A 111253-nucleotide genomic window follows, 5' to 3' on the forward strand; every position below is an offset into this window, starting at 1 on the left:
ACGATCACACTGAGGTAGACGGGCAGGGTGGGTCGATCCGTGAAGGAGAAGTCGACGCCGACGTACCCGAGGATCAGGTCGTCCGCGAGCCGCCGCGTCTCGAGGATCTCGTACGACGCTCGCAGTCCAAGCGGCTGTGAGTCGTAGTACTCGGCCACGGCGTCCGGTCCCACGCCGTACAGATGCAGGCCTTGGAAGATCGCGTCGTCGGTGAAGAGTGACCCAACCCGCTTGGGTTCGTGCTCGTCGATGCCGGCCTTCCACTGGTCGAGCGCGGCGCGAAGGATGTCGAGTTCAGTGGTCATGGCTCAGTGACCCGCCTGCTGGCCGCCGTCGACGTGGAGGATCTCGCCGGTGACGAACGCGGCGCCCTCCAGGTACACGACCGCGTCGACGATCTCGTCGATCTCACCGAGCCGGCCGACCGGGTGCAGCGCGGCCAGGAACTCGTGCGTTTCCTCCGGGTGCATCGGCGTACGGATGACACCGGGGGCGACGGCGTTGACCCGGATTCCGCGGGCGGCGTACTCGGTGGCGAGGGACAAGGTGGCGGAGTTCAGTCCGGCCTTGGTCAGCGACGCCAGCACTGACGGCACGTTGGTGTTGGCGTGATCGGCCAGGCTGGTGGTGATGCTGACGATGTGTCCGGTGCCCTGGGCAACCATCGCCGCGACGGCCCGCTGGGTGATCTCGAAGAACCCGCGGACGTTGACGCCGGTGACGACGTCGAAGTCCTCGACGGTGTAGTCGGTGAACGGCTTGGCGACGAACACGCCGGCATTGTTGACCAGTGTGTCGATCCGGCCGAACGCCTCCAGTGCGCTCTCGACGATCTTGGTGCCGACGCCCGGCGCCGCGATGTCGCCGGCGACGGTCAACACCAGCGGGTCGTCCGATGGCTCGATGGTGCGGGAGTTGGCGACGACGGCGTACCCGAGTTTCCGGTACGCCGGGACGAGCGCCGCCCCGATGCCCTGGGACGCACCGGTGATGACGGCGACTTTCTGCGAACTCATGGTTCTCCTCTTTCTCGAAGTAGCACTCTCGAAGGAAGCTGTACTTCGATCGTTGTCGAACCATCTGCCGTTTTCCACGACCGGTTTGCTCCCAGCTGAGAGGCCCGGCCTACTACGATCGGGCGGGTGGAACTGCGGCAGTTGCGGTACTTCGTCGCCGTGGCCGAGGAGCTGAACTTCGGTCGCGCCGCGGCCCGCTTGCACATCGCGGGACCTTCGCTGTCCCAGCAGATCAAATCGCTGGAGCGGGATCTCGGCGTCCGGTTGTTCGACCGCGACCGCCGTACCGTCACGCTGACCGCGCACGGTGAGTCGCTGCTGCCGCAGACCCGGACGTTGCTCGAGCAGGCGGACGAGTTGCGTCGTACGGCGGCCGGCTTCTCCGCGACCGAACCGGTCCGGCTCGGTTACGTGAGCTGGCGACCGGCCGATCTCGTCGAGCGGACGTCCGGGGTCGCGCAGTTGCTTGTCGATGCGTGGGTGATGCCATCGCACACGCAGGCGGGCCGGGTCGCGGACGGCAGTGTCGATCTGGCGATCTGCTGGGGTGCGCGCGACCGACCTGGCCGAGCAGGAGTTGACCGGCCGGCTGATCGGTGCGGACCGGTTGTCCGCAATCTCGTGGGGTCGCGACGAGTCCGCCGTACGTGCGAAGGACACCGCGGTGCTGGTGGACGCCGACACCGCGACCTGGGCGTCGTGGAACATCTATGCGGTCGAGTTCGCCCGCGAGACCGGTGCGGAGATCGTCCGGATCGACGACCACGGGATCACCGGCGCGGCCTTCTTCGAGCACGTTCGACAGCTACGTCGGCCCGTGGTCAGCTCGCCCAAACGCGATGACACCCCGCTGCCGCCCGACCTGGTTCGTCGCCCGGTGGTCGAGCCGGTCCCGATCTGGACCTGGGCTCTGGTGTCCCGCCGCGACGAACCGAGTCGCGCCGTACAGGCCGCCATCGAGGCCCTCACGAGCGACATCACCGTCGACCTCTCGGAGGGCTGGCTTCCGGCTGACGACCCGTTCCGTCACTCTTGAGTGACGGCCGCAGTCGTCAGGCGGTAGCCGGTGTTTGCGGAGAACTCGGCGGACAGCGCGAAACGGTCGCCGCGGACCAAGGTGTGACGCCACTCGACCGGTCGGTTCTGTGAAGTGCCTTGGCGGTTGATGGAGAAGGCGGCGGCTTCCGGCGGGCAGCGCAGGAGGGTGCGTTCAGCCGGTGTTGGTACGACGGCCCGGATGTCTTCACGACCGTGGTCGAGGCGGAGGCCGGTGCGGGCGGCGAGTTCGTTGTAGAGGCTGGTGTGGGTGAAGTCGGCGTCCAGGAGGGGCTCCGCGAGTGAGGCGGGCAGCCAGACGCGGTCGAGCGCGAGGGGTTCGTCGCCGGCGAAGCGGAGTCGCTCGAGGTAGAGGAGTGGGATGGAGGCCTCGAGGTCCAGGCGGGCCGCGATGACTCCGTCGGCCCGGACGTCCAGCGCCCGTACGACGCTGTGCTGGGTCAGACCGGACGCCTCGACCGAGGAGAACAGGCTGTAGAGCGCGCCCATCGGCTGCCGGATCTCCGGCGTGGTCGCGACGCGTGGCTGACGGCCGCGTTCGGCGACGATCAGGCCGTCGGAGCGCAGTTTGGCGAGCGCCTGCCGGACCGTGTGCCGGCTGACCTGGTAGTCCTCGACCAGAGCGAGCTCACCGGGGAAGACGTCGTCGAACTCCCCAGCCCGCAGTCGGCGGACCAGGTCCTGCTGCAGCTGCTTCCAGAGCGGCTGGCCGCCGGAGCGGTCGAGCCTGCGCTCGGTCATCTGGTCCTGTCCTCCGCTGGCGTTGCCGGGCTTGCCAAATGTCCGGTCATCTCCTAGCTTAAATGTGCGTACATTTCTAGCGGAGGGGAGAACCGGTCCGATGGTGCAGGTCGAGGTTAGGCCAATCGCCCCGACCGCCGTTCCCCGCTTCCACAGCCTGACCACCCGGGTTCCGGGCCTGGTCGTAGTACTGGCCCTGGCTGCTGTCGCGGTCCCACTCGGCCGGCTCGTGCCTGTGGTCGGCGGACCAGTGTTCGGGATCGTCCTGGGGGTGTTGGCGGGAGTCGCCGTACCGGTACTGCGGTCCGAGCGGTGCCGGCCCGGGTACGCCTTCGCCTCGAAGACCTTGCTCCAGCTCTCGATCGTCGTACTGGGAACCGGTCTGTCGCTGCAGCAGGTCGTCCACGTCGGCGGCTCGTCGCTGCCGGTGATGCTCGGCACGCTGGCGATTGCACTGGGCGGTGCCTGGCTGTTCGGTCGTCTGCTCGGTGTCCGCGGCGACACCCAGACGTTGATCGGCGTCGGTACGGCGATCTGCGGCGCCTCGGCGATCGCGGCGACGGCGGCGGCGATCAACCCCAAGCGCTCATCGGTCGCCTACGCGCTGGCGACGATCTTCACCTTCAACGTCGTCGCTGTGCTCGCGTTCCCGCCGCTCGGACACTTGCTGGGCCTCAGCCCGGAAGCCTTCGGGTTGTGGGCAGGTACGGCGATCAACGACACGTCCTCGGTGGTCGCCGCCGGGTACGCGTACAGCCAGGAGGCCGGCGACCAGGCGCTCGTCGTCAAGCTGACCCGCTCGCTGATGTTGGTGCCGATCGTCCTGGCGCTCGTCGTCCTGAAGTCGCGCACGGAAGCCGCGGCGAACAAGCTGCCCTGGCGGAAGCTGGTCCCGCTGTTCCTGATCGGCTTCCTCGCCGCAGCCGGCCTGCGTACCGCCGGTCTGGTGCCGGTCGGATGGTTGCCTGGTTTGAGCCTGATCGGGACGTTCTTGATCACGTCCGCGCTGGTTGCGATCGGGCTGTCGTTGAGGCCGAGAGAACTGCGCGACACAGGACCCAGGCCGCTCCTCCTCGGAGCGATCCTGTGGGTCCTGGTCGCGGCAGGCAGTCTTGCGATTCAGTCCTTCTCGTAGGCGGCCGGCCTGGTCTGGACGGCCTGGATCCGCGGTACGTCGAGCTTCGAGCTGCGGTCGAACCGGTAGATACCGTTCTCTTCCTGGAAGACGTCGGTGAGCTGCGTGTAGCAGTAGCCGAACATCAGCGGGTCGTCGAGCAGTGCGTCGACCAGCCCCGCGAAGCGGTCGTAGAACGCTTCCTCGTCCGCGACCCGCTGGCCGTAACCCCACGATTCGTTGGTGTTGTTGCCCTTTGCCTGGGCAGCCGCTTCGGGGTTCCACCAGATTCCGCCGAACTCACTGCAGAAATAGGGCTGACCGGCGTACGGCTGGGAGATCGGCCGCCGCTCGTGTCCACCGGTGTTCCCGTACGGCGCTCCGTCCGCAAGGCCGGCCATCTGGCGCGCGAACTCCGCCGGGTCCTGCTCGTAGTTGTGCGAGTCCCACACGTCCGTCTCCGGCACGCGGTGCGAGTACCCGGAGGCGTCCAGCACCGGTCGCGTCGTGTCGGCCGCCTTCGTCGCCAGGAACATCGCCCGGGTGACGTCGTCCAGCTGGGTGATCCGGTCGTGCAGGAACTGGTGCGTCTCGTTCAGCGGGCACCAGCCGATGATGCTCGGGTGGCTGTAGTCGCGCTCGACCGCCTCCAGCCACTGTGTCACGAAGGACGCCGTGGGCTGCTGGTTGTTGTCTTGGGTGCCGTCAGCAACATTCTCGCCCCAGTCGCCGAACTCGCCCCAGACCAGGTACCCGAGCCGGTCCGCGTGGTACAGGAACCGCTCCTCGAACACCTTCTGGTGCAGCCGAGCCCCGTTGAAGCCGGCCGCCAGGCTCAGCTCGATGTCCGCGACCAGCGCCTCCTCCGACGGTGCCGTCATCAGGCTCTCCGGCCAGTAGCCCTGGTCCAGCACCAGTCGCTGGAACACGTGCTTGCCGTTGATCAGGATCGCCTGACCGTTGATCGACACCGACCGCAGTCCGGCATAGCTGTCGGCGCCGTCCACGACGTTGCCGTCGGCATCGATCAGCTCGACGCGAACGTCGTACAGGTGTGGATCGGTGGTGTCCCACAGGCGGACGCGGTCGGCCGGGACCTGGAGGGTGAGGCGCGGAGCCAGGTCGAGATCAGCGCGGACCTCGGCCTTCGTCACCTCGCCGTCGGCGTCGGAGAGGATCGCGCGGACCGTCCAGCCCGGCTTGTTAGCCGACACCGGTACTTCCAGGTGGAAACTGGAGCCGGCCACGTCCGGGGTGATCCGCGGCCTGTTGACGTGCACGCTTGGCACGGCCTCGAGCCAGACGGTCTGCCAGATGCCGGTGGTCCGGGTGTAGTGGCACCCGCTGTTGAAGTAGTTCGTCGTCTGCTTGCCGCGCGCCTGAACGCCGTGCCGGGTGTCCCGGGCACGGACCACGATCAGGGCTTCATCGCCGGGCGAGGCGACGGCTTTGAGGTTCGCGCTGAACGGCGTGAAGCCGCCGCGGTGCCGGACCACCTCGACGCCGTTGACCCAGACGGTCGCGTCCTGGTCGACGGCCTGGAAGTGCAGCACGGCGTCCTTGCCCGACCAGTCAGCCGGGATCGTGACGGTCGTCCGGTACCAGACCGCTTCGAGAAAGTCGACGTTCTCGATCCCGGACAGCTCGGTCTCGGGCGCGAACGGTACGACGATCCGCTGCAGCAACTCGCGGTCCCGGACCCCCCGCTCGAGACCGGAGTCGGACCGATCGATCTCGAACTGCCACTCGCCGTTCAGGTTCAGCCAGTCCGGCCGAACGAACTGCGGGCGCGGGTGCTCAGGGCGGGGTTGGGTCATCGAGGACTCCAGTGAAGGTGGAGAGGAGTGGGCGATACACGACAGTACAACGTTGGAATAGCCTCAGCAATAGGTGGATCCGCGAACTGAGAACCCCGCACTGGCTGAGCTGGGTGATCGTGTAAACCAGGTGCATGGCTCTTCCTGCTGAAGTCATTGCGCCGGTGATGATCGAAGTCCGCCAGGGGCATCGCCTGGCGGTGCGGCGTCGTGGGGACGGTGGTGTGCCACTGCTGCTCATCCACGGATTCCCCTGCACAAGCCGCATCTGGTCGCACAACCTCATCCCGCTGGCCGAGGCGGGGTTCGACGTCGTCGCGCCGGACCTGCGCGGCTACGGCGACTCCGATTTCGCACCGGATGACTTCTACGACCTCAACGCGTTCAACACCGACCTGACCGGCCTGTTCGACAAGCTCGGCTGGGAGCGCCCAGTCGTCGCCGGGCACGATCTGGGCGCGATGATCGCCGTCGACCTGGCCAACCGCCACCCCGACCGGGTGGACCGCCTGGTGATCCTGGACGACTCCATGCCCGACCTGGTCGAGACGTTCGCAGCGGCGGGTATCCCGCCGAGCCGGCCCAAGCCCGCCGTCTACGACTACCACCGCCTCCAAGGGCATCACGCCGACGCCTTGGTCGCCGAACTGGCTACGCCTGAGCAGCGGCGGCGTTATGTGGCTGAGTTCTACGGGCATCGCATGTGGTGTCCGCCCGATGCCTTCGACGAGGAGGACTTGGCCTTCCTGACCGAGCCCTACGCGGACTCGGCCCGGCTGCGGGCCGCCTTCGCCGACTACGAGGTCGTCATGGGCACCCGGCCACTGTCGGCGCCGGAAATGCTCGACCGGCCGGTTCGGCAGCGAGCGCTCGTGCTGATCGGCGCCGACCAGGTGACCCTAGGCGACCACGTCGAGCAGCGGTGCGCGCTCGCCTTCCCCGAAGCGGTCGGTCCGTTCTGGGTCAAGGGCGCCGGCCACTTCATGCCCTGGGAGCGGCCCGAGACAGTCAACCGCGCCATCCGCTCCTTCTGCGGCGACCTGCTAGTGGCCTGAACCTCTTCGACGCGGTGCGTGATCGTGACAGTGCGCGGCTCGGGGGTTCGCGATCGGCTGGATGTGTCAGGCTGGCGTTTTCGAGGGAGGGGCGGGGTGGCGTCGGAGCGGGTTGCGGAGGTTCGGCGGGTCAGGCTGCGGGTGGATCCGGGGGAGTTGTATGGGCGGATCCGGAGATGCAAGACGCAGGGGCCGCTTGGCGCTGGGGTTGTGCCGGACGAGTTCGTTGATGAACTGACGGACTACTGGGTCGATCGGTACGACTGGCGGGCTTACGAGGACCGGCTGAATGCCTACGAGCACTTTGCTACTGAGGTTGGCGGGCAGTTTGTCCACTTCATGCATTCGCGGTCGGGGCAGGCCGACGCGTCGGCTGTTCTGTTGACGCATGGGTGGCCGAGTGGGGTTGTGGATGTGGTGGATGCTGCCGGGCCGCTCCAGGGCAGACACCATCTGGTGATGCCGTCGATTGCCTGGAGCGCGTTGGCAGAGCCGGCGGGGTGGGATGAGTTGATGCGGCGGCTTGGGTACGACGACTACCTGGTCCGCGATGACAAAGGTGAGGCGCCGCCGGTGACGGCCGAAGTGAGCCCGGAGCGGCGCGGGCTGGCGCCGGAGGAGCTCGCTGAGGTTCGGTGGTTCAACGAGAACCTCAATGCCGTCAACGAAGAGCAGCAGATGCGGGCGCTTGTGTTGAGTGCCGCCATGCTCGCTTGGAATGCGCAGCACGCCGATCGCGACGCGACTCTGACTGGTGTGACGCTGGCTTGGTTTGCGCCGCGGTTACAGGCCGAGTAGGCGAGCGCCGTTCTCCCAGCACACCGCGCGGAGCCAGTCGTCGCCCAGTTCCAACGACTCCAGCGCCTCGAGTTGTACGGCGTACTCGTAGGGGATGTTCGGGAAGTCGGACCCGAGCACGATCCGGTCCTGCAGTTCGCCGAGGCGTGAGGTCAGCGACCGCGGGAAGGGCATCAGTGACTCGGTGAAAGGCGTCAACGCCATCGTCGTGTCCAAGTGGACATTCGGGTAGGACGTCAGCGCCAGGTGCTCGGCGTACTCCGGCATCCCCAGGTGCGCGATGACCGCAGTCAGCCGAGGGTGCTTCCGTAGTACTTCACCGAACGGCCCCGGACCCGTGTGCCGGCCGGGGATCGGTCCGGAGCCGCAGTGGACCACCACTGGTACGGCGGCCTCGGCCAGCTGACCCCACACGTCGTCTAGCTCGGTGTCACGCGGGTCGTAGTCACCGACCTGCACGTGGACCTTGAAGATCCGCGCGCCCTTCTCCAGCGCGTCGCGCACGTACGCCGACGCACCCGGCTCGGGGTAGAACGTCCCGCTCGGCACGCACCCGGGCGTCGCCTCGGCGAAGTCGCGTGCCCACTCGTTGAGCCAGGCTGCCATCCCGGGCTTGTGCGGATAGATCAGCGCCGGAAACGCCCGGACCCCCAACCCCTCGAGGGTCTTCAGCCGTTCCTCCACCGACGTCCGGTAGTTGATCGGCCAGGCCGTCCCGTAGTGCTCCGACGCCTGGTCGAAGTACGCCCACACCGCATTCATCACCTGGTCGGGCAAGAAATGCACATGCACATCGACCAGCCCGTCCAGCCCGAGCCGCTGCCACCACGCCGGCACATCCACATCGCGCACCCCGCTACTTTACGTGCGCCAAGCTTTTCAACAGCTACGTAACTACGTACTATCCACAGTGTGGATGACCCTGTGGATAACCGGCTCGCAGAGCTGGAGAGGCGCATCGCCGCGCTGGAATCCGCAGCAGTCACCAAGCGGGGAACGAGGCGGCGGTCGTCCGATGCTCGCCAGGCCGACACGGCCCGGGCGCTCCGGGAGCTCCGGGCCAGGCGCGACTGGTCAGATGTGGCGCCGGCACTCGCGGCACTGGGCAGTCCGATCCGGCTGACCCTGCTCCGCGAGATCGTCCGCGGTCACGCGACCGTCAACTCGCTGAGCCGGGTGGAGGGCGTCGGTACGAGCGGGCAGATCTACCACCACCTCCGCCAGCTCACCGCCGAAGGCTGGCTGCACACCCCCACCCGCGGCACCTTCGCCGTCCCGGCTTCGCGCGCCACCGCCCTCAACGCAATCCTGGCCGCCCTGGACGACTGACTCGGGGGTCAGGCGGTAGGTGGGTTGGACGGGGTTGGGTTGGGCGCGAGGGATTCCGTTGGCTACGTGCGGCCTGGAGTGCGGCTCTCGGTGAGCGAGCGAGGGGTGACCCGGCGTGATTGGATGATGGGGCATGAGCTGGATGGAGTTCGTCTCCGCGATGACCGGTCACATCGCCTGGCCTGCCGCGGTGGTGGCTCTGGCCCTGATCTTCCGCCGCCAACTGGCGGGGCTGGTCGGCGCGCTGGACTCCTGGGAGGGGTTCGGCCAGAAGTTCACCTTCTCGAGACGGCTGGCCCGGATGGAGAAGAAGGTCGGGCTGGTGACCGGAAGCGTCTACGCCTCTTCCTCCTCAACGCACGAGCGCCCAGCCCACCCGTCACGCGAGCAACCGGCCCAGCCCCCACGCGAGCAACCATCCCGGCCGTCACGTGAGCAACCCGTCGGACGGCCTGGACACAACGGATCCCGGGGTAGGCCGAAGTCGCCGGCGGACGCGTACAACCCTGCGGACGCACACGAGCCACCCGCGCACGACCCGGCGGATGCACGCGAGCCGGCGCCCGCGCACGACCCGGCGGATGCACACGAGCCGGCACCCGCACAGGACCCGGCGGACGCGCACGAGCCTCAGCCGGATCCGTACCAGCCGGATCCGTACCAGCCGTATCCACAACAGTCCTATCCACCACAGGCGAATCAGTCCCAGCCGTATCCATCGCAGACGGGTCAACAACAGCCGCCGTACCGCCCACCTACCTACGAGCCGTGGCCGTCGGCCTGGCGGCCCTCGCCCTACGACCAGCAGTCCCCGCCCTACGGCCAGCAGTCGTCGCCCTACGGCCAGCCCTCGTGGCCCTACGGGCACCGACCCTGGATGCCCGGTGAGCCGCCGCTTCTCCCCTACCCACCGCCCTCGGCGGACGGATCGCGGTCGTCGAGCCCGGCGGCAGACATAATGGCGAGCTGGGAACTCGTCCTGCTTTCCCTGCGCTACCTACGGCAAGAAGCCATCGGCGACGGCGCCAAGATGAGCACCGACCCACAGCGGATCCTCGAGGACTTGCGCACCGCCGGTGTCGTGGACGACGACCTGGTGACCGTCGTCGAGGAGCTCAAGGATTTGCGGGACCAGGTGGCGCACGGCTACCACAAACCGACCGCCGGCGAAGCGCTCACGTACGCAACCTCCGCCACCTCGCTGCGCCAGTCGATCGACTTCCTCGCCTATTCGCTGCGGAACCCGAGCGGGCTTGCTCCGAAAGCCACAGCCAGGCCCTGAAGCGGGCGGAGAACTGCTGGTGGCGCGCTACCGATTGCTTTCCCTCTCCTAACGACCCATTATGCATTTTGGGTGTTAGAACGAGAGGCGGCAGCATGGACTATCAGCCGGAGCTGGTCGGCGGCCACCTGGTGCTCGATCTGGTCAACACCGTGGCTTGGCGGTTGCACGATCGCCGGCGGATCGACCGGCTCGCGGATCTGGTCAACCTGCGGAAATGGTTGACGGCCAGCGGACTGGACCCGTCAGATCGAGTCATGGAGGTCCGGTCCGCGGTCGCGCTGCAGGATGCGCTGGTCCAATGCCGTGAGATTGCGTATGCCGTGTTGCATCCGCTCGCGGTCGGTGCGGAACCTGGCGCCGAGGATCTCGCCGTACTGCGTGAACTGGTGGAGGACGCCGTACGCAAGGCCTCGCTGGTCAGCTCGCGACCGTTGACCTGGCGCGCCGACACGATCGCCGACCGGGTGCGGTTGTCCGTCTGGCGATTCTTCGAAGACGAGGACCTGAACCGGCTCCGGCAGTGCGACGACGGCGATTGCGGCTGGCTGTTCCTGGATCGCAGCAAGAACGGCTCGCGCCGATGGTGCAGTTCGGCGGATTGCGGCAATCGGGCCCGGGCCCGCAGGCATTACCAGCGTCACTCCGGAGCATCGGCATGATGGCGATCGACCGGACCGCCTTCGCCGTGGGCGTCCGGCTCGGCCTCGGACCGGCCGCGGCGGCCTTCGTCCTGGCCCTGAGTTTCGGCGCCGGGGCGGAGGCCCGGGGGTGGGGAATCACCCTGCCGATCCTGTTCTCGGCCCTGGCTTTCTCGGGATCAGCGCAGTTCACCTTGCTGACCGCGCTGTCCGGGGGCAGTGTGGGGGCCGCGGTCGCCTCGGCAGCGCTGATCAACGCGCGCTATCTCGTGATGAGTGTCGCCCTGAACGACAGCCTGCAGGGCAGTCGGCTGAGCCGGGCGCTGCAGGCGCAGGCGCTCGTCGACGCTTCGTTTGTCTTTGCTCATCGCAACGATGGCCGGTACGACGTCTCCCGCCTGATCGGCGCCAGCCTGCCGCAGTGGGTCCTCTGGGTGCTCGGGACCGCGGTCGGCGCGCTGACGGCTCCATCGGCTGATCTGATGCACCGACTCGGGCTGGACGTCGTGTTCCCGGCGTTCTTCCTGGCACTCGCCGTGGACGAAGTGAGGCGCTCCCGCCGGGCGCTCGCCGCGTCCCTGCTCGGCGCCGGCATCGCCGGCGTCTTGTTGCTGGTGACGGATCCGGGCTACGCGCTGCTCGGATCCACGGCGGCCGCACTGATCGGTCTGCTTCCACACCGCGGATCGGATCCCGATCCCGAGACTGCCGAGACCGGAGAGGAGACGTTATGAAGCTGTGGTTGGCCGCCTTGGCCGTCACTGTCGTCAACTGGCTCATGAAAGCCGGTGGCCCGCTGATGATGGGCGAACGCAGGTTGCCGCCGGCAGCGGTTCGCGTCGTGGGTCTGGTCGCTCCGGTACTGCTGGCGGGCCTCATCGTCACCGAACTCGGCGGCAAGCCGGTGGACTGGACTCAGCTGGCGGGGGTCGGTGTCGCCGGGATCCTTTCCGTCGTGAGAGTTCCACTGCTACTGGCAGTCGCCGCGGGGATCGCCCTCACGGCCGGGCTCCGGCTCCTGATCGGCTAGTGCTAACGGGCCTGATCGGCGAGCCAGTGGTCGATGAGGCCCTTGAAGTGGGCGAAGAACTGGTCGTGTTCGTTGGCGGGGTAGGTCGTCGTCACCGTCTGCCGGAGGAGGCGGTCGAAGTCGGGGCCGGCGAACCAGTCCCGGATCCGGGCGTCGAAGTCACCCAGATGGTCCCCGCACCACTGGTGGTACTTCTCGGTCTCGAAGTGCTCGTCGGCGAGCGCCAGGTAGCCGTCGATCTTGGCGTTGTAGTCGAGGGACTCGTCGTCGGCGATCTCGAAGTACCGCTCGGTGCGCAGGTCGATGGAGCTGCGGCGGCCGGTCGCGAGGGAGAAGACCGACCACTTGACCAGGGCGCTGATCGCCCACGGGAAGTAGTAGTGCAACGACGTCACGGCGACGTCCGGGCAGGCGTTGGCGTAGTCGATCGGGTGGACCGAGTCGCCCGCGACCAGCATCTCGCAGGAGTTGAACTCCCAGCCGAAGAACGCGTTCACGATCCGGCTGATCGCCACCGTCTGGTGCCCGGCCGACGGGCTGAGGAAGTTGTGCGAGACGGCGTACCGGTTGTGCATCGGCTCGTCCGGGCGGAAGTCCATCACCATCGTCTCGGCGCCGATCGACAGCGCCCGGGCGAACTTGTCGTAGTCGATCGTCGCCTGCAGGTGCATCAGCATCTCGCCGGACTGGTCGTACGCCCGGTGCAGGTCGAGCTTGTCGTTGATCCGCGACACCCCACGCCAGCCGCCGCCGTCGAACGGCTTCATGTAGAGCGGGTAGCCGAGGTCCTCGGCGATCGCGTCCAGGTCGAAACCCTTGTTGTACTTCGCCGAGGTGTACGCCCAGCGCACGTTGTCGACCGGGTTCTTGTACGGCACCAGCACGGTCCGCGGGATCTTCAGGCCGAGCCGGAGCATCGCGCAGTACGCGCTGTGCTTCTCCATCGCCTGGAAGGTGAACGGCGAGTTCAGCAGGTAGGTGCCGTTCATCAGCGCGGCCTTCTTCAGCCACTCGCGCGGGTGGTAGTACCAATACGCCAGCCGGTCGATCACCAGCCCGACGCGGACCGGATCAGTCAGGTCGAACGGCTCGATGGTCAGCCGCCGGGACCCGAACTCGTGCTCGGTCCCGTCCAGCGTCACCGGCCCGACCCGCTGCAGCAGCGCCTCGAACGCCTGCGGCCAGTCCTCCTCGGCCCCGAGCAACAACCCGATCAAATGCCGCGAGCGGTCAGCCACAGTCATCTCCTCTTGTCCGGCGTCAGCAGAATCGGGGTAGGTGGTGGGCGATCTGCCGGCGCCACCAGGGCCAGTCGTGCGCTACGTCGTACCCCCACAGATCGAACTCATGCGGGATGCCTTTGGCCGCGAGGAGGGCGGCAGTCGCGTGAGCCGACGGCAGCGACCCGGTGGGATTGGTCTCCCAGTCGCCCTGGCCGACCGTGAGCACGATGAAGATCCGCTCGCGCAGCCAGTCCAGGTGGTCGCCGTCCAGGTTGGGCAGGTAGTCGGCCGGGTTGTTGAAGTACGTCGCGTCGCCGCGCTCACCCCAGGCGTACCAGCTGGCCGCGTCGTAGTTGCCGGACTGGCAGATCGCGATCGGGAACAGGTCGGCGCGTTTGAAGGCGAAGTTGAAGGCGTGGAAGGCGCCCAGGCTGCAGCCGGTGGTGATGATGTCGGTCACGCCGGGCGAGTCCGCGCCGATCACCGGAACCACCTGGTTGACGATCCACGACTCGTACAGCCCGTGCCGCCGGGCCCGGTCCTCGAGCTGGATGCTCCGGTCGGACCAGCTGACGTGGTCGTAGGAGTCGACGCAGTACAACTTCACCCGGCCGGCCTCGATCAGGTCCGCGACGGCGTCGACCATGCCGTTGTTCTCGTAGTCCCAGGCGCGCCCCTGCTCACTCGGGAACACCAGCACCGGGCGGCCGAAGTGGCCGTAGCGGATCAGCGTGCCGGGCCGGTCAAGCCCCGGCGCCTCAAGTTCGACCTTTTCCCGCTCCATCAGCCTCACCCCAGGCGCGTCGCAGTAGATCCGTCAGCTCAGGATCCAGCACATCACGCCAGGCTGTGAAGTTGTGCATGTCGGGAGTTTCTGCGAACTCGACCCGGAGGCCCAGTTCGGTGAGGCGCGCGGCCATCACCCGGTTGTTGTGGACGTTCTCCTCGGGTGAACCGGCCGTCATCCCGATCAGGGGTGTGCTGGGCGCTGCGGTTGCCGTCAGCACCTGTTGCACGAAGCCGGTGACCTGGGCGTAGTACTCGAACTTGGACTCCTGCGGGTCCGTCTCCGGCGTGAAGAACGACCCGGACTGCAGGAACAGCCCGTCGAACGTGCCGGGAGAGTGCCACTCGGCGTGCAGTGCGGCGAGGGCTCCCAGGCTGGCGCCCATCATGACGGGCTTCCGGCTCCGGTACTGCGCCTTGATCGCGGGCAGCAGGTACTGCGTCAGGGCGTCGGCGTACTGCGGGTTGGCTGCGTACCAGAGGTTCCGGGCGGTCGGGTGGATCAGGGCGAGCCGGAACGGTGGCAGTGCGGACCCGTCGACCATCGCGCCGGCATAGTGGGTCAGACCGGCGTACCCGGCGAACTCGGGACCGTCATGGGCGAGCAGCAGTGGCAGCTCGAAGGTCGGCGCGATGCCTTCCGGCGCCCACACCTGAAGGTCGACGGTGCCCACCGGGGATTCCACCACCAGCGGGGTCAGCCTCGAGGGGATCTGCGGGCTTGTGACCCAGGCGGGCTCGACGTATCCGGGGAGCGGCAGCCAGGAGTGTTCGCCGAAGGCACCGCCGACCAGCCGCGGATTGGTCGGATCGGTCCGCATGCCCAGATCCGCGATGTCGAACAGGTACTCCATCCGGTGCACGGACGGCCGCGGCAACCGCAGCTCCCAGCCGTAGTCGACCGGCTTGAACTCCAGCATCTCGGCCGCGAGGCCCAACTCCTGCCACAGCTTGACGCCCGCGAACGCATGCGAAGGGTCGCCGAGACGGAACACCACCTCAGCGCCTTCGACAGCACTCACCACATCGGGCATCCAAACAAGGTACAACCGCAAACACTGACATTCCCTGTCAGTGATGGCTGTCTATCGTTGGACCGTGGTCGATCTCACGGATATCCGGGCAGTGACGGCGGACCTGCCGCGTAGCTACGAGGTGCTGGTCCGGGACCAGATCAAGTTCCGGGTCGGGCAGATCGTGTACCTGGCGGTGGCGCCGGACGAGCAGACGATCGGGATCGGGTTCCCGCGCGAGGAGCGGGAGGTCGCGCTGGCGGCAGAGCCGGAGAAGTTCTTCCGCCCGAGGCCGTCCGACGAGCGGTTCCGGTGGATCCAGGTCCGGCTGGACGCCCTCGAGTACGACGAACTGCGCGAACTGATCCTGGACGCCTGGTCGATGTGCGTCCCGAAGAAGGTCCGGCGAGAGTACTTCGGGGAGTAGATAGTCGGGGCCGACGGCAACCATCTCATCCTCAGGTAGTACCCCCGAACCGTCCTGAGGACCGATGAACAACGCCGTTTCACGAAGCACCCTGGAACCATGACCGGAGACTTCCTACCCCGCCGCCGCCAGGCGTCGGCCATTAGCCAAGCCCTGACCGTCGTACTCATCCTCGCCGCCGCAGCGCTCGGAGTCTGGTTGTTCAGGTAGGTCTCCCCACACATCCCTTACGCGCACACCCCCGGACGCTCCTGTCCGCCCGATCTCGGTTCTCGCATCATGTCGGCGATGGCGATGCGCGCGGCCGACGGGCATCCCTTGGTGAAGCCGTAGAAGGGGCCGAAGTCGCGGGTCGACGCGAACCCTGTCACGTACAGCCCGGCCAGAGACGTCTCGAAGCCCTCGGTCAGGACGGGGAACCCGTCGGTGACCGAGATCCGATCCCCCACACCGCCCAGGTAGGGCACGCGAGCAAGGTCAGCCCGGTAGCCGGAAGCGAAGACCACATGATCGGCTGTCAGCACCGCGCCATCGGAGAGAGTCAGCGTCACGTCGTGGTCGCCGACTGCCGTGCCGACCACCGCGCACCCAGGATGACTGGTCACGACGGTGTCAGGGATCCGCGGAACGAGCCACGGCTCGAGAGTGAGACGGCCGACCTGCCAGAACTCGGCAGCAATCGCTCGCTGCCGCTCGACCGGGAGTCCTCGCCACCATCCCCGGTGTGTCAGCGTCTGGTCGACGTACTGATCGACGAAGCCCCAGCTCACCTTGGCGAAGGTCGGCGTGCCGTGGCGATGCACCACGTCCACGTGCTCGGCGTCGTGGTCGCTCAGCAAAGCCGCCCATTCGTAGGCGCTCTGCCGACCGCCGATGATCACGACCCGGGCACCGGCCAGCGAATCGAAGGAGACCAGGTCACACGTGTGCGAGCGGCGAGCCGGGGGAATATCGGCGTACCACTGCGGCAGGTTGAGGAAGTGGCCGACGCCGGGTGCGGCGAGTACCTGGTCCGCGGTGATCGTCGTACCGTCGTCCATCGTTGCCACGAAGCATGCGTTCGGCTTGGCCAGGCCGGTCACGAGGCGCTCGTCGAGATCGAGCCGCTTGCACTCGCGGAACCACTCCGTGTAGTCGAGGAAGACCGAGATCGGGATCGGGTCGAAGTCTCCGGGTGACAGTCCCCGATCCTCGAAGAATGCCTCGAACGTGTGCTCGCCGCTTCCGTCCAGATGCCAGTCGGGGCCTGAACGCAGGAACATGTCAGCCGGCATGTGTCGGCGCCAGAAGGCCATCGGGTGGCCCACGATCCGGGTCTCGATGCCGTTCTCGCGGGCAAAGGCGGCCGCAGAGTAGGCATAAGGCCCCGCGCCGACGACCAGCAGATCCGTCCGGTCCGGCATCGTGTCTCCTGAAGGTGCGGCCAGAACGCGAGGGGCGGCGATGCCAACAATCCTCCACCCGACGCCTTCGCGCCAGAAGGCAGTCAACCAAGCCGAGCCAGAGCGCGCGCAGCGGGTGCGTGGGTAGTCAGTCAGTCCCAGCGGACGTCGGCTTCGCCGGGGCGGACTACGCCGGCTTCGTAGGCGACTACTACTGCTTGGACTCGGCTGGTGAGGCCTAGTTTGGACAGGACGCTGCTGACGTGGGTTTTGACGGTGGTTTCGCTGACGAACAGTTTGGTGGCCAGGTCTCGGTTGGACAGGCCTCGGGCCATCCAGACCAGGATCTCCCGCTCGCGTTCGCTCAGCTGGGACAGGAGGCCGGTCCAGCGCCCATCAGGTTGCGCCGGGGCGGGTTCCGTCGTACCGGTGCCGACCTGGCGCTCGAGCTCCATGCACCGCTCCAGCAGCACCCGCGTCGAGGCCGGGTCGACCAGCGAGTCGCCCCGGTAGACCGCGCGTACCGCCGACACCAGCAGGTCCGGATCCGTGTCCTTCAGCAGGAACCCGGATGCCCCAGCCCGGACAGCGCTCAGGACATAGGCCTCGTCGTCAAAGGTCGTCAGCACCAGTACGGCGGGACGCGAACGGCCGGCCGCCTTGTTGGCCGACGTGATCCGCTCGGTCGCGACCAGCCCGTCCATGACGGGCATCCGGATGTCCATCAGGACGACGTCCGGGTCGTACTCGTCGATCAGCCGGAGCGCCTCCTCGCCGTCACCGGCCTGGGCGATCGTGGTCAGGTCCGGCTCGTGGTCGAGGATCATCGCCAGGCCCATCCGGATCACGCCCTGGTCGTCCGCGACCAGGACCCGGATCTGGTCGTCTACCTCTGCGGCGGCAGCCATGCCTGCACTCTCCATCCACCCAGTGGGCCGGCCGCGACAGCCAGCGTGCCGCCGACCGCCGTCGCCCGTTCCCGCATCCCGATCAGCCCGTTGCCGCGGCCGCTCTCGCTCCGCCGGGCGGTCTCCAGCACGTTCACCGGCGGCGGTCCGCCGCTACCGTTGTCGTCGATGGTCAGGAGTTCACCCTGCGGTCCACTCTGCCAGGTGACCTGAGCCGCGGTCGCCTTCGCGTGCACCATCACGTTGGTGAGCGCCTCCTGGATGATCCGTACGGCGGTCAGATCGGTGGCCGAGGTCAGTTGCCGCTGCCGGGTGGGCAGGTGCATCGTCACGTCGACCCCGACCGCCTTCAGCCGCTCGCCCATCCGCGCGACGTCGGACAGATCGGGCACCGGCGCCGTCCCACCACCCGATCCCGGCGCGGTCGCGCCGTCCGCACCCGGCTCGGCGGTGTTCAGCACCCGGACCGTCTCCCGCATCGCGGTCAACGCCTCCTTGCCGCTGGCAATGATCCAGCGGATCGCCTCCCGCAGTGCCTCGGGTTTCTGGTCGGCGACCCGGTCGGCGGCCTGGGCCCGGATGACCACCGCGCTGACGTGGTGCGAGATGACATCGTGCAGGTCGCGGGCGATCCGGGTCCGCTCGGCGACCTTGGCCCGCTCGGCCTCGACCGCGCGCAGCCGGACCAGTTCCGCGTTCCGCTGCTCCAGCAGGGCGACGTTCTTGCGCCGCCGGAGAGCGTCCGCGCCGAGCAGCACCATGCCGCAGATCAGCGCCTCGGCGAACACGAACAGGGAGACGTCGATGTAGTTGTAGAGACTCGGCACGTCGCTGGGCAGGTTCTTGTACCGGTCGCCGTACAGGATCGCCCGGTTCGCGTTCCCCAGCACGACCGCGACCACGGTCGGCAGGCCGATCATCAGTCCGGCCAGGCTGCCCATGGTGAAGAAGAGACAGGTGAACCGTCGTACGCCGCTCGATGCGGCCAGGTACCCGACCACGAGCAGCGGGACCAGGTGGATCTCGGACTGCAGCGCGGCATCGCTGATCTCGGGCTGGCCGAAGATGGTCAGGCCGACCTGGGCGGCCAGGCCGGTGCCGACCGCGGCGTACAGGAACGGGTAGAGCACCGAGACGACCACGAGCATCGTGCGCGGAAACCGCCGGACGAAGGCGACCGTGATGACCAGGAAGACACCGGTCACCACCGAGACGGTCGGGTTCTGCGGGCGCAGGCCGCTGTCGTTGATCAGGCTCAGCGCCGTGAACCAGCCCACGCCGATGAGCGCCGCGAGCAGCAGATCCTGCTGCGCCTGCGGCAACCGACGCCAGTAGGTCCACATGTCGCCCAGCGTAGTCAGGTTGTGTTCGCCGAAGCTTCATCTGCCCGGACGGGCAGGCTCTCCAACTTTTGGAGGAGGCTTGGCGTCCGATTTGATACTCAGGGCCTGCGCCGGGTCCCGATGACAGTCCCTGGGACCGATGTGCCCGCCGCCGTGATCCGAGAGGCTGTACCCCATGACAAACCACCAGCCGCCCCGCCGGACCGGCCCGGTGCGGATGCAGTTGCTGTCCGTGACGGGCGTGGGTTTGGCGGTGCTGGCGGTCGGGTCATTGGTGCTGTGGCACGGACAGGTGGGGGAGTTGCTCGGCCTGACCGCCGACAAGGAGCCGGTCGTCTCGAGCCAGAACGCGCCCGCGGTCTCCGGCCCGCCGAGCACCACTCTCGCCACCACGCCGCCGACCCCGAAGCCGACCCGCTCGCCCAAGCAGACGCCGAAGCCCACCAAGACTCCGACCAAGACCCCGGCGAAGTCGTCGTACGGCGAGGAGAGCATCAACGGACTGTCGCCGACGCTGAAGTCGCGGCTGAAGAAGGCGATGGCCGCCGCGAAGGCCGACGGCATCACGCTCCAGATCACCTCCGGGCGCCGCAGCGCCGCCAAGCAGCAGCGACTGCTGAACGACGCGATCAAGCGCTACGGCTCGTACAAGGCGGCGACGCGGTGGGTGCTGCCGCCCAAGTACTCCGCTCACGTGCAGGGCAAGGCCGTGGACATCGGTCCGGCGGCCGCCATGCAGTGGCTGAACCGGAACGGCTATCGCTACGGCATCTGCCGCCGGTACGACAACGAACCCTGGCACTTCGAGGCGCTGGTCACCCCCGGCACCAAGTGCCCGCCGCGTGAACCGTACTCGCGGCCCGTGTCCGACTAGTCCGACTGACCCGACGAGACGAATCAGGAGCCGATCATGACTATGACCTACGCTCAGCCGATGCCGCGCTACACCCGGGCGCGCCTCGCCGTACCTGCCCTGTGGCGGCAGGTGATCCGTGCTTCCGGCAAGGGAGACGAAGCAGTCGCGACCGAACCGGACCGGTCCGCGCACACGCAGCTGGAGATCTACGACGGAGTGCTGGCCGCATTCGAGCGCCGCACCGAGGTGCAGAACGTGCTGTCGACCTCGCTTGACCGCGAGACCGCCGTACGGCGTCTGCGTGAGCTGCTCGGAGCGAGTCACCTGCAGGCGACTGCCCTCCTCGACCTCCCGCTGACCAGCGAGTCCCGCGACCGGATCGCGCGCCGTGCGGCCGAGCTACGGGCTGCTCTGGACCGCTGAATCACCCTCCTGGCCGGCCCCGCGGCTCGCGGTTGAGGTGCGGGGCTTGAGTGGCGTGGGGAGGATGGTGGAGTGATTACGATCGAGCAGGCCGGGCGACTACGCAAGGCCGGGGTGCTGTGGGTGCCCGCGGCGGGGGATCGTTTCGTCGTACCGGACCGGGACATGGACGGCGACGTGTTCGTGGTGAGCGACATGACCGTCGAGGTGCACGACTACCAGGGCACCAAGGTGATCGGCTTCAACGGCACCACCGAGTGGGCCCTGGACAGCATCGAGCAGCGTGAGGTGATCTGGCTCCCGCGCGAGGAACAGCTCCGTGCTCTCCTCGGCGAGCACTTCCGCACCCTCGAGGCAGTCGCCGGCACCTACCGGGTCGAGCTGACGAACAGCACCCACATCGCCCCCGATGCCGAACAGGCGTACGCTCAGGCCGTTATCCACCTCCTCGGCGCCTGAAACCGGCCGCCGAGGCACTCATCGGGACGTCGTGGGCCTGCCAGCCCAACGTCCAGTGCCTTCAGCGCGGTGTCGTGGGCCGCCAGTACTGCTTCTTCTCCTTGTCCTTCACGGTGTAGCCGAGCTTCGTCACCTCGTCGCGAAGCTCCCGCAGATCTGCCTTTCCCTTGTCACCCTGGTCGAAGGCCTTCGACCGCGCCTTCAGCAGCGCGTTGACGGTCGGCGGCAGCTCCGGCTCGTCCGGCACCCAGCGGCGGAACCGATCGGCGTGCGGATCACCGCCCTCCGACCACGGATACCCGTGGGCCCGGAACGCCGCCGGGATCTGCTTGGCCTCGGACTTCAGCTGATCGTGCTTCTCCCGGGCCAGTTCCCGCGAGCTCGAGTCCTGCAGCACGATCTCCTTGCCGTCCAGGAACGCGACCGCCACCTTCTCCCGCGGCACCGTGACCGTCTTCTGGTTCTTCAGGAACTCCACCGACTGCCGGGTGACCGTCACCTTGAGCGTGTCCTCGAGCGCCATCGCCGCGAGCAGTACGCCGGCGAGCAGCCCGATCACGATGCAGATCACGCTGACCCACCACTCGTCCCAGCCCGCGATCAGCTTCAGCGGTCCCTGGAACGGCACCCACCCCAGCGTGCTCGCCCAGTCCGCGATCCGCGGCAGGAAGTAGCCGAGCACCAGCCCGAGCAGCGGGAGCCCGCCGAACAGGACGACCTTGTCCGTGGTCGAGTGCCCGATCACGCTGCGATTCTGGGTGTCCGTCGTCGAGCCCATGGCCTGAAGGTAGCGCGGCGGCGGGAAACTTTAGTATCGAATCACGACGACTGAGGGAGACGGGTGACGGACGGGATCTGGTTGCGGTTCGTGAGTGGTCCGGACATCGACTCGCTCGACGTGATGGACAAGGTGGTCGTCGACGACTGGCGCGAGGCGCAGTCCGGCCGGTTCGGGTCGCTGCGCCGGCACGTCGACAGCGGCCGGTTGTCGCCCGAGACCTTGTACGCCGAGCTCGGCGAGATCGTGGCCGGCCGGAAGCCGGGGCGGGAGAACGATGCCGAGCGCAACCTCTTCTGGCATCGGGGGTTGTCGTTGCTGGATGTCGCGATCGCCCATCTGATCCTGCGCAAGGCCGAGGCCGCCGACGTCGGCACGATGCTCCGGTTCCACTGACATGCTGATCACCCAGCCGTCGGACCTCGACCCGGCCAGTCCCGAGCCTGTCGAGCTCGCGTCCTCGCTGCTCGACCGCCTCGCCGGCATTCGGGCCGACCTGCTCCGCTCCCTCGCCACAGGTGACCCGGTCTACGGGGTGAACACCGGGATGGGTGCCCTGAGCAAGCGTCGCCTCACCGACGACGAACAGCGCGTGCACCAACGCAACCTGCTGCTGGGCCGAGCCGTCGGTGGACCCCCTTGGCTGCCGGCTGACGAAGCCCGGGCGGTGCTCATCGGCCGGCTCCGCACGTTCCTGACCGGTGATGCGGGCGTCTCCATCGAGCTGATCCAGCAGCTGGCCGACGTCATCAACAGCGGTCAGGTGCCCGCGATCCCCGCAGGTGGCGCCGGCTCGGCCGGCGAGATCATTCCGCTCGCCCACGCCTTCGGTCCACTGGCGGAGGTGTTCGAGCTCGGTCCCAAAGAGGGCATCGCTCTGCTCGCGGGCATTCCGGGCGCGACCGGGCGGGCGGCGCTACACGCCACGCGGACCCGACGGCTGGCAGACCACCTGACCGCGGTCGCCGCCGGGTCGATCGCCGTGATCGCGGCCAATCGCGATCCCTATCACCCGCTCACCGCTCGAGGCGACGATGTACTGGCGGCGGAGCTCACCCGCATCCGCGAGACTGCCGGCCCTGAGGACGAGCCGCGCTCGCTCCAAGCCCCTGTCTCGTTTCGCGTGGCAGGTCACGTCATCGCGCATGTCCGGCGATCACTCAGTCAGCTCGAAGGGGCGGTCGAGCGGGCGTTCACGGGTGTGACCGATTCGCCGGCGTACCTGGACGGCGAGTTCATCGGTACAGCGGGATTCCACGGGATCGACCTCGCCGCGCACTGCGATCACCTGACCGCGGCCCTCGCGCACGCGGCCGAGGTCTCCACGGCCCGCCTCCACCGCCTGCTCGACCCGGCTGTCACCGGCCTGCCCGCTCAGCTCGCGCACGAACCAGGCCCACAAGCAGGTCTGGTCGCCGTCCACAAGCGAGCCGTCGCCACCAGCCACGCCCTCCGTCGCCTGACGTTGCCATCAGCAACCAGTACGGCGGAGACCTCCAACGGTCAGGAGGACGTGCAGAGCTTCTCCTGGGAGGCAGTCGGCGGCCTTGCCGAAGCGATCCGCCTGACCCGCGAAGTCACGGCCTGCGAACTCCTCGCCGTTCACCAGGCCTTCGCCCTGTCCAAGCGCCCGATCCCGCCCGGACTGCAGGAACTGCTGCACGCCGTGGCGAGCGTCGTACCGCCGATCGAGGCTGACCGGCCGTTCGGCGAGGACCTGACCAGGTTGCTGGATTCGGTCCTCTAGCCCCCTGATCTGTCAGTGACCCCGGTCATGGGTTGATCGAAAAATCCAGCGCGACACGCGGGTGGTCGGAAGTCGCAAGTAGCTTGCGGTGGGTCTGTGTCGTTGGCCTGGGTGCGGGCGTGTGAATCTGAACGAAGACCTGACCCTGGCGGGGGTGTCTGGGGCTCAGTTGGATCCACTAGCCTGAGTCGGGTTTGGTCGGCGGAGATGGAGGAGTTCGTTGAAGCGGTTCGTGGTCCCGCCGACCTGGCCGTCGCCGCCCCGTCGTAGTTGGGTCCCGCCGAAGACATGGCGTCCTGATCCGTCCTGGCCACCGCCACCGGAGGGTTGGCGGTTCTGGGTCGACGGCAAGGGCAACGCCGTCCGCGGTCCGATCGGCCGGTACGCTGGCGCGTCCCGCAAGGCGATGTACGCCGGCATCGGCGGGATGGTGCTCCTTCTCGGAGTCAACTTCTGGGCCCTGTCCGCGATCGGTCTGTTCGGCGGCGACTCCGGCGGCTCGCAGGCCGTCCACGTTGTCGACGACAGTTCGCCGACCCCCTCGGCGACTCCGACGGTCGTACCGCCGAAGGCCACCCAGCCGACCTCGGCGCCGCCGCCGGTGCAGAAGACCACGGTGACGCCGACCCGGAAGCCGACGCCCAAGCCGACGAAGACGCGCACCACCGAGAGGGAGACGGCGGAGCGGTCCGAGTCGACGCCGACCAGGACGCCGAAGCCGACGAGGACGACCAGTCCGCCGCGACCCAGCACGACGCCGCCGACTCGTGAAGAACTTCTCCGGCAGTACTGCATCCAGCAGGGCTGGGACCCTGAGTGGTGCGACCCGGACAACTGGCCGGAGGACCCGGCCGACGACCCCCGCAACGAAGAGCCCTGATCCCAACGACCCGGTTGGGTTGACAGGGCGGAGCTCTGCGCGCATCGTTAACCATATGGTTTCAAAACCAGATGGTTACAGAAGATGCCCGATCAGCTGAGCGGCGTGTTCGCGGCGCTGGCCGATCCGACCCGGCGCGCGATCCTGCGGCAGTTGCGCGACGGTGACGCGACCGTCGCCGAGCTCGCGGCGCCGTACGCGATGTCGCAGCCCGCTGTCTCCAAGCATCTGAAGGTGCTGGAGCAGGCCGGTCTGATCAGCCGGAGCCGGCGCGCGACCGCACGGCTGAGTCACCTCGAGGCGGAACCGCTGCGCGAGGCCGTCGGCTGGCTCATGGACTACCGCGCGTACTGGGCCGAGAGCTTCGACCGCCTGGACGACTTGCTCGACGAACTGAGGGACGCGACATGACGGAACTGATGCCACGCCTCCGGCGCGGCGGGTCATGGGGCTTTGACTCCCGGCCTTCCCTCGTCTCTCCAGTCGCTACGCTCCCTCCGTTCCTCAGTCCAGGCCGGGAGGCCCCATGACCGGCATGCAGGTCATCGCGGAGCCCGGCGTACCGCAGGTCATCATCACTCGGCGTTTCAACGCACCACGCGAGCTGCTGTTCCGCGCGTACACCGATCCGGCGTTGCTTCCGCGGTGGCTCGGACCGGCCGGGCTCACGCTGACCGTGAACCAGCTGGACCCGCGGCACGGCGGTCGCTGGCGCTGGACGCATTACGACGCCGACGGGAAGGGCTATGTCTTCCACGGCCTGTACCACGGAACGCCGTCGCCAGAGCGGATCGTGCAGACGTACGAGTTCGACCAGCAGCCGGGCGTCGTCTACCTGAACATCATCACCTTCGACGAGGCCGACGGGGTGACCACGCTCCGGCAGAACACCGTCTTCCACGCGGTCGAGGACCGCGACCTGTACGTCGAGACCGGTATGGAGCACGGCATCCGCGCCTCGATGCAGCAACTCGACGACCTCGTCATCGAACTGTCAAAGGAGGCACCAGCATGATGCTGACCGGAAAGCACGCGATCGTGTACGGCGCGGCCGGCCCGATCGGAAGTGCCGTCGCCAAATCCTTCGCGGTCGAAGGAGCAATCGTCCACCTGGCCGGCCGGACGCAGAAGACCCTGGACCAGGTGGCGGACGAGATCCGTGCCGCGGGCGGGCAGGCCGAGACGGGCGTGGTGGACGCGCTCGACGAGAAGTCCGTGGACGAACACGCCGAGAAGGTCGGCCGGATCGACATCTCGTTCAACCTGATCGGGCACACGCAGTTCTTCGGCACACCCCTGGTCGAGATGTCGCTCGAGGACTTCGAGTTGCCGGTGGCAACGGCTTTGCGGACCTTCTACCTCACCTCACGCGCGGCCGCCCGGCAGATGATCAAGCAGGGCTCCGGCGTCATCCTGACCTTCGGCGGGTACGGCGACCCGATGGCGAACCTCGGTGGATTCCAGGTCGGCTTCGGCGCGGTCGAGGCGCTCCGGCGCAGCCTGGCCTGCGAACTCGGCCCCCACGGGATCCGCGTCCTCACCTTGCAGACCGCCGGCATCCCCGAGTCGAACCCGGACACCTACCCGGAAGACCTCCGCCGCGCACTCGAAAAGGACACCGCCGCCCGCACCATGCTCAAACGAGCCGCCACCCTGTCCGACGTCGGAGCCGTCGCCGTCTTTGCCGCCTCCGACCAGGCCCGCGCGCTCACCGGCACCGCCCTCAACCTCACCGTCGGCGCGGTCGTCAACTGAGGAAGTCGATCGTGCGGTCGTGCTTGGCCGCGACGGCGGCCTGGTAGACGGGCCAGGCGATCGCCAGGTCCTGCCAGGGCAGACCGACAGGTGCGTAGACGGTGACCTGATCATCCGACTCGCGGCCGGCCTTGGCGCCAGTCAGCACCTGGGTCAACGTGGCGTGGGCGTCGTCGGCGCCGAGCCGGGCGTTCCCGAGAGCACCCATCTGCACCGCGAGCTCGATGTCGTCGACCACAACCCGAGCCTTGCGCAGCAGATCCTCGGCCAACTCCACCTTTCCCGGCTCATCGGCGCCCAATGTGGTGAGCTGCTGTCCGGGCCTCGCATCCGCCGCCGAGAGCAGCGCCTGCCGGGACCAGGTAGCCAGTACGACGATGTCCGCACGGGCAGCCACCTCCGCCGGACTGCTCACAGTAGCACCGGGAATCCCTTGCGCAGCGAGGAAATCGGACGCTCGGACCGGATCGAGGTCATGGATCACGAGGCTGGTCAGGCCACGTAGTTCGGCCAGCCCGCGAATCACCATAGCCGCCTGCACTCCCGCGCCGATGACTCCGACGGTGGACGAGGCCGGTGTGGACAGGGCGTCGGTGGCGAGGGCTGCGGCGAGGCCTGTACGCCACGAGGTGATCGTGGCTGAGTCCATCACCGCGAGCAACGAACCGTCGGTGAGGTCGTGCAGGCAGACGACACCACGCAAGGCAGGCGAGGCCGCTGGGAACTTGGCGTTCACCTTCACTGTGTAGGCGGGCACGCCCGGGATGACTCCGGGCAGCAGGGCGGTCGCCGTACCCGGGCCTGGGAGGTCGGTGCGAATGCGGAGTGGCTCGGTCTCGGCGGGATGCTGGAAGCCGGTGCGCAATGCCGCTAAGACTGCGGGTGGGTCGAGCAGGTCGAGGATGTCGGAGCGGGTGAGGAGCAGGGTCATCAGACGACGTTCCACTCGGCGCGTGCGGTGTTCAGGTGGAAGCGACGGGCGTGGAGTGGACTGATGTCGACGAAGGGTTCGCGACCTAGATACAGGTCGCGAATGATCTCGCCGACGGCCGGGCCCTGGAGGAATCCATGGCCCGAGAACCCGGTGGCGTAAAGGAATCTGGACACGCCGTCGGCCTCGCCGATCAAGGCGTTGTGGTCCGGGGTCACCTCGTAGAGGCCGGCCCAGCCGCCGGTCAGGCCGACATCGAGCAAGGAAGGTGCGCGGTGTTCCATCGCCTCGGTGAGGCGGGGGAGCCAGGTGTCGGTGCGGTTCAGATGGAAGCCTGGCTGTTCGTTGGGGTCCGACATTCCGATGAGCAGGCCAGGGCCTTCGCGGTGGAAGTAGAAGGTACTGGTGAAGTCGATCGTCATTGGCAGGCCGGACGGGAGATCGGCGATCGCATCGGTCACGACGATCTGCCGCCGCAGCGGTGTGACCGGGAGGTCGACTCCGACCAGGTCGCCCAGATGAGCGGACCAGGCGCCGGCCGCACAGATCACTGTGCCGGCCCGGACATCACCGCGACTGGTCCGGACTGTGCGGATCTGGTTGCCCTCGGCCTCGATACCGACGACCTCGCACCCGGTGACCAGGGTGGCGCCGAGTCGGCGCGCGGCCGTGGCGTACCCGAGTACGACGGACTCCGGCGTACAGTGACCGTCCGCCGGGGAGAAGCAGGCGCCGGCCAGGCCTTCCGCCGAGACGATCGGTGCGAGCGCGATGGCCTCGTCGACATCGAGCATGCGGGTCGGCTGCCCGGCCGCGTTCTGCAAGCGGGTGCTCTCGCGGAACAGCTCGACCTGGTCCGGTGTCTCGAGCAGGAACAGGTAGCCGACCCGGTGCAGGTCGATCTCCTGGCCGGGGCGTTCGCCGAAGCGGGCGAAGGCTTCCAGGCTGCGGGCGCCGAGCGCGATGTTCAGCTCGTCGGAGAAGTTCGCGCGGACGCCGCCGGCCGCCTTCGAGGTCGAGCCCGAGCCGAGCTCGTCGCGTTCCAGCAGCAGGACGCGTTCCACGCCCGCCTCGGCGAGGTGGAACGCGATGCTTGTGCCCATCACCCCGCCGCCGACGATCACCACGTCGGCGGCGTCCGGCAGCCTCGCCGCCATCAGGGCAGCTGGAACGAGAGGTCGGCCGCGACCGTCCCGGTGTCCATCTGTGCTTTCTGCAGCTTGCCCGAGTAGTCCCAGTTCATCGACTGCCAGCGGGTGAACTGGTCCAGCACCCAGACGCCGCTCTGCCGGGAACCGTTGCCGGACTTGCCGTTCCCGCCGAACGGCAGGTGTGCCTCGGCGCCGGACGTCGAGTTGTTCACACTCACCATGCCGGCCGAGATCCCCTGCGCGAACCGGAACGCCTTGTTCGGGTCGGTGGTGTAGATCGAGCTGGACAGGCCGTACCCAGACTTGTTGCCAAGGGCAATCGCTTCGTCCAGGTCGTGGTACGTCGCGACGCTCACGATCGGCCCGAAGGTCTCGTTCAGGAACAACTCGTCGTCCGGCCGGACCCCGGCGACGATCACCGGGTGGTAGAACAGTCCGGCCGCGGGGTCGCCGACGAAACCCTTCCGCGGGTTCTCGGCGCTGACCCGGCCGGTCGCGCCGATGACCCGGTGGTGCGGGCCGATCCAGTGCAGCGACTTCTCGAATCCGGCCGCGAACTTCTCGTCCAGCAGCGGCCCGAACAGCACGTCCTGGGTCGGATCACCCATCGCCGCGTCCGCGACCGCCCGGCCGAACCGATCCAGGAACTCGTCGTGCACCGACCGATGGACGATCGCCGTACCGAGGGACGTGCACCGCTGACCCGCCGTACCGAAGCCGGAGAACAGGGCACCCTCGACGGCGAGGTCGAGATCGGCGTCCTCGGTGATGATCATCGGGTTCTTACCGCCGAGCTCCAGACACGGGGTCTGCAGGTGACGACCGCACAGCTCGCCGATCCGGGTGCCGACCTCACTCGATCCGGTGAAGCCGACCTTGTTGACCAGGCCGGCCTGGAGCGCCTGCTCGAGACCGGTGAAGGTGTCCGGCCCGTCGGCGTACACGACGTTGAAGACCCCGGCCGGTACGCCGGAGTGCGCGAAGATCTCGTAGAACGCGTCGGACACCACGGCCGAGTACTCCGCCGGCTTCCAGACGACTGTGTTGCCGCACAGCAGCGCCGGCACGATGTACCAGGACGGTACGGCGACCGGGAAGTTGCCGGCCGTGATCACCGCGACGGTGCCGACCGGGCGGCGGAACGTGAACAGCTGCTTGTCCGGCATCTCGGACGGGACCGTCTGACCGTAGAGCCGGCGGCCCTCGCCGATGAAGAAGTCGCAGGTGTCGATGATCTCCTGCACCTCGCCGCGCGCCTCCGCGATCGGCTTGCCGATCTCGCGGGTGACCAGGGCGGCGAGCCGTTCCTTGTTGGCGGTCATCAGCCGGCCGACGTTTGCGATGACCTGACCGCGCTGCGGTGCCGGCGTCGCGGCCCAGGCCGGCTGGGCAGTGCGGGCCGCCTCGGCGGCCCGGACGAACACCTCTGGTCCCGCGCTGCCGACCGTCCCCACGACATCGCTCAGCTGAGCCGGGTTGGTCGACGACGTACGCCGTACCCCCTCCGCGACTCGCTCACCGGCCACGACCGACAGAACCTCAACCGCCATGCGCATCCCCTTCCTGGTCTGAACCCCACCCTAAGCGCGGGGCGGCAGCTTGCGGTCGGGGTAGAGATCGGGGATCGGGATGGGCATCCGCCACAGGTGCATGTGCGGGTGGATGAGGCCGTGACGGACGGCGACGTACCGCAGCATGCGGAGCGGGCCGGCGATCAGGATGAAGGCCAGCGGCAACTCGACCAGGAAGGCGCTGAGCAGGGCCTGGGTGAGGTCACCGCCGCGCCGGCCGCAGGATCAGATCCCGCCGCTCGGCCGGCGTCAGCGCCGCGATCTCATCGTCGGTCAGAGTCACCGTCCCAGTATCCCTCGTCCCTTGTGACTGCATTCACAAGCCGGTAGAGTGTGTGCCGGAGCAACTGTCGATGAGGACAGATGAGGTGTGGGCATGACCCAGCGAAAGCCACCGGGCATGAAGACTCAGGACTGGGTCGAAGCCCAGATCCAGCAGGCTCAGAAGGCGGGCGAGTTCGACGACCTCGCCGGTGCCGGGAAGCCACTGCAGCTGGCGGAGTCACACGATCCGGACTGGTGGGTGAAGGACTTCATCCGCCGGGAGAAGATCGACACCGGGGCACTGCTGCCGCCCGCGGTCCAGCTGCGCAAGGAGAAGCAGAAGGTCCAGGAGACGGTCGCCCGGATGCGCCGTGAGTCCGAGGTGCGCGACTACCTCGCCGACCTGAACCAGCGGATCCTGGTCAGCATCCGCGACACCACCGGACCGGTCGTCCCGGTCGGCACGGTCGACGAGGAGGAGATCCTCGAGCACTGGCGCGCGAACCGCCCCGAGCCGACCCGTGCGAACGAGGCAAGCTCGCCGGAGACGCCGCCCAAGAAATCCTTCTGGCAGAAGCTGTTCAGCTGAGCAGTTCGCGGGCAGCCGTCGCGATCTCCCGCTCGCTGACCAGGACGGAGTGAGCGGCCGCGCCCAGTGGCACGTAGGAGTCGTGGCTGGCGACCCGGGCCAGCCGGCCGGTGTACCCGTAGTCGATCAGGGTGGCCAGGACACCTTCGGAGACACCGCCGGAGCGACGGGTCTCGTCGACGACCAGCACCCGCCCGGTTGCGGTTGCCTCACGCAACAAGTCCTCGACCGGCAGTGGCGCGAGCCAGCGCAGGTCGAGCACCCGGATGCCGGGCACTCTGGCCGCCACCCGGAGGCTCATAGGGACACCGTTGCCGAAGGTGACGATGGTCAGTCCGGTCCCGTCGCCGTACGTCCGGCCACGCCCGATCGGCACCGGTTCAGTCGCGTACGACGTCAGCCACGCGTCGTCCCCGTCCTCGTACAGGTCCCGCCGGTGGTAGAGCGCGATCGGCTCCAGGAAGACGCTGACCGTCCCGGACGAGCGGGCGGCCGCCGCGCAGGTGTGCAGCATCGCGGCCGCGTCGTCGGGCCGGGATGGTGACGCGATCACGATGCCCGGGATGTCGCGCAGTACGCCGATCGCGTCGTCGTTGTGGAAGTGGCCGCCGAACCCCTTCTGGTAGCCGTAGCCGGCGATCCGCAGCACCATCGGATTCGAGTACTGCTCCTGCGAGAAGAACTTCAGCGACGCCGCCTCGCCGCGCAGCTGATCCTCGGCGTTGTGCAGGTACGCGAGGTACTGGATCTCCGGGATCGGCAGCAATCCGGACACCCCGGCGCCCAGGGCCAGTCCGAGGATCGACTGCTCGTCCAGCAAGGTGTCGAACACCCGTGCCGGTCCGAACGCCTTCTGCAGTCCGCGGGTCACGCCGTACACGCCGCCCTTGCGGCCGACGTCCTCCCCGAACACCATCGCCTCCGGGTACGACGCGAGTACGTCGGCCAGTGCGCGGTTGATCGACTGGCTCAGGGTCAGCCGATCCGTCGTCGTACTGCGCTCGGGGAGCGATTCTGCGACGCTCGATGGATCAGGGAAGCGCAGCGGTGCGGCAACGGCTTCCGCTGTCGACAGTTGTGGCAATCCCGCGACCTCGGCCGCGATCCGCATCACTTCGGACCGCTTGTCCTCGTACAGCTCGATCACGTCATCGGGCGTGTAGCCGGCTCCGAGCAGCAATCGCGCCGTACCGAGCAGCGGATCGAGCTCCTCGTCGGCGGCCAGTTCGGCGGGGGAGCGATAGGCCGCCTCTACGTCCGATCCGGCGTGACCGAGCAGCCGGACCGTCCGGAGCCGGAGGAACGCCGGCCGCCGGTTGCGCCGGACGAACGTCGCGGCTTCCGTTGCCATCGAGAACGCGGCGGCGGCATCGGTGCCGTCGGCATCGAAGTACCGCAGGCCGGGACGCTGACCGTACGCCTGCCGGATCCAGCCCTCCGGCGTCCGCACGCTGATCCCGATGCCGTTGTCCTCGCAGACCAGCAGCAGCGGCATCGGCAGCCCCTGGTACGACGCGTGCAGGGTGGCGTTGATCGCGCCGGTCGCGGTCGAGTGGTTCGCCGAGGCGTCGCCGAAGCTGGTCACCACGATCGCGTCCTGCGGCCACGGCGACGGTACGCCGAGCTTCGCCGACCGCGAGATCGAGAACGCGACGCCCATCGCCCGCGGCAAGTGGGATGCAATTGTCGACGTCTGCGGGATGATCGCCAGGTCGTGCCGGCCGAAGACCTTGTGCCGGCCGCCCGCGATCGGTTCGGCAGTGGCCGCGGCGACGCCGAGCAGGATGTCGCGCAGCCCTTCCTTCGAGCCGCACTGCTCGGCGCGGGCGAGGTAGAAGGCGCCGGACCGGTAGTGCAGCAGGGCCGGGTCAGTGGGCTGCAGCGCAGCGGCGACGGCGGCGTTGCCCTCGTGGCCGGCCGATCCGATCGTGTAGAAACCCTGACCTTGCGACTGCATCCACCGCGCGGCCAGGTCGGCGTGCCGGCTGCCGAGCTGAGCGTCGTACAGGCTGCGCAGCACGTCCTCCGGCAGGTCGCCCGGCGTCGGCTTCAGCGCACGGACGCGGTCGGCGAACCGCTCGTCGACGCTGTTCACGGCCTGGCGCCCGCGGTCTCAGAGCCCGCAGTCGAACCCGTCGTCGTTCGGGTTCGCGTCGGCCAGGACGTCCAGGATTCTGCTCGCGCGGCGAAGGTCCTCATCTGATACATGATCGGCGAAGAACGTCGACACCACAGCCTCGACCACAGGTTGGGCAGCCGCGAGTGCGTCCCGCCCGGCCGCAGTGAGCTCGGCCCAGGTGGCCCGGCGGTCCTCCGGGGTGTTCCGGCGGACGACCCAGCCGTCCTTGTCCTCGAGCTTGCCGATGAGCCGGGTGCAGCCGCTGCGGGAGATCATCAGCTGCTCCGCCAGCGGCGCCATCCGCAGCCGGCCACCGGCCTGGTCGAGGATCCGCAGCACCTCGTGCTCGAAGTACCCCATCTTCAGCCGGGATCGCAGCGTGTTGTCGAGATGCGTGAACAGCAGCGTGTCCGCGCGGTACATCGCTCGCCAGGCACCGAGCTGATCGGTGCTCATCGTCGTCGGCATGGTGAGAGTGTACGACGCTGGGTGCGCATCGCAACAGTTGACACGTGAACTGTTTGTCTGTGTATGCTCAGCGGGACGACCTAGGGGAGGATCACGTGAGCTGGAAGGCAGTTCAACCGCTGCGGCATCGGGAGTACCGGCTGCTGTGGACCGGGTTGGCTGTCGCTCTGCTCGGCAGCGGGCTGTGGCTGGTCGCGCTGGCCTGGCAGGTGATCGAGCTCGGCGGCGGGCCGGTCCAGTTGTCCGTGGTGACGACGGCGTACAGCATCGGCCTGGTCGTCTGCGTGCTGTTCGGCGGGATCGCGGCCGACCGGTTGTCGCAGCGCAGCGTGATCATCACGGCGGACATCGTGCGGGGTCTGGTGCTGCTGGTCGTCGCCGGTTTTGCGCTGTCCGAACTGCTGGAGATCTGGCACCTCGCTGCCGCCGCGGTCCTGATCGGAGCCGGTGAAGCCTTCCTCATTCCGGCCTACACGGCTCTCGTGCCGAAGCTCTTGCCGCCCGAGCAGTTGCTGGCGGCGAACGGTCTCGAGGGCACGCTGCGGCCGCTGGCCCAGCAGGCCACCGGGCCGGCGCTGGGTGGTCTGGCGATCGCGGCGATGTCACCGGGAGTCGCCATCCTGGTGACGGCCCTGACCTACCTCTTCTCGGCCGGGTGCGTGCTCGCGATGCGGGTGCCGTCCAGCGGGTTCGAGCCGGTCGAGCCGGGTGATGTCGAGGACGTCGAACCGCGGCCCGCGAAGCAGTCGATCCTCGGTGACCTGCGCGAAGGCTGGCGCTACGTACGACGGACCCGTTGGCTGCTCGCGTCACTGCTGTTCGGCACGGTGTTCGTGCTGCTGATCCTGGGACCACTCGAGGTGCTGCTGCCGTTCGCCGTCCGGGATCAGCTCGGTGGTGGGCCGGGTGACTTCGGCCTTGTGCTGGCGGCGTTCGGGATCGGCGGGGCAGCCGGTGCGTTGCTCATTTCGTCGCGGAGTCTGCCGCGGCGGTATCTGACCGTGATGACGCTGCTGTGGGGTGTCGGGTCACTGCCGATCGTGGTGCTCGGGTTCGCCCACGACCTGTGGATGATGATGGCCGGTGCGGCCGTGGTCGGTGTGACCAGCTCGGCGGCGATGGTGATCTGGGGGACGCTGCTGCAGCGCCGGGTGCCGGACCACCTGCGTGGGCGTATCGCCAGCCTGGACTTCTTCGTCTCGCTGCTGCTGATGCCGGTGTCGATGGCGCTGGCCGGCCCGGCGGGCGCCGTACTGGGGCTGACGACGGTGTTCATCATCGCCGGGGTCGGGCCTGCACTGGTGTCGCTCCTGGTCGTGTTCTTCGGCCGGATGCCGTCGGACGAGATCGCGAACCCGCTCGACCAGGCGGAGCCGGTGCCAAGCGTTGCCTGAACCGGTTGAGGTCGGGTACCGGTGAAACATGCGATGGATTCGACTGCGGGCGCTGCTCACGGCCAACCTCGTGCTGTTCGTGCTGTTCCTGGTCGGACTGCTGCTCACCGGGCACGCGCACGAGAACGCTGAGCTGGCCGATCACGGGCAGCCGCCGCAGAGCCTGGGGCAGTACGTCGTCTCGTCGTCCTTCGGCGAGGCGGTGTTCGAGAACTGGGAGTCCGAGTTCCTGCAGATGGGCATGTACGTCCTGCTCACCGCATACCTGGTGCAGAAGGGGTCGGCGGAGTCCCGGCCGCTCGAGGAGGCCGCCCCGCAAGACGAGGATCCGCGCAACCACCGGACCGATCGGGAAGCGCCCTGGCCGGTCCGGCATGGGTCGGCGGCGCTGCTGAAGTTGTACGAGAACTCGCTCGCGATCGCCTTCGGCCTGGTGTTCCTGCTGTCGTTCTGGCTGCACGCCGTCACAGGTGCGGCGGCGTACAGCGAGGAGCAGGGGCTGCACGGTGCTGAAGCCGTGAGCACCTGGGGGTATGTGCAGACCTCGCAGTTCTGGTACGAGTCGTTCCAGAACTGGCAGAGCGAGTTCCTCGCGGTCGCCGCGATCGTCGGCGGTTCGATCTACCTGCGCCAGCGTCGATCGGCCCAGTCGAAGCCCGTCCACGCCCCACATTCGGACACCGGCGCCTGATTGGGCGCGCTCCTGGGTGGGAACGGTCGGAAGGGGCCGTTCGTTCTGGGGATAGGTGTGTGGTGTGGGGCGGGTACACGTGAGGTGTGTCGTGGGTGAGTTCCGGTGAGGCGGCCGTCCCCGCTGATGCGTCGGATGGCCATCGCGGGTGCGCTCGGCGTCGGCACGACCGGCGTGCTCGCTGGGGTGTTGCTGCTGGGTCCGCTGGCCGCGTCGATCCTGCTGCTCGTGGTGTTCGCGCTGGTCTGGCCGCTGGCCGCGGTAGTCCGGCACGTTACGGACGATGCGCCGTACGAATCCGCTGTGATCGTCGCGGGGGCCGCGGCCGCTGGAGTGCTGTGCCTGCCGGGGCTGGTGCGTTTGCTGGCCTGGGGTGCGGCCGGGTTGGCGGTGGCGCTGGTCGTCGCCGGGCTGTTCGTGTTGATCGACCTGGTGACGCCTGAGCGCCGGCCGCGCCCGTCGCGTCATCAGCGCAAGCTCGCGCAGTTGAAGGACGCGGAGCTGCAGGAGGACGAGCAGCTCATCGCCTCGCTCAAGTGCCCGCTCAGTATCGAGGAGCTCTGCGGCGTCTGGACCGAGACCGCCACCACGCTCGCCCAGGGCGCGGGGGCGCGCGACCGGCAGGCAGTGGCCGAGGTACGGCGGATCTGCCTCGACGAGTTCGAGCGTCGCAACCCCGACGGCTTCCACCGTTGGCTGGACGCCGGCGCCCCGGCCAACCCGAGCAGGTACCTGCTTCCTACGCCTGGCGATGAGGGCCGTCGTACGGGATGAGCTGGTCAGGCGCCGAGCACGCCCTTGAGGAGTGTCGAGATGCCGCCGATCAGGGCGAGGAGCAGGACGAGGAGCCGAGCCCGGTGTTCGGGGACTCGACCGGCGAGTGCCTTGCCGATGAAGGCGCCGGCGGTCAGGCCTGCGGCTGCCGCGGCCCAGGTGCCGCCGTTGAGCCGGGGTACGCCGTTCGTCGCGACGGAGAAGATGTTGACGACGACGCCGTAGCAGAGCGCGTTCGGGACGAACTCACGGATCGTCCAGCCCGCGTTGACGGCGTACAGGGACACCGGCGGGCCACCGAGGCCCGCCGACGCGTTCATGAAACCGCCGGCCGCGCCCGCACCGAGCGCGCCTTTCAGTCCGCTGAGGGCGTGCACCCGGACGCCGCGCATGATCACGAGGACTGCGATCGTGACCAGGGCGCCCATGGTGATGAGGAGGGCGGACTCGGGCAGATGGTTCGAGAACCAGGTGCCGAGCGGGACCGTGCACGCGGACGCGAGGATCAGCGGGACCATCGCCCTCAGCCGGACGAGGTGCCAGCCACTCGTCAACCCGACCAGGCAGATGACACCGGCCGCACAGTTGGCGAGGGCGACCCCGTCACTCGGCCCGAGCAGCAGCACCAGCGCCGGTACGGCGACCAGCGCAAAACCCATGCCGGTCAGCCATTGCACCGACGCACCGAGCAGAACGACGCCGCCGAGCAGGAGCTCGGCGCTCACCGTGGACCCGTGTGAGTGGTGCGATGGATCTGGAGCTCGGTGCTGCTGCCGTCCGCGAATGTCACCTGCACGAGCGGCGACTATAGCGAAGAACGGTGCCCGGTCAGGCAGCCTTCTTCCTGGTGGACGCCTTCTTGGCGGTGGTCTTTTTCGCCGCCGACTTCTTCGCCGTCTTCTTGGCAGTCGTCTTCTTGGCGGGTGACTTCGCCGGTGACTTCTTGGTGGTGCGGGACTTGCGGGCCGCTTCCACGCTGGCGCGCAGTGCCGAGACCAGGTCGGTCGGAGTCGTTGCCTCCGGCTCCTCCTCGGTGAAGACGACCTCCTTGCCCTTGCGCTTGGTCTCGACCAGCTTCTTCACCCGTTCGGTGTAGGTGTCCTTGTAGGCGCTGGGCTTCCATTCGCCGCTCATCGCCTCGATCAGGTCGGCCGCCATCGACAGTTGCTTGCCGGCACTCGACTTCGCCGGCAGATCGTCCAGTTCCTTGGCCGGGTCGCGGATCTCGTCGGCGAAGAACATCGTCTCCAGCACCAGAACCTTGTCCTGGGCCCGGATGGTGGCCAGGTACTCCTTGCCGCGCATCACGAACTTGGCGATCCCGGCCCGGTTGGTCTTCTTCAGCGCGTCCCGCATCAGTGCGTACGACGACGCGTTGTCGCCGTCCTTCGGCCCGAGGTAGTAGCTCTTCTGGTAGTAGATCGGGTCGATCTCGTCCAGATCGACGAAGGTGGAGATCTCCAGCGATCGGGACTTGCCCGGGGCGATGTTGTCCAGCTCGTCGGGCTCGATGATGACGTACTCACCGCCGCCGATGTCGTGACCCTTCACGATCTTCTCGTAGTCGACCTCGCGGCCGGTGCGTTCGTTCACCCGCTTGTACCGGATCCGGTCCGACGTCCCCTTCTGGAACTGGTGGAAGTCGACCTCGTGCTCCTCGGTCGCGCTGTACAGCCCGACCGGCACCGAGACCAGCCCGAAGTTGATGTACCCGCTCCAGATCGACCGCGCCATGGCCGACTCCTCTCCACGTGCTCAGGCCGGTACCCAGGTCAGAGGCGGTTGTACCGCTTCCGTGCCTCCCGGCTCTCCTTCTGTGCGTCCCGGGCGGCCCGGCGCGCGTCGTCGAGCTCCGCGCCCAGCCGCCGTACCAGCTCCTGGGCGTCGGCGAGGGCCTCGCGCGCGTCGTCGAGCTGGTTGTCGAGGTCCTCGACCGTCGCCTCGGCCGCCTGGGCCGCCGAGACCGCGTCCTCGAACGCCTTCTTGGCCTTGGTCTTCTCCGCGGCCTCGCGTTCTTCCTGCTCTCGCTCGGCCTTCTCCCGCTTGCTGCGGGTGGCCGCCGACTCTTCCTCCTCCGCCGCGGTCTCCGCCTTGCGGCGCTGACGAGCCCTCTGCCGGCGCTCGTCGGTCAGCTGGGTGACGTTGGTGGGCTCACCGCTCTCGTCGACGACACCGAAACCGACGTGCCGCAGGGCGCTGCTCAGCCGGCCTTCGCGGACGGCGTCGCCCGCGGCCGGGTCCACCAAGGCCGCGTCGAGGGTCTCGCGCAGCTTCTGGCCGACATCGGCGCTGACCTTCTGGCCTTGCTGTTCGGACAGCTTGGTGGCGGCCTTGGCCACCTGGTCGAGCAGCTTGTGCCGCTTCGGGGTCAGGTCACGCAGCCGGTCGCCGTCCAGGTCCGCGGTCGCCTCGCGGAACTCGTCCCCGAGCGCCAGCAGGTCGTCCAGCTCGTCCGGCAGCTCCCGCGCGACCAGGTTCGTCACCCAGGCGGCGACGGTCGGCTTGCGCATCGCCTTCAACCGGGTCGATCCCAGCTGATCGCCGTCCGACTTCAGCTGTTTCGCCAGCTCGTTGCGAGTAGCAATGAAGTCCGCGGCCGACGCCGCATACAACGCATCAGCCGCCTCCTCGAAGTCCACCCTACCGACGCTACCGGAACTCACCCTCGCACAGAACCACCCCAGCGCGCGGGGGTATTTGCGCTGGGGTGGCGTCCAGTTGCTCTGCCTACTTCTTGAAGGCGTCCTTCGCCTTCTCGCCGGCCTGCTTCAGGGCGGCCACGGACTCTTCGGTCTCGCCCTCGGCCTGCAGATCGCGGTTGTCGGTCGCGTCGCCGGTCTTCGCCTTGATCTTGCCCTTGGCTTCCTCAGCGGCGTTCTTCATCTTGTCTCCGATACCCATCGGTTTTCTCCTTCGTGGGCCGGTTGCTGTCGGCCCTCGGGTGCCCCCCAGTTCCGGGGTCCATGCATGCGGGGCGGGTATCGGTCGGTATGCGGTTACGACGCAGTGATCCGGACGGTCCTGGCCTCACCCGGCGGGGGCACGGGCGCGGATTCGCCTATCTCGATGCCGACGGCAAACGGGTGACCGACCAGGACACGCTGGACCGGATCCGGACGCTCGCCATCCCGCCGGCCTGGAAAGACCTCTGGATCTGCCCGTACCCGAACGGTCATCTCCAGGCGACCGGCACCGACGACGCCGGGCGCCGGCAGTACCTGTACCACGGCGACTGGCGCACCACCCAGGACGCCGACAAACACGATCGGGTACGACGGCTGGCCCGCAAACTCCCAGCGTTCCGGGAAGCGGTAGATCGGGATCTGTGCCGCAAGGGGCTCGTCCGCGAACGGGTGCTCGCAGTCGCGCTGCGGATGCTCGACTACGGCGTCTTCCGAACCGGTAACTCGCAGTACGCTGAAGAACACGGCAGTCGCGGCGCCGCGACCCTGCTGCGTGATGACGTGCGTGTCCGCAAGGGCAAACTGGTCTTCGACTTCGTCGCCAAGGGCGGCGTCGACCGGGTGATCGAGCTGGACGACAACCGCCTGGTCGACGCGGTCTCCGCACTCAAACGCACCCGCCACGGCGAGCCACAGTTGCTGGTCTACCGGGATCGCGACGGGTATCACGAGATCGACGCGACCATGATCAACGAGCGCTTCCAGGAGTTGGTCGGTGACGACTTCACCGTTAAGGACCTCCGCACCTGGACCGCCACCGTGCACGCCGCAGTGGACCTGGCTCAAGCGGACCCGCCAATCACCAAGAAGGCCCTCAACGCCGCAGTGAAGGACATGCTCGCCGAGGTCGCCGATCACCTCGGCAACACCCCGGCGGTGGCCAGGTCGTCGTACGTCGATCCGCGCGTCGTCACGCAGTACGAGGAGGGCCGCACGATTGCGTCGGCCGTCAGCCGGCACGGCGACGACCTGAACGACGAGGACACCCGCGCGGCCTTGGAGCGCTCGGTGGCGAGGTTGCTTACGGAGGGGTGAATGGGGTACAGGGCGCGCGATGTGAAAGGAGCAGATAATGCCTGCAGGATCGAGCCCGAAGCGTGAGCGGCAGTACGAGCACATCAAGGCCGGGCTGAAGAAGAGCGGCCGGAGCGAGGGCACCGCGGAAGAAATCGCGGCCCGCACGGTCAACAAGGAGCGTGCCCGCTCCGGCGAGGCCAAGCAGAAGAGCCGCTCGTCCATCCAGGACATCTCGTCCAGCCGGCGCGGCGGTCTGCGCTCCCACAGCGGCTCCAAGGGCCGCACCAAGGAACAGCTCTACAACGAGGCCAAGCAGAAGAACGTCAAGGGCCGCTCGAAGATGAGCAAAGCCCAGCTGGCCAAGGCTGTCGGCCGATAACGTGCAACGGATCGACGCAACCCCCTTGGGTGACGAGGAGTTACAAGGCCTTGATGCGTACTGGCGGGCCGCCAACTACCTGTCCGTGGGTCAGATCTACCTGCTCGCAAACCCGTTGCTGAAGGAGCCTTTGCGAGCCGAGCACATCAAGCCTCGGCTGCTCGGCCATTGGGGTACGACGCCCGGACTCAACCTGATCTACGCGCACCTGAACCGGGTGATCCGGCAACGGCAGCGTCAGCTGATGTACGTGATCGGGCCCGGCCATGGCGGTCCGGCGATCGTGGCCAACACCTGGCTCGAGGGGAGCTGGACGGCGGAGTACCCGAACACCACGCAGGACGAGCTGGGGATGACCAGACTGTTCAAGCAGTTCTCGTTCCCTGGTGGCATCCCCAGTCACGTGGCAGCCGACGTGCCCGGATCGATCAACGAGGGCGGCGAGTTGGGTTACTCGCTGAGTCACGCGTACGGCGCCGCCGCCGACAACCCGGATCTCGTCGTCGCGTGTGTGGTCGGCGACGGTGAGGCGGAGACCGGGCCGCTCGCGACGTCGTGGCACTCGAACAAGTTCCTCGATCCGGTCCGCGACGGCGCGGTGCTGCCGATCCTGCATCTCAACGGCTACAAGATCGCCAACCCTGCCCTGCTCGCCCGGATCGGCGACGAGGAGCTGACCGCGTTGCTGCAGGGGTACGGCCACGAGCCGTATCTTGTGGAGGGCTCGGACCCAGCGACCGTGCATCAGGCGCTGGCCGCGGCGCTGGACGTCTGTATGGACCGGATCGACGAGATCCAGCTCGAAGCACGATCGGCTCCCGAGCGGCCGCCGCGCGCTGCCTGGCCGATGATCGTGCTGAAGACGCCGAAGGGCTGGACGGGGCCGCATACGGTCGACGACCAGCCGGTGGAGGACACCTGGCGATCACATCAGGTGCCGCTGTCCGGCGTACGGACGAACGAGGACCACCTGCGGCAGTTGGAGTCCTGGCTGCGCAGCTACCGGCCGGAGGAGTTGTTCGACGAGGCGGGCCGGCCGGTCGAGCGGTTGCTCGAGCTGGCGCCCGGGCCGGAGCTTCGGATGGGGTCGAGTCCGCACGCGAACGGCGGGCTGCTGACGCGTGACCTGGAACTGCCGCCGGTCGAGGAGTACGCCGTACCGGTGAAGCGGCCGGGGGCGGAGGACAGTGAGCCGACGAAGGTGTTCGCGGCCTATCTGCGTGACGCCTTCGCACTGAATGCCGACTATCACAATCTCCGGCTGTTCGGTCCGGACGAGACCGAGTCGAACCGGTTGAACGCGGTCTACGAGGTGACCGGCAAGGCGTGGCTGGCGGAAGAGCGGGCCACCGACGAACATCTCGCGCCGGACGGCCGAGTGCTGGAGATCCTGAGTGAACACACCTGCCAGGGTTGGTTGGAGGGATACCTGCTCACCGGCAGGCACGGGCTGTTCTCGTCGTACGAGGCGTTCGTGCACATCGTCGACTCGATGGTGAACCAGCACGCGAAGTGGCTGAAGACGGTCAACCGGCTCGACTGGCGGCGGCCGGTCCCGTCGCTGAACTACCTGCTCACCTCACATGTCTGGCGCCAGGACCACAACGGGTTCTCGCACCAGGATCCCGGGTTCATCGACCACGTGGTGAACAAGAAGGCCGAGGTCGTCCGGGTCTACCTGCCGCCGGATGCGAACACCTTGCTGTCGACGATGGACCATTGCCTGCGGACCCGGAACTACGTCAACGTCGTTGTCGCAGGCAAGCAACCGCAGCCGAGCTGGCTGGACTGGGAATCGGCTGCGTTGCATTGCGCCCGCGGGATCGGCGTCTGGGATTTCGCCAGCAACGACGAGGGTGATCCGGATGTGGTAATGGCATGCGCGGGCGACGTACCGACGCTGGAGACGATGGCCGCGGTCGACCTGCTGCGCGAACACCTTCCTGGCTTGAAGATCCGGGTGGTCAACGTGGTCGACCTGATGCGGTTGCAGGACGCGACCGAGCACCCGCACGGGCTGTCGGATGCGGAGTTCGACGCGTTGTTCACCACCGACAAGCCGGTGATCTTCGCGTATCACGGGTATCCGTGGCTGATCCACCGGTTGATGTACCGGCGGCACGGCCACGACAACCTGCACGTCCGCGGTTACATCGAGGAGGGGACGACGACCACACCTTTCGACATGGTGGTGCTGAACAACCTGGATCGGTTCCACCTGGCGATGGACGTGATCGACCGGGTGCCGTCGCTGCGAACGCGAGCGGTGACGACCCGGCAGTACCTCGCCGACCAACGGGTCCGGCATCACGCCCATGTCACCAGGTACGGCGAGGACCTTCCGGAGGTCCGTGAGTGGCGATGGCCCTCCTGATCGTCAGCGGCGCCCGGAAGCTACTTCGCTGAGCCCTGTTCCGCGAGTTGGGTGTCCGCGAGTTGACTGCGGAGGCGGTCGAGGATGCCGCGGAGCAGGCGGGAAACCTGCATCTGGCTGACGCCGAGCTCGTTGCCGATCTCCTCCTGGGTCAGGCCGTTGCGGAAACGCAGTTCGAGGATGCGCTTGTCGCGGTCGCCCAGCGAGGCGACGGCCGGCGTCAGGGTGTGCACGTTCTCGACCAGCTCGTAGCCGTCCTCGGCGTCGGCGACCGTGTCGAGCAGATTGGTGCCGCCGTCGACCGTGCCGGGTGCGTCCAGCGACAGCGTGGTGAAGCACCCGCGCACCGATGTGGCCTCGACCACTTCTTCGGCATCGGTGCCGAGCGCCGCGGCCGTCTCCTCGTCGGTGGGGAGATGACCGAGACGCTGGGTGAGCTCGGGTTCGGCGGCGGCGATGGAGCCCTGCATCTCCTGGACCCGGCGCGGTGGCCGGACGGTCCAGGCGCAGTCGCGGAAGTACCGCTTCAGCTCGCCTCTGATCGTTGGTACGGCGTACGACAGGAAGGCCGTGGAGGCGTCCAGGCGGTAACCGTTGGCAGCCTTGACCAGACCGAGGTAGGCGACCTGCTCGAGGTCGTCGGGGTCCACCCCCTTGCTGCGGTAGCGCGAAGCGATCGACCGGGCCACTGGCGCGTTCAGGATGACGACCTCGTCGAGGAGTTCCTGGTGGCGCGGGTCCGGGGTGCTGTCGGCCTCGATCAGCAGGTCGTGGGTGGTGTCGGCGATGCGCTGCTTCGAATCGGCAGTACTGACAGGTGCGATCGTCACAGTGAGAAACCTCGTCGTGTGTCGTCGTCGTCCTGCGGCGTGGCGTCAAGGCTGAACCACTTACCTCCACCAGATCAAACTCGGCCGCCGCTTTCAACCCCCCGGGTGTTACAGGTGTTTGAATGGGGAACCGGCCGACCGTGAGCAATTTCACCGGCGCGTCGCAATGGGTGCCGCCCGACGGCGGTCTGAAGAAGCTCCTGGCGGCCTTGCCCGAGTGCCGCGGTTGCGACCTGTACGAGGACGCCGATCGCGTCGTACCGGGGGAGGGTCCGGCGCGGGCCCGGATGATGTTGATCGGTGAACAACCAGGGGACGTGGAGGACAAGGAAGGACATGTCTTCGTCGGGCCGGCCGGACGCCTGCTGGACAAGGCGTTGGCGGAAGCGGGGATCGAGCGCTCGGAGGTGTTCCTGACCAACGCTGTCAAGCACTTCCGCTTCGAACGACAGGGCAAGCGGCGGATTCACAAGACACCGGCGGCCGGTCACATCAAAGCCTGTCACCCCTGGCTGGATCGCGAGCTGGAGATCGTGAAGCCTTCGCTGGTGGTGGTTCTCGGCGCCGTCGCGGCTCGGGCGGTGTTCGGAACCGGGTTCAAAGTCACGGAACAACGCGGTCTGGCACAGGAACTGCCGGACGGCCGGGCGGCGATCGCGACGGTCCACCCGTCGGCCGTGGTCCGGTCGCGGGAGTACCGCCGCGACTTCACCCTCTTCGTGAACGACCTCCGCGCCGCACTCGCCCTCCTGAAGTGAACGCGGAGGCCGTGGTCTCAGAGTCGCCTGCGCAGCTCCGGTAGCACCTCGGTGCGGTACAGGTTCAGCATGTCGATCGAGTGCGGGCCCATGTTCGCCACGTAGATCTCGTCGAAACCCGCGTCGATGTACGGCTTGAACGCGTCCACGTGTGCGTCCGCCTTCGACCCGGCGGTGACCGACTGCGCGGTCGACTCCTTGGTCACCAGTTCGCTCGCTTGTTCGAAGTGCCGCGGCGACGGCAGCACCTGCGCCAGCTCACCGGGCAGACCCGAGTTGCGCCAGATCCGGTGTGCCTGCTCGATGCCCTCTTCCTCGGTCGGTGCGTAGCTGACCTTGAACCCGGCCTGCGCCGGCTTGTCGCCGCCGCCGTTGTCCCGGAACCGCTTCAGCAGTTCGGCATCCGGAGACGTGGTGATGAACCCGTCCGCGATCCGCGCCGCGACATCCGTCGCCTCCGGTCCGAACCCGGACATGTAGATCGGCAGCGGCGTGTCCGGCCGGGTGTAGATCCGGGCGGTGTCGACCGTGTAGTGCTTGCCATGGTGCGTGACGAACCCGTCCTCGGTCCACAGCCGCCGCATGATCTCGACGGCTTCCTCGATCATCTCCAGCCGTACGTCGACCGTCGGCCAGACGCTGCCGAGGATGTGCTCGTTGAGCGCCTCTCCGGTCCCGACACCGAGCGTGAATCGCCCGTTCAGCAGGACCGCGCTGGTCGCGGCGGCCTGGGCGATGATCGCCGGATGGATCCGCACGGTCGGACAGGTGACCGCGGTGGTGATCGGCAGTTCGCAGACCTGGGAGATCGCCCCGATGGTGGACCAGACGAACGGACTCTCACCCTGCTCGTCGTTCCAGGGATGGAAATGGTCACTGATCCAGAGACTGTCGAACCCGGCCTCCTCGGCCAACCGCGCCTGCTCGATCAGCTGGGCCGGCGTGTATTCCTCACTGGACAGGAAGTACCCGATCTTCACGTCGTCTCCCGAGCGTTTGACTGCACTGTCTGTCCGGTGCCCCACCGGGCCAGCCCTATGCGCCGGACAGTGCCTTACCGAGATCGCTGTCCGCGGTCACCTGCACACGGTCGAGCTCCAGCCAGCGGGCCGTCAGGCCGAGTTCGGCCGCCAGCGGTTCGACGATGTCGGCCTCGGCTACACCGGGTTCCGCGGTGACGGTCGGAACGAGCAGCGCGGAGTTCTTCCGATCAGCCTTGAGATCGACGCGCGCCACGATCCGGTCACCCAGCAGGAACGGCAACACGTAGTAGCCATGCACACGCTGCGCAGCCGGCGTGTAGATGCTGATCCGGTAGAAGAAGTCGAACAGGCGATGGGTCCGGTCGCGGTTCCAGATCAACGTGTCGAACGGCGACAGCAAGGCCGTCGCTTGCACCGGCCGATCCTCGGCCTCCGACCACAGGTAGCTCTGCTGCGGTACGCCGTCGACGCGAACCGGGACCAGTTCGCCGGTGTCCACCAGCTCACCGATCACCCGCCTGGCGGTTGCTGTGGGCAACGGAAAGTGGCCGTTGCCGCCGGCCCCGCAGAGTTCGCGTGCGGTTGCGACCCCGAGCGTGCGGGCCGAGATCCGGACCAGCTCCCGCCGGGCCTCGTCGGCACTTAGTTCGGGCTGCGACAGGAGCTTGGGTGGGAGCACCCGTTCGGTGAGGTCGTACAGACGCTCGAAGTTCCGTCGCCCCGCGATCGCCACCCGGCCCGCGCAGTACAGGTACTCGATCGCGATCTTGGCGTCCTGCCAGTTCCACATCTTGCCGGTGGTCGGATCCGGATCCGGATCGGTCCGCTTCCGCCGTACGCCGTCCGGACTCGCCTCGCCGGCCGTGACTGGTCCGCGTTCGGTGACCACGGCGAGGACGTCGTCGACGTACCCGGGCCGTTCGGTCGTCAGGCGGCGCATACCGCTGACGACCGACCACGGCGCCGCGAGGTCCGGATCGAGCTCGGCGGCGGTCCAGTCCTGCCCTTCGGCCGCCCGCATTCGCCAGCGGAACAAGGGATAGCTGCTCAATGGGATGAGGCTCGCCTTGTGCCCCCAGAAGAACTCGAACAGCTCCCGGTCCCCACCACCCCAGCACAGCCGGTCCAGCGTCGTACGCGCGTACGGCCCGAGCCGGGCGAACAACGGCAGATAGTGCGAACGACACAGCACGTTCACCGAGTCGACCTGCAGTACGCCGATCCGGTCGATCACCTTCCGGAGGTGCCGCACGTTCACCCGACCCGACGGCCGTGGATCCGCGAACCCTTGTGCAGTGAGCGCGAGCCGGCGCGCCATATCGATCGGGATCGCCTCGCCGGTCGCTGCCATGGATCGAAACTACCGCGCCCGTTGTGTCACCACGATGCAGAGCAGTACGACGACGGCCGTGATCGGAGCGGCGATCGGAAGGCATCTGCGCCGGCTGGCCACCGCGCTGCGGGACCGACGCGAGACGACGACCCGAAGTCTGGCGGAGCGATGTCCGCACCTGACGGTTCGTGCGGCGCGGCCGGGCGGCTACCACGTCTGGACCTCACTACCGGACGCCGTACGCGATGACGAGGCTGTGGCCGCGGCCTTGCGTCATGCGGTCTCGGTCAGTCCCGGCAGTGCCTACTACCTACCGGGTGGACCCAACCGGCATCTTCGGCTCAGCTACGTGGCGGCCGCGTCGCCCGAGGAGATCGTGCGTGGTGTCGAGCGGCTCGATCAGGCGCTGCGGCAACTCCTCTGACCAGACGGGCGTCGCCCCGCGCAGGAGCTGCGCGGGGCGACGACGTATGGGTTGGACTTCAGGTCAGGTGAAGATGCTGACGCCGCCAGGACCGACCAGCAGGCCGATCACGATCAGGGCGGCGCCCCACAGCAGCTGACCGCGGACAAGCGAGACGATCCCGGCAATGACGAGGATCGCCGCGATGATCCACAGGATGAGACCCATGGTCCTTCCAATCTCTAAGGGCCGGGCTGACGCCCGGCGGCTGAACTCCCCGTGCTGAACCTCCAGTGCCCACCGCGCAAACAGGAATTCGCTGACATGCGCTGTCAGGTATGCCTGCTTGACTGAGGGTGGTCGAGCCTGAGGAGGAACCGATGGACGAGTGCTGCGCCGTGGTGGATCTGCGCCAGTACACGCTGCACCCAGGACAGCGCGACACCCTGATCGACGTGTTCGACGAGTACTTCGTCGAGGGTCAGGAAGCGACCGGGATGCACATCGTCGGTCAGTTCCGCGACCTCGACGACCCTGACCGGTTCGTCTGGATCCGCGGCTTCGCCGACCTGCCGTCGCGCGCCGATGCCTTGGCCGCCTTCTACGGTGGCCCGGTCTGGCGTGAGCACTCCGCGACCGCGAACGCGACGATGATCGACTCCGACAACGCCTTGCTGCTCAAGCCGCTCGAGCTCCGCGACGGCTACCCGCGGCTCGACTCACCGCGCCCCCCGATCGGTACGACGGACATCCCCGGCTCGCTGATCGCCGGTGCGGTGTACCACCGCGGTGCGCCGGACGACGGGTTCGTGGAGTTCTTCACCGATCACGTCGTACCGGCTCTGGTCGCGAGCGGCGCCGAGCCGGTGGCGGTGTTCGAGACATTGGTTGCCGAGAACAACTTTCCGGCCCTGCCCGTGCGCGACGAGGTCGTGCTGGTCTGGTTCGCCCGCTTCGACGACGAGGCGGCGTACGACGAGCATCGCCGGCGGCTCGCGGCGTCACCGACCTGGCAGCAGAAGGTGCTGCCGGAGCTCGTCTGCCGCTCGGGCAAGCCGGCCCAGGAGCTGCGGCTGCGGCCGACCGCGCGCTCACAATTCAAGTAGCGTGCGCGGCGTAAATAGGTTGCGGGACCGGAAACGGCCGTGCATCCTGACTTCACCTGTGCGGCGACGAAACGCTGCCTGACCTAAGGAGGGCTGACGGATGGCCATCACTGTGCTGCGGCATGTCCGCGTCAGTCTCACCTCAAGGTTCAGGAGCACACCGGATGTCTTCCGACGTCTTTCGTACACAGCACGCCAATTCTGAGCGACACAGCACTGATCAGAACTTCTCCGATCTCGACTCCCGCTGGGCAGAACTCACCGGTGACGAGTCCCAACCAAATCCGGCCGACGCGTTCGTCTTCCGCTTCCAGGAAGTGGACGAGCAGCTCGGGCCGGATCAGCGGTGGTCCACCTGGCTGGACGTCGAGCGCGGTTCTCGCGGACCTGATCCCCGCCCGGACTGGGTGGTGACGGAACAGGCCGCGATCGACACCGAGCTCGGCGTCCTCAAAACCGGTAAGGAAGCCGACGTCTTCCTGGTCGAGCGGGCCGTCGAAGCCATCGGCGGCAACCCGGCCCGGTCCTCGCTGCTGGCCGCCAAGCGGTACCGCACCGAGGAACACCGGTCGTTCCACCGCAGTACGTCGTACGTCGAAGGTCGCCGGACCCGGAACAGCCGGGACACCCGCGCGATGGCGAAGAAGACCTCACACGGCCGCAGCGTTGCCGCGGGGCAATGGGCGGGTGCCGAGTGGGGTGCGCTGTGCCAGCTGTGGAAGGCCGGTGTCCCGGTGCCGTACCCGGTCCAGGTCGACGGCACCGAGCTGTTGATGGAGTTCATCGACGACGGTGAGGGCGGGGCCGCGCCACGGCTCGCCCAGGTCCGGCCGTCGAAGGAGCTGCTCGGTCAGTACTTCGAGCAGGTGCGCCACGGGATGCGTGAGTTGGCCAGGGCGGGGTTGGCCCATGGCGACCTGTCGCCGTACAACGTGCTGGCCCAGGGGGACCGGATCGTGATGATCGACCTCCCGCAGGTGGTCGACATCGTCGGCAATCCGAAGGGGATGGACTTCCTGCTGCGCGACTGTCACAACATGGCGACCTGGTTCACCAACCGCGGGCTGGAGACCGACGAACAGGAGCTGTTCGCCGACCTGCTCACGATGGTGTTCTGATCGCCTGCTGCAAGAGGGGAACCAGCGGGACCAGCCGGTCGGGGTAGGCGTCGACGAGTCCGTCGACGTGGTTGCCTGCCTCGACCCGCTGGTAGGTGTGCAGGCCGGTACGACGAGCCATCGCGGCATAGACATCGGAGTCCTGCGTGATCGGCAGCAAGCTGTCGTACGTCCCGTGGATGGTCACCAACGGCCGGCCGATCTTCCCGGTCAACGCGATCCGCTTGACCGCCTGCTGTGCCTGGGGTCGTTGGGAGTAGTCGTAGTCGGCCTCGCTGCCCACGTAGGTGGGGTCGAGCTCGGCGGCGTAGATCCGCTGCGTCAGCTTCCAGTAGACCGAGTAGTGGTAGTCCCAGAGGAAGTCCGAGCGGGGATCGAAACCGGCCGCGGTGATCAAGGCCGGCGATTGTTGCTCGTAGCCCCTGATGGCCGGCGGCAGGAAGGTGAACAGGTTCGGTCCCCGGGTCGTCCACAGGGTCCCCTCGAGGTCGACGCCGCGGGTGTAGAGCTCGGGGTGGTTCTCGAGCTGCCATCTGACCAGATAGCCGCCATTGGAGATACCTGCGGCGACCACCTCGCGGGCGGACCTGCCGTAGTGCTGGGCAACTGTTGCGCGGGCGGCACGCGTCAGCTGGGTCGTGCGGAGGTTCCACTCGACGATCGCGTCACCCGGCCGGACACCGTCGGTGTAGAACGCGGCGCCGGTGTTCCCCTTGTCGGTCGCGGCATAGGCGTACCCCAGCGACAGGACGTAGTCCGAGATCGCTCTGTCGTTCGCGTACTGCGCTCGCACCCCAGGCGATCCGGAGACGACCAGGCCGCCGTTCCACTTCTTCGGCAGCCGGATGACGAACTGTGAGTCGTGGTTCCAGCCGTGGTTGGTGTTCGTGTGCGAGGTGTCCGGGAAGTACCCGTCGATCTGGACCCCGGGCACACCCGACTGCTGCGGCAACCCGGAATGCGTGAGACCGGCGTAGTCGGCCGGATTGGTGTGACCGGAGGCGACGGTCCCGGTGGTGGTCAGGTCGTCGAGGTGCGCGAGCTGTTGATACTCGGCACCCGGGACCCGGACCTGTCGATGGGCGTTGGCCGGCACGGTCACACCGGTCAGCAGCAGGACGGCTGAGAACAAAGCGAGGCGGCGCATGGCGTCACGCTAGAAGCCGGTCCCGCCCCCAGACAGAGGATCGCGGCACACATGCGCCGACGCATCAGTGTTGTCTTACGACACTGCCTTGGCGGCCGCGCGACCCGCCGTACGGCCGGTGAAGAGGCAGCCGCCGACGAAGGTGCCCTCCAGGGAGCGGTAGCCGTGGATCCCACCACCACCGAAGCCGGCCACCTCGCCGGCCGCGTAGACACCGGGCAACGGCGTACCGTCGGTCCGCAGCACCCGCGAGTCCAGATCCGTCTGCAGGCCACCGAGCGACTTGCGGGTCAGGATGTTCAGCCGTACGGCGATCAGCGGGCCGGCCTTGGGGTCGAGGATCCGATGCGGTGACGCGACCCGGATGAGCTTGTCGCCGCGGTAGTTCCGGGCGCCGCGCAACGCGGTGATCTGCAGATCCTTGGTGAAGGTATTGGCGAGCTCCCGGTCGCGGGCGACGATCTGGCGCTCCAGGTCGTCCAGGTCGATCAGGTTGTCACCGGTCAGGTCGTTCATGCCGCGGACGAGGTCGGGCAGGTTGCTGCGGACGACGAAGTCCGCACCCTTCTCCATGAACGCACGGACCGGGGCGGTCGCACCGCCGCGGGCCCGGCCGAGGACGCCCTTGATGTCCTTACCGGTCAGGTCCGGGTTCTGCTCCTGACCGGAGAGGGCGAACTCCTTCTCGATGATCTTCTGGGTGAGCACGAACCAGGTGTAGTCGTGCCCGGTCCGCATGATGTGCTCGAGGGTGCCCAGGGTGTCGAACCCGGGGAACAGCGGCACCGGCAGTCGCTTGCCGGTGGCATCGAACCAGAGCGACGACGGGCCGGGCAGGATCCGGATCCCGTGCATCGGCCAGATCGGGTCCCAGTTCTGGATACCTTCGGTGTAGTGCCACATCCGGTCCCGGTTCACGTACCGGCCGCCGGCCTTCTCGGTGATCGCCAGCATCCGGCCGTCCACATGCGCGGGGACACCGGAGATCATCCGCCGCGGCGGATCGCCCATCCGCTTCGGCCACTGCTCCCGGACCAGGTCGTGATTGCCGCCGATCCCGCCGGAGGTCACGATCACCGCCTGCGCGGTGAGGCTGAAGTCGCCGACCTCGGTCCGCGAACTGGACACACCGCGCTCGACACCACTCTGCTCCAGCACCTTGCCCGAGACGCCGTCGACGACCCCGCCGGTGAGGGTCAGCTCGTCGACCCGGTGCCGGAACCGGAACTCGACCAGCCCCTTCGCGACCGCTTCCCGGACCCGGCGTTCGAACGGCGCGACCAGGCCGGGCCCGGTGCCCCAGGTGATGTGGAACCGCGGCACCGAGTTCCCGTGCCCGTCGGCGAGGTAGCCGCCGCGCTCGGCCCAGCCGACCACCGGGAAGAACCGCACTCCCTGGGCGTGCAGCCACGGCCGCTTCTCACCGGCCGCGAAATCGACGTACGCCTCGGCCCACTGCCGGGCCCACCGGTCCTCGTCGTCGAGCCGGTCGAACCCGGCCGAGCCGAGCCAGTCCTGCAGCGCGAGATCGCGCGAGTCCTTGATCCCCATCCGGCGTTGCTCGGGGGAGTCGACGAACATCAGCCCGCCGAACGACCAGAACGCCTGGCCGCCGAGCGAGGCCTCTGGTTCCTGGTCCAGCAGCAGTACTTTCCGGCCCGCGTCGGCCAGCTCCGCGGTCGCGGCCAGCCCGGCCAGTCCCGCCCCGACGACGATCACATCCGCGTCCATGGTGTCCCCTCAGCAGCTCACGTGGTCCATGTATAGCGGACAATCGGTAGCGATAGACGCACCTGCGCAAAGTTGTAAGGATGGGACCTGTGACGATCCTTTCCGCGCAAGACCTCGTCCTGCCCGCCGCCTCTCTCGGGGCGGAGAACCCGCTCCCACCGCTGCGCAGCCAGCAGGAGCTGCACCAGGTCCAGAACCTCGCCGAGCTCCCGGCCGAGCTGCGCGAGAACATCCAGTACGGCCGGTTGCACAGCCCGCTGCCGACCCTCAACCAGGACGGCTACGACCGCGAGCTGGTCGACCGGACGTTCCCCGCGCTGGTGCTCGAGAATGACCACGTCCGGGCGACCGTGCTGCCGGGCGTCGGCGGGCGTCTCTACTCACTCGTCCACAAGGCGAGCGGCGAGGAACTGCTCTACCGCAACCCCGTCTTCCAGCCAGCGAACCTCGCCCTCCGCAACGCCTGGTGGGCCGGCGGCGTCGAGTGGAACGTCGGCAGCACCGGCCACTGGACCGGCACCTGCGAGCCGCTGCACGCCGCCCGCGTCGAGGGCCCGGACGGTACGCCGGTACTGCGCCTCTGGGAGCTGGAACGGACCAGGAACCTCGTCACCCAACTGGATTTCTGGCTCCCGGCCGACTCCGAGTTCCTGTACGTCGGGATCCGGCTGCAGAACCCGTCCGATGCCGAAGTCCCGGCGTACTGGTGGTCGAACATCGCGGTCGAACAGTCCGCGGACACGCGCGTGCTGGTGCCGGCCGATCAGGCCTGGCGGTTCGGGTATGCCAGCGCGGATCGGCCTGACGCTACCGGCCGCTGGCTCGACCTCGTCGGCGTGCCGGAGTTCGAGGGGATCGACCTGACCTACCCGATGCGGCACCCGCGCGCGGTCGACTTCTTCTTCGAACCGCTCGCCGGCGAACGGCCGTGGATCGCCTCGGTCGACGCCGACGGTCATGGCTTTGTCCAGGCGTCGACCGAGCGGCTGCAGGGCCGGAAGCTGTTCGTCTGGGGTGAGGGCACCGGCGGGCAGCGATGGCAGGAGTGGTTGTCGCCGGGCCTGCAGGGACATGGGTACGCCGAAATCCAGGCCGGGCTGGCGCGGACCCAGCTGGAGCACCTGAAATTGCCTGCAGCAACGAGCTGGCACTGGCTGGAGGCCTACGGCCGGCTGTCGGTTGATCCCGGTGTCGCCCACTCGGAATGGGAAGCGGCTCGGACCGGCACGTCCGAAGTACTGCGTCCCTTGCTCGACCAACTGGGCGATCGTGAGCGGGAGTGGCTGACCATCGCGGATGCGGCCCCGGCCGAGCGGCTCGCAGTCGGCTCGGGGTGGGGTGCGCTGGAGCTGGCCCGGACAGGCTGGACGGTCTCAGCCGGTACGCCGTTCGCCGAGGACACCATGGCGTCGCGGGAGCGCGCCTGGTTGCCGTTGCTCGACGGCCGCCTGCCGGCGTCGGACGCCGTACCGGATGGAACGCTGGTGAGCTGGAAGGAGCTCCTGGAGAAGGCTGAGGACAACTGGCTCGTCTGGTACCACCTGGGTGTGGCGCGGCACTACTCCGGTGACGTCGAGGGCGCGATCGACGCCTGGCTCCAAGCCGGCGACAACCCGTGGGCCTTGCGGAACCTCGGCTTCGTCACCGGTGAGCTGTCGTACTACGAGCGAGCGGTCGGCCTGTTGCCCGACCTGGTCGAACTGCTGGTCGAGGCCGTCGCTGTCGCCCTTGCGGTTGATGTGAATCGGGCCGGTCGTCTCCTCGACAAGGCTCCCGACGATCCCCGCATCCGGCTGCTCCGGATCCGTCACGCGCTGCAGAGCGGTGACCCACAGACCGCCCGCGACCTGCTGGCGGACGGCATCCAACTCCCGACCGTCCGCGAGGGTGCCAATCCCCTCGCCGACCTCTGGGTGGAGACCGAGGAGGCCCTCGGCACCAACCGGCCGGTGCCCTCGCAGTACCAGTTCGGAATGGGCGGTAGCTGACGCTTCAGAAACCTTTGTCAGGACGTGGGAACCGAGTAGGTCCAGGCAGCGTCTCACCAGTGTGCGGCAAGGGCCGCGCAAGGCAGTTTCGACTACGACGACCGCGCCGCGCGGGCGGCGCGTCGGGGGTGAGTGCCATGTTGACGATCGTTGTACTCGGTGGGTTCGGCCTGGTGCTGCTGGTCACGGCATGCATCGTGGCGGACGTGATCGCCGGTCTCCGGCGGGACGAAAGCCCCACCATCATCGAGGAGAAGACCGCGGGGCAGGTGATCCGGGTCCGTGGCCCGGTCCGCGGGATGGAAGGCGGAGTCCCGGCCGAATACACCGAGGTCACCGTCGAGTACTGCACCCGCCGGGGTGAGGGACCGTTCGAGGTCTCCCGCAAGCTTCCGGTGGGCAGCAGGATTGCTTACACGAAGGGCGACCGGGTCATCGTCAGCTACGACGTCCGGACACCCCGCCGTGCCCGCATCACCGGCCGGGTCAGCCACTGGCCGCAGCTGGGGCCGCGGTCCTCACAGCCAACGGACCCGGTCCCACAGCCGTAGAGAATCGGCCGGCACCAGCACTGAAATCCCTCGCCCCTGGGGCGGGGGCCTTCTGTTTTCCGACCGCACCTGCCACTCAAGAAGGCAGGTGCGGTTCCAGCAATCTGTGAAGTGTCGGGCGACCCTGGTCCAGCACGTAGTCCGCCTCTGCCGGATCCAAGCGGTCGGCCAGGTGGGCCAGCGCCTCGCCCATGGTGATGCTCAGGGTGACCGCGAGGCGGAACTCGCGACTGTCCCGGGCGCCGAACCGGCCCGTGAGCAACTCGGCGAACTCATCCGCGTGCTGGTCGTCGTACTCGCCCGGCTTCGTCTCCAGGTCCGGATCGCCCAGACCGCTCAGCACCACGGCCTTGAAACCAGGGTCGGTCCGATGCATCTCCCGGAACGTGTTCAGCGTGACGTCCACCGCCTGCCGCCAGCTCGACACCGCCGCCAGCCGGTCCCGCACCGCCTCGGTGTAACGAGCCTGGTTCCGCCGCTCGATCGCCTGGATCAGGCTGCGCTTGTCCGGGAAGTACCGGTACACGCTGCCGACCGCGATCTCCGCGCGTTTCGCGATCCCGCTCGTCGACGCGGCGTCGTACCCGCGCTCGACCACCTCGGCGCAGGCCGCGTCCAGGATCCGCTCGACCTGCCGGTTGGCGCGGTCCTGTGTCGGCGTCCGGCGCAGTGGATACGCCCCCGATGTCACCATGTTGCTCATTGTCCATGTTCTGGGGGGAGGACGTTGCCACCTTCCTGTGACAGATTGCCGTCAGATCGGCGTCATCACCGCCGGTCGACAATCTGGTGTCCGTCCACCCGAGGGGAATTCCCGCCATGCGTCTCAGCAGAACGGCGGTCGCCGGCCTGGCATCCGCCGCGATCGCCGCGTCCGGACTCGCCGGTACGGCGCTCACGTCCAAGACCACTCCGAAGTCCACGGCCCACGGCGAGAGCTCGGGCCTGCGGCTCAACCAGCTCCAGATGGTCGGCTCGCACAACTCCTACCACCGGGAACTCAGCCCGGCCGAGCAGAAGGTCCAGCAGGCGCAGAACCCCGGCTCGGTGGATCTCTGGTACTCACACGCCGCGATCCCGGCGCAGTTCGAGGACCAGAACATCCGGACCCTCGAGCTGGACCTGCTCCCGGACCCGGACGGTGGGCTGTACACGTACCCGCTGATCCGGAAGCTGACCGGGCAGGGACCGCTCACCGACCCGGCGATGGCCCAGCCCGGGATCAAGGTCATGCACATCCCGGACTTCGACTACAACGGCACCTGCAAGACGCTCGTGCTCTGCCTGCAGCAGGTGAAGAGCTGGTCCGACCAGAACCCGGACCACACGCCGATCACGATCAGCCTCGAGCTCAAGCAGTCCGACCCGAAGATCGTCGCGGCCGGCGGCGTGCAGTCGCCGCCGTGGGACGCGGCGAACCTGGACTGGGTCGACGCCGAGATCCGGTCGGTCTTCGGTGAGAAGGAACTCCTCAGCCCGGACGACGTCCGCAAGCCCGGCCTGACGCTGGAGCAGTCGGTGCTGACCAAGGGCTGGCCGAAGGTCGACGCGGTTCGCGGCCAGGTGCTGTTCTACTTCGACAACGGCGGTGCCGGCGCGATCCGCGACCTCTACCGGACCGGCAGGCCGAACCTGGAGGGCCGGGCGGTCTTCACCCGTGGTCCGGAGGGTGAGCCGGACGCCGCGATCACCCAGGTGAACGACCCGCGCGGCGCCAACCAGGCCGAGATCCAGCGGCTGGTTGCGAAGGGCTATCTGATCCGCACCCGGTCGGACGAGCCGATGGCGACGATCCGCGACAAGGACTTCAGCCGGGTCGGGATCGCGCTGGCCAGTGGCGCCCAGGTGGTCACCACCGACTTCCCGGTCCCCGGGATGGCGGCCCGCTACGACAGTGACTTCGTGGCGAAGCTGCCCGGGGACACCGCCGTACGATGCAACCCTGTGTCGGCACCGACGTGGTGTCGGGGGAACGTCTCGGAGAGGTGAGCTGAGCATGTCGGAGCACGTGGTCGATGTCAGCTGGAGTCGCGGTGAGCACGAGTTCACCTACGACACCTACAACCGCGACCACGAGTGGCGCTTCGACGGCGGGATCACGGTGCCGGCCTCGGCCAACCCGACGTACCTGGGGAACCCGGGGCCGGTCGACCCGGAGGAGGCGTTCGTGGCGTCACTGTCGTCCTGCCACATGCTCACCTTCCTGGCGATCGCGGCCCGCAAGCGCCTCGTCGTCGACGCGTACGACGACCACGCGGTCGGCGTGATGGCGAAGAACGAGGCGGGCCGGCTGGCGATCACCCAGGTGACCCTGCACCCGAAGATCGTCTGGGCCGGCCGGGAGCCGGACGCGGAGGCCCTCGAGCGGATGCATCACCGGGCTCACCTGGAGTGCTTCATCGCCAACTCGGTCACCACCGAGGTAACGGTGGCCTAGGGCAATCAATTAGTAGCTAAAAGGAACAAAAACCACCCGCCGGCCTGGCCTGAGCCTCGCGCAAACGGCGTCAGGACAGCCGGCGGGTGGTTCGTGGTGCACCTCTGTGGCGGTGCACCGGACGGATCCGGCGGCGCCTCGCACTGGGCGCCTCTGCGTTGGATGTGCGACATCCGTGCGGTCTAGCTCGGTGGGCAAGACCGTCCGGGTGCGCTGCCGGGATCCGTTCGTCCGGTTCGCGCCAGTTAGTGCTTGGCGGCGGCGTCGCTCCGGTCGTCTGTGGTCTGGGTGGTCGTGTCGACGGCCAGCAGGTCCTCGAGCTCGCGAACCTGCTCGGTGGCCATCGAGGTCATCAGTCGGTGGATCGTCATGCCAGTGAGACGCACGCGATCCCCGGGTATGACGGGAAACCGGCCAAGAAGTTTCGTGTGACCTACTTCTCATCCAGTCCGTCGAGGCGGAGCGGGACCAGCGTGCGGGCTTCGTCGTACGACGTACCGGTCAGTTCGAGCAGGTCGACCACGGTGGAACGGATCTGACCGAGGACCACGACGGCGGACAGTCCGGCCGGCAGCGGCATCTCTGCCGTACGGCGGCCGAGCTCGCCCAGCACGCGGTGCGCGGCCACCTTCGCGGCCGGTTCGAACAGCGACTCGGCGATCAGCCGGGTGCCGTCGGCGAGGCGGTCGAGCAGCATCGGGTACTCGGCCGGCATCTGCTCGTTCCGCCAGACGGACACTGCGCAGCGCCGGACCAGGACTCTGATGTTCCGGATCGCGCGGTCCGCCGGGACGACGAGGTCCGCGATCTGCTGGACCCGGCCGCGGTGCCGGCGGCGGAACGGCGACATCCGGACCACCGCGACGCCCTCGTCGGCCGCACTGCGGAGCTCGTCCAGCATCGACTCGCTGGCCCGGGCCCGGCGGAGCGCGTCGGTGACCGCCTTCTCGTCGTTGTTCCGGAGGCCGTCGGCGGTCTCGATCAGGATCTCGGCCAGCTCGTTCAGCACCTCGGACGCTTGTTGCCGAGGGCGCCTGATCGCCGCGGCCGGCGCGATCGTGGCGGCAGCCAGGGCGACCACACCACCGAGCACGGCATCGAGCCAGCGGCTGAACCCGGCACCCGGATTCGGCAGCAGGGTGGTGACGATCACCGCCTGGACACCGGCCTGCGTGGTCATCAGGGTGCCGGCGCCGAGGAGTACGGCGACGCTCATCGCCAGCGCGACCACGAAGACGATCTGCGGTACGCCGGTGCCGAAGAACCGGACGAACAGGTCGCCGACCACAACCCCGACCGCCACGCCGGCCATCACCTCGGCGACCCGGCGCAGCCGCTGACCGAAGCTGAAGCCGAGACACACCATCGCCGCGACCGGCGCGAAGAACGGTTGCGGGTGGCCGAGGAGGTACCGGGCCAGGGCCCAGGCCACCCCGGCGGCGAGGGCGCACTGGGAGATGAAGAAGATCCGGTCCCGCCAGCGGTCCACCCGGCGGCGGACCGAGGCGCGCGAACGGCGCGCGGCCTGCGGTGCGATGTCGTCGCGGAGCTCCCGCAACTGGTCCAACGTCAGCCTGACCGGATCCACGGTGTCCATCATGGTCTACCGCGCCCGAGCTTGATTCACCCGCGCGGTGCGGTCAGGGTTGGGGCATGACGGAGAACAACCGCGAGGACTACGGCAGCTACAGCGTTGACGACGAGGACCAGTTGCAGGCGGAGGACACCCTGAACGACCGGGGTGTGGACGATCTGCTCGACGAGGGGTACTCGCCGCCGGAGAAGTGGTCCGCGGGCGAAGGATTCGGGACGACGGCCGACGAAGCGCTGCAGGGGGAGACGCTGGACCAGCGCATCGCGCAGGAGGAGCCGGACGCGGACCCGTACGCCGAGGACGGCGAGGACGTCGGCGGTCCCGAGGTCGGGGTGGTGCGCTCCGGCCGGCTGGTCGCCCCGGACGAAGGTGCGCACAATGACGACGAGAACGACCTGGTCGCCGAGGACGTCGGCTTCGACGGCGCCGCCGCCTCCGCCGAGGAAGCCGCGGTCCACGTGGTCGACGACGAGGACAACTTCGAACTGGAAGACGACGACGAAGAGGACCTCCCCGCCTACCGCGACGTAGACCTGGGCGACACCACCGACCTGGAGGACTGACGCGACCTCAGCGGTGGGTTACTGCGACCTCGGCGCCTCGGGCGGGGACCAAGGTGACGTTTTTGGGTTTGGCGGGTTCGGGGGTGGGGTTCGGGGCCTGGAAGTTGTAGGTGGCGAGGGCGGCGCGGAGGATCTCGGTGCCTTCCATCAGGGAGAAGCCGGCGCCGATGCACCGGCGCGCCCCGCCGCCGAACGGGATCCAGGTGCCGGGTGCCGGCGGATCGTCCTCGAGAAAACGCTGTGGACGGAAGTCCTGCGGCGTCGGGAAGTGCTCTGCATCCCGGTGCACCAGCCCGATCGCGGCCATGATCGTCGTACCGCGGGGCAACCGGTAGCCGGCCACGTCCGCGGTCTCGGTGAGTCGCCGCCCGACCTGGTAGACGACCGGATGCAGCCGCATCGCCTCCTTCACGATCGCCTCGAGCTCGTCGTCCGCACCCGCGTCCGCGGCCCGCTGACCGAACGCCAGCTCCTCCGGCCGCCGGGCCAGCTCGTGGAACGCCCAGCCCATCGCCGTCGCGGTCGTCTCGTGCCCGGCCAGCAGCAGCGTCACCAGCTGATCCCGCAGCTCCACGTCCGACCAGTTGCCCGCAGCAAGCAGTCGGGAGAGTACGTCGTTGCGTCCGGCAAGGTTCCCCCGGCGCCGGGCGATCTCGTCGTACAGGATCTCGTCGACCTGGCGCTGGAGGGTCAGGTACGTCCGCCACGGCGGCACCCGGAGCAGGGACGGGTAGAACCCGCCGAGCATGATCACCGGCGACACCGAGACGATCTTGTCCAGCAGCGGGCGGAGCTGGTTCAGCCGGTCGCGGTCCGTCACGCCGAAGACGACCTGCAGGATCACTTCGAGGGTCAGGTCCCGCATCCGCTGGTGCAGTTTGAACGGCTTGCCGATCGGCCAGTTCGCGACCTCGGCGCGGGCGAGTTCATGCACCATTTCGGCGTACCCGCGCAACGCCTGGCCCGAGAAGGCCGGCATCAGCTGACGGCGCATCCGGACGTGATCCTCGTCGTCCAGCAGCAGCAACGAGTGCGAGCCCATGATCGGTTCCAGCACGGTGTTGCCCTCACCCGCGTGCATTACAGACGGCGAACTGCCGAACACCTCCCGGATGTGCTCCGGTCTGCTCAGGACGACGACCACGCGGCTGGACGGGACCAACCGGATCGTGAACACGTCGCCGTACCGTTCGCGCATCCGCGGGAAGAACGTCTTGCGGTGACTGGCGAACAGCACGGTCTGAGCCAGCGTCGGCAACCGCGAACCGGGCGGCAATGTGCGAGCCGTCTGCCGGTCGAGCGTCCGGGAACCGAGCAAGGGTGTCGAGGCCATCCCACCTCCTAGCTGGGTCGTCCAAGCTACGTCAGCCACGCTACGTCAGCCGGGTGAACTCCGGGCGTCGAATGCGACAAGCGCCGCCACCAGCCGGGGCAGTTGGTCGTCACGCACCGGATCGAGCCCGGTCAACCAACCAACCTGACGCAGTCGGTAGTCGACGGTGTTGGCGTGGACGTGCAGGTCCGCCGCGGTCTGCCGCAGCCGCATCATGAGGCGAGGCGGGTAGAGGCTGGAGCAAGAAACGGGGGCTTGGGACAGGAAATTACCTGTCTCAGGCCCCCGCATCGTGTCCTAGGTCAGGAGCGCTTGAAGCGCAGGGTGAGGATCTGGAAGGGGCGGAGCTCGAGGGAGACTGCGCCGTCCGTCAGGTCACGGTCGGCCAGGTGGCGCTCGAGCAGGTCGACCTCGGTCGCCGATGCCACCCCGAAGGACGGGGCGACGGTGGCGCGGGAGCGACCGCCGGTGGACTCGTAGAGGCGGACGACGACGTCGCCGGACTGGTCGTCGGCTAGCTTCAGCGCCTCGACGATGACGTTGCCGTTGTCGATGGCAACGAGTGGCTCGACCCCGTCGGCGCCGGTGACGACCCGCTCCGGCAGGTTGATCCGGTAGCCCTCCTCGACCGCCTCCGGGATCCCGGCACCGACGACCAGCGCGTGGTTCACGGTGTGCACGCCCTGGTCGGTCTTCGGGTCGGGGAACCGCGGTGCACGGATCAGCGACGTACGGATCGTCGTGGTCGTGCCGCCGTCCTCACGCGCGGTCCGGTTGATGTCGTGGCCGTACGTCGAGTCGTTCACGACGGCGACGCCGTACCCGGGCTCGCCGACGTGCACCCAGCGGTGCGCCGCGATCTCGAACTTCGCCGCGTCCCACGAGGTGTTCTGGTGGGTCGGCCGGAAGATGTGCCCGAACTGGGTCTCCGACGCCGACCGATCGGCGTGTACGTCGACCGGGTACGCCGCCTTGAGGAACTTCTCCGCCTCGTGCCAGTCCATCGTGGTCTCGATGTCGACCCGCTTGGCGCCCGGCCGCAGCCGCAGCGTCTGGGTGACGTTGGATCGGTTGAAGGACCGCTTGACCACGACGGTCGCGACACCCTCGACCGTGCTGAAGTCGACGCTGTCCACCTCGGTCACGTCGCGGACGTTGTTCTTGTAGAACGAGTCGACGTCCCACGCGTCCCAGTGGTTCGGGGTGTCCACGTGCAGCTGCAGAAGGTTGCCCGCGGCACCTGGTGCGATCACCTCGCGGCCGGCCTCGACGTCGTACAGGGAGGTGATCAGACCACGCTCGTCGATCGTGACCCGGATGACCCCGTTGTCCAGGACACCGTTCTCGACCGACACGGCCTGGCCCTCACCGACGGCGATACCCGCGCCCAGACCTGCCACGCCACTGCGGGTGTGCGGTGCCGCGTTGAAGACGATCTGCGCATCGCCGGAGCCGGCCAGCGCCTGCTGGGCCGTCGCGATGATCCCGTTCAGCTCCTCGGCCAGCTTCGCGTACGTCGCCTCGGCCTCGCGGTGCACCCAGGAGATCGAGCTGCCTGGCAGGATGTCGTGGAACTGGTTCAGCAGCACGGCCTTCCAGATCCGGTCCAGGTCCTCGTACGGGTACGCGTCCAGCTTGCCCGCGACCACGGCCGCGGCCGACCACAGCTCGGCCTCGCGGAGCAGGTGCTCGCTGCGCCGGTTGCCCTGCTTGGTCTTGGCCTGCGAGGTGTACGTGGCCCGGTGGATCTCCAGGTAGAGCTCACCCGACCAGACCGGCGCGTGGTCGTGGTACTCGTCCTCGGCGGCGGTGAAGAACTCGGTCGGGGACTCGATCGTCACCCGCGGCGAGGACTCCAGGTTCGCCACCCGGCGCGCGGTCGCGACGAACTCGCGGGTGGGGCCGCCACCGCCGTCGCCGTACCCGAACGGCACCAGGGAGTGGGTCGCCGCACCGTTCTCGGCGAAGTTGCGCTGGGCGTGCGCCAGCTCGCGGCCGGACAGGTCGGAGTTGTAGGTGTCGATCGGCGGGAAGTGGGTGAACACCCGGGTGCCGTCGAGACCCTCCCACCAGAAGGTGTGGTGCGGGAACTTGTTCTCCTTGTTCCAGGAGATCTTCTGGGTCAGGAACCACTTCGACCCGGACAGCTTCACCAGCTGCGGCAGCGCGGCGGTGTAGCCGAACGAGTCCGGCAGCCAGACCTCCTGGGTGTCGATGCCGTACTCGTCCAGGAAGAACTTCTTGCCGTGCACGAACTGCCGGGCCAGCGCCTCGCCGCCGGGCAGGTTGGTGTCGGACTCGACCCACATGCCGCCCACCGGAACGATGGTGCCGTCGGCAACGGCCTTCTTCAGCCGCTCCCACACCTCCGGGTAGTTGTCCTTCACCCAGGCGTGCTGCTGCGCCTGCGAGAACGCGAAGACCAGCTCCGGGTACTCCTGCGCCAGCGTGGCGACGTTGGAGACGGTCCGGGCCACCTTGCGGCGGGTCTCGCGCAGCGGCCAGAGCCAGGCCGAGTCGATGTGCGCGTGACCGACCGCGGAGAGCTGGTGCGCGCTCGCGTGCGCCGGCCGGCTCAGTACGTCGGTCAGCTGGGCGCGGGCGTCGGCCGCCGTACCGGCGACGTTCTCGTAGTCCAGGGCGTCCAGCGCGCGGCTGAGCGCACGCAGGATCTCGCGGCGCCGCGGTTCCTGCGGGGTCAGTTGCTGCTGCAGGCCGTCCAGCGCCTCGAGGTCGAGGATCAGGTCCCACACCTCGGCGTTGAAGACGGCCAGGTCGGCGCGGGCCAACTGGTAGATCGGCGTCTCGCCGCGCTTGGCGCCGATGTCGACCTTGGCGTAGGCGTTGTCGAGCGGGATCTCCGGGTTGGCCGCGCCCTCGACGTAGAACTCGATCCGGTCGCCGGGCGAGGCCGCCGTACCGTCGGGGCCGAGGATCGACAGCGGTGCGTACGTCTGCCGCGGGTGCAGGCCCTTCAGCGGTACGCCGGAGGTGGTGTGGATCAGCCCTTCCGCGGAGAACCCGGGGCCGCCGCTGAAACCGAGGTCGATGACGGCCTCGATCTCGCTCCCGGCCCACTCGGCCGGCACCTGGCCGCTGAACTTGAACCACGCGGTGCCCCAGGCCGGACCCCAGGGCAGGCCGATCTCGGCCGGCTCGTAGGTCGCCGCGAGCGCCTCGGCGGGCGACACCGGCTCACCCGGGGCGTGCCACACCTGGATGTCCAGCGGGACCGCCGCGCCGTAGATCGCGGGGCGGATCCGCTCCCGCAGGGCGCGCCTGAGCCGCTCCTCGATGAGTTGACGGTCGTCGTGCACGAAATCATCCTCCGGGGTATGGCCGTGTCTGAATGGTCTTCTCACGCGACCCACACGGCCGCTGCGATGACAACGCTGTCACACCCACCCCAGGCCCGTCCAGACGCAGTTCATCGTTGCACTCCCGGTAGCGATCAGATCGCAGTCCGGGAGCGTGGCTACCGGTGGGGACCCGTTGCCGTCTAGGTTGTCCTGCATGGATCGACCCCGCCTCCTGACCCCTGCCGGGAACGGCCTCATCCAGTCAGCCGGTATGAGCCGGCGCAGCGTGCTCGGACTCGGCGCCGCTGCTGCCGCTGCGCTGGTCGTGCCCGGATGCTCCCGCGGCCGCTCGGACGAGCCCGCGCCGGCCGGCCCGGCCACGTTCGCCACCGGCAATGTGGGCGGTGTCTACAACACCTTCGGCAGCGGGCTGGCGAAGCTGGTCAGCGAGGTCACCGGTATGGAGCTCCTGACGATCGTCACGAACGGCTCGGTGGACAACCTGCAACGGGTGGCCGGGATGAAGGCCGACATGGGGTTCACCACCTCGGACACCGCGCTCAGCGCCCACGAGGGCACCGGTATGTTCGAGTCCGGCAGCCTCAAGTTCACCGCGCTGGCCCGGACGTACGACAACTACGTGCACGTCGTGGTCCCGACCGCGTCGAACGTCGTCCAGCTCAAGCACCTGAACGGCCTGACGGTGAACGTCGGCCCGATGAACTCCGGGACCAAGGTGGTGGCCGACCTCATCCTGGGCACCGCCAAGCTGCGAAACGTCAGGACGACCAACTACTCGCTCGAGGACGCGGTCGCCCAGCTGAAGCGGAAGGCCGACAACCAGGGCAAGGGCCCGGGGATCGACGCGCTGATCTGGAGCGGCGGCCTGCCGACCAAGCCGATCGGCGAACTACAGAAGTCGGTCGGCTTCCGGATGGTCGACATCGGAATGGTCGCCGAGGAGATCTCGCTGAAGAAGTTCGGCGGCTACATCGTGTCCTCGATCCCGCCGTCGGTGTACGGCCTGGCCACCTCGGTGCCGACGCTGGCGGTGCCGAACTACCTGATCGCCCGGCCGAACCTGTCCGACTCCTGGGCCTGGTGGACGGTCAACACGATGTTCCGCCGGCAGAACGACCTGATGGCGGCCCACGAGGAGGCCGGCTCGCTGGACCCGCGCTCGGCGATCGCCACCATGCCGATCCCGTTGCACCCCGCCGCCGAACGCTGGTTCCGCGCCAACCACATCTGAGCTCCCCGGGTACGACGTACCGCCGGCTTGCCGCGTCCGTCGTAGCTGCTGTCAGACGTCGTAGTCGTCGATCAGGGGGACGCGGACCTCGATCACCAGGCCGCCGCCGATCGGCGGACGTGCGACCACGCGGCCGCCGACCCGGGCCGCCTCGGACCGGACGATCGCCAGTCCCAGCCCGGTGCCCGGCATCTCCCGGTGGTGCGCGCTGCGCCAGAACCGCTCGCCGACCTTCTTCAGGTCACGCGACCCGAGCCCGAGGCCGTGGTCGCGGACCGACATCACCACTTCGGTGCCGTCGCGCGTCACCGACACCTCCACCGGCGGAGCGCCGTACTTGGAGGCGTTGTCGAGCAGGACGTCGAGGATGTCGTCCACCTCGAGCTCCGGGCCGACACCGCCCGGCACCATCTCGCCGATGATGAGTTCCATGTCGTCGGCGGCGTACACGGCCTTCCAGCCGACCAGCCGCTCCTTCACCGCCTGGGCCAGGTCCAGCGGCTCTTCGTTGCTCTCGGCATCGGCTCCGGGGCGGTCCGAGCCGGCCAGCCGGGACAGCCGCTGGACGATCCGGCCGAGCCGGTCGATGTCGCTGAGTGCGAACCGGGCCGTCGGCGACAGCCGGGACAGCCCCTCGATGTGGATCCGCGCCGAGGTCAGCGGGGTCCGGAGCTGGTGCGATGCGTCGGCAACGAACTCGCGCTCGCGCTGGCGGGCCTGGTGCAGGCTGAGTGCCATCGAGTTGAAGCTGTCGCCGAGTCGTCGCAGCTCTGGTGCACGCCCGTCGGTGGACACCCGGGTGTCCAGGGCGCCGCGGGTGATCTGGTGGGTCGCGTTGTCGAGGTCGTTCAGCGGCCGCAGCACCCAGCGGGTGATCGGCCGGACGATACCGATGACGATCGCGCCGATGCTGATCAGCAGACCGCCGAGGAGCAGCAGCAGGCCGTTCTGCACCTGGTCCCGGGCCTTCTCGGTCGGCACCCGCAGTACGGCGGCACCGAGCACGCGGCCGTTGTTGACGACCGGACGGGCCACCACCATCTCGCCGGTGCGCCAGGGGAACAGGGCCGGTGGCTCGGCGGGCAGGCGGCCGGCCAGCGTGCTGTCGAGGGCGGTCGCCAGGTCCGGCTCCTTCACGTCGACACCGGACCGTGAGGTGGCCACCACCTTGCGGTCGACGTCGACGACGAACACCGGGGTGTTGTAGAGCTCGTGGTAGCGGACGGCCAGCTCGCGCAGGTTGGCGATGTCACCGGACTGCAGCGGCGACTCCGCCATGGTGGCGAACCAGTCCGCGTCGTTGCTGCGGGACAGGAACAACGTCCGCGACGTACTGGTGGCGATGTAGTTGGCCAGCGGTACGGCGGCGACGACGGCCAGGATGACGACCATCGGTACGAGTGACTGCAGCAGACGACGGCGCAACGGTCAGTCCGAACCCAGGCGGTAGCCGACACCGCGGATGGTCTGGACCAGCTCGGGCCGGCCGAGCTTGGCGCGCAGGCTGGCCACGTGCACGTCCATCGTCCGCGACGAGGCCTCGAAGACGGACTGCCAGGCGTACAGCGCGACCTGTTCTCGGGGGACCACCCGGCCGTGGTGAGCGGCCAGCACAGCTAGCACGTCGAACTCCTTGCGGGTCAGGCTGATGGGCTTGTCCGCGACCTGGACGGTCCGGGCCTCGATGTCCACGGTCAGGTCGCCGACCGTCACCCGGGGGCGGGGCTGCAAGAGGCCGGTACGACGAAGTACAGCATCGATCCGGGCCAGCAGCTCGGATATCGCGAACGGTTTCACCACATAGTCGTCCGCACCGCTGCGCAACCCGCGGACCCGGTCGGCGGCCTCGCCGCGCGCGGTCACCGCGATCACCGGAACGTCCGACACCGTGCGGATCTGCCGGCAGACGTTGATACCGTCGCCGTCCGGCAGGCCGAGGTCCAGCAGGACCAGGTCGCCGGGGTCCGCTGCGAGGGCGTCCGCGGCCGTCCGGACATGCGTAACCATCAAGCCGTAACGCCGCAACGCAGGTATCAGGGCATTCGCGATATCGAGATCGTCCTCGACCAACAAGATCCTGACCGCGCCACTCATGCGGTGATCGTAGGCCAGGAGACGCTCATGTGTGTCAGATCTTGGTAAAGACGTAATCACGCGACTCCACGCAGTGTTCGGCAACATTAGCCTTCCGGACACAGGAGGGAACCGGTAGATGACTGTCGGTATCGGTACGGGGGGCGGCTCGCCCGCGCCCTCCGATGAAGAACTCGCCGAGTATGAGCAGGAACGGCCCGCTCGGCGGCTCCGGCCTGTCCTGGACCTCGTCATAGCGGTCTGGTGCGCAATCGTCAGCATCGGCGTGCTGGTGCAGGTCTTCTTCCCACTACCACAGGGCACGCAGTTTTACTTGGTGATCTTTCTCGCAGCGGTTCTGCCGATCACTCTGCTGTGTTACCGCGGTTGGAAGGTGCCGGCGTTCCTCAATCCGTTCAAGAACCGGTCGCACGACGACCCCGGCATCACCGACTGGATCCTGGCCGTCGCCGCGTTCGCGGTGTGCGTCTACCCGCTCTTCGACTTCGACGGATATCTGGAACGCCGTCAGGCGCCGACGACTCTCGATCTGGTGGTCGGCACTCTGCTGCTTGTGCTGTTGCTCGAGGCATGCCGTCGTACCACTGGATGGGTGCTGCCGGTCTTCAGCCTGTTGTTCATCGCTTACGCGTACTACGGCGGCTTCCTGCCCTACACGTGGTCGCTGGCGCATCAGGGTTTCAACTTTGACGCGATCATCGCGCAGTTCACCATGGGCACGGCCGGGTTCTACGGCACGCCGCTGGCGGTCGCGGCGAGCTACATCGTGCTGTTCACGATCTACGGCGCCGTACTGGACTACTCCGGCGCCGGGAAGTTCTTCATCGACCTGTCCTTCGCGGCCTTCAAGCGCAGCCGTACGGCGCCCGGCCGCACCGTCACCCTGGCCGGCTTCCTGCTGGGCAGCGTGTCCGGCTCGGGTACGGCGACCGCGGTGTCACTCGGCACGGTGTCGTGGCCGATCCTGCGGCGGGCGGGCTATCCGCCGGAACCCGCAGGCGGAATGCTGGCCGCCTCCGGCATCGGCGCGATCCTGTCGCCGCCGACCCTGGGCGCGGCCGCGTTCATCATCGCCGAGTTCCTGCAGGTGTCGTACCTGACCGTCCTCGGGTACGCCGTCATCCCGACCATCCTGTATTACCTGGGCATCCTGCTCGCGATCGAGATCGACGCCCGCCGGCACGGGACTAGTTCGGCGGAGACGTCCACGGACTCGGCTCTGCGGTTGCTGCTGCGGTTCGGGTACCACTTCCTGTCGTTGTTCGTGATCATCGGCTTCATGGCGGTCGACGTACCGCCGTTCAAGGCCGTGGTCTACGCGGTGATTATCCAGTTCGGACTGTCGTTCCTGGACCGCGAGCACCGGCTGACCGCGCCGCGACTGTACAAAGCGCTTGCCCAGGGCACCCGTTCGGTGCTGCCGGTGGCGGCCACCTGCGCAACCGCCGGCGTGATCGTCGCGGTCACCACGCAGACCGGGCTCGGCCTCAACCTGGCCGAGATCATCGTCACCGCGGCCCGCGGCCTGACCGACAACCACACCGTGGTGCTGATCCTGACCGTGGTGCTGTCGGCGTTCGCCGTACTGATCCTCGGACTGGCCGTGCCGGTGACCGCGTCGTTCATCATCGCCGCCGTGATCATCGCGCCGGCCTTGGTCCAGCTCGGGGTGACGCAGCCCGAGGCGTACATGTTCATCTTCTACTACGCCGTACTGTCGGAGGTGTCGCCGCCGACCGCGCTGGCCGCGGTCGCGACGTCCGCGATCACCGGCGGCAAGGTGATGCCGACGATGTGGCAGGCGTGGAAGTACACGCTGCCGGCGTTCCTGGTGCCGTTCGCGTTCGTGCTCACCGACAACGGCGCACACCTGCTGGGTCAGGGATCGTTCATCGGCATGGTGTGGACGTTGGCCGTCTCGATGCTGGCAGTCGCCGCGCTCGCGGTGGTGACCGGCGGCTGGATCGTCACTGCGGCCGGCTGGCTCGAGCGGCTGGTGTGTGTACCGGCCGCGCTGCTGTTGCTTTATCTTGCGCCCGTAACCATCACGGCCGGAATCTGTTTGCTACTTGTTGCCGTCGTCATCAATCTGGTCCGGCGGCAGCGCAGTATGAATGCTGACCCCACCCCACCGCCCCGGTCAGAGGCCGGCCCGAAGGAAGGACCCGTCACTTGATGAGAACCCGTCGCCTCCCCGCCGCTGTGGTGGCGCTCGCCGCTGTCGTCTCGCTGGTCGCCTGCGGCGGTCAGCGGGAACCCTCGGACACCGGTTCCGCCGACGGCGGCCGGCTGACCATTGCCACCGGCAACACCACCGGCGTCTACTACCAGCTCGGCGGTGCGCTGGCATCACTGATCTCGCAGAAGGTCTCCGGTTACCGGGCGACCGCGAGCGAGACCGGCGCCTCGGTGCAGAACGTGCAGGGCCTGGTGGCGGGGAACTACGACATCGCGTTCTCGCTCGGTGACACCGCCGCCGACGCGGTGAAGGGTGAGAACAGCTTCAACACGCCGCAGGACGTCGTCGCGCTGACCAAGCTCTACAACAACTACACGCAGGTCGCCGTCCGGACCTCGGCCGGGATCAACTCGATCGCCGACCTGAAGGGCAAGCGGGTCTCCACCGGTTCGCCGAACTCCGGCACCGAGGTGATCGCCCGGCGCCTGCTCGAGGCCGCCGGTCTCGACCCGGCCAAGGACGTCACCGCCCAGCGGCTCGGGCTGCCGGAGTCGGTGGACGCGATGAAGTCGGGTTCCATCGACGCACTGGTCTGGTCCGGTGGCCTGCCGACCGGCGGTATCACCGACCTGACCACCAGCATGGGCAAGAACGTGAAGCTGATCCCGATCGTGGACCTGCTGCCGAAGATGCAGGAGAAGTACGGCCCGGTCTACTCCCAGGCCCCGATCCCGGCGGCGACGTACAAGCAGCCGGCCGACGTGGCCACCATCGTCGTACCGAACGTGCTGCTGGTCCGCAAGAACATGAAGGACGAGCTGGCCGAGCAGCTGACCAAGGTCATCTACGAGAACAAGGACGCCCTGGTCGCGGTGAACGCGGCCGCCAAGGGCATCGACCTGGCGAACGCCGACAAGACCGACCCGGTGCAGGTGCACCCGGGGGCGAAGAAGGCGATCGACGGGCTGAGATAACCAGACCGTCCTCCCCCGCACACCAGGCGCAGCGGGGGAGGACGCAAAGGTCCCACCTCCGCACACCAGGCGCAGCGAAGGCGGGACCGACGCCGGCTCTCACAACCAGGCGCAGTGAGAGCAGGCAGGCCGGGCCCGGCCCTCCGGAGGCATCCGGGGGACGCCGGGCCCGGTCACTTGCTTTCCCGGGCGCTTTACTGAGCGCGTTACTGGGCGCCTTGCTCCTTCTCCGGCGTCCGCGTGTTCTCGGGCATCGGAGTGTTCTCCTCCATCGGCGTGCCGTAGAGGTAGTGCGACAGCGCTGAGTCGCGCTTCGGGTGGACGTGGTACTTGGTGGGTACGACGCGGCCCTCCGCGCTGTCCCACGTGATGTCGGCCAACCGCCACATGCGGTGCGCCAGTCGTCCCGCCATCCCAGTGTGCGGTGAGTACGGATGTGCGCGAGTCGGAGCCACTTCCTCCGCCTCCAGCAGCTTCTCGGTCAGCGTGTTGACGTCCGCGTCGTCCATCTCGTCACTGAGCCGCTGGCTGTACGCCGTCTCCATTTGCTCGTGCTGGGTGAGCAGGCGGTCGATCGAGTGCCACACCTCGCGCGACGTCACGTCCTGCATGCGGCTGTCGCCGTACTGGCGTCCCTTCAGGAACCGCAGCGACCGCTCCAGTTCCTTCGCGTTGCCGACGTACCTGGCGACCAGGTCGTCGCCGTCGGGCAGACGGCGTACATGCGGGAGGAGGACGTCCTCGGCGGCGGCGAGGTGCTGGGCGGCGATGGCGTAGAACCAGTCGGTCTGGTGCCTGCGCTCCGGGTGCGCGGCGGCCGGATGGTGAGCCGGCTCGGACAGCTCGCGGATCCGGGCGTGTTCGTAGGTCAGGGCCAATTCGAGCGTCGAAGCGGTCATGGCAACCACCTCCAGGGGGTCTTCACTCCAGCGTGTGCCCATCCGCGTGCGACCGCAATCGCCCCACCGCGCTCCGTAACCCAACCGGTGCCGCTTACAGGCCCCCGCGAACTGTGGTCGGACTTCAGGCGCCCGCACTGTGGTCGGGACCTTCCGGCGCCCGCTGAGAGGGCTTCCGGCGCTCGCGACGTGAAACGCCCGGGCTCAACCGTGGGAGGTTGGCCCGGGCAGGGGTGGAGCGGTCAGGAGTCGGAGCTCTTCTTCCAGAGGTTGATACCGGCTTCGACGGCGTCCGCGTCGATGGCCTCGAGCTCTTCCGGGGTGAACTTCAGGTTGTTCACCGCCGCGAGGTTGTTCTCCAGCTGGGCGACGCTGGACGCGCCGATCAGGGCGCTGGTGACGCGGTCGTCGCGCAGGGTCCAGGCGAGCGCGAGCTGCGCGACGGACTGGCCGCGCTGCTTGGCGATCTCACTGAGCGCGCGGACGTGCTTCAGCGTGTCCTCGGTCAGGGAGTCGGGGTTGAGCGACTTGCCCTGCGCCGCACGGGAGTCCGCCGGTACGCCGTCCAGGTAGCGATCGGTCAGCACACCCTGCGCCAGCGGCGAGAACGCGATCACGCCGACACCCAGCTCACCGACGGCGTCGAGCAGGTCCTCCTCGATCCAGCGGTTCAGCATCGAGTACGACGGCTGGTGGATCAGCAGCGGCGTCCCCAGCTCCTGCAGAATCCGGGCCGCCTCCCGGGTCCGGTCGGCCGAGTACGACGAGATGCCGGCGTACAGGGCCTTGCCCGAACGCACTGCGGCGTCGAGCGCACCCATCGTCTCCTCGAGCGGCGTGTCCGGGTCGAACCGGTGCGAGTAGAAGATGTCGACGTAGTCCACGCCCATCCGGCTCAGCGACTGGTCCAGCGAGGCGAGCAGGTACTTCCGCGAGCCGCCGCCCTGACCGTACGGCCCCGGCCACATGTCGTACCCGGCCTTGGTCGACAGGATCAGCTCGTCGCGGTACTTCGCGAAGTCGCGGGCGAAGTGCGTCCCGAAGTTCGTCTCCGCCGAGCCGTACGGCGGACCGTAGTTGTTCGCCAGGTCGAAGTGCGTGACGCCGAGGTCGAACGCCCGGCGCAGGATGTCGCGCTGGGTGACGAACGGCTTGTCATCGCCGAAGTTGTGCCACAGCCCCAGCGAGATCGCGGGCAGCTGCAACCCGCTGCGCCCCGTCCGCCGGTAGGCCATCTTGTCGTCGTACCGGTCCTGAGCGGCTACGTAGTCAGTCACGAGACCTCAGTCTGCCTCATGTCGTAACAAGTTCAAACCCCCTTGTTTTACAGCAGAAACCCCAGTGCTGACACCAAGAACCGCACCTTCTGGGTCAGGTGAGCGTGGACCAGGGTGCCGGTGGGTTGGTGGTGAAGAATCTCAGAAGGGCCAGGATGCGGCTGGCTGGGGGTGCGGTCCAGTGGCGCTGGCCTGGCCAGGGGTTGGCCGCCAGCTTGCCGAGGCCCCAGTGCAGATGGAACCAGAGGGCGGCAGCGGCTATCTCGTCCTCCTGCGGGGTGCGGCGTCCGGTGTGGGCGGTGCGGGTCTGGCGGATGTAGTCCGGGAGGATGGCGGCGACGTGTTCGAGGGGGAGTTTGGCGAAGTCCATGGCGCGTGGTGCCCAGGCAGCGTCGCCCCAGTCGATCAGCGCGCGGAGCTCGCCGTCCGGCCCGGCGAGAAGGTTGTGGGCGGCAACATCTCCGTGGATCAGCACCTTCGGTTCGTTCCGGTCGAAGCGGTCGGCCAGCCGGGTGAACCAGTCGCTCAGCCACTTCGCCGTACCGAGGTCCAGGTAGCCATGCTCCGCTAGGTGGTCGACCGTCCGCCACGGATCGCGACTGTCGTCCTCCGGTACGCCGGCAAGGTCGGTTCGCTCGGCTTCATGCAGCCGTGCCAAGTGCTCCGCCAGTCCCACCGGCACCTCGGTCGGCTCGGTCCCGTGCACGCGTTCCATCACGACGTACGGCGCATCGATCAGTGCGCGGCTGGCGTCGTACTCGACGATTGCCGGAGTCAGTACGCCGGCCGACCGTGCGAAGGGTACGACGCCTGCCTCCTTCCGCAGGTCGTCCTCGAATCCTGGTCGCGCGACCCGCAGGAACAAGGCATCTCCGAGCACGAAACCGCGGTTCGCGACGCCGCCCGCGACCTCGGTCACCTGCTCCGGCGGAGCACCATGTCGCCGGCCGATCGCGGTGACGTGGGCCAGGAACTCGTCGCGTTCGCCCACCAGCACCTCCCTCGTCGTCGCGTGATCCGTCCCACGATCCTTGTGCCGGGGCACCGGGGCGTCCACCGGATTTGATGTACTGCGGGCGTGCGTGTCGATCTGGATCCGGAAGAGACCGGGCGGCGGCGGTTCTACGCGGCGCTGAACTCCGTGGTGGTGCCGCGGCCGATCGCGTGGGTGTCGAGCCTGTCCGCCGACGGTGTGCTGAACCTCGCGCCGCATTCGTTCTTCACCGTGGCCTGTGTGCAGCCGCCGATGGTGCAGTTCACCTCGGTCGGGCGGAAGGACAGCCTGAACAACGTCGAGGCGACCGGCGAGTTCGTGGTGAACTTCGCGGCCGAACCACTGTTCGAGCAGATCAACGCGACGGCGACCAACTTCCCCGCGGAGATCTCCGAGTTCGAAGCCGTCGGGCTGACCACCGAGCCCTCCCGCACCATCGCCGTACCGCGCGTCGCGGAGTCGCCGGTGGCGATCGAGTGCACCCTCCACACCACCCTCGAGCTGGGCGACTCGACCGTCGTGATCGGCCGGGTCCGCCACCTCGCGGTCGACGCGGCGGTGATGGTCGACGGCCACCCGGAGATCCGGCTGCTCCGCCCACTGGCCCGCCTGGGCAAGGACGAGTGGTCGACCCTCGGCGAGATCCGCTCGATCACCCGGATCCGCCACTCCGACTGGCCCGGTCATTACAAACCACCTCATTCCTGAGTTCGTCAGCTCTCACACGGGTTGGTTAGTGGGGTGGGGGTTCCTTGAGGGCGAGGAGTTTGGTGAGGGCGTCGAGGTGTGGGGACAGGCGGAGTGGGCTGCTGTCGGGGGACGGGGTGGTGGCCGGGTGCCACTCGAGGGTGGGGGTGACCAGGTGGATGTCGGGGGACAACGGGCCTGGGTCGTGGGTGTAGGAGCGGGACGCGAGGTTGAGCATCAGGCCCAGGGCGGGGATGACCGAGAGATCGCGGATGACGTGGATGAGGAGGAGGTCGCGGGCGGGGACGGCGGCGAGTACGCCGTACGGCGGGATCTCGGTGCGGAGGGATTCGCGGAGCACGGTGTCCAGGACGAGGGCACGGGACGCGGCGAAGATGGTGCCGGTGACCAGGGCGATCCTGATGTCGTCGTGCTCGACGTACTCGACGTGATCGGGGATGCGGCGGAGGTTGGTCAGGCCGAAGCGCTCGGCGTCGGACCAGGTCACGCCGAAATCGGACGGGTCGAGGAACATCGTGACGACGCCGTCCTGCGCCGTGGCCGGGATGGAGAGCAGGCCGGGGACGAAGTCGGCGCGGTCCGCGGACCACTCGGGTGGGAGTGCGTCGCGCGGGACCAGGCGCTGGATCAGCTCTCGCTCGGGGTCGGTGGGTGGCAGTGGAGGGCCCTGGCGTAGGCGGTCCAGGAGGTGGAGGAAGTGCTCCTCGACCAGGGCCGGCCAGCGGTGCTCCTCGAATCTGGAGACGGCACGGGCCAGGTTGCTCAGGCCGAGGATCGGGCCGTCCGCGGCTGGGTCGACCGGGACGAGGGTCGCGCCACCCGTGTAGGTGACGTCGAGGCCGAGGCGGGCCGCGGCGGTGAGGCCGAGGCGCACAAGTCGTGTGGCCTGGAGCTGGGTCAACGGAATCAGGACCGGGTCGGGCCGGTCGGAGTGGTTGCCGTGGGCACGTTCGGTGGAGCTGTCGATGGTCATCGTGGCCACCTCCTCGCCAGAGAAAGTACGAGGAATGGCACCCGATCCAGCCGGTCGTTTCGAACCTGTGGACAACTGCCCGGGATAGTCTGCGGCAACACCTCGGTGAACACGTCAGGCACGCAGGAGGAGTGGAACAGGATGTCCAGCACACCGTCGTCGCGGCCGACCTCGGAGACGCGGTTGTCGCTGTCGCACATCACCGCGCAGAACGAGACCAACCTGCTGGGCACCGTGCACGGTGGCGTGATCATGACGCTGGTCGACTCGGTCGCGGGGGTGGTGGCGGCGCGGCATTCGGGTGGTCCCGCGGTCACCGCGTCGATGGACGAGATGACCTTCCTGGTGCCGGTGCGGGTCGGCGACGTCGTGCATTTCAGCGGTCAGGTGAACTGGACCGGGCGCAGTTCGATGGAGGTCGGCGTACGGATCACGGCCGATCGCTGGGACTCCGTCGGGCCCGAGGTTCATGTCGCGTCGGCGTACCTGGTGTTCGTCGCGGTCGACACCGACGGGCAGCCGCGGGCGGTACCGCAGGTCGTGCCGGAGACCGACGAGGAGCGCCGCCGGCTTCGCGAGGCCGAGATCCGGCGCAGCCACCGGCTCGCCCGGCGCGCAGCCATCATCGCCTCCCGCGAGGAAGACGCCCGTGAGCAAGACGCCCGCGATCAAGACACCCGCGAGAAAGTAGCTCCCGAGGACGCCGCGCGCGAAGCCACGGCTGACACCGTGGACGGCGCGCGGTGAGCTTGTTCGGCAGCGCACGGCGGCATCCGTCGGCGGTGTTGCTGCTCGTGCAGCTGCTCGGCGTCCTTGTCTACCCCGCGATGGAAGGTTCCCGCGGCGGCCGCGTCGCGTTCGAGATCCTCGGCATCTTCGTACTCGTCCTGGCCGTCTTCTCCGTCCGCGCCACCCCCGGCCTGACCTGGGTCAGCATCGGCCTCGGCATCCCGGCCGTCGTTCTCTCGCTGGTCGACGCATTCAGCCCGACTGAGCCGGTCGTGGCCATCTCCGCCGTACTGCACGCGGCCTTCTACTTCTACGCCGCCTACAGTCTGCTGCGGTACATGCTGTCCGATCATGACGTCAGCACGGACGAGCTCTACGCGACCGGTGCGACGTTCACCTTGGTGGCTTGGGGTTTCGCCTACTTGTATGTGTTCATCCAGGTGCTGGTGCCCGGCAGCTTCATTGCGGCCGTCAACCCAACCGGAGACCGCACCTGGATGGAGCTGCTGTTCCTAAGCTTCACCACGCTGTCCAGCACGGGCCTCAGCGACATCATCCCCATCACGTCGTGGGGCAGGTCGGTGGTCATGCTCGAGCAGCTGGCAGGTCTCGGGTACGTCGCCATGGTCGTGTCCCGCCTGGTCGGCCTGACCATCACCAGACGCAGCAACACCTAGACCCCCCCCGTTCCTCCAGAAGCACTTCGCCAAGGGAATCATGATCGGCGCCGTGAAGGGCTAGCAACGTGGAGGCCGAGCCGACAGGCCTTGTGCCGCCGGGTGGATGAGCGAGCGGGACCGGTTCTGGCTACGCTGCGGGGATGGCGGAACCCCGGTGGCTGAACGAGCAGGAGCAACAGGCGTGGCGCGCGTTCATCGCGGCGCAGCGCGTGGTGAACACCCGGATCGAGCAGCAGCTGCAACGCGATGCAGGGATACCGCACACGTACTACGAGATCCTCGTCCGACTGTCCGAGGCGCCTGACGGCCGGCTGCGGATGAGTGGGCTCGCGGTGGCCACCCAGGGCTCGCGCAGCCGCCTCTCGCACGCGGTGAACCGGCTGGAGCAGGCAGGCTGGGTACGTCGCGAGGGCATCGAGTCCGACCGTCGCGGTCAGGTCGCGATCATCACCGATCTGGGCAGGCAGAAGCTGGTCGAGACCGCACCCGGCCACGTGGAGGAAGTCCGCAAGTCGGTCTTCGACGCGCTCACCGAGGATCAGATCGACCACCTGCACGACATCTGCGCCACCCTCGCCCAGCACTCCGGCGACACGGTCGACCGGGCCGCTTGGGAGCGCCGCTGACATGAAGCGCCAAGCAGCAGCGGTCGTGCTGACAGCTCTCCTGCTGACCAGCTGCAGCGACTCCGGCTCACCCACCGCCGGCCCCAGCACAGTGCCGTCCTCGTCGGCCACACTGCCCACCACAGCAGCGCCCACCCCGCCACCGACCTCAACACCGACACCGACACCGACCCCAAGCCAGACGGCCACGCCGACGCAGACCAGCTGCATCGACCAGAAGCTGCAAGCCCTCACCCTGCGAGAGCAAGCGGCGCAGCTGATCATGACCGGCATCAGCGCCAACGGCATGACCTCGACCCAGCGCCCCATCGTGCAGAAGCAGAAGCCCGGCGGCATCCTCCTGCTCGGCAACGGCGGCAGCCTGTCCCACACCCGTACGGCAATGGCCGCGACGACCACTGCCGCCACGGTCAAGGGCATCCGCCCGCTGATCGCGGCAGACCAGGAGGGCGGTCAGGTCCAGCGTCTGAAGGGCCCTGGCTTCGACCGCATTCCGGCCGCGACCGTGCAGGGCACCTGGTCCAGCTCCAAGCTCACCTCCGAAGCGGAGGGGTGGGGCGACCAGCTCAAGGAGGCCGGTGTCAACGTCGACCTCGCGCCGGTGGCTGACGTCGTACCGAACTCGCTGAAGGAGCAGAACGCTCCGATCGGCAGTCTGGACCGTGAGTACGGCAACACGCCGGGGGAGGTCGGGCCGCCCGTCCAGGCGTTCGTGAGGGGTATGCAGGCAGCCGGTGTGATGACCTCGGTCAAGCACTTCCCGGGCCTCGGCCGAGTGCGCGGCAACACCGACTTCTCCTCCGGTGTGGTCGACAACGTCACTGTGCGCGGTGACGCGGACCTCCAGCCGTTCGCCGACGGGCTCGAGGCGGGTGCCGACATGGTGATGATCTCGACCGCCACCTACAACAAGATCGACCCGAAGAACCGCGCGGTGTTCTCGCCGACCGTCATCCAGGGCATGGTCCGCGGCGATCTGAAGTGGGGTGGCGTGGTGATCACCGACGACGTCGGCGCGGCCGCGGAGGTGGCCTCGGTACCGGCGGGCCAGCGGGCGACCCGGTTCGTCGCAGCCGGCGGGGACATCGTCATCAACGCCAGGGCGGGGCTGACCTCCACCATGGTGAACGCTCTGGTCGCCAAGGCCGAGCAGGACAAGACGTTCGCCGCACAGCTGACGAGTAGCGTGAGGCGCGTGCTGACACTCAAGGAGAGCCACGGCCTGGTGAGCTGCGGATGACGGAGGAGCAGGAACCCGACTACCGCTTCACCCTGGCCAACGAGCGGACCTATCTGGCCTATCTGCGGACCTCCCTGGCCTGCTACGCGGGCGGTCTGTCCGCCGTACAGTTCCTCGATCTCGGCCCGGACCGCTGGGCGGCCAAGATCATCGGTGTGGTTCTGGTCACCACCGGGATCATCACCACGGCAGGCGCCTTCCGCCGCTGGCAGCAGAACTTCACCGCGATGCGAACCGGTGGCCGTCTCCCGGTGACCCGGCTGCCCTTGATGCTGGCAGCAACGATCGGTGTGGTCGGCCTGATCGGCCTGCTGTTCTCGATATGGCGATGAGCACGCCGGACCCCGGTCTGCAGCCTGAGCGGACACTGCTCGCCTGGCGTCGTACGGCGCTGGGCCTGATCGCCAACAGCATCCTCCTGCTCGCCTCCGGCCACGGTGCGTCGGACGTCCGCACCGGCCTCGGCATCGTCGTGCTGGTCCTGTCACTGGCCTGCTGGGCCGCGGTCAGCGCCGTCTACCGCCGTACCAAGGGTGCTCCGGTTCATGCCCTCGGCCACCAACGACTGCTCCGCGCGGCGGCCGGTCTGGTCCTGGTGGTCGGGCTGTTCGACCTGTACGCCGTGCTCACGCGCTGAAACCGAATGGTTACTCACCGGTCGTGTCCAGGCGGGGGAGTTCATCGTGACGCGATACGTTGACCGGGCGGATGCCGCGTCAGCGGTCCGTTCCCCCTAGCATGTTCTCGGTTTGTCCCTCGTTCATCCGGAGCTTGAAGTGCCGTTACGTCTGCGTCCGAACGACCCGACGTTCTACGACCTTTTCACCGAGTCCGCCAACCACCTCGTGGACGGGGCCCGGATCCTGGCCGAGTTGCTCGGCAGTACGGCCGGAACCGGTCTGTCCTCGAGTCATCAGATCGCCGCCGAGATGAAGGATGCCGAGCACGCGGCGGACGAGACCACCCACTCGATCATCCGCCGGGTCAACTCGACCTTCGTCACCCCGTTCGACCGCGAGGACATCTACCGGCTGGCCTCCGATCTGGACGACGTGATGGATTACATGGAGGAAGCGGTCGACTCGGTCCACCTCTTCAACCTGGACAAGCTGCCGGAGGAGATCGCCGAGCAGATCGAGGTGCTCCAGCGGGCCGCCCAGCTGACCGCGGAGACGATGCCGCGGCTGCGCACCATGAAGGACCTGGCCGAGTACTGGATCGAGATCAACCGGCTGGAGAACACCGGTGACGCGGTGCACCGGCGGCTGATCGCCAAGCTGTTCAGCGGCGAGTTCGACGCGCTGACGGTGATGAAGGTCAAGACCGTGGTCGACCTGCTGGAGGCCGCGATCGACGCCTTCGAGCACGTCGCCAACACGGTCGAGCAGATCGCCGTCAAGGAGAGCTGAGCGTGGAGCTCGTGCTCGTCGTCGCGGTCGTCGCGATCGCGTTGTCGTTCGACTACACCAACGGCTTCCACGACGCGGCGAACGCGATCGCGACCTCGGTCTCCACCCGGGCGTTGACGCCACGGGTCGCGCTGGCGATGGCCGCGGTGATGAACTTCCTCGGCGCGTTCCTCGGCACCGAGGTGGCCGAGACCGTCGGCAAGGGCATCATCAGTATTCCGTCCGGCGAGCACGGGCTGGTCGTCGTGATCGCCGCCCTGGTCGGCGCCATCACCTGGAACATGATCACCTGGTACTTCGGTCTGCCCAGTTCCTCCTCGCACGCGCTGATCGGCGGCCTGGTCGGAGCCGGGATCGCCTCGTCGAGCGTGGTGCTGTGGTCCGGCATCGTCGACAAGGTCGTCATCCCGATGGTGCTGTCGCCCGCGATCGGCTTCTTCGGCGCGTTCCTCCTGATGACGGCGATCCTGTGGATCTTCCGGCGCAGCAACCCCGGCAAGGTCACCCGCGGCTTCCGGCTGGCTCAGGTGGTGTCGGCCGCCGCGATGGCGCTCGGCCACGGCCTGCAGGACGCGCAGAAGACGATGGGCGTGATCTTCCTGGCCCTGGTCACCACCGGATACGTGCAGCCGGACGACGGCATCCCGACCTGGGTGAAGGTCGCTGCGGCGACCGCGATCTCGCTCGGCACCTACTCCGGCGGCTGGCGGATCATGCGCACCCTCGGTCGCCGGATCATCCACCTGGACCCGGCCCGCGGCTTCGCCTCCGAGTCGATCGCCGCGACCGTCCTCTACGTGATGGCGATCGGTCTGCACGCGCCGGTCTCGACCACCCACACGATCACCTCGGCGGTGATGGGCGCCGGCGCGACCAAGCGGCTGTCCGCGGTCCGCTGGGGTGTCGCCAGGGGGATCGTCACGGCCTGGATCCTGACCATCCCGGCGGCCGGTCTGGTCGCCGCCCTCTGCTACGGCCTGGCCCACCTGATCCTGGAGTGAGCCCGCCGTACCAGGGGCATACCTGACCGGTGTCTCAGCGGTTCCAGCGGCGTACTGCCTTGGCTACGTCCTTGGGGCGGATCGAGCCGAGGTTGAGCTCCCAGGTGGCGGCCAGGCGGTCGCCGAGCTCGGGCAGGTTCAGGTAGGCCTGCGGCCGGACGGCCATCACCCAGGTGGCCGCGGCCGCGTGGCCCTGCTGGAAGAGCAGGTGGTTCGCGGTCGCCTCGATCCGGCGGCGCCGCTCGCCGTCCAGCCGGCTGGAGGCCCACTCCTGCACGATCGAGCCGTCGTCCGCGGTCATCCGGGCCAGGTAGGTCAGCGGACCGCGCCAGAACCCGCGGCTGCCGATGTTGTCCAGGCTCTCCAGCGGGAACCAGCCGTTCTGGCACCGCCGGCCGTTGATCGCGGCCTCGACCTCACGGACCTGGGCCGCGTTCAGGCCCTGGACCGCCCAGTCGAGGAAGTACTGGCCGACATCGGGGATCTCCTCCGCGACGTGCGGCGCCACGGTCAGCGTCCCCGGCTCGAAGAGATGCAGCTCTTCGGGTGATTCCAACACCACTTCCCCCGCCCACCTGAGTACGACGGCCGCGCACGCCACCGCGCGGCCGGAACACAGGGACCCCCCAGGTTCCTGCACGACAGATGCTCTTCGTACCCTCGCGCCGATCCACGGTCAAGGTGCTGTCCGATTGCCGACTACTGCTCAGGCGAACGTTTACTTCTTCCGCGCCGCCCGGCGGGCCAACTCCTCCTGGTCCAGGCGTTGGGCTTCCTCGGGGGTCGGGGCGCCGCCGCCGTACGAGGCGGGCAGCCACCAGGCGCCGGCGGGCTGCTCAGGGTAGGCGCGGATGGTGCGGTCGAGCATGCCGGCCATGGTCGAGTGCAAGTGTGCGGTCGCCTCGACCGCGTCGTCCTCGCGGGTGACGGTGATCGGCTTGCCGACCGTGATCGCGATCGTGCGGTGCCGGGAGAAGTCGCGAGGATGGTCCTTGGTCAGCATCCGCTGCGTCCCCCACAGGATCAGCGGGATCACCGGTACGGCGGCCGCCGCGGCCATCCGGACCGTGCCGGACTTGAACTCCTTCAGTTCGAACGACCGGCTGATCGTCGCCTCCGGGAAGACGCCGACGACCTCACCCGCGTTCAGGTACTGGAGCGCCTGCCGGTACGACGCCATACCGGCCGCGCGGTCCACCGGGATGTGGTGCATGCCGCGCATCAGCGGACCCGAGTACCGGTTGCGGAACAGCACCTCCTTGGCCATGAACCGCACCAACCGCTTGCTCGGCACCGCGCCGAACCCGCCGAGGACGAAGTCGACGTACGAGATGTGATTCAGCGCGATCACCGCGCCGCCGGTCCGCGGCACGTTCTCCGTCCCGGTCAACTGGAACTTCAGGTCCAGCACCTTGAACGCCGTCTTCGCGAAGCCGATCACCGGCGGATACACGAGGTCTCGCATCCCCTGACGTTACCGGTTGCAGCCAAACCACGGACGTGACGCGCCCCACGGAATCCCGTATGCAGTTGTTCGTTAGGGTGGGTCGCGACAACTCGAGATCGCGGGAGCTCGCACCGTAGCGGGCTGAGAGGGCGGCTGGACTGCGCACCCCTGGATCACCGGCGGATTCACTGTCGGCGGCGGGACCAGGCTGGGCGAACCGGCGCCGCCGACCGCCGAACCTGTCCGGGTAATTCCGGCGTAGGGAGCAGCATCGTGACAACTCTCGGCAACAGTGCCCAGTCAAGGGTCCGACCGACTGTCACCACCGGGCCCATTTCGGGCTCCGAGAAGATCTACCGCGGTGAGCTCGGTGTCCCGGCCCGCCGGGTCCACCTCACCAACGGCGAGCACTTCGACCTGTACGACACGTCCGGGCCGTACACCGACGCGTCCGCGACCATCGACGTACAGACCGGTCTGCCGGCCCTGCGGCGGGACTGGATCGCCGGGCGCGAGCCGTTGACCCAGCTCGCGCACGCGCGGGCCGGGACCATCACCGAGGAGATGAGGTACATCGCCGTCCGCGAGGGCGTCGATCCGGAGTTCGTCCGGGACGAGGTGGCCCGCGGCCGGGCGGTGATCCCGGTGAACCGGCGGCACCCCGAGTCCGAGCCGATGATCATCGGGAAGAAGTTCCTGGTGAAGGTGAACGCGAACATCGGCAACTCGGCCGTCACCAGCTCGATCGAGGAGGAGGTCGAGAAGCTGGTCTGGGCGACCCGGTGGGGCGCGGACACGGTGATGGACCTGTCCACCGGCAAGAACATCCACGAGACCCGCGAGTGGATCCTGCGGAACTCGCCGGTGCCGATCGGGACGGTGCCGCTGTATCAGGCGTTGGAGAAGGTGAAGGGCGATCCGACCGAGTTGTCGTGGGAGGTGTACCGCGACACGGTGATCGAGCAATGCGAGCAGGGCGTGGACTACATGACGGTGCATGCCGGCGTACTGCTGCGGTATGTTCCGCTGACCGCGCAACGGATCACCGGGATCGTGTCGCGTGGCGGCTCCATCATGGCCGCGTGGTGCCTGGCGCATCACCAGGAGTCCTTCCTCTACACGCATTTCGCCGAGCTCTGCGAGATCCTGCGCGCGTACGATGTGACGTTCTCGCTGGGCGACGGGCTCCGGCCGGGGTGTATCGCGGATGCCAACGACGCGGCGCAGTTCGCCGAACTGCGGACCCTCGGCGAGCTGACCCGGATCGCCTGGGAGCACGACGTCCAGGTGATGATCGAGGGGCCGGGACACGTTCCGATGCACAAGATCGCCGAGAACGTGCGGCTCGAGGAGGAGCTGTGCGGCGAGGCGCCCTTCTACACCTTGGGGCCGTTGGCAACTGATGTCGCGCCGGCCTACGACCACATCACCAGTGCGATCGGCGCGGCCCAGATCGGCTGGCTGGGCACGGCGATGCTCTGCTACGTCACGCCGAAGGAACACCTCGGCCTGCCGGACCGCGACGACGTGAAGACGGGCGTGATCACGTACAAGATCGCTGCCCACGCAGCGGATCTGGCCAAGGGGCACCCCGGTGCACAGGACTGGGACGACACGTTGTCCAAGGCAAGGTTCGAGTTCCGCTGGGAGGACCAGTTCAACCTCTCGCTGGACCCGGACACCGCGCGGTCCTTCCATGACCAGACGCTGCCCGCCGAGCCGGCCAAGACCGCCCACTTCTGCTCGATGTGCGGTCCGAAGTTCTGCTCGATGCGCATCACCGCCGACATCCGCGCCTACGCCGAGGAGAAGGGCCTGACCTCGACCGAGGCCATCGAGGCCGGCTTCGCGGAGATGTCCGACACCTTCAAGGCGCACGACAAGAAGCTGTACCTGCCGCTGGCCGACTGAGTGCGGACCGCCAGGCCATCACATTCGGCGTTCTCCCGCCGATGCCCCGCCCGGGCGCTCCCCGGGCGGTGCATTGTGATGGCCTGGCGGTCCGGACCGTGTTGACGCGGAGTGAAGTCACGGGGCGAGTCGAGATGCCGAGGGGCCCGGATTGAGCGGAGAATTGGAAGATCGGCGGCCCTGCAAGGCGGTCACTGGGAGTGATCGGGTGAACCGATTCAGGTTTTTTCCTTCACTCTACGTGAATAAGACTGTAGCCTTAATGCGTTGGGAAGGAGGTGCAAGGCAGTGGTCTTCGTTCTCACGGTAGATCAACGGGGCAGCCGAAGCATGACCGATCTCGTACCCGAGCTACTGAACACCCTGAACCGACGGCCGCGGCGGACCGGGTTGCTCCGGAAGTTCGAGCGGACGGCCGGCGACGAGGTGCAGGGCGTGCTCTCGGAGGCTCGCGCCACCATCGACGTGATCGTGGAGCTGCTTCGCTCGGACACGTGGTACGTCGGGCTCGGCATCGGTGACGTCGCCCAGCCCTTGCCGCGCAGTACCAGGGCAGGCAGCGGCGACGCGTTCGTGCACGCGCGGGAAGCGGTGAACCGGGCCAAGTCGAGCCCCCACCACGTCAACGTGGTCGGGACCGATGCCCGGGTCGCCGAGCAGGTGGAGACGGTGCTGTGGCTGATGGCGTCGGTGCTGCGGCGTCGGAGTGAGCGCGGCTGGGCAGTTGCCGACCTGTTGGCCGAAGGACTCACCAGGCGGGAGATCGGCGTGAAGCTGGGGATCAGTCAGTCGGCGGTGACGCAACGGGCCCAGGCGGCCGGCGTCGCCGAGGAACAGCGTGGACGGGTGCTGGCAGCCCAGCTGCTGGGCGCTGGGGCCGCTGCGTGACGGCACTGATCCTGTCGCTGACCGCGGCCGCCCTGGTCCTCGCCGTACTGGCCTGGGTGCCGAAGGCCGGCTCCACAGTGCAGATCGTGCTCAGCGGGGTGATGCTGGCCTGTCTGGTGGCAGTCGGCCTCCTGCTGCTGGCAGGCGATGGTGTGGAGGGCTGGCTCGAGCGCTGGTGGAACGTCCTGCTCCTGCTTGCCGGAGGCCTCGCTGTCACAGGTGGCGGTCCGCTGACGACGTCTGTGCTGTCTCTGGTCGACCGGGGCAACACCAGAGCCCAGTCGACGCAGAAAGCCGGTGAGGTACTGCGTGGGGGCGCGCTGATCGGTGCACTCGAGCGCGGCGCCATCTACGCCGCTCTGGTGGCGGGCTGGCCGGAGGGCCTGGCGATCGTGCTGGCCATCAAGGGACTGGCCCGCTATCCCGAGCTGCGCAGCCCCGATCAGCCGGCCTCCGTCACCCCGCAAGCGGTCGCTGAACGCTTCATCATCGGCTCCTTCACCAGCGTCCTCTGGTCCGTCACCTGCGCCGGCTTCCTGTTGTCGCGCTAGCTCGTCTTGATCACATACGTCGACATGACTTTGTCGTGCCAGGTCTGCTTCTGGTCGTCCCACAGCGGCCACAGCATGTTCAGGAAGCAGGCGTTGTTGAAGAGCCCGGCCAGGAACTCGCGGAGGAATGCCTTGCCGGCGCCCACCGGCTGGTAGTAGGTGTTGTCGACCAGTCGCAGGTTCAGCACGCTCTTGCCGACACTCTGCCCGGTCTTGCCCTGGCGGAAGACCCGGTTCCACAGCCCCAGCCCCAGGCTGACGGCCAGGCTGGCCAGGAAGACGAGGATCGCCCAGATCTCCGGATCGTCGTCGGGGTAGGTGTTGCCGGCGCGCGACGCGATGTTCGCGATGAAGATGCCGTACCCGATCAGGACGGGGATCGAACTGATCAACGAGTCGATCAGGAACGCGCCGGCGCGCGGACCCCATTCGGCGAGCGGGGCGGCGGGGGTTCCATAGCCGTAACCCTGTGGCGCTTGACCGTAGGGCGACTGGCCGTACTGAGGTTGCCCGTACTGGGGTTGGCCGGATTGCGGCTGCCCGTACGTGGCGCCGTACCCCTGCTGGTGTCCCTGGCCGTACTGCGGCTGCTGCCCGTACTGGGGCTGGCCGTAGGGAGGTTGCTGCCCGTACGGCGGCTGGTCCTGGGGACGCTGCTGCCGGGGGTCGCCGTGCGGCGGCGGTGTCGGTGTACTCACATCGATTCCATCTCTTGGAGCTTCACGTCAGAGGCGGATGACCACGTCGTTGACGACCTTGTCGTGCCAGGTCTGCTGCTTCTCGTCCCACAGTGGCCAGAGCAAGTTGAGAGTACAGATGTTGTTGAACAGTACTGCGCAGAACTCGCGGCCCAGGGTCGAGCCGATACCGATCAGCTGACCGGTCTCGGCGTGCACGATCTTCAGGCCGGTGACCTTCTTGCCGACGGACTGCCCTGTGCGGCCCTGCTGGATGACCCGGTTCCAGACCGCGATGACGAAGCTGCCGAGGTACCCGAGCGCGAAGGCCAGCCCGCCGCCGGCGCCGAGTTGGTCCTGGTCGCCGTCGATCACCAGGGCGGCGATGCCGCCGATGATCGCCGGGATGGCCGCGATCAGGCTGTCGAGCAGGGAGGCACCCACCCGGATCGGCCAGCCGGCCAGCTGCCCGGGCGGTGCGTAGCCGTAGCCGTAACCCGGGCCGTAACCGCCTTGTCCGTAAGGGTTGTACCCCTGCTGGTGGTACTGAGCGCCTGGCTGACCCGGCGGGTACCCACCCGGCTGCCCTGGCGGGTATGCGCCGTACCCCGGCTGTGCGGGTGGGTACTGGGCCGGCCGGTCTTGGGGCCGGCTCTGATCGCCGAACGGAGGGGTGCTCACCTGTGGGGGTCCTTTCTGGGGCGCGCCGGATCCGCAGAGGACGAGTATCGCGGACCGGCCGGGCATGCCGGACGCCGTGGCCCCAACAGGCCACGGCGTCCGGTGCAGTGCCGCCCTACGTCAGAGCTTGATGACGTAGGTGTTGTTGATCTTGTCCGCGAACGTCTGCTTCTTCTCGTCCCACAGCGGCCACAGGTAGCCGATGTAGCAGGCGGCGCTGTCCAGGATGTGGGTCAGCTGGCGCAGGAACGTCTTGCCCGCGCCGATCGGCTGACCGGTGTTCGCGTCCACCAGCTTCAGGCCGAGGACCTGCTTGCCGACGGTCTGGCCGGTGCTGCCCTGGCGGATCACGATGTTCCAGATCGCCAGGCCGATGCCGATCAGGTAGAAGATGATCGCGACGATGGCCAGGTTCTCGTTGGCCGAGAGGGCGCTGCCGATGCCGTACGGCACACCCACGATCAGACCGTCGATCAGCGCACCGCCGACGCGGTTCGGCCACGCGGCCAGGTTGCCGGGGACGGCGCCGAAGCCCGGCTGGCCGTACTGCTGGGGGTAGCCCGGCTGGCCGTACTGGCCCGGCTGCTGCCCGTACTGCTGGGTCTGCTGACCGTACTGGCCAGGCTGCTGCTGGCCGTACTGCCCGGGCTGCTGCGGCTGCCCGTAGCCCGGCTGCTGCTGAGCACCGTAGCCGGGCTGCTGCCCGTATTGGGCCGGCTGCTGCGCAGGCTGTCCGTACTGACCAGGCTGGCCGTACTGACCCTGCTGCGAGTCCTGCGGGCCGTAACCCGGCGGTGGCGTCGGAGAGCTCACGACGATCCCTTCTACTGTTGCTGGTTGAGGAGTGACTTGCAGGCTAGTGGTCCGACGGCTCAGATCCGGCTACGGATCCCACGTGATGAGAGTTACCGTTGTCCGGTGAGCCTTTCGCTGAGCGTCGTACTGCGGCCGACCGGCCCGGTCCAGCCTGTGGACAGACGGGTGCTGGGTCTGGCTGCCACCGGCGTCGGCGGGTTCGGTCTCGCGGCCGTCTACCAGCTGTCCGGCGGGCGGATCGGAATTCCTTGCCTGCTGCACGCAACCACGGGGCTGAACTGCCCGCTGTGCGGATCGACCAGGATGGCGGCCGCGCTGCTCCAGGGGGATCTGAACGCCGCCTGGCACTACAACCCGGTGGTGCTCGTCCTCGGCCCGCTCATCGGTGTTGCCGTCGGCTACCAATTGCTTGCCTGGTCGCTCGAATCCCTGCGACTGATCCGCCTGCCTCGGCTGCGGATGAGCCCGCGCGCGGTCGACTGGACGGTCAAGGGCCTGATCGCCCTGCTCCTGGTGTACGGCGTCGCGCGCAATCTGATCTGAGTCGTCGCGCGGGCGGCGGCGGTCACCGCCCGCACGGAATCCTCAGAAGCTGTTGCTGTAGTTCACGATCGTGCCGAGGATCTGCAACCCGAACGAGACGATGCCGCCGATCCAGGCCACCTTGGCCAGGGTGTCCGGCCGGTTCTGCTCGCGGAATTTGCCCTGGGCAATCAGCCCGAGGACGATCGAGGCGGGACCGCAGCAGAACCAGCAGACGATGCCGATGATGGACAGCACCTGCGGGGTGTTGTTCTGCTGGGGTGCGCCGCCGTAGGCGTACCCGCCGGGCTGGCCTGGGTACTGGCCGTAGGCGCCGGGCTGCTGGCCGTAAGAACCCGGGTACTGGCCCGGCTGCTGCTGGCCTGGCTGCTGGCCATAACCAGGCTGCTGTTGCCCATAGCCCGGTTGGCCGTACTGACCGGGCTGACCCGGGTATGCGCCCGGCTGCTGTTGCCCATATTGCCCGGGCTGCTGGCCATAACCGGGTTGTTGCTGCCCATAGCCAGGCTGCTGGCCGTACTGGCCCGGCTGGCCGTAGGCGCCAGGCTGTTGACCGTACTGACCGGGTTGACCGGGTTGGCCCTGCTGCTGGCCGTACGGGTCGGGCTGCTGACCGTATTGGCCCGGCTGATCGTCGTCGGACTGACCAGGCGTGCCAGCCGCTTCGCCGTACTGGCTGGGCTGCTCGCCGTACGGGCTCGGCTGCTCGGGCTGTTCGCCATACTGGCTCGGCTGCTCCGGTTGCTCGCCGTACGGGCTGGACTGGGTCGGCTCTTCGCCGTACTGGGTCGGCTCTTCGCCCGGGGTCTCACCAGGGGGGTCCGGCGGCCTGTTAGGGTCGTTCGGGTCGTCGCCGGGAGGCGTCGGAGTGCTCACCGCGGTCCCTTCTGAGAACGTCGAGGATCCTCGCAGGCTATCTTTTCCACAGGTACCTGGTCACGCGTCCACACCGGATCCCTTGAACACTTAAGGTTGGCCGGGTGACTCAACCCCCTCAGCCTCCGCCATCCGATCGCCGTCCCGACGATCCTTCGCCGGAGACCCGCCACCTACCGGTGCAGTACGAGCCGCCCACGCCGACGTTCGAGGCGGCGCCCGCCCCGCAGCACGGACCGCCTCCGGGGCCGTACCAGCCGCCGGTCGGAGGGGCCTACCAGCCCGCGCAATCGCTGCCCCTGCAAGCGTTGCCGACCGGCCCGGTGCTGGTGACCGTCGGCGACATCTCGGTCGAGCAGTTCCGGATCGTCACACCGGCCGGCGTGCTGCCGACCCAGGGTACGAACTGGTCGGCGATGGACATGTCGCGGACCGAGGAGAAGATCCCCGCCTGGGCGATCATCCTGGCCATCGTGTTCGCCCTCGCCTGCCTGCTCGGTCTGCTCTTCCTGCTCTGCAAGGAGCGCAAGACCACCGGCTTCGTCCAGGTGACAGTGCAGAACGGCAACCGCACCCACAACACCCACGTCGGCGTGAGCTCACCGCGCGACGTCGCCGACACCCTTGCCCGGGTCAACTTCGCCCGCACCATCTGTGTCTGACGGCCGAACCTGAAGGCAGATCGGCCGCCGCGAGCACAACTCGCGGCGGCCGACCTTTCTTGGTACGACGGATCAGCCGAAGCGGCCGGTGATGTAGTCCTCGGTCGCCTTCTCGTTCGGGTTCGAGAAGATCTGCTTGGTCGGACCCATCTCGATCAGCCGGCCGGGCTTGCCGGTCGCGGCCAGGTTGAAGAACGCGGTCTGGTCCGACACCCGGGCCGCCTGCTGCATGTTGTGCGTGACGATCACCACGGTGAACTTGTCCTTCAGCTTCTCGATCAGGTCCTCGATCGCCAGCGTGGAGATCGGGTCGAGGGCCGAGCACGGCTCGTCCATCAGGATCACCTCGGGCTCGACCGCGATCGCCCGGGCGATGCACAGCCGCTGCTGCTGACCACCGGACAGACCCGCGCCGGGCTTGTCCAGGCGGTTCTTCACCTCGTTCCACAGGTTCGCGTCGTGCAGGGACCTCTCGACCACCTCGGTCAGCCGCTTGCGGTCCTTGACGCCGTTCAGCTTCAGCCCGGACGCGACGTTGTCGAAGATCGACATCGTCGGGAACGGGTTCGGCCGTTGGAACACCATGCCGACGACCCGGCGGACCGCGACCGGGTCGATGCCCGGCGCGTACAGATCCTGGTCGTCGAGCACGACCTTGCCCTCCACCCGGGCGCCCGGAATCACCTCGTGCATCCGGTTCAGGGTGCGCAGATAGGTGGACTTGCCGCAGCCGGACGGGCCGATGAACGCCGTGACCGAGCGGGGCTCGATCGTCATCGACACGTCCTCGACGGCCTTGAAATCGCCGTAGTAGACGTTGAGGCCGCTGACCTCGATGCGCTTCGCCATATCGACTCAGAACCTCTCGTGACTATTTCGACTTGATGGTGCTGAACCGGGCGACGAGCCGGGCCAGCAGATTGAGTGCCAGGACAAGGAGGATCAGCGTGAGCGCCGCCGCCCAGACCCGGTCCGCGGCCGGCTGCAGCGCCAGCTCGGTCCGGTCCTGGTTGATCATCGTCGGCAGCGCGCCCATGAACCCGTCGAGCGGGTTCAGGTTGATGTTCTTGGAGTAGCCGACCAGGATCAGCAGCGGCGCGGTCTCACCCATCACGCGGGCCAGGCCGAGCATCACGCCGGTGACGATGCCGCCGAACGCGGTCGGCACGACCACCTTCAGGATCGTCTTCCACTTCGGCACTCCGAGCGCGTACGACGCTTCGCGTAACTCGTCCGGTACCAGCTTGAGCATCTCCTCGGTGGAGCGCAGTACGACGGGCAGCATCAGCAGCACCAGCGACAGCGAGACGGCGAACCCGACCCGGTTGAAGCCGAACACCGTGATCCAGACCGCGTAGACGAACAGCGCGGCGACGATCGACGGCACACCGGTGAGGATGTCGATCATGAAGCTGACCACCCGGGCGGCCTTGGTGCCCTTGCCGTACTCGACCAGGTAGATCGCACCCAGGATGGCGATCGGGACCGCGATCACGGCGGTGATCAGCGCCATGATCAGCGTGCCCATGATCGCGTGGTAGGCGCCGCCGCCCTCACGCCGGACGGTGATACCGCGCTGCGACTGGCTCCACCAGTCCGCGCTCAGCAGCAGGTGGTAGCCCTTGCTGATCACAGTCCAGAGGATCCACAGCAGCGGGATCAGTGCGACCACGAAGGCCAGCACGATCAGCACGGTGGCCAGGGTGTTCTTGAACGCCCGGGCCCCCGACTTGCCGGTCAGGTCCAGGGCCTGGCCGTCGTACGCCGGTTTGTTCGCGGCGAGCGTCGTCACGATGCAGCTCCTTCGGTCGCGGCTGGTGCGCCGGCGCGGCGGTTGCGGCGCGAGCGCTTTCCGCCCGGTCCGCTGCGGGCGACGATGATCCGGGCCGCGGAGTTGACCAGGAACGTCACCACGAACAGCACCAGACCGGCCGCGATGTAGGCACCGGTCTTCTCCGGCGAGTCGAACTCGGCGGCGTTGTTGGCGATCTTCGAGGCGAACGTCTCGCCACCGGCGAAGATCGACGAGTTCCACGGGTCGTTGCCGTTCGGCACGGACAGGATGATCAGCACCGCGACGGTCTCACCGAGCGCACGGCCCAGGCCGAGCATCGAGGCGCTCACCACACCGGACTGCCCGTACGGCAGCACGGCCATCCGGATCATCTCCCAGCGGGTCGCGCCGAGCGCGAGAGCGCCCTCGCGGTGGGTGATCGGGGTCTGCGCGAAGATCTCCCGGCTGATCGCGGTGACCACCGGCAGGATCATGATCGCCAGTACGACGGACGCGGTGAACACCACGCCCACGTTGTCGCCCGGCGGCTTCTCGAATACCGGGAGCCAGCCGAGTGCGCCGGCAAGACCGTCGATCACCGGGCGCAGGATCGGCGCGAAGAACAGGATGCCCCACAGGCCGTAGATGATCGACGGGACCGCGGCGAGCAGGTCGATCGCGTGCGCGACGGGCGCGGCCAGCCGCTTCGGCGCGTAGTACGTGGTGAACAGGGCGACGCCGACCGCGATCGGGACCGCGATCACCATCGCGATGATCGAGCTGATCACGGTGGTGTAGAAGAGCGCGGCGATACCGAACCGGGGCTGGTCGCCGCCGGGCTCCCAGATCCGGGAGAACAGGAAGCTGCTCTGGTTGTCGGCCAGGGCCGGGATCGCCAGCGCCAGCAGGAAGATGCCGACGAACGCGACGATCGCGACCACCAGGCCGCCGGAGCCGCGGGCCAGGCCGGCGAACAACCGGTCGCCGAGGTGACCGACCGGGCCGAGCTCGAGCTTCGGTCCGGTCGTCGTCGGTGCCGTGGTGCTCTGACCGTCCGCGGTCACCTGGTCCGCGGTCGGGGTGCCGGCGTTGGCCTGCTCCGCCTCGGCCGCTGCCTCGTCGGAGGCCGGGCCGGTCGGCCGGTCGGGCGGGGCCGTGCCGTCTGGACTACTCATCGATGGTGCTCCAAGCGCCTGGGTCGTGGGCTTCGTCTGCTGCGGGTCCGACGAGGCGAAGCCCCGGCCGCCTCCGATGACTCGGACCGGCCGGGGCTCGCATCAGTGCAGTTTCGTCGTCAGCTGATCGACTGGATGGCGGCGTCGACCTTGGTCCGGATCGCATCCGGGAGCGGAGCGTAGTTCAGCTCGGTCAGCGAGGACTGGCCCTCGGTGCTGGAGAAGTAGCTCAGGAAGCTCTTGACCAGCGCGGTCTTCTCGGCCGGCAGACCCTTGCTGCAGGCGATCTCGTAGGTGACCAGGATGATCGGGTACGCACCCGCCTCCTTGGTCGCGTAGTCCAGCTTCATCGACAGGTCGCTGCCGGTGCCGGCCGGCTTCGCCGCGGCCAGCGCCTTACCGGCGCTCTCGGCGGTCAGCTCGACCGGGGTGCCGGAGCCGTTGTCGATCTGCGCGACACCGAGCTTGTTGTCGACGGCGTACGACCACTCGACGTAGGTGACCGAGTTCTTGGTGCTCTTCACGCCCTCGGCGACACCCGCTGACTTCTCCTTGCCGGCGCCGGTGCCGGTCCACTTCTTGGCCGGCTTACCGGTCCAGGCGCCACCGCCGGCGGCGGCCAGGTACTTGGAGAAGTTCTCGGTGGTGCCGGACTCGTCGGACCGGAAGAACACCGAGATCGGGGCGGACGGCAGCGTCACACCCGGGTTCAGCTTGGCGATCTCCGGCGCGTTCCAGGTCTTCACCGAGCCCTGGAAGATCTTCGCCGCGGTCGCGCCGTCCAGGATCAGCTTGTCCAGGCCCTCGACGTTGTAGGCGATCGCGACCGGGCCGATGACCATCGGCAGGTTCAGCGCCGCGTTGTTCTGGCAGCGCTTGGCCGCGGTGGCGGCCTCGGAGTCCCCGTCGGCCGCTTCGGTTTTCAGCGCGGAGTCCGATCCGGCGAAGTCGACCTGGGCCGCGTTGAACTGCTTGATGCCCGCACCGGAACCGGTCGGGTTGTAGTTCACCGTGACGTCGGCGCACTTCTCGTTGTACTTGGCGATGACTTCCTCGATGGCGTTCTTCTGCGCCGAGGAGCCTTCTGCGTTCAGGGTGCCCTGCGGGCAGTCGGCGCCGGTCGACGACGAACCCTCCGGGCTCGAGGAACCGGACGGCTCCGGATCACTGCCACAGGCGCTCAGAGCGAGAATGCCGAGGGATGCCACGGCGACGGTGCCGACGCGGAGCAGGCGATTGACGGACACGAGAGTGTTGCCCTTCTGCGGGAATCAGACTTCTGAACTTCCACAGACGGTAGGGAGAGCAGGTGACCGACCGGTCCGTCGTCGGTGAACGAGCGATGAACGATTGCGATAGCGTCGGCGACGGTTGGCGTGCCGCCAGGCGGCCAACAGGTGAACTGAGTTAGGAGCCGTGACTCTGCGTAGATCTGGCTGACCATTGGCTCACCTTTCGGTCACGCTCAGCGCACTGTCAACGTGAACGATCGGTGCTGCCCAGTCGTTCGATCGGTGCTGCCCAAGCCGTTGTGGTCCGGGCCAGGGCTGGGCGGGCGAGTCAGCTGGAGAAGTCTTCCGGGGCGACACCGTCGAGGAACTGGCGGAAGCGTTCGAGCTCAGCCTGCTCTTCTTCCGGGGTCGCGACGCCGGCTTCGCGCAGGACCTGTTCGGTACAGCGGATCGGGGTCCCGAGTCTGACCGCGAGGGCGACCGAGTCGCTCGGCCGGGCCGAGACGCGGGCGCCGTTGGCCAGCACGAGTTCGGCGTAGAAGACGGCGTCGCGCAGCTCGACGATCTCGACCGCCTCGATCTGCACCCCGAACGCCTGGATCAGGTCGCGCATCAGGTCGTGGGTGAGCGGCCGCGACGGACGCAGGCCCTGTTCCTCGTAGGCGATCGCGGTCGCCTCGACGGAGCCGATCGAGATCGGTAGGTAGCGGTAGCCCTCGGTCTCGCGCAGCATCATCACCGGGGCCCGGTTGGGCGATTCCATCCGGATCCCGATCAGTGTCAGTTCTCGCATCATCGTCATGGTGCGCCCCGAACCTCTCCTCAGACCCGGGCCCGGTGGGGCGCCAGGTTCCTCGGTAGGAACATACCCGCCACCTCCGCAGTCATCCGGCCACCCCTGCGGCTGTGCCTGGATCGTCACCGACCCGTGCCACTCCGTATGCCGTACCGCGGAATGCCGCGCCGATCAGGGGGCGCCGAAGCGCTCGTAGATGAGCCGGCCGTCGGTCAACCGGTGGGCGACCAGGAACGCTCCCGGCGAGAACTTGCCCACCCTCAGCCCGAGCTCCCGGGCCAGTGCCGGCAGCACCGGCCGGTGCGAGCAGACGACCGTCACCTTGCCCGGCTTCCACGCCTTCTCGGCCAGGCCGCCGAGTGCACCAGGGTCCGCGTCGTAACCACGCTCGGAGATCTCCGGCCAGAGGTGGATGTGCCTGTCGATCGAGGCGGCGTACGGCGTGATTGTCGCAACGCACCGTTCCGCATCGCTGCTGATCAGCCTGTTGGCGCCTAGTGCGGCCAGTATGCCGGTCAGCCGCTCGGCCTGGCCGGTCCCGGTGGTGCTGAGCGGCCGGACTGTGTCCTTGCTCTCCCACTCCTTTCGCTTCACCGCCTCGGCGTGACGCAGCAGGACGAGTGTGGCGACGACAGGCACGACACGATCCAGGCAGTCGAGGATGTCCACGTCACGCGGGTAGCTGAGCTTCGTGCGTGCCTTGTCCACCGGGAGCCAGGCGACCTCGTCGACCTCGCTGTTGGGCTGGAACTCGACGTCTTCGAGAGCTGCGGCGGACCAGTAGTGCACGAGCTTGTCCGCGGTTCCGCCGTTCTTGCGGACTGTGTAGCGCTGCACTCCGAGCGGTGGACCGAGGACCACCTGCTGTCCGGTTTCTTCCTCGATCTCACGCCGTGCGGCGAGCAGCACGTGCTCGTGCGGCGCGAGCTTGCCCTTCGGAAGGGACCAGTCGTCGTACCGGGGCCGGTGCACGAGCAGCACCTGCCGGGTGCCGCGGTGCTCACGCCATACGACACCGCCCGCGGCGATGACGGTCGCCGGGTTGCTCATGGAATCACCCTAGGTAATGGGTTCAGCAGTTCTGCGGCGCCCACGCGTGGCGATGAATCTTTCTTGCAGATCACGCAGCGAATCGCCGTCCGGCCCGGTCAGTCTGGCCTGCCAGGTGTCGTCGGGCTGCAGCCACCACGAGCTGGTGCCGTCGTCGAGAGCGAGGTCGAACATCTCCCGGAGCTCACCGACGTGATCCAGCTCCTTCAGCTGGACCAGCACCTCGACCCGGCGGTCCAGGTTGCGGTGCATCAGGTCCGCCGAACCGATCCACACCTCCGGCTCGCCGCCGTTCTCGAACCAGAACACCCGGCTGTGCTCGAGGAACCGGCCCAGGATGCTGCGCACCTGGATGTTCTCGGACAGCCCGGGCACACCGGGGCGGAGCGTGCAGATGCCGCGGATCCACAGCTCCACCGGTACGCCGGCCTGCGACGCCCGGTAGAGCGCGTCGCACAGGGCTTCGTCGACCAGGCTGTTCACCTTGATCCGGACCCGGGCCGGACGACCGGCCAGGTGGTGCTGCACCTCTCGGTCGATGCGCTCGAGCAGCCCTCGTCGTACCGACTGAGGAGCGACCAGGATCCGCCGGTACCCGGCGCTGCGGGCGAACCCGGAGAGGTGGTTGAACAGGTGTGCGATGTCCTCGGTGACCACTCTGTCGCTGGTGAGCAGTCCGAGGTCCTCGTACAGCCGGGCGGTCTTGGGGTGGTAGTTGCCCGTGCCGATGTGGGCGTACCTGCGCAGGCCGTCCGGCTCGTCGCGGACCACCATCGACAGCTTGCAGTGCGTCTTGAGGCCGATGACGCCGTACACGACGTGGCAGCCGGCATGCTCCAGCTGACGGGCCCACTTGATGTTCGCCTGCTCGTCGAAGCGCGCCTGGATCTCCACCAGCACCAGGACCTGCTTGCCGGCCTCGGCGGCGTCGATCAGCGCGTCGACGATCGGGGAGTCACCGCTGGTCCGGTAGAGCGTCTGCTTGATCGCGAGCACGTGCGGGTCTGCCGCGGCCTGCTCGATGAACCGCTGCACACTCGTCGAGAACGAGTCGTACGGGTGGTGCACCAGCACGTCGCGCTGCTTCAACGCGTAGAACATGTCCGCCGGGTTGGCGGTCTCCACCTCGGCCAGGTGCGGGTGCGTCGACGGTACGAACGCCGGGTACTTCAGCTCGGCCCGGTCCAGACCGGCGATGGCGAAGAGGCCGCGCAGGTCCAGCGGACCGGGCAGCTCGAACACCTCTGCCTCGGTGACACCCAGCTCCGACAGCAGCAGCGCCTTCACCTGCGGATCGATCGACTCCTCGACCTCGAGCCGGACCGGCGGACCGAACTTGCGGCGCAGCAGCTCCTTCTCGAGCGCGGCCAGCAGGTTCTCGGCGTCGTCCTCCTCGACCTCCAGGTCCTCGTTGCGGGTGACCCGGAAGGTGTGGTGCTGGATGACCTCCATCCCCGGGAACAGCTGTCCCAGGTGGGTCGCGATGACATCCTCCAGCGGCACGAACCGGCCCTCGGCCACCTGGATGAACCGCGGCAGCAGCGGCGGCACCTTCACCCGGGCGAAGTGCTCGCCGCCGGTGTCGGGGTTGCGAACCACGACGGCCAGGTTCAGCGAGAGGCCGGAGATGTACGGGAACGGGTGCGACGGGTCCACTGCCAGCGGGGTCAGCACCGGGAACACCCGCTCCCGGAAGAACCGGGTCATGTCCTCGCGCTCGGAGCTCTCCAGCTCGTCCCAGCGGAGGATGTCGATGCCCTGCTCGATCAGCGCCGGCTGGACCGCCTTCCTCCAGGTCTCGGCGTGCCGGTCCATCAGCTCGCGGCTGCGCGTCAGGCTGCGGTCGAGAACCTCGCGCGGCATCAGCCCGCTGGCCGCCTTCACCGCTACTCCGGCGGCGATCCGGCGCTTCAGACCGGCGATCCGGACCATGTAGAACTCGTCCAGGTTGCTGGCGAAGATGGCCAGGAACTTGGCCCGCTCGAGCAGTGGGATCCGATCGTTCTCGGCCAGTTCCAGGACCCGCTGGTTGAAGGCGAGCCAGCTCAGCTCGCGGTCCGAGAACCGATTCGTCGGAAGGTCTCCGGCCGCCGCGATGTCGTACGGCGGCTCGACGTCGTACTCCCGGTTGTGGGATGCCAGCAAGTCTCCAGCCACGTTGACCAGCATCCCACCCTTTGATGAACGATAGGTTGCCGAGGGCATGTCGATCTTCATTGCCTCGGTTCACCGCTCTTGTTGCTAGCGTCACTCCTTGTGAACCCACGACTGGACTCGCTGCTCCGCGGCACGGTGACCGCCGTACAAACGAACGCTTTGACACCGCTGTACGCGCTGCCCACGGCCGTCCGGCGCCGGCTCGCCGGCGCACCGATCCAGATCGACGGCAACACCCTCGACCCCGAGCTGCAACTGCTCCTGCGGGTGCAGGCATTGTTGCCAAGAAGAACGAAATCCGACGCCGCCACCGCCCGCGCGCACCTGAAGACCTTGTGCAATCTGGTCTCCGGTCACCCCCGCGAACTACAGCGCGTGACCGATCTCACCGTCCGCGGCGCCGACGGCCAACTCGGCGCCCGCCTCTACGTCCCGCGCGACGCCGGCCGCGGCCTGCTGGTCTTCCTCCACGGCGGCGGCTGGGTCGTCGGCGACCTCGACACCCACGACGCGCTCTGCCGCGCGCTCGCCGCTGACGCCGGCATCCAGGTCCTGTCGGTCGACTACCGGCTCGCCCCGGAGGCCCCGGCCCCGACCGCCGCCGAGGACGCCATCGCCGCCTTCACGTGGGCCGTCGACCACGCCGAAGACCTCGGCGCCGACCCGTCTCTGGTCGCCGTCGGCGGTGACAGCGCGGGCGGCAACCTCGCCGCCGTCGTCGCTCAGCAGTGCGTCCGCCGCGACCTCCCGCGACCCGCCCTCCAGGTCCTGCTCTACCCCGCCCTCGACCTGGTCAGCCGCCGCCCCAGCCGAGACCTCTTCGGCGAAGGCGGCTTCATCCTCACCGAAGCCGACATCATCTGGTACCGCGACCACTACACCCCGGACCCGTCAATCCGCCCCGACCCTATCGTGTCGCCACTACTGGCAGACGACCTCACCGGCCTGCCCCGCACCTACATCACCACCGCCGGCTTCGACCCCCTCCGCGACGAAGGCACCGAGTACGCCGAGGCCCTCAAAGCCGCCGGCGTCGAGGTAACCCACCACCCCCACCCCTCCCTAACCCACGGCCACAGCCACCTACAAACCCTCCCCGGCCTAACCCGCCAGGCCCACGAAGCCCTAACCACCCACCTCCGCCAAACCCTCAACTCCTAACCCCCCGGCTCAACCAAAACCGGCACAGCCTCCCGAATCTGAAGAGGGGTGCCCGGGCCGGTGACGGGGACCAGATCATCGACGTATTGCCAACCTGTCCCTGCGACGTTGAATCGGGCTGCGTAGTGAGTGGTCACCGAGACGCTCACGTCGCCGCGGTTCAGGTATTTGTGAGTGATCTCTTTTGCAGGGTATGGCTTGCCCGGCGACGTCGTCGTCAGAGTCGCACCGTCGCCGAAGTTCCAGGTGTAGGTCATGGGCGTCGCCTCGACAACCACTGGGAAACCCAGAAGGTCAACGGTTTGCACTGTGACCTTGCCTTGATCTGTGTAGACGATCGTGTCCAGGTTTACCAAGGTTCTGCCCGCAGGTTGGATTTTCACTCCGAGCTTTGGAAACAACACGTCTCGGTACCGTGTCAGGATCTGTAGCCAGGTAACGTCCGCGGGGCGAGGGATGCGTATAGCGGTGGGGCGTTGCTCGACCTGTTGCGGTCGGTCGGGAGTGAAGGGCAGGCAGCGCGTCGGGCCCGGAGTCGTTCCGTCATCTTGAGTCGTTCCGCACAGACCGATATTGAGGCGGAAGTCTCGGCGCGGCCCAACGGTAGCCCTCCGCTCTTTCGGGGGAGTGGCCTTTCCGGGACCTTTCGCCGGTGATACACGTTTGGCTTTCGGTGGAGGAGCGTCGCCGAGGCGCGTCGTCTGATTGGTCGTGGTGCCTTTGAGGCGCAAACCCTCGCGCTTCGCCCTGCCGGTCGTTGCCGGCGGCTTGCTCTTCGGCGGCTTTGGTGACGGTTTGGCTGTTATGGATACCGCCGGTACCTCGACCTGTTGCGACGTGGCATAGGCATTGTTGCCCCAGAAGATCAGCGGCGCGACGGTCGCGCCGAGCATGACAGCCTTCAGCCCGTTGGTCGTCATCGTTCTTCGAGCTTTATCTCGTACATGATCCAGTTGCCACCATTGGAAGACAACGCGATCTGTTCGGTGTAGCTCGCAGGTTTGCTCGTGACCGGCTTCGCCGACGGTGATTCCTTGGTCGTGTATGCGCCGACTGTGACTCTTGCGGAACCACCGAGGTGGCCACTGTCTCTCCGGACCAGCTCGCTCACCTCGGTCACTCGCTCGAAGTAGTCACCGCTGAGGCCGCCATTGGCGCCGTTGACCTTCGCTGCGAACCCGGCGTACTGCTTGCATCCCTCACATCCAGCTTCGCTTGCGGCGAGGAGTGGGGCGCCGTCGCCGGTTTGCGAGGCGTAGTTCATCAGGTCGATGTAGTGCCGAACGAACGCTTCGGCCGCGCCGAGGGTGAGGCCATCGGCCGCGGGTGGGCGAGACGGAGGGCCGGAGGGCGACGCCGAGGTAGTTGTCGGGGGAGTCGTTCCGGTTGGGCCGTTCGATGTGGTGGCTGGTGCGCTTGTTGGATTGGTGTTGGGGCGGCCGGCTTCGGGGCTGCTGGTGCAGGCGGTGAGGAGTGCGGTGGTTAGGCAGGCCAGAAGGAGTGGTAGTGGCCTGTTGCGGTTAGTCACGAGTGTCAGCCCTCCGTAGTCGACACGATCGTAACGGCGGGCGGGAGCGGTTCGGGATGTCAAAAAGTGCAGCTGTGGATAAGTGGTTGGGGCCGGGAGCCGCCCGGCTGGGGGGTTAGAGGCACGGACGGCTCCCAGCTGATGATGAGACGGGGGTGGGTGCGGCTTATGACGCGAAGTGAGCAGGCGAGTTCGCTGTGATGCCGTTCACAGTGGGTTGGTTGGGGCGAACTGGACGTCCAGGGCGGCTGTGGTGAAGCCGAGCGAGGTGTAGAGGCCTCGGGCGGCGGTGTTGGTGCCGTCGACGTACAGGACGATGGCGTCCAGGCCGCGGTCCTCCTGCAGGTAGTGCAGACCCTGGAGGGTCAGGGCCTTGCCGAGGCCGCGGCCCTGGTAGGCGGGGGATACGCCGACGACATAGACCTCGCCAACCCCGTCCTCGACCTTCGTCCAGTGGAAGCCGGCCAGTGCGCCACTCGTCGAGTCCACGGCCAGGAAGAAGCCGGCCGGGTCGAACCACGGCTGCTGGAGTCGCTCGGCCAGGTCGGCGGCTGTCCAACTGCCCTGCTCAGGGTGGTCCGCAAACGCCTGGCTGTTGACCTCCAGCCACGCCGCCTCGTCTTGCCCAGGTACGAACGCCCGTACGGCGATCCCGTCCGCCCAGACCGGTTCGGGGAGTGAGGCCCTGGTACGGCGGAGGAAGTACAGCTCTCGGGTCACCTCCAGGCCCAGTCGGGCTGCGAGTTCATCGCTGCCGGGGAGTCGTCCATGCGCCCACACGCGGAGCTGCGCACCACCGTGGTCGAGCAGCATGCGTAGTAATGCAGTACCGGCGCCTTGTCTTCTGGCTGTGGGGGAGACGACCAACTCGGCCGAGCCGTCCGGTGACAGGGCGCCGTACCCGATCAGGTTTCTGGCGCTTTGGAGCCCGGACACCTCGATCGTGCCCGGTTCGCCCTCGTATGCAAGGACATGGAGGTCGCCTGGGTGTTCGCCGTCGAGGTGGAGCAGGGTGCGCTCCGACAGTGGATTCACCCCGTCGCTCTGTGCTGCCGCGCGGGCGATTTCCGTGACGGCGGAGGCGGTGGCCGAGGGCAACGGTGAGGGTACGGCTTCGAGGGTCACCGGAATACCGTAAAAGGTCCGGGTCAGTTCATGCTCAGGTCCTTGGAGAGGTCACGCCAAGTCGGGTACTTTTCGCGGCACCGCACACCAGCGGTGACCGAGACTACGACGGAGTAGACATGGCCTTGACAGGACGAGACAAGACGCGGCTGCGCGGACGGCGGGCCGTCGGCCTGCTTGCCGCCGGGATGGCCGCGGTACTCGGCTTGGCCACGGGGGGAACCGTGACCCAGGCTGCGACGGCCAAACCCAAGCCGACGCACACCCAGATCCAGCTGCTCGCTCTCAACGACTTCCACGGCAACCTGGCCCCGAACAGCCCGACCAGCTCGAGCGGCAACGTCAACGGCACGCCCGCGGGTGGCGCCGAGTTCCTCGCGACGCACCTGAAGCAGATGCGCGCGGCCGCCGCGGCCAAGGGTCAGCAGTCCGTCACGGTCGCCGCGGGTGACCTGATCGGTGCCTCGCCGCTGCTGTCGGCGGCGTTCCACGACGAGCCCACCGTCGAGGCGCTGAGCGGGATGGGTCTGGAGATCGCCTCCGTCGGCAACCACGAGTTCGACGAGGGCTGGCACGAGCTGCTCCGGATGCAGACCGGCGGCTGCCTGCCGGACGGCGACGGGCAGAACAACCAGAACTCCTGCCCCGACCCGGCGAAGCCGTTCACGGGTGCCAAGTTCAAGTACCTGTCGGCGAACGTGTTCTTCGAGAACACCCAAGAGACGCTGTTCGCGCCGTACAAGATCAAGACCTTTGAGGACGGCCGCAAGGTCGGGTTCATCGGTATGACGCTGGAGGACACCCCGAACATCGTCACCAAGTCCGGTGTCGAGGGCCTCACCTTCACCGACGAGATCGCGACCGCCAACAAGCTGGTCCCGATCCTGAAGAAGAAGGGGGTCGAGTCGATCGTCGTGCTGCTGCACGAGGGTGGCTTCCCGGCCGACCCGCGGGCGTACAACAGCTGCCCCGGCATCTCCGGCCCGATCGTCGACATCAACGCCGGCCTCAGCCCGGAGATCGACGCGATCATCTCTGGCCACACCCACCAGGGCTACAACTGCACGCTGCTCGACTCCGACAAGCAGCCGCGGCTCGTCACCAGCGCGTCCTCGTTCGGCAAGCTCGTCACCGAGGTGCGGCTCAGCATCGACAACACGACCGGTGATGTCGACCGGGCGAACACGATCGCCAACAACCAGATCGTCACGCAGGACGTGCCGAAGGACGCCAAGACCAGCGCACTGATCACCAAGTACCAGACCTTGGTCGCGCCGATTGCCAACAAGGTGATCGGGCACATCACCACGCCGTCGGTGTCGCGGACCGCGGACGAGTCGCTCGAATCGCCACTCGGCAACCTGATCGCGGACGCTCAGCTGGCCGACCCGTCGGTGGTGACGGACGGGAAGACCCCGGTGGTGGCGTTCATGAACCCGGGCGGTATCCGTGCCGACCTCGCGTCGAATGCCGGCGCGGTCACCTACGGGCAGGCGTTCACGGTGCAGCCGTTCAACAACTTCCTGGTCTCGATGGACATGACCGGTACGCAGATCAAGGCCCTGCTGGAGCAGCAGTTCTCCGGCGTGAACGGTCCGGAAGCGCCGAAGTTCAAGGTGCTCCAGGTCGCCGGCATCACCTACACCTGGAACCCGGCCGCGGCCGCGGGCTCGAAGGTGGTCGCCGGTTCGATCAAGATCGCCGGGCAGCCGCTGGTGGACGCTACGTCGTACCGCATCGTCACGAACAACTTCCTCTCCGACGGCGGCGACGGCTTCCCGGCCTTCACCACCGCGACGAACAAGTTCTTCGGCGGCCTCGACATCGACGCCTTCGCCAACTACCTGACCGCCCACGACCCGTACACCCCGGTCGCCACCGACCGCATCTCCACCGGCTCCTGACCTCACGCCGGTACGCCGCCGCGAATCGACGTACCGGATGCAGTGGAGTTACTGACGTGCGCCGGTACGCCGCCAACCGCGGCGTACCGGCGACGCGGGCAAGTCCAGGCGGGCGGAGACGACCGGGCCGGGGCTGCGGATCCGCGGCCGTTCAGGTTGATCGTGAATCTGGGCAGGTAGGCCGGAATGCCGCGGTTTTCGGCGCATTTGTGAGGCTGAGTGGGCAGCTTTTACGTTCTGCGGGGTTGCTGGTACCTTGCGTATTCGGTCTTTTACGGAAGGTGACCGATGGCGCACGTTGCTCCGACTTCGCATCGCCGTGCGACCCGCGCGTCGCATCGCGGGCATCGCAGTGCAGACGGGCCGATCCAGCTGACCACCTGGCTGGGACTCACGTTCGCGATGGTTCTGGGTCTGGTGCTGACCGGACGCTCGCACGTCGGCGTTCACGCGGCCGGCATCACGCTGCTGGTGATGCTGGTGCCGCTCACAGTTGCGGTGTTCGGCGCCGCGTTGCGGCGCGGGATCGGTTCGGGGAAGGCAGCCCTGCTGACGGCCGTCGCACTCACGTTGGTCTTGCTCAAGTTCCTTCTCTGAACCGGGGCGTTCAGGCCCCCGATCAGCCGCCGGCGAACGGCGGGAGGGCGTCGACTTGGGCGCCCGCGTGGAGACGGGTGGCGGGGTCGGCGCGCTGGCCGTCGAGGAGGAACGTGCAGATGCCGAGCACGCGGGCGAGCTCGGGGCGGTCGGCGGAGACGGTGCCGATCAGGTCGCGGATCGAGGCGGCGTCGGCGGTAGCGGAGGACTCGCCTGCGGCCGTGCGGGCGGCGGCGAAGTACCTGATGGTGACTTCCGGCATCTGAGAGAAGGCCTCACTAATCGGTTAAGTCTTCCGCTATTATGTCAGCTTGCTCTTGCTTTCCAGTGTGACTCAGGCCCCCGGCAACGACGCCGCTGGGGCCTGACGTGCAAAAGGACCGGATCGCTCACCGGGGATCCGACGACCAGCACAAGGAGACAGCGTGAGTACGTTGCTTCTGCTGACGAACGCGCTGCAGGCCTCCACCGAGGTGCTGCCCTCGCTCGCCCTGCTGCCGCATCAGATCCGGATCCTTCCCGCCGAGGTCGCCGCACTGGTCGACGCCCCGGACGCGGATGCCGTCCTGCTCGACGCCCGCCGTGACCTGGTCGCGGTGCGTGGCGTGTCCCGCCTGATCCGGACCACCGGGATCGACGTACCGCTGATCCTGGTCGTCACCGAGGGCGGTCTGACCGCGGTGAACGCCGACTGGGGTGCCGACGACGTCCTGCTCGACACCGCCGGCCCGGCCGAGATCGAGGCCCGGCTGCGGCTGGTGATCGGCCGACTCGCCGCGGTGCGGAACGAGGACCCCGACACGTCACTGATCCGCAGCGGCGACGTCGTGATCGACGAGGCGTCGTACACCGCGAAGCTGAACGGGCGTGCGCTCGATCTGACCTACAAGGAGTTCGAGCTGTTCAAGTTCCTCGCGCAGCACCCGGGGCGGGTGTTCACCCGGGAGCAGCTCCTGCAGGAGGTGTGGGGGTACGACTACTTCGGTGGTACGCGGACGGTCGACGTGCACGTACGGCGGTTGCGCGCGAAACTCGGCCCGGAGCACGAGGCGCTGATCGGAACCGTCCGCAACGTCGGCTACCGCTTCGTCATCCCGCCCAGCACCACCCGCGAAACCGCAGACGCCAACGCCTGACCCCTTCGCTTCCCGACAAGCCGCCAGAGCCTGAGCTCCGGCGGCTTTGTCACTTCTTGATGAGGTAGCCGCTCGCCTGTACGTCGACCTGCTGCAGGCCGGGGGTGGAGCGGCGGGGCTGGTGGGCGTGGTCGTACCCCCGCACCGTGAGCTCGACCGACGTCGGCAGCTCGGTGGCCTTGGGCAACTTCCAGACGTAGGCGACGTCCTCGGCGAAACCGGGCGTGAGCACCGGGTTCATGGTCGCATCGCGCAGGTTCGTGGTGCCGAGCGGTGCGTCGGTGTCCTTGATCCCCGGTACGCCGACCAACCTGATCAGGTCGCTGGACGGCGACGTACCGGTGTCATCGGTGACCTTCAGCTTGGTCGCCACCGCGATCAGTGCGCCGCCCTCGTCAGGCCTGAACAGCGGCTTGAGGTCCTTGACCGTGACCACCCGCTGGATCGTCACCTCATACCGGCCGGCGTCGATCGCCGTACCGGCGTCAACGCGCGGCGTCTCGTCCGCAGCCTTCTTCAGACCGCCGAACGCGGCCGAGATCGCCAGCAGCACCGCGCCCGTGCTGAATGCCCACGTGCGCACCGACCGGCCGCGCACCTTGATGTCTTTCAGTTCCGGGAGTTCTTCGTCCCGGCCCCCGCTCCCCGTTTCCTGCACGGGCAGCAGCCTAACGATCGAGAGGTCCGGTTGAATGGTGTCGTGGACAGCGGGCTGGTGGTGCGGGCGGGCGTGGTGATCCCGGAGACGGAGCTGCAGTGGCGCTTCTCCCGGTCCAGCGGTCCGGGCGGCCAGTCGGTCAACACGACGGACAGCCGGGTCGAGCTGAGTTTCGACGTCGCCGGTACGACGGCCTTCACCGACGTACTGCGGGCTCGCGCGCTCGAGCGACTGCAGTCGCGGCTGGTGAACGGCGTACTGACCGTGGCCGCATCGGAGCACAAGTCCCAGTGGCGCAACCGGGAGGCGGCGCGGACCCGGCTGGCGGCGTTGCTGCGGGACGGGATCGCGGCGCCGCCACGGCAGCGGCGGCCGACCAGGCCCAGTAAGAACTCGGTCCGCCGCCGGCTGGACGAGAAGAAGCGCCGCGGCGAGACCAAGCGCCTCCGCTCCCGCCCCGACGATTGAAGCGCTGCCCCAGAGGAACCGCTGCCCCAGAGAACCGCAGCCCTAGAAGAACTGACAAGCCCCACGTGTCCGAGGGGTGAACGAGCGTTTGAGCCCATACACCAGCGACGTACTCTGGATGGTCATGAGCCTGGGGATGTGGGTGCTGGTCGGTGCGGTCGCCGCCGGCGTCGTCCTCAGTTTGCTCAAATCCAAGCTCGACGGGCGGTTCCGGGGCACCCGGCTGCTGCGAAAGGCACAGGCGCACGAGGTGGACAGCGTGGACCGGGTTTCAGCGGCGGACGTCGGCGGTGAGCTGGGCGAACGCGCGACACTGCTGCAGTTCTCCTCGGCCTTCTGCGCGCCGTGCCGGGCGACCCGCCGGACGCTGGCCGAGGTCGAGGGCATGGTCGACGGCGTGCGCCATGTCGAGCTCGACGCGGAGGCTCATCTCGAGCTGGTCCGTCGGCTGGACATCCTCCGCACCCCGACGACGCTGGTGCTCGACAGCACCGGCGCGATCGTCAAGCGGGCCAGTGGTGCGCCCCGCAAGCCCGACGTGATCGCCGCGCTGGCGACCGCGATCGAGCACGCACCCCGCTGAGCCGCGTCCGGTAGCTGTCACCGGATGGCGGATGGACCGTCAGTTAGGTGATGCTTTGGCCGTGAGCTATCAAGCCGGTTGGTACGACGACCCCCAGGACCAGTCCCAGCAGCGCTATTGGGACGGCAGCGCGTGGACGGACAACCGCCGTCCGCGGCAGGGTCCTCCGCCGTACCAGGGCACGTTCGGCCAGCCCGCCGGCCAGCAGTTCGGGCAGCCGGCCCAGCACGGCCAGGTGTACGGCGGCGCCCAGCCAGGGCCGGCGCAGTACGGGCAACCACAGCAGTACGGCGGTCAGCCGCAGCAGTACGGTCAACCGCAGCAGTACGGCGGCCAGCCGCAGCAGCCGTACCCGCAGCAGCCACACGGACAGGGCTACGGCTATCCCGGCCAGCGGGTGGCTGCCACCCCTGACGGTCAGCAACTCTCCGGCTGGTGGCGGCGGGTGTGGGCTCGCGTCATCGACTCGATCATCGTCGGCATCATCGGCCTGCCGTTCACCGGCTACTTCTACTGGCAGTACTTCAAGTCCGTGTGGGCGTATATGGAAGACACCATGGACGCCGCCGCGGCCGGTACGCCGCAGACGAGCTTCGCGCTGCCCGAGGACGCCTACCAATGGATGATCCCGGCGGTGCTCATCGGCTTGGTCGTCTCGTTCGTCTACGAGTACTTCTTCCTCACCCGCAGCGGTGCAACACCCGGCAAGAAGGCACTGGGGATCGCGGTCCGGCTGCGCGACGTGCCCGGTCCGCCGCCGGGAATCGCGGTGGTCAAGCGGTTCGGCGTCTACAACGGGCTCAGCCTGCTCAGCGCGATCCCGCTGGTCGGCACCCTGTTCAGCTTCGTCAGCCTGATCAACTACCTCTGGCCGCTGTGGGACGACAAGAAGCAGTCGCTGGCCGACAAGGCCGCTGCAACCAACGTGGTCAGGACCTAGCGTGTCCGCAATGTGATCAATTGTCTCATCTAATGGGACCACGGGTGGCAGGCCCGCCCGATTTCCGTACTCTCGATCCGTGGCTTACACGACATGGCTGACCAAGCGCCGGGCAGTGGACAACTGCCGGATGCGCTCGTCGCTGTGTCGTCGCCGCTGACCAGGCGGCGTCCCGAGCGCTGCGGAGACCGGTAGCTGAGCACGGTTCCGCGTACGTCGCCTCCCGCGTGTCCGGGCGGGTCTGACTCGAACCATCTCCTCCTCCGGGAGTCGTCATGTCCGATCAGACGGCACAACTCTCCACCAAGGTCGACCCGCGCGGGCTCCGGTTCGCGGCGGGCGTCACTACCGTGCTGCTCGCTCTGACGCTGATCCTGAACAGCGCCTGGCCGCTCGCGGTCCAGGCCGTGGTGTTCGCGATCTCGGTTGCGTTCGGCGTCCAGGCGTCGCCGTACGGGCAGCTGTTCAAGCGGCTGATCCGTCCCCGGCTGGGTCCGCCCAAGGAGCTGGAGGACGCGGCCCCGCCGCGGTTCGCCCAGCTGGTCGGCCTCGTCTTCGCGGTCGCCGGTCTGATCGGGTACCTGACCGGCGTCACCGTGCTGGGCGTGGTCGCCACCGGATTCGCCCTGGTCGCAGCCTTCGTGAACGCGGCCGTCGGGCTCTGCCTCGGGTGCGAGGCCTATCTGCTGATCCACCGCATTCGTACGCCAACCCGTGACACCAACGCAGCTACCAACTGAGAGGCAGCACACAATGAGCAGGGAATCCGCTCTCGTCTCGGCCGACTGGGTCGAGGAGCACAAGACCGACGCCGGTGTCGTCCTGATCGAGGTCGACGAGGACGTCTCGGCGTACGACGCCGGCCACATCGCCGGTGCGATCAAGCTGGACTGGAAGGACGACCTGCAGGACCCGGTCCGGCGCGACTTCGTCAGCCAGGAGCAGTTCGAGGCGCTGCTGTCCGATCGCGGCGTCAAGAACGACGACACGGTCGTCCTGTACGGCGGCAACAACAACTGGTTCGCGGCCTACGCGTACTGGTACTTCAAGCTGTACGGCCACGGTGACGTCCGGCTGCTCGACGGCGGCCGCAAGCGCTGGGAGCTGGACAGCCGCGAGCTGACCGACGACGTCGTCAAGCGCGAGGCCACCGAGTACAAGGCCCAGGCGCCGGACCTGAACATCCGCGCCTTCCGCGACGAGGTCGGCGACGCCATCGGCGTGAAGAACCTGGTCGACGTCCGCAGCCCCGACGAGTACGCCGGCCGGCTGCTGGCCCCGGCCCACCTGCCGCAGGAGCAGGCGCAGCGTGCGGGTCACATCCCGACCGCCGCGAACATCCCCTGGAGCAAGGCCGCCAACGACGACGGCACCTTCCGGGCCGACGACGAGCTGAAGGCGCTGTACGCCGACGCCGGTGTCGACTTCGGCAAGGACACCATCGCCTACTGCCGCATCGGCGAGCGGTCGGCGCACACCTGGTTCGTCCTGCACGAGATCCTCGGTCAGGCGAACGTGAAGAACTACGACGGTTCCTGGACCGAGTGGGGTTCGCTGGTCGGCGTACCCGTTGCCCTCGGCGACGAGCCCGGAAAGGCCTGACACATGTGCGGAGCGAAAAAGGGCGGCCTCGACCTCAAGGGTGTCGATGTCGACAAGGAAGCCGTGATCCAGGGCCAGGTCCTGCGCGGTGAGGAGCCGGTCGGCGGCGCGTACGTGCGGCTGCTGGACGCCTCTGGTGAGTTCACCGCCGAGGTGCCGACGTCGGCGACCGGGCACTTCCGGTTCTTCGCGGCGCCGGGCAGCTGGACGCTGCGGACGCTGGCCCCGAAGGCCGAGCCGGTGGACCGGGAGGTCGTCGCCCAGTACGGCGCGGTCGCCGAGGTGGCCGTCGCCGTCTGAGCGGTACGCCGAAACTGCGTCGTCACCAATGGTGCTGGTCGATCGTTACTGATGGTGCCGCCGCCACCTGACGGCGGCCCACCCTGATGCAGGCCCCGAAGGGCTCGGACCTTGCGCGTCCGGGCCCTTCGGCATGTCCGGATTGGCTTGTACGACGGCGGTTCCGGCCATCACTCCGGAGTTACGGGTAGGCCCCGAAAATCTTGCGCTCCGAGCCTGGATGTAACGGTTTGATCTCGGAGCGGTACGTTCTCGTTACCTACCGCAACCGACTGAGTTGTGTCTGTGTCCTGGCCCGCCATCCGGGTCACGTCATCACTCAGGGAGGAGGGGTCATGAGACCCCGCATCGGATACAAGAAGCTCGCTGCCGTCGGTGTCGCGGCGGTTGTCGGCGTAGCTTCTACGATCGCGCTGACCTCGGGCTCGGCGTCCGCGTCGCCCGTTTTCGGATACAGCGGCTACGCGTTCGGCACCGACGTCCAGTCGGGCCTGGCGAACAGCGGCCCGCAGGTCGTCAGCCAGATCAGCTGCACCACGGACTCGAACCGGTCCGACAAGAACGACCTCGCCGCCGCGAACGTCAACAACCACGCCATCGCCCGCACCGTGCGGACCGACACCCACTCGTTCAACAACAAGAACGGCAACGGTGTCACCAGCAACGCGACCGCGGTCGACATCAAGCTCGGCAACCTGCTTCACCTGACGGGTGTGAAGACCACCACCACGTCGGTGTACAAGAACGGCAAGCTGTCCTACACCGGTAGCACCACCTTCGCCGGCGTGAAGATCGGTGCCGTCTCGGTGCCGTCGCTGCTCAAGCCCGAGCCGAACACCAAGGTCGCCGTTCCGGGCCTCGGCTACATCGTGCTGAACCGCGTCGGTGGTGTGAAGACCAACACCGGCATCTACTCGTACGCGCAGGCCGTCGTGCTGCACGCGAACGTGAAGAACCAGTACATCCCCGAGGGTGTCGACGTCGCGGTGCTGAAGACCCGCGCGGAGATCACCAAGCCGGCCACCGCGATGGTGATCGGTGACGCCTACGGCACCAAGGCGCACGTGGACAAGCTGGTCGTCTCCGGCCCGACGTCCTACCAGTCCACCTGCCAGGGCACCGAAGGCAAGACGGTCCGGGTCGCGGTCGGCGAGCTGAACATCCCGAAGGTCGCCTACGTGGGTGCGGTCTACACCACGAAGAACGGCTTCATGAGCCTGGACAAGTCCGCGGTGAAGTTCACTTCGCACACCGCGGGTGTC

The 111253-nt window shown here is 68.0% G+C and carries 121 protein-coding genes and 1 pseudogene (2 of these 122 only partly in view); 64 read left to right on the plus strand and 58 right to left on the minus strand.

From position 1 onward, the window contains the following. Together EV652_RS09170 and EV652_RS09175 are read right to left on the minus strand one after the other, a co-directional pair. Positions 1-305 carry the 5' portion of a YybH family protein gene (locus EV652_RS09170; protein WP_132208608.1) on the minus strand. It extends 55 nt beyond the left edge of the window, so 305 of the gene's 360 nt are visible here — the first part of the coding sequence; it begins with the start codon at positions 303-305; its stop codon lies beyond the left edge, outside the window. A gap of 3 nt (positions 306-308) precedes the next feature. Next, the gene (locus EV652_RS09175; protein ID WP_132208609.1) at positions 309-1016 is read right to left on the minus strand and encodes an SDR family NAD(P)-dependent oxidoreductase; all 708 of its coding nucleotides are present in this window, start codon (positions 1014-1016) and stop codon (positions 309-311) included. A gap of 159 nt (positions 1017-1175) precedes the next feature. Between EV652_RS09175 and EV652_RS45990 the strand changes: the two are divergent. Beyond that, positions 1176-1268 (plus strand): annotated as a pseudogene (locus EV652_RS45990) (LysR family transcriptional regulator); the annotation flags it as partial. Between the two features lie 295 nt (positions 1269-1563). Next, entirely contained in the window at positions 1564-2052 is a 489-nt protein-coding gene (locus tag EV652_RS45170; RefSeq protein ID WP_242001712.1) for a hypothetical protein, read from the plus strand. On the opposite strand, the gene EV652_RS09185 is transcribed toward EV652_RS45170, so the two are convergent. Continuing rightward, positions 2043-2813: a GntR family transcriptional regulator gene (locus EV652_RS09185; RefSeq protein ID WP_132208610.1), complete on the minus strand. Its 771-nt coding sequence runs from the start codon at positions 2811-2813 to the stop codon at positions 2043-2045. The genes EV652_RS45170 and EV652_RS09185 overlap by 10 nt on opposite strands. A gap of 100 nt (positions 2814-2913) precedes the next feature. Between EV652_RS09185 and EV652_RS09190 the strand changes: the two genes are divergently transcribed. Next, positions 2914-3948 carry a YeiH family protein gene (locus tag EV652_RS09190; RefSeq protein ID WP_132208611.1) on the plus strand — a complete coding sequence of 345 codons (1035 nt, stop codon included), beginning with the start codon at positions 2914-2916 and terminating at the stop codon, positions 3946-3948. Here EV652_RS09190 and EV652_RS09195 read toward each other — a convergent pair. Next, positions 3933-5744 carry a glycoside hydrolase family 2 protein gene (locus EV652_RS09195; RefSeq protein WP_132208612.1) on the minus strand — a complete coding sequence of 604 codons (1812 nt, stop codon included), beginning with the start codon at positions 5742-5744 and terminating at the stop codon, positions 3933-3935. The two genes, EV652_RS09190 and EV652_RS09195, sit on opposite strands and share 16 nt — an antisense overlap. A gap of 134 nt (positions 5745-5878) precedes the next feature. Between EV652_RS09195 and EV652_RS09200 the strand changes: the two genes are divergently transcribed. Continuing rightward, the gene (locus tag EV652_RS09200) at positions 5879-6799 is read left to right on the plus strand and encodes an alpha/beta fold hydrolase (RefSeq protein WP_132208613.1); all 921 of its coding nucleotides are present in this window, start codon (positions 5879-5881) and stop codon (positions 6797-6799) included. A gap of 210 nt (positions 6800-7009) precedes the next feature. Further along, complete coding sequence (locus EV652_RS09205) at positions 7010-7597, plus strand: epoxide hydrolase N-terminal domain-containing protein (protein WP_242001660.1); 588 nt, start codon at positions 7010-7012, stop codon at positions 7595-7597. On the opposite strand, the gene EV652_RS09210 is transcribed toward EV652_RS09205, so the two are convergent. Further along, positions 7583-8449, minus strand: a complete 867-nt coding sequence (locus tag EV652_RS09210; protein ID WP_132208615.1) for an amidohydrolase family protein — start codon at positions 8447-8449, stop codon at positions 7583-7585. The genes EV652_RS09205 and EV652_RS09210 overlap by 15 nt on opposite strands. 60 nt (positions 8450-8509) lie before the next feature. Between EV652_RS09210 and EV652_RS09215 the strand changes: the two genes are divergently transcribed. The 5 genes from EV652_RS09215 (at position 8510) to EV652_RS09240 (ending at position 11879) form a co-directional block, all read left to right on the plus strand. Then, on the plus strand, positions 8510-8926 hold the full coding sequence (locus EV652_RS09215) for an ArsR/SmtB family transcription factor (protein WP_242001661.1): 417 nt from the start codon (positions 8510-8512) through the stop codon (positions 8924-8926). 133 nt (positions 8927-9059) lie between these two features. After that, positions 9060-10208, plus strand: a complete 1149-nt coding sequence (locus EV652_RS44000; protein ID WP_158441131.1) for a hypothetical protein — start codon at positions 9060-9062, stop codon at positions 10206-10208. Positions 10209-10303: 95 nt separating this feature from the next. Beyond that, positions 10304-10870, plus strand: a complete 567-nt coding sequence (locus tag EV652_RS09230) for a CGNR zinc finger domain-containing protein (protein WP_132208618.1) — start codon at positions 10304-10306, stop codon at positions 10868-10870. After that, positions 10867-11583: an AzlC family ABC transporter permease gene (locus EV652_RS09235; RefSeq protein WP_199238097.1), complete on the plus strand. Its 717-nt coding sequence runs from the start codon at positions 10867-10869 to the stop codon at positions 11581-11583. The genes EV652_RS09230 and EV652_RS09235 overlap by 4 nt, the downstream gene beginning before the upstream one ends. After that, positions 11580-11879, plus strand: a complete 300-nt coding sequence (locus tag EV652_RS09240) for an AzlD domain-containing protein (RefSeq protein WP_132208619.1) — start codon at positions 11580-11582, stop codon at positions 11877-11879. The genes EV652_RS09235 and EV652_RS09240 overlap by 4 nt, the downstream gene beginning before the upstream one ends. Before the next feature lie 2 nt (positions 11880-11881). Here the strand turns inward: EV652_RS09240 and EV652_RS09245 are convergent, their stop codons facing one another. The 3 genes from EV652_RS09245 to EV652_RS09255 are packed head-to-tail and all read right to left on the minus strand — an operon-like array spanning position 11882 to position 14922. Beyond that, positions 11882-13117 (minus strand): ATP-grasp domain-containing protein, encoded by a 1236-nt coding sequence (locus EV652_RS09245; protein WP_242001662.1) that lies wholly within the window; start codon positions 13115-13117, stop codon positions 11882-11884. A 22-nt stretch (positions 13118-13139) separates the two neighbouring features. Beyond that, on the minus strand, positions 13140-13886 hold the full coding sequence (locus EV652_RS09250; RefSeq protein WP_132208621.1) for an esterase family protein: 747 nt from the start codon (positions 13884-13886) through the stop codon (positions 13140-13142). Beyond that, positions 13861-14922: an alpha/beta hydrolase gene (locus tag EV652_RS09255; RefSeq protein WP_132208622.1), complete on the minus strand. Its 1062-nt coding sequence runs from the start codon at positions 14920-14922 to the stop codon at positions 13861-13863. Before EV652_RS09255 ends, EV652_RS09250 begins: the two co-directional genes overlap by 26 nt. Before the next feature lie 43 nt (positions 14923-14965). Between EV652_RS09255 and EV652_RS09260 the strand changes: the two genes are divergently transcribed. Continuing rightward, positions 14966-15328, plus strand: a complete 363-nt coding sequence (locus EV652_RS09260; protein ID WP_132208623.1) for an MmcQ/YjbR family DNA-binding protein — start codon at positions 14966-14968, stop codon at positions 15326-15328. Positions 15329-15555: 227 nt separating this feature from the next. Here the strand turns inward: EV652_RS09260 and EV652_RS09265 are convergent, their stop codons facing one another. The 3 genes from EV652_RS09265 to EV652_RS09275 form a co-directional block, all read right to left on the minus strand. Then, the gene (locus tag EV652_RS09265; RefSeq protein WP_132208624.1) at positions 15556-16731 is read right to left on the minus strand and encodes an FAD-dependent oxidoreductase; all 1176 of its coding nucleotides are present in this window, start codon (positions 16729-16731) and stop codon (positions 15556-15558) included. A gap of 131 nt (positions 16732-16862) precedes the next feature. Further along, the gene (locus tag EV652_RS09270) at positions 16863-17618 is read right to left on the minus strand and encodes a response regulator (RefSeq protein ID WP_132208625.1); all 756 of its coding nucleotides are present in this window, start codon (positions 17616-17618) and stop codon (positions 16863-16865) included. Beyond that, positions 17597-18961 (minus strand): sensor histidine kinase, encoded by a 1365-nt coding sequence (locus EV652_RS09275; RefSeq protein WP_242001663.1) that lies wholly within the window; start codon positions 18959-18961, stop codon positions 17597-17599. The genes EV652_RS09270 and EV652_RS09275 overlap by 22 nt, the downstream gene beginning before the upstream one ends. A gap of 175 nt (positions 18962-19136) precedes the next feature. Between EV652_RS09275 and EV652_RS09280 the strand changes: the two genes are divergently transcribed. From EV652_RS09280 to EV652_RS09290, 3 genes are all read left to right on the plus strand, one after another. Continuing rightward, positions 19137-19835 carry a M15 family metallopeptidase gene (locus tag EV652_RS09280; protein WP_132208627.1) on the plus strand — a complete coding sequence of 233 codons (699 nt, stop codon included), beginning with the start codon at positions 19137-19139 and terminating at the stop codon, positions 19833-19835. 36 nt (positions 19836-19871) lie between these two features. Further along, positions 19872-20240, plus strand: coding sequence for a hypothetical protein (locus tag EV652_RS09285; RefSeq protein ID WP_132208628.1), 369 nt, complete (start codon positions 19872-19874; stop codon positions 20238-20240). Positions 20241-20312: 72 nt separating this feature from the next. Continuing rightward, on the plus strand, positions 20313-20699 hold the full coding sequence (locus EV652_RS09290) for a pilus assembly protein CpaE (protein ID WP_132208629.1): 387 nt from the start codon (positions 20313-20315) through the stop codon (positions 20697-20699). A 61-nt stretch (positions 20700-20760) separates the two neighbouring features. Here EV652_RS09290 and EV652_RS09295 read toward each other — a convergent pair whose 3' ends face one another. Beyond that, positions 20761-21477 (minus strand): YqeB family protein, encoded by a 717-nt coding sequence (locus EV652_RS09295; protein WP_132208630.1) that lies wholly within the window; start codon positions 21475-21477, stop codon positions 20761-20763. A gap of 63 nt (positions 21478-21540) precedes the next feature. Between EV652_RS09295 and EV652_RS09300 the strand changes: the two genes are divergently transcribed. The 6 genes from EV652_RS09300 (at position 21541) to EV652_RS09325 (ending at position 25859) form a co-directional block, all read left to right on the plus strand. Further along, the gene (locus tag EV652_RS09300; RefSeq protein WP_242001664.1) at positions 21541-21873 is read left to right on the plus strand and encodes a hypothetical protein; all 333 of its coding nucleotides are present in this window, start codon (positions 21541-21543) and stop codon (positions 21871-21873) included. A 1-nt stretch (position 21874) separates the two neighbouring features. Then, positions 21875-23224 (plus strand): aromatic amino acid lyase, encoded by a 1350-nt coding sequence (locus tag EV652_RS09305; RefSeq protein WP_132208631.1) that lies wholly within the window; start codon positions 21875-21877, stop codon positions 23222-23224. A gap of 220 nt (positions 23225-23444) precedes the next feature. After that, on the plus strand, positions 23445-24104 hold the full coding sequence (locus tag EV652_RS09310; protein ID WP_132208632.1) for a hypothetical protein: 660 nt from the start codon (positions 23445-23447) through the stop codon (positions 24102-24104). A gap of 84 nt (positions 24105-24188) precedes the next feature. Continuing rightward, positions 24189-24515 (plus strand): ArsR/SmtB family transcription factor, encoded by a 327-nt coding sequence (locus tag EV652_RS09315; protein WP_132208633.1) that lies wholly within the window; start codon positions 24189-24191, stop codon positions 24513-24515. A 115-nt stretch (positions 24516-24630) separates the two neighbouring features. After that, positions 24631-25119 (plus strand): SRPBCC family protein, encoded by a 489-nt coding sequence (locus tag EV652_RS09320; RefSeq protein ID WP_132208634.1) that lies wholly within the window; start codon positions 24631-24633, stop codon positions 25117-25119. Then, complete coding sequence (locus EV652_RS09325; protein WP_132208635.1) at positions 25116-25859, plus strand: SDR family NAD(P)-dependent oxidoreductase; 744 nt, start codon at positions 25116-25118, stop codon at positions 25857-25859. Before EV652_RS09320 ends, EV652_RS09325 begins: the two co-directional genes overlap by 4 nt. On the opposite strand, the gene EV652_RS09330 is transcribed toward EV652_RS09325, so the two are convergent. The 4 genes from EV652_RS09330 to EV652_RS44005 are packed head-to-tail and all read right to left on the minus strand — an operon-like array spanning position 25852 to position 29677. Then, the gene (locus EV652_RS09330) at positions 25852-26790 is read right to left on the minus strand and encodes an ornithine cyclodeaminase family protein (RefSeq protein ID WP_132208636.1); all 939 of its coding nucleotides are present in this window, start codon (positions 26788-26790) and stop codon (positions 25852-25854) included. The genes EV652_RS09325 and EV652_RS09330 overlap by 8 nt on opposite strands. After that, positions 26790-27947: an NAD(P)/FAD-dependent oxidoreductase gene (locus EV652_RS09335; protein WP_132208637.1), complete on the minus strand. Its 1158-nt coding sequence runs from the start codon at positions 27945-27947 to the stop codon at positions 26790-26792. Before EV652_RS09335 ends, EV652_RS09330 begins: the two co-directional genes overlap by 1 nt. Next, entirely contained in the window at positions 27947-29491 is a 1545-nt protein-coding gene (locus EV652_RS09340) for an aldehyde dehydrogenase family protein (protein ID WP_132208638.1), read from the minus strand. Before EV652_RS09340 ends, EV652_RS09335 begins: the two co-directional genes overlap by 1 nt. Positions 29492-29521: 30 nt before the next feature. Beyond that, on the minus strand, positions 29522-29677 hold the full coding sequence (locus tag EV652_RS44005) for a hypothetical protein (protein ID WP_158441132.1): 156 nt from the start codon (positions 29675-29677) through the stop codon (positions 29522-29524). 211 nt (positions 29678-29888) lie between these two features. On the opposite strand from EV652_RS44005, the gene EV652_RS09345 reads away from it, so the two are divergent. Next, positions 29889-30365 (plus strand): DnaJ family domain-containing protein, encoded by a 477-nt coding sequence (locus tag EV652_RS09345; RefSeq protein ID WP_132208639.1) that lies wholly within the window; start codon positions 29889-29891, stop codon positions 30363-30365. On the opposite strand, the gene EV652_RS09350 is transcribed toward EV652_RS09345, so the two are convergent. Further along, complete coding sequence (locus tag EV652_RS09350) at positions 30358-32460, minus strand: thiamine pyrophosphate-dependent enzyme (RefSeq protein ID WP_132208640.1); 2103 nt, start codon at positions 32458-32460, stop codon at positions 30358-30360. The two genes, EV652_RS09345 and EV652_RS09350, sit on opposite strands and share 8 nt — an antisense overlap. Before the next feature lie 18 nt (positions 32461-32478). After that, positions 32479-32952 (minus strand): MarR family winged helix-turn-helix transcriptional regulator, encoded by a 474-nt coding sequence (locus EV652_RS09355; protein WP_132208641.1) that lies wholly within the window; start codon positions 32950-32952, stop codon positions 32479-32481. 95 nt (positions 32953-33047) lie between these two features. On the opposite strand from EV652_RS09355, the gene EV652_RS09360 reads away from it, so the two are divergent. From EV652_RS09360 to EV652_RS09370, 3 genes are all read left to right on the plus strand, one after another. Next, positions 33048-34346 (plus strand): MFS transporter, encoded by a 1299-nt coding sequence (locus EV652_RS09360; RefSeq protein WP_132208642.1) that lies wholly within the window; start codon positions 33048-33050, stop codon positions 34344-34346. A 28-nt stretch (positions 34347-34374) separates the two neighbouring features. Further along, positions 34375-35037: a DUF6766 family protein gene (locus EV652_RS09365; protein ID WP_132208643.1), complete on the plus strand. Its 663-nt coding sequence runs from the start codon at positions 34375-34377 to the stop codon at positions 35035-35037. Positions 35038-35142: 105 nt separating this feature from the next. Then, entirely contained in the window at positions 35143-35811 is a 669-nt protein-coding gene (locus EV652_RS09370; protein ID WP_242001665.1) for a hypothetical protein, read from the plus strand. Positions 35812-35816: 5 nt separating this feature from the next. Here the strand turns inward: EV652_RS09370 and EV652_RS09375 are convergent, their stop codons facing one another. The 4 genes from EV652_RS09375 to EV652_RS09390 all read right to left on the minus strand — a co-directional run bounded on the left by EV652_RS09375 (position 35817) and on the right by EV652_RS09390 (position 38712). Beyond that, entirely contained in the window at positions 35817-36536 is a 720-nt protein-coding gene (locus EV652_RS09375) for a sulfite exporter TauE/SafE family protein (protein WP_132208644.1), read from the minus strand. Positions 36537-36639: 103 nt separating this feature from the next. Further along, positions 36640-37545 carry a non-homologous end joining protein Ku gene (gene ku / locus EV652_RS09380; protein WP_132208645.1) on the minus strand — a complete coding sequence of 302 codons (906 nt, stop codon included), beginning with the start codon at positions 37543-37545 and terminating at the stop codon, positions 36640-36642. A gap of 38 nt (positions 37546-37583) precedes the next feature. Beyond that, entirely contained in the window at positions 37584-38450 is an 867-nt protein-coding gene (locus tag EV652_RS09385; RefSeq protein ID WP_132208646.1) for a hypothetical protein, read from the minus strand. 88 nt (positions 38451-38538) lie between these two features. Next, positions 38539-38712 carry a CsbD family protein gene (locus EV652_RS09390; RefSeq protein WP_132208647.1) on the minus strand — a complete coding sequence of 58 codons (174 nt, stop codon included), beginning with the start codon at positions 38710-38712 and terminating at the stop codon, positions 38539-38541. Positions 38713-38801: 89 nt separating this feature from the next. Between EV652_RS09390 and EV652_RS09395 the strand changes: the two genes are divergently transcribed. The 3 genes from EV652_RS09395 to EV652_RS09405 are packed head-to-tail and all read left to right on the plus strand — an operon-like array spanning position 38802 to position 42544. Continuing rightward, positions 38802-39809: a DNA topoisomerase IB gene (locus tag EV652_RS09395; protein WP_132208648.1), complete on the plus strand. Its 1008-nt coding sequence runs from the start codon at positions 38802-38804 to the stop codon at positions 39807-39809. A 37-nt stretch (positions 39810-39846) separates the two neighbouring features. Further along, complete coding sequence (locus EV652_RS09400) at positions 39847-40170, plus strand: plasmid stabilization protein (RefSeq protein ID WP_132208649.1); 324 nt, start codon at positions 39847-39849, stop codon at positions 40168-40170. A 1-nt stretch (position 40171) separates the two neighbouring features. Next, positions 40172-42544: a phosphoketolase family protein gene (locus EV652_RS09405; RefSeq protein WP_132208650.1), complete on the plus strand. Its 2373-nt coding sequence runs from the start codon at positions 40172-40174 to the stop codon at positions 42542-42544. Positions 42545-42564: 20 nt separating this feature from the next. Here EV652_RS09405 and EV652_RS09410 read toward each other — a convergent pair whose 3' ends face one another. Next, entirely contained in the window at positions 42565-43374 is an 810-nt protein-coding gene (locus EV652_RS09410) for a sigma-70 family RNA polymerase sigma factor (RefSeq protein ID WP_132208651.1), read from the minus strand. 122 nt (positions 43375-43496) lie between these two features. Between EV652_RS09410 and EV652_RS09415 the strand changes: the two genes are divergently transcribed. After that, complete coding sequence (locus tag EV652_RS09415; RefSeq protein WP_132208652.1) at positions 43497-44132, plus strand: UdgX family uracil-DNA binding protein; 636 nt, start codon at positions 43497-43499, stop codon at positions 44130-44132. A 17-nt stretch (positions 44133-44149) separates the two neighbouring features. Here the strand turns inward: EV652_RS09415 and EV652_RS09420 are convergent, their stop codons facing one another. Both EV652_RS09420 and EV652_RS09425 read right to left on the minus strand, forming a co-directional pair. Then, entirely contained in the window at positions 44150-45112 is a 963-nt protein-coding gene (locus EV652_RS09420) for a TIGR03557 family F420-dependent LLM class oxidoreductase (RefSeq protein WP_132208653.1), read from the minus strand. A gap of 55 nt (positions 45113-45167) precedes the next feature. Next, a complete protein-coding gene (locus tag EV652_RS09425; protein ID WP_132208654.1) occupies positions 45168-46466 on the minus strand; it encodes a winged helix-turn-helix domain-containing protein in 1299 nt (432 codons plus the stop codon). Between EV652_RS09425 and EV652_RS09430 the strand changes: the two genes are divergently transcribed. Then, entirely contained in the window at positions 46465-46872 is a 408-nt protein-coding gene (locus EV652_RS09430; protein ID WP_132208655.1) for an aminotransferase class I/II-fold pyridoxal phosphate-dependent enzyme, read from the plus strand. The genes EV652_RS09425 and EV652_RS09430 overlap by 2 nt on opposite strands. Before the next feature lie 63 nt (positions 46873-46935). Here the strand turns inward: EV652_RS09430 and EV652_RS44545 are convergent, their stop codons facing one another. Further along, on the minus strand, positions 46936-47079 hold the full coding sequence (locus tag EV652_RS44545; RefSeq protein ID WP_165949278.1) for a GPGG-motif small membrane protein: 144 nt from the start codon (positions 47077-47079) through the stop codon (positions 46936-46938). Positions 47080-47231: 152 nt separating this feature from the next. Here EV652_RS44545 and EV652_RS09435 point away from each other — a divergent pair, with 152 nt between their 5' ends. Then, on the plus strand, positions 47232-47957 hold the full coding sequence (locus tag EV652_RS09435) for an NIPSNAP family protein (protein WP_242001666.1): 726 nt from the start codon (positions 47232-47234) through the stop codon (positions 47955-47957). A 164-nt stretch (positions 47958-48121) separates the two neighbouring features. Beyond that, positions 48122-49075 (plus strand): serine protein kinase RIO, encoded by a 954-nt coding sequence (locus EV652_RS09440; protein WP_132208656.1) that lies wholly within the window; start codon positions 48122-48124, stop codon positions 49073-49075. On the opposite strand, the gene EV652_RS09445 is transcribed toward EV652_RS09440, so the two are convergent. Both EV652_RS09445 and EV652_RS09450 read right to left on the minus strand, forming a co-directional pair. Then, complete coding sequence (locus EV652_RS09445) at positions 49059-50222, minus strand: alpha/beta hydrolase family protein (protein WP_132208657.1); 1164 nt, start codon at positions 50220-50222, stop codon at positions 49059-49061. The genes EV652_RS09440 and EV652_RS09445 overlap by 17 nt on opposite strands. 75 nt (positions 50223-50297) lie before the next feature. After that, positions 50298-51953, minus strand: coding sequence for an FAD-binding dehydrogenase (locus EV652_RS09450; protein ID WP_132208658.1), 1656 nt, complete (start codon positions 51951-51953; stop codon positions 50298-50300). Positions 51954-52042: 89 nt separating this feature from the next. On the opposite strand from EV652_RS09450, the gene EV652_RS09455 reads away from it, so the two are divergent. Together EV652_RS09455 and EV652_RS09460 are read left to right on the plus strand one after the other, a co-directional pair. Beyond that, positions 52043-53941 (plus strand): DUF5107 domain-containing protein, encoded by a 1899-nt coding sequence (locus EV652_RS09455; protein WP_199238098.1) that lies wholly within the window; start codon positions 52043-52045, stop codon positions 53939-53941. 137 nt (positions 53942-54078) lie between these two features. Further along, positions 54079-54492 (plus strand): DUF3592 domain-containing protein, encoded by a 414-nt coding sequence (locus EV652_RS09460; RefSeq protein WP_132208660.1) that lies wholly within the window; start codon positions 54079-54081, stop codon positions 54490-54492. 76 nt (positions 54493-54568) lie between these two features. Here EV652_RS09460 and EV652_RS09465 read toward each other — a convergent pair whose 3' ends face one another. Further along, positions 54569-55186, minus strand: a complete 618-nt coding sequence (locus EV652_RS09465) for a TetR/AcrR family transcriptional regulator (RefSeq protein ID WP_132208661.1) — start codon at positions 55184-55186, stop codon at positions 54569-54571. 125 nt (positions 55187-55311) lie between these two features. On the opposite strand from EV652_RS09465, the gene EV652_RS09470 reads away from it, so the two are divergent. Both EV652_RS09470 and EV652_RS09475 read left to right on the plus strand, forming a co-directional pair. After that, a complete protein-coding gene (locus EV652_RS09470) occupies positions 55312-56481 on the plus strand; it encodes a phosphatidylinositol-specific phospholipase C1-like protein (protein WP_132208662.1) in 1170 nt (389 codons plus the stop codon). Positions 56482-56488: 7 nt separating this feature from the next. Then, complete coding sequence (locus EV652_RS09475; protein ID WP_132208663.1) at positions 56489-56929, plus strand: OsmC family protein; 441 nt, start codon at positions 56489-56491, stop codon at positions 56927-56929. A 245-nt stretch (positions 56930-57174) separates the two neighbouring features. Here the strand turns inward: EV652_RS09475 and EV652_RS45760 are convergent, their stop codons facing one another. After that, on the minus strand, positions 57175-57300 hold the full coding sequence (locus tag EV652_RS45760) for a hypothetical protein (protein WP_255512586.1): 126 nt from the start codon (positions 57298-57300) through the stop codon (positions 57175-57177). Between the two features lie 62 nt (positions 57301-57362). Further along, positions 57363-58517, minus strand: coding sequence for an FUSC family protein (locus tag EV652_RS09480; RefSeq protein ID WP_242001667.1), 1155 nt, complete (start codon positions 58515-58517; stop codon positions 57363-57365). A 65-nt stretch (positions 58518-58582) separates the two neighbouring features. Here EV652_RS09480 and EV652_RS09485 point away from each other — a divergent pair, with 65 nt between their 5' ends. Next, entirely contained in the window at positions 58583-59086 is a 504-nt protein-coding gene (locus EV652_RS09485; protein WP_132208664.1) for a DUF5709 domain-containing protein, read from the plus strand. Positions 59087-59093: 7 nt separating this feature from the next. Here EV652_RS09485 and EV652_RS09490 read toward each other — a convergent pair whose 3' ends face one another. The 3 genes from EV652_RS09490 to EV652_RS09500 form a co-directional block, all read right to left on the minus strand. Beyond that, a complete protein-coding gene (locus EV652_RS09490; protein ID WP_132208665.1) occupies positions 59094-60419 on the minus strand; it encodes a cytochrome P450 in 1326 nt (441 codons plus the stop codon). Positions 60420-60464: 45 nt separating this feature from the next. After that, complete coding sequence (locus EV652_RS09495) at positions 60465-60635, minus strand: helix-turn-helix domain-containing protein (protein ID WP_199238099.1); 171 nt, start codon at positions 60633-60635, stop codon at positions 60465-60467. An 86-nt stretch (positions 60636-60721) separates the two neighbouring features. Next, the gene (locus tag EV652_RS09500; RefSeq protein ID WP_132208667.1) at positions 60722-63736 is read right to left on the minus strand and encodes an alpha-mannosidase; all 3015 of its coding nucleotides are present in this window, start codon (positions 63734-63736) and stop codon (positions 60722-60724) included. 196 nt (positions 63737-63932) lie between these two features. On the opposite strand from EV652_RS09500, the gene EV652_RS09505 reads away from it, so the two are divergent. Then, positions 63933-64970 (plus strand): TAXI family TRAP transporter solute-binding subunit, encoded by a 1038-nt coding sequence (locus EV652_RS09505; protein WP_242001668.1) that lies wholly within the window; start codon positions 63933-63935, stop codon positions 64968-64970. A 51-nt stretch (positions 64971-65021) separates the two neighbouring features. On the opposite strand, the gene EV652_RS09510 is transcribed toward EV652_RS09505, so the two are convergent. Further along, positions 65022-66362, minus strand: a complete 1341-nt coding sequence (locus tag EV652_RS09510) for a sensor histidine kinase (protein WP_132208668.1) — start codon at positions 66360-66362, stop codon at positions 65022-65024. A gap of 36 nt (positions 66363-66398) precedes the next feature. Then, positions 66399-67064, minus strand: a complete 666-nt coding sequence (locus EV652_RS09515) for a response regulator transcription factor (RefSeq protein WP_012918592.1) — start codon at positions 67062-67064, stop codon at positions 66399-66401. 118 nt (positions 67065-67182) lie between these two features. Between EV652_RS09515 and EV652_RS09520 the strand changes: the two genes are divergently transcribed. After that, positions 67183-69240 (plus strand): TRAP transporter permease, encoded by a 2058-nt coding sequence (locus tag EV652_RS09520; protein ID WP_132208669.1) that lies wholly within the window; start codon positions 67183-67185, stop codon positions 69238-69240. Next, on the plus strand, positions 69240-70217 hold the full coding sequence (locus tag EV652_RS09525) for a TAXI family TRAP transporter solute-binding subunit (RefSeq protein ID WP_132208670.1): 978 nt from the start codon (positions 69240-69242) through the stop codon (positions 70215-70217). Before EV652_RS09520 ends, EV652_RS09525 begins: the two co-directional genes overlap by 1 nt. 206 nt (positions 70218-70423) lie before the next feature. Here EV652_RS09525 and EV652_RS09530 read toward each other — a convergent pair whose 3' ends face one another. The 3 genes from EV652_RS09530 to EV652_RS09540 form a co-directional block, all read right to left on the minus strand. Next, positions 70424-71116 carry a hypothetical protein gene (locus EV652_RS09530; protein ID WP_132208671.1) on the minus strand — a complete coding sequence of 231 codons (693 nt, stop codon included), beginning with the start codon at positions 71114-71116 and terminating at the stop codon, positions 70424-70426. A gap of 242 nt (positions 71117-71358) precedes the next feature. Beyond that, complete coding sequence (gene mgrA, locus EV652_RS09535; RefSeq protein WP_132208672.1) at positions 71359-72393, minus strand: L-glyceraldehyde 3-phosphate reductase; 1035 nt, start codon at positions 72391-72393, stop codon at positions 71359-71361. A 94-nt stretch (positions 72394-72487) separates the two neighbouring features. Then, positions 72488-73384 carry a phosphotransferase family protein gene (locus EV652_RS09540; RefSeq protein WP_158441133.1) on the minus strand — a complete coding sequence of 299 codons (897 nt, stop codon included), beginning with the start codon at positions 73382-73384 and terminating at the stop codon, positions 72488-72490. A gap of 87 nt (positions 73385-73471) precedes the next feature. On the opposite strand from EV652_RS09540, the gene EV652_RS09545 reads away from it, so the two are divergent. After that, the gene (locus EV652_RS09545) at positions 73472-74095 is read left to right on the plus strand and encodes a flavin reductase family protein (RefSeq protein WP_132208674.1); all 624 of its coding nucleotides are present in this window, start codon (positions 73472-73474) and stop codon (positions 74093-74095) included. Between the two features lie 25 nt (positions 74096-74120). Here EV652_RS09545 and EV652_RS09550 read toward each other — a convergent pair whose 3' ends face one another. Further along, on the minus strand, positions 74121-75068 hold the full coding sequence (locus EV652_RS09550) for a DUF1444 domain-containing protein (protein ID WP_132208675.1): 948 nt from the start codon (positions 75066-75068) through the stop codon (positions 74121-74123). A gap of 141 nt (positions 75069-75209) precedes the next feature. On the opposite strand from EV652_RS09550, the gene EV652_RS09555 reads away from it, so the two are divergent. The 8 genes from EV652_RS09555 to EV652_RS09590 all read left to right on the plus strand — a co-directional run bounded on the left by EV652_RS09555 (position 75210) and on the right by EV652_RS09590 (position 80753). Beyond that, the gene (locus EV652_RS09555) at positions 75210-75815 is read left to right on the plus strand and encodes an acyl-CoA thioesterase (RefSeq protein WP_132208676.1); all 606 of its coding nucleotides are present in this window, start codon (positions 75210-75212) and stop codon (positions 75813-75815) included. After that, on the plus strand, positions 75812-76474 hold the full coding sequence (locus EV652_RS09560) for a potassium channel family protein (RefSeq protein ID WP_132208677.1): 663 nt from the start codon (positions 75812-75814) through the stop codon (positions 76472-76474). The genes EV652_RS09555 and EV652_RS09560 overlap by 4 nt, the downstream gene beginning before the upstream one ends. Positions 76475-76617: 143 nt before the next feature. After that, positions 76618-77103: a MarR family winged helix-turn-helix transcriptional regulator gene (locus EV652_RS09565; protein ID WP_132208678.1), complete on the plus strand. Its 486-nt coding sequence runs from the start codon at positions 76618-76620 to the stop codon at positions 77101-77103. 1 nt (position 77104) lies between these two features. Continuing rightward, complete coding sequence (locus EV652_RS09570; protein WP_242001669.1) at positions 77105-78343, plus strand: glycoside hydrolase family 3 N-terminal domain-containing protein; 1239 nt, start codon at positions 77105-77107, stop codon at positions 78341-78343. Then, entirely contained in the window at positions 78340-78675 is a 336-nt protein-coding gene (locus tag EV652_RS09575) for a YidH family protein (protein ID WP_132208679.1), read from the plus strand. The genes EV652_RS09570 and EV652_RS09575 overlap by 4 nt, the downstream gene beginning before the upstream one ends. Next, positions 78672-78980, plus strand: coding sequence for a DUF202 domain-containing protein (locus EV652_RS09580; RefSeq protein ID WP_242001670.1), 309 nt, complete (start codon positions 78672-78674; stop codon positions 78978-78980). The genes EV652_RS09575 and EV652_RS09580 overlap by 4 nt, the downstream gene beginning before the upstream one ends. Before the next feature lie 139 nt (positions 78981-79119). Then, on the plus strand, positions 79120-79752 hold the full coding sequence (locus EV652_RS09585; protein WP_132208681.1) for a DUF47 domain-containing protein: 633 nt from the start codon (positions 79120-79122) through the stop codon (positions 79750-79752). 2 nt (positions 79753-79754) lie between these two features. Next, positions 79755-80753 (plus strand): inorganic phosphate transporter, encoded by a 999-nt coding sequence (locus EV652_RS09590; RefSeq protein WP_132208682.1) that lies wholly within the window; start codon positions 79755-79757, stop codon positions 80751-80753. A 34-nt stretch (positions 80754-80787) separates the two neighbouring features. Here the strand turns inward: EV652_RS09590 and EV652_RS09595 are convergent, their stop codons facing one another. Together EV652_RS09595 and EV652_RS09600 are read right to left on the minus strand one after the other, a co-directional pair. Then, the gene (locus tag EV652_RS09595; protein ID WP_242001706.1) at positions 80788-81312 is read right to left on the minus strand and encodes a hypothetical protein; all 525 of its coding nucleotides are present in this window, start codon (positions 81310-81312) and stop codon (positions 80788-80790) included. A 159-nt stretch (positions 81313-81471) separates the two neighbouring features. After that, positions 81472-82218: a lysophospholipid acyltransferase family protein gene (locus EV652_RS09600; RefSeq protein WP_132208684.1), complete on the minus strand. Its 747-nt coding sequence runs from the start codon at positions 82216-82218 to the stop codon at positions 81472-81474. Between the two features lie 255 nt (positions 82219-82473). On the opposite strand from EV652_RS09600, the gene thiC reads away from it, so the two are divergent. From thiC to EV652_RS09615, 3 genes are all read left to right on the plus strand, one after another. Further along, positions 82474-84111, plus strand: a complete 1638-nt coding sequence (gene thiC, locus EV652_RS09605; RefSeq protein WP_132208685.1) for a phosphomethylpyrimidine synthase ThiC — start codon at positions 82474-82476, stop codon at positions 84109-84111. A 330-nt stretch (positions 84112-84441) separates the two neighbouring features. Beyond that, a complete protein-coding gene (locus tag EV652_RS09610; protein WP_242001671.1) occupies positions 84442-84999 on the plus strand; it encodes a transposase in 558 nt (185 codons plus the stop codon). Further along, the gene (locus tag EV652_RS09615) at positions 84996-85550 is read left to right on the plus strand and encodes a hypothetical protein (protein ID WP_132208687.1); all 555 of its coding nucleotides are present in this window, start codon (positions 84996-84998) and stop codon (positions 85548-85550) included. The genes EV652_RS09610 and EV652_RS09615 overlap by 4 nt, the downstream gene beginning before the upstream one ends. Here the strand turns inward: EV652_RS09615 and EV652_RS09620 are convergent. From EV652_RS09620 to EV652_RS09630, 3 genes are all read right to left on the minus strand, one after another. Then, complete coding sequence (locus EV652_RS09620; RefSeq protein ID WP_158441134.1) at positions 85547-86248, minus strand: RDD family protein; 702 nt, start codon at positions 86246-86248, stop codon at positions 85547-85549. The two genes, EV652_RS09615 and EV652_RS09620, sit on opposite strands and share 4 nt — an antisense overlap. A gap of 27 nt (positions 86249-86275) precedes the next feature. Then, the gene (locus tag EV652_RS09625; protein ID WP_242001672.1) at positions 86276-86908 is read right to left on the minus strand and encodes an RDD family protein; all 633 of its coding nucleotides are present in this window, start codon (positions 86906-86908) and stop codon (positions 86276-86278) included. Between the two features lie 120 nt (positions 86909-87028). Then, positions 87029-87721, minus strand: a complete 693-nt coding sequence (locus EV652_RS09630; protein WP_132208690.1) for an RDD family protein — start codon at positions 87719-87721, stop codon at positions 87029-87031. Positions 87722-87826: 105 nt separating this feature from the next. Between EV652_RS09630 and EV652_RS09635 the strand changes: the two genes are divergently transcribed. Continuing rightward, entirely contained in the window at positions 87827-88267 is a 441-nt protein-coding gene (locus tag EV652_RS09635) for a DUF2752 domain-containing protein (RefSeq protein ID WP_242001673.1), read from the plus strand. A 42-nt stretch (positions 88268-88309) separates the two neighbouring features. On the opposite strand, the gene EV652_RS44550 is transcribed toward EV652_RS09635, so the two are convergent. Next, positions 88310-89143 (minus strand): DUF4190 domain-containing protein, encoded by an 834-nt coding sequence (locus tag EV652_RS44550; protein WP_199238100.1) that lies wholly within the window; start codon positions 89141-89143, stop codon positions 88310-88312. A 104-nt stretch (positions 89144-89247) separates the two neighbouring features. On the opposite strand from EV652_RS44550, the gene EV652_RS09645 reads away from it, so the two are divergent. Beyond that, positions 89248-89805: a hypothetical protein gene (locus tag EV652_RS09645; protein WP_132208691.1), complete on the plus strand. Its 558-nt coding sequence runs from the start codon at positions 89248-89250 to the stop codon at positions 89803-89805. 72 nt (positions 89806-89877) lie between these two features. Here the strand turns inward: EV652_RS09645 and pstB are convergent, their stop codons facing one another. The 7 genes from pstB to EV652_RS09680 form a co-directional block, all read right to left on the minus strand. Beyond that, complete coding sequence (gene pstB, locus EV652_RS09650) at positions 89878-90654, minus strand: phosphate ABC transporter ATP-binding protein PstB (RefSeq protein WP_132208692.1); 777 nt, start codon at positions 90652-90654, stop codon at positions 89878-89880. A gap of 22 nt (positions 90655-90676) precedes the next feature. Further along, positions 90677-91597: a phosphate ABC transporter permease PstA gene (gene pstA, locus EV652_RS09655; RefSeq protein ID WP_132208693.1), complete on the minus strand. Its 921-nt coding sequence runs from the start codon at positions 91595-91597 to the stop codon at positions 90677-90679. Continuing rightward, positions 91594-92754, minus strand: a complete 1161-nt coding sequence (pstC, locus tag EV652_RS09660) for a phosphate ABC transporter permease subunit PstC (RefSeq protein ID WP_242001674.1) — start codon at positions 92752-92754, stop codon at positions 91594-91596. The genes pstA and pstC overlap by 4 nt, the downstream gene beginning before the upstream one ends. 119 nt (positions 92755-92873) lie before the next feature. Further along, positions 92874-94001 carry a phosphate ABC transporter substrate-binding protein PstS gene (pstS, locus tag EV652_RS09665; RefSeq protein ID WP_132208694.1) on the minus strand — a complete coding sequence of 376 codons (1128 nt, stop codon included), beginning with the start codon at positions 93999-94001 and terminating at the stop codon, positions 92874-92876. Between the two features lie 313 nt (positions 94002-94314). Then, a complete protein-coding gene (locus EV652_RS09670) occupies positions 94315-94788 on the minus strand; it encodes a bifunctional nuclease family protein (protein WP_132208695.1) in 474 nt (157 codons plus the stop codon). Positions 94789-94953: 165 nt separating this feature from the next. After that, a complete protein-coding gene (locus EV652_RS09675; protein WP_132208696.1) occupies positions 94954-95832 on the minus strand; it encodes an NUDIX hydrolase in 879 nt (292 codons plus the stop codon). A gap of 9 nt (positions 95833-95841) precedes the next feature. Next, positions 95842-98001, minus strand: a complete 2160-nt coding sequence (locus EV652_RS09680; protein WP_132208697.1) for an RNA degradosome polyphosphate kinase — start codon at positions 97999-98001, stop codon at positions 95842-95844. Between the two features lie 87 nt (positions 98002-98088). Here EV652_RS09680 and EV652_RS09685 point away from each other — a divergent pair, with 87 nt between their 5' ends. Continuing rightward, on the plus strand, positions 98089-99150 hold the full coding sequence (locus EV652_RS09685) for an alpha/beta hydrolase (protein WP_242001675.1): 1062 nt from the start codon (positions 98089-98091) through the stop codon (positions 99148-99150). Here EV652_RS09685 and EV652_RS09690 read toward each other — a convergent pair. The 3 genes from EV652_RS09690 to mshD all read right to left on the minus strand — a co-directional run bounded on the left by EV652_RS09690 (position 99147) and on the right by mshD (position 101803). Next, positions 99147-100070, minus strand: coding sequence for a PKD domain-containing protein (locus EV652_RS09690; protein ID WP_132208698.1), 924 nt, complete (start codon positions 100068-100070; stop codon positions 99147-99149). The genes EV652_RS09685 and EV652_RS09690 overlap by 4 nt on opposite strands. Then, complete coding sequence (locus EV652_RS45175) at positions 100067-100678, minus strand: DUF6318 family protein (RefSeq protein WP_242001707.1); 612 nt, start codon at positions 100676-100678, stop codon at positions 100067-100069. Before EV652_RS45175 ends, EV652_RS09690 begins: the two co-directional genes overlap by 4 nt. Positions 100679-100885: 207 nt before the next feature. After that, the gene (gene mshD, locus EV652_RS09700) at positions 100886-101803 is read right to left on the minus strand and encodes a mycothiol synthase (RefSeq protein WP_132208700.1); all 918 of its coding nucleotides are present in this window, start codon (positions 101801-101803) and stop codon (positions 100886-100888) included. Positions 101804-101922: 119 nt separating this feature from the next. Here mshD and EV652_RS09705 point away from each other — a divergent pair, with 119 nt between their 5' ends. Next, complete coding sequence (locus EV652_RS09705; RefSeq protein ID WP_132208701.1) at positions 101923-103707, plus strand: bifunctional metallophosphatase/5'-nucleotidase; 1785 nt, start codon at positions 101923-101925, stop codon at positions 103705-103707. Between the two features lie 288 nt (positions 103708-103995). Further along, entirely contained in the window at positions 103996-104304 is a 309-nt protein-coding gene (locus tag EV652_RS09710; protein WP_132208702.1) for a hypothetical protein, read from the plus strand. Between the two features lie 22 nt (positions 104305-104326). On the opposite strand, the gene EV652_RS09715 is transcribed toward EV652_RS09710, so the two are convergent. Then, the gene (locus EV652_RS09715) at positions 104327-104566 is read right to left on the minus strand and encodes a MoaD/ThiS family protein (RefSeq protein ID WP_132208703.1); all 240 of its coding nucleotides are present in this window, start codon (positions 104564-104566) and stop codon (positions 104327-104329) included. 163 nt (positions 104567-104729) lie between these two features. On the opposite strand from EV652_RS09715, the gene EV652_RS09720 reads away from it, so the two are divergent. Continuing rightward, entirely contained in the window at positions 104730-105440 is a 711-nt protein-coding gene (locus tag EV652_RS09720; RefSeq protein ID WP_132208704.1) for a response regulator transcription factor, read from the plus strand. 49 nt (positions 105441-105489) lie between these two features. Here the strand turns inward: EV652_RS09720 and EV652_RS09725 are convergent, their stop codons facing one another. Next, entirely contained in the window at positions 105490-106098 is a 609-nt protein-coding gene (locus tag EV652_RS09725) for a hypothetical protein (protein WP_242001676.1), read from the minus strand. Positions 106099-106140: 42 nt separating this feature from the next. Between EV652_RS09725 and arfB the strand changes: the two genes are divergently transcribed. The 7 genes from arfB to EV652_RS09760 all read left to right on the plus strand — a co-directional run. Further along, positions 106141-106566, plus strand: coding sequence for an alternative ribosome rescue aminoacyl-tRNA hydrolase ArfB (gene arfB / locus EV652_RS09730; RefSeq protein WP_132208705.1), 426 nt, complete (start codon positions 106141-106143; stop codon positions 106564-106566). Between the two features lie 124 nt (positions 106567-106690). Beyond that, complete coding sequence (locus EV652_RS09735; protein WP_132208706.1) at positions 106691-107149, plus strand: TlpA family protein disulfide reductase; 459 nt, start codon at positions 106691-106693, stop codon at positions 107147-107149. Positions 107150-107210: 61 nt separating this feature from the next. Beyond that, positions 107211-108089 (plus strand): RDD family protein, encoded by an 879-nt coding sequence (locus tag EV652_RS09740; protein ID WP_158441135.1) that lies wholly within the window; start codon positions 107211-107213, stop codon positions 108087-108089. Positions 108090-108364: 275 nt separating this feature from the next. After that, positions 108365-108829: a DUF4395 domain-containing protein gene (locus tag EV652_RS09745; protein ID WP_132208708.1), complete on the plus strand. Its 465-nt coding sequence runs from the start codon at positions 108365-108367 to the stop codon at positions 108827-108829. 13 nt (positions 108830-108842) lie between these two features. After that, complete coding sequence (locus EV652_RS09750; protein ID WP_132208709.1) at positions 108843-109691, plus strand: sulfurtransferase; 849 nt, start codon at positions 108843-108845, stop codon at positions 109689-109691. 3 nt (positions 109692-109694) lie between these two features. After that, positions 109695-109991: a DUF1416 domain-containing protein gene (locus EV652_RS09755; RefSeq protein ID WP_132208710.1), complete on the plus strand. Its 297-nt coding sequence runs from the start codon at positions 109695-109697 to the stop codon at positions 109989-109991. Positions 109992-110326: 335 nt separating this feature from the next. Continuing rightward, positions 110327-111253, plus strand: partial view of a choice-of-anchor P family protein gene (locus EV652_RS09760; protein WP_132208711.1) — the 5' portion only. It continues 300 nt past the right edge of the window; only the first 927 of its 1227 coding nucleotides appear in the window; its start codon is at positions 110327-110329; its stop codon lies off the right edge, out of view.

It is taken from the genome of Kribbella steppae, assembly GCF_004342025.1.
Lineage (GTDB): Bacteria > Actinomycetota > Actinomycetes > Propionibacteriales > Kribbellaceae > Kribbella > Kribbella steppae.

Bases quoted from the DNA above. Each gene is read 5' to 3' on its own strand.
- EV652_RS09175 (WP_132208609.1), bottom strand. From the start codon at position 1,016: ATGAGTTCGCAGAAAGTCGCCGTCATCACCGGTGCGTCCCAGGGCATC.
- EV652_RS09185 (WP_132208610.1), bottom strand. From the start codon at position 2,813: ATGACCGAGCGCAGGCTCGACCGCTCCGGCGGCCAGCCGCTCTGGAAG.
- EV652_RS09190 (WP_132208611.1), top strand. From the start codon at position 2,914: ATGGTGCAGGTCGAGGTTAGGCCAATCGCCCCGACCGCCGTTCCCCGC.
- EV652_RS09195 (WP_132208612.1), bottom strand. From the start codon at position 5,744: ATGACCCAACCCCGCCCTGAGCACCCGCGCCCGCAGTTCGTTCGGCCG.
- EV652_RS09200 (WP_132208613.1), top strand. From the start codon at position 5,879: ATGGCTCTTCCTGCTGAAGTCATTGCGCCGGTGATGATCGAAGTCCGC.
- EV652_RS44000 (WP_158441131.1), top strand. From the start codon at position 9,060: ATGAGCTGGATGGAGTTCGTCTCCGCGATGACCGGTCACATCGCCTGG.
- EV652_RS09230 (WP_132208618.1), top strand. From the start codon at position 10,304: ATGGACTATCAGCCGGAGCTGGTCGGCGGCCACCTGGTGCTCGATCTG.
- EV652_RS09235 (WP_199238097.1), top strand. From the start codon at position 10,867: ATGATGGCGATCGACCGGACCGCCTTCGCCGTGGGCGTCCGGCTCGGC.
- EV652_RS09240 (WP_132208619.1), top strand. From the start codon at position 11,580: ATGAAGCTGTGGTTGGCCGCCTTGGCCGTCACTGTCGTCAACTGGCTC.
- EV652_RS09250 (WP_132208621.1), bottom strand. From the start codon at position 13,886: ATGGAGCGGGAAAAGGTCGAACTTGAGGCGCCGGGGCTTGACCGGCCC.
- EV652_RS09255 (WP_132208622.1), bottom strand. From the start codon at position 14,922: ATGCCCGATGTGGTGAGTGCTGTCGAAGGCGCTGAGGTGGTGTTCCGT.
- EV652_RS09260 (WP_132208623.1), top strand. From the start codon at position 14,966: ATGGCTGTCTATCGTTGGACCGTGGTCGATCTCACGGATATCCGGGCA.
- EV652_RS09265 (WP_132208624.1), bottom strand. From the start codon at position 16,731: ATGCCGGACCGGACGGATCTGCTGGTCGTCGGCGCGGGGCCTTATGCC.
- EV652_RS09270 (WP_132208625.1), bottom strand. From the start codon at position 17,618: ATGGCTGCCGCCGCAGAGGTAGACGACCAGATCCGGGTCCTGGTCGCG.
- EV652_RS09275 (WP_242001663.1), bottom strand. From the start codon at position 18,961: ATGTGGACCTACTGGCGTCGGTTGCCGCAGGCGCAGCAGGATCTGCTG.
- EV652_RS09280 (WP_132208627.1), top strand. From the start codon at position 19,137: ATGACAAACCACCAGCCGCCCCGCCGGACCGGCCCGGTGCGGATGCAG.
- EV652_RS09285 (WP_132208628.1), top strand. From the start codon at position 19,872: ATGACTATGACCTACGCTCAGCCGATGCCGCGCTACACCCGGGCGCGC.
- EV652_RS09295 (WP_132208630.1), bottom strand. From the start codon at position 21,477: ATGGGCTCGACGACGGACACCCAGAATCGCAGCGTGATCGGGCACTCG.
- EV652_RS09305 (WP_132208631.1), top strand. From the start codon at position 21,875: ATGCTGATCACCCAGCCGTCGGACCTCGACCCGGCCAGTCCCGAGCCT.
- EV652_RS09315 (WP_132208633.1), top strand. From the start codon at position 24,189: ATGCCCGATCAGCTGAGCGGCGTGTTCGCGGCGCTGGCCGATCCGACC.
- EV652_RS09320 (WP_132208634.1), top strand. From the start codon at position 24,631: ATGACCGGCATGCAGGTCATCGCGGAGCCCGGCGTACCGCAGGTCATC.
- EV652_RS09325 (WP_132208635.1), top strand. From the start codon at position 25,116: ATGATGCTGACCGGAAAGCACGCGATCGTGTACGGCGCGGCCGGCCCG.
- EV652_RS09330 (WP_132208636.1), bottom strand. From the start codon at position 26,790: ATGACCCTGCTCCTCACCCGCTCCGACATCCTCGACCTGCTCGACCCA.
- EV652_RS09335 (WP_132208637.1), bottom strand. From the start codon at position 27,947: ATGGCGGCGAGGCTGCCGGACGCCGCCGACGTGGTGATCGTCGGCGGC.
- EV652_RS09340 (WP_132208638.1), bottom strand. From the start codon at position 29,491: ATGGCGGTTGAGGTTCTGTCGGTCGTGGCCGGTGAGCGAGTCGCGGAG.
- EV652_RS09345 (WP_132208639.1), top strand. From the start codon at position 29,889: ATGACCCAGCGAAAGCCACCGGGCATGAAGACTCAGGACTGGGTCGAA.
- EV652_RS09355 (WP_132208641.1), bottom strand. From the start codon at position 32,952: ATGCCGACGACGATGAGCACCGATCAGCTCGGTGCCTGGCGAGCGATG.
- EV652_RS09365 (WP_132208643.1), top strand. From the start codon at position 34,375: ATGCGATGGATTCGACTGCGGGCGCTGCTCACGGCCAACCTCGTGCTG.
- ku (WP_132208645.1), bottom strand. From the start codon at position 37,545: ATGGCGCGGTCGATCTGGAGCGGGTACATCAACTTCGGGCTGGTCTCG.
- EV652_RS09390 (WP_132208647.1), bottom strand. From the start codon at position 38,712: ATGGGTATCGGAGACAAGATGAAGAACGCCGCTGAGGAAGCCAAGGGC.
- EV652_RS09395 (WP_132208648.1), top strand. From the start codon at position 38,802: ATGCGGTTACGACGCAGTGATCCGGACGGTCCTGGCCTCACCCGGCGG.
- EV652_RS09400 (WP_132208649.1), top strand. From the start codon at position 39,847: ATGCCTGCAGGATCGAGCCCGAAGCGTGAGCGGCAGTACGAGCACATC.
- EV652_RS09415 (WP_132208652.1), top strand. From the start codon at position 43,497: ATGGGGAACCGGCCGACCGTGAGCAATTTCACCGGCGCGTCGCAATGG.
- EV652_RS09430 (WP_132208655.1), top strand. From the start codon at position 46,465: ATGGATCGAAACTACCGCGCCCGTTGTGTCACCACGATGCAGAGCAGT.
- EV652_RS09425 (WP_132208654.1), bottom strand. From the start codon at position 46,466: ATGGCAGCGACCGGCGAGGCGATCCCGATCGATATGGCGCGCCGGCTC.
- EV652_RS44545 (WP_165949278.1), bottom strand. From the start codon at position 47,079: ATGGGTCTCATCCTGTGGATCATCGCGGCGATCCTCGTCATTGCCGGG.
- EV652_RS09435 (WP_242001666.1), top strand. From the start codon at position 47,232: ATGGACGAGTGCTGCGCCGTGGTGGATCTGCGCCAGTACACGCTGCAC.
- EV652_RS09440 (WP_132208656.1), top strand. From the start codon at position 48,122: ATGTCTTCCGACGTCTTTCGTACACAGCACGCCAATTCTGAGCGACAC.
- EV652_RS09445 (WP_132208657.1), bottom strand. From the start codon at position 50,222: ATGCGCCGCCTCGCTTTGTTCTCAGCCGTCCTGCTGCTGACCGGTGTG.
- EV652_RS09450 (WP_132208658.1), bottom strand. From the start codon at position 51,953: ATGGACGCGGATGTGATCGTCGTCGGGGCGGGACTGGCCGGGCTGGCC.
- EV652_RS09460 (WP_132208660.1), top strand. From the start codon at position 54,079: ATGTTGACGATCGTTGTACTCGGTGGGTTCGGCCTGGTGCTGCTGGTC.
- EV652_RS09465 (WP_132208661.1), bottom strand. From the start codon at position 55,186: ATGGTGACATCGGGGGCGTATCCACTGCGCCGGACGCCGACACAGGAC.
- EV652_RS09470 (WP_132208662.1), top strand. From the start codon at position 55,312: ATGCGTCTCAGCAGAACGGCGGTCGCCGGCCTGGCATCCGCCGCGATC.
- EV652_RS09475 (WP_132208663.1), top strand. From the start codon at position 56,489: ATGTCGGAGCACGTGGTCGATGTCAGCTGGAGTCGCGGTGAGCACGAG.
- EV652_RS45760 (WP_255512586.1), bottom strand. From the start codon at position 57,300: ATGACGATCCACCGACTGATGACCTCGATGGCCACCGAGCAGGTTCGC.
- EV652_RS09485 (WP_132208664.1), top strand. From the start codon at position 58,583: ATGACGGAGAACAACCGCGAGGACTACGGCAGCTACAGCGTTGACGAC.
- EV652_RS09490 (WP_132208665.1), bottom strand. From the start codon at position 60,419: ATGGCCTCGACACCCTTGCTCGGTTCCCGGACGCTCGACCGGCAGACG.
- EV652_RS09495 (WP_199238099.1), bottom strand. From the start codon at position 60,635: ATGATGCGGCTGCGGCAGACCGCGGCGGACCTGCACGTCCACGCCAAC.
- EV652_RS09505 (WP_242001668.1), top strand. From the start codon at position 63,933: ATGGATCGACCCCGCCTCCTGACCCCTGCCGGGAACGGCCTCATCCAG.
- EV652_RS09510 (WP_132208668.1), bottom strand. From the start codon at position 66,362: ATGGTCGTCATCCTGGCCGTCGTCGCCGCCGTACCGCTGGCCAACTAC.
- EV652_RS09515 (WP_012918592.1), bottom strand. From the start codon at position 67,064: ATGAGTGGCGCGGTCAGGATCTTGTTGGTCGAGGACGATCTCGATATC.
- EV652_RS09520 (WP_132208669.1), top strand. From the start codon at position 67,183: ATGACTGTCGGTATCGGTACGGGGGGCGGCTCGCCCGCGCCCTCCGAT.
- EV652_RS09525 (WP_132208670.1), top strand. From the start codon at position 69,240: ATGAGAACCCGTCGCCTCCCCGCCGCTGTGGTGGCGCTCGCCGCTGTC.
- EV652_RS09530 (WP_132208671.1), bottom strand. From the start codon at position 71,116: ATGACCGCTTCGACGCTCGAATTGGCCCTGACCTACGAACACGCCCGG.
- EV652_RS09550 (WP_132208675.1), bottom strand. From the start codon at position 75,068: ATGACCATCGACAGCTCCACCGAACGTGCCCACGGCAACCACTCCGAC.
- EV652_RS09555 (WP_132208676.1), top strand. From the start codon at position 75,210: ATGTCCAGCACACCGTCGTCGCGGCCGACCTCGGAGACGCGGTTGTCG.
- EV652_RS09565 (WP_132208678.1), top strand. From the start codon at position 76,618: ATGGCGGAACCCCGGTGGCTGAACGAGCAGGAGCAACAGGCGTGGCGC.
- EV652_RS09570 (WP_242001669.1), top strand. From the start codon at position 77,105: ATGAAGCGCCAAGCAGCAGCGGTCGTGCTGACAGCTCTCCTGCTGACC.
- EV652_RS09575 (WP_132208679.1), top strand. From the start codon at position 78,340: ATGACGGAGGAGCAGGAACCCGACTACCGCTTCACCCTGGCCAACGAG.
- EV652_RS09580 (WP_242001670.1), top strand. From the start codon at position 78,672: ATGAGCACGCCGGACCCCGGTCTGCAGCCTGAGCGGACACTGCTCGCC.
- EV652_RS09600 (WP_132208684.1), bottom strand. From the start codon at position 82,218: ATGCGAGACCTCGTGTATCCGCCGGTGATCGGCTTCGCGAAGACGGCG.
- EV652_RS09610 (WP_242001671.1), top strand. From the start codon at position 84,442: ATGACCGATCTCGTACCCGAGCTACTGAACACCCTGAACCGACGGCCG.
- pstB (WP_132208692.1), bottom strand. From the start codon at position 90,654: ATGGCGAAGCGCATCGAGGTCAGCGGCCTCAACGTCTACTACGGCGAT.
- pstC (WP_242001674.1), bottom strand. From the start codon at position 92,754: ATGAGTAGTCCAGACGGCACGGCCCCGCCCGACCGGCCGACCGGCCCG.
- EV652_RS09670 (WP_132208695.1), bottom strand. From the start codon at position 94,788: ATGACGATGATGCGAGAACTGACACTGATCGGGATCCGGATGGAATCG.
- EV652_RS09675 (WP_132208696.1), bottom strand. From the start codon at position 95,832: ATGAGCAACCCGGCGACCGTCATCGCCGCGGGCGGTGTCGTATGGCGT.
- EV652_RS09680 (WP_132208697.1), bottom strand. From the start codon at position 98,001: ATGCTGGTCAACGTGGCTGGAGACTTGCTGGCATCCCACAACCGGGAG.
- EV652_RS09690 (WP_132208698.1), bottom strand. From the start codon at position 100,070: ATGACGACCAACGGGCTGAAGGCTGTCATGCTCGGCGCGACCGTCGCG.
- EV652_RS09705 (WP_132208701.1), top strand. From the start codon at position 101,923: ATGGCCTTGACAGGACGAGACAAGACGCGGCTGCGCGGACGGCGGGCC.
- EV652_RS09710 (WP_132208702.1), top strand. From the start codon at position 103,996: ATGGCGCACGTTGCTCCGACTTCGCATCGCCGTGCGACCCGCGCGTCG.
- EV652_RS09715 (WP_132208703.1), bottom strand. From the start codon at position 104,566: ATGCCGGAAGTCACCATCAGGTACTTCGCCGCCGCCCGCACGGCCGCA.
- EV652_RS09735 (WP_132208706.1), top strand. From the start codon at position 106,691: ATGAGCCTGGGGATGTGGGTGCTGGTCGGTGCGGTCGCCGCCGGCGTC.
- EV652_RS09745 (WP_132208708.1), top strand. From the start codon at position 108,365: ATGTCCGATCAGACGGCACAACTCTCCACCAAGGTCGACCCGCGCGGG.
- EV652_RS09750 (WP_132208709.1), top strand. From the start codon at position 108,843: ATGAGCAGGGAATCCGCTCTCGTCTCGGCCGACTGGGTCGAGGAGCAC.
- EV652_RS09755 (WP_132208710.1), top strand. From the start codon at position 109,695: ATGTGCGGAGCGAAAAAGGGCGGCCTCGACCTCAAGGGTGTCGATGTC.